Origin of the sequence: Nocardioides coralli, from assembly GCF_019880385.1 — a bacterium.
In the GTDB taxonomy this organism is placed as follows: domain Bacteria; phylum Actinomycetota; class Actinomycetes; order Propionibacteriales; family Nocardioidaceae; genus Nocardioides; species Nocardioides coralli.
This window is the reverse complement of the sequence record NZ_CP082273.1, coordinates 2816540-2925576: the sequence shown is the minus strand read 5'-3', so window position 1 is coordinate 2925576 and position 109037 is coordinate 2816540. Positions and strand designations below refer to the sequence as shown.

Genomic DNA, 109037 nt, shown 5'->3' with positions numbered 1-109037 from the left:
CCAAGGAGATCCTGTGCATCCGCGTGCTCGGCGGATCGGGTCGCCGCTACGCCGGCATCGGTGACGTCGTCGTGGCCACCGTCAAGGACGCGATCCCGGGTGGCAACGTCAAGAAGGGCGACGTCGTCAAGGCTGTCGTCGTGCGGACCGTCAAGGAGCGCCGTCGTCCCGACGGTTCCTACATCCGCTTCGACGAGAACGCCGCGGTGATCCTCAAGGCCGACGGCGAGCCCCGCGGTACCCGCATCTTCGGCCCCGTCGGGCGCGAGCTGCGCGAGAAGAAGTTCATGAAGATCATCTCGCTGGCCCCGGAGGTGCTCTGACCATGGCGAAGAACCGGAAGAAGAGCGTGAACATCAAGAAGGGCGACCAGGTCGTCGTCATCGGCGGCAAGGACAAGGGCGCCCAGGGCAAGGTGATCCGCGTGCTCCGTGAGGAGCAGCGGGTCGTCGTCGAGGGCGTCAACCGCATCAAGCGGCACACCAAGGTCGTCGACCAGGGCGGCCGCGGCGGCACCACCGGCGGGATCATCACCGCCGAAGCGCCGATCCACGTGTCCAACGTGATGCTGGTCGAGGGCGACGGCGTGACCCGCGTCGGCTTCCGCCGCGACGAGGTCACCAAGCGCCGTCCCGACGGCTCCACCTACACCGCCGCGCGCAGCGTGCGCGTCTCCCGCAAGTCCGGGAAGGAGATCTGAGATGACCGACACGAGTGTCGAGACCGAGAAGGTCACTCCCCGGCTGAAGACCCGCTACCGCGAGGAGATCCTGCCGGCGCTGGCCGCCGAGTTCGAGATCAAGAACGTGATGCAGGTCCCCGGCCTGGTCAAGATCGTGGTCAACATGGGCGTCGGTGAGGCGGCCCGCGACTCGAAGCTGATCGAGGGCGCGGTCCGTGACCTCACCGCCATCACCGGCCAGAAGCCGATGGTGACCAAGGCCCGCAAGTCGATCGCCCAGTTCAAGCTGCGCGAGGGCATGCCGATCGGCGCCCACGCGACGCTGCGCGGCGACCGGATGTGGGAGTTCCTCGACCGGCTGCTCTCGCTGGCGCTGCCGCGGATCCGTGACTTCCGGGGCCTCTCGCCCAAGCAGTTCGACGGCCGTGGCAACTACACCTTCGGGCTGACCGAGCAGGTCATGTTCCACGAGATCGACCAGGACAAGGTCGACCGCTCGCGGGGCATGGACATCACGATCGTGACCACCGCCACCGACGACGAGCAGGGCCGTGCCCTGCTCAAGCAGCTCGGCTTCCCGTTCAAGGAGAACTGACATGGCGAAGACTTCCCTCAAGGTCAAGGCCGCGCGCAAGCCGAAGTTCGCGGTGCGTGGCTACACCCGCTGCCAGCGGTGTGGTCGGCCCAAGGCCGTCTACCGCAAGTTCGGCCTGTGCCGCATCTGCCTGCGCGAGATGGCGCACCGGGGCGAGCTGCCGGGCGTGACCAAGTCCTCTTGGTGACCACCAAGATCCCCAACCGCTGAAGGTCCCGCTGCGGCGGGAAACCACAGAAGAGAGAGAACGACCGAACATGACGATGACTGACCCGATCGCAGACATGCTGACGCGTCTGCGCAACGCCAACCAGGCGTACCACGACGTGGTGGCCATGCCCTACAGCAAGCTGAAGGCCGGCGTCGCGGAGATCCTCCGCCAGGAGGGCTACATCACCTCCTTCGAGGTGCAGGAGGCCGAGGGCCCCGGCAAGACGCTGGTGATCACCCTCAAGTACGGCCGCAACCGTGAGCGCTCGATCGCCGGTGTCCGCCGCATCAGCAAGCCCGGCCTGCGCGTCTACGCCAAGCACACCGGCCTGCCCAAGGTCCTCGGCGGCCTCGGTGTCGCGATCATCTCGACCAGCCAGGGCCTGCTGACCGACCGCCAGGCAAACCAGAAGGGCGTGGGTGGGGAAGTCCTCGCCTACGTCTGGTGACCCGACTACACCCGTAAGGAGAGAGAAGCATGTCGCGCATTGGCAAGCTCCCGATCGCGGTGCCGTCGGGTGTCGAGGTCGCGGTGCAGGAGCGCCTGGTGACCGTCAAGGGACCCAAGGGCACCCTGAGCCACACCGTGGCCGCCCCGATCACCGTCGAGAAGACCGACGGCGTCATCGAGGTCAAGCGTCCGGACGACGAGCGCTACAGCCGCTCGCTGCACGGCCTGACCCGGACCCTGATCAACAACATGGTGGTCGGCGTCACCGAGGGCTACGAGAAGAAGCTCGAGATCGTCGGCGTCGGCTACCGCGTGCTCGCGAAGGGCCCGACCCAGCTGGAGTTCCAGCTCGGCTACAGCCACCCGATCACGTTCAACGCGCCCGAGGGCATCACCTTCACGGTGGAGGGGCCGACGAAGCTCGGCGTCCAGGGCATCGACAAGCAGCTGGTCGGCGAGACCGCTGCCAACATCCGCAAGCTGCGCAAGCCCGAGCCCTACAAGGGCAAGGGCGTGCGGTACGCCGGCGAGCACGTCCGCCGCAAGGTCGGAAAGGCTGGTAAGTGACCATGGCGATCAAGCTCACCCAGGGCAAGCACACCTACGCGCGGGCCAAGTCGCGGCTGCGCCGCCAGGTCCGTGGCCGCAAGAAGGTCTCCGGCACCGCCGAGCGGCCGCGCCTGGTCGTCACGCGCTCCTCGCGCCACATCACCGTCCAGGTGGTGGACGACCTCGTCGGCAAGACGCTGGCGTCCGCGTCCACCATGGAGGCGGACCTGCGTGGCCAGGACGGCGACAAGACCGCCAAGGCCCGCAAGGTCGGGGAGCTCGTCGCCGAGCGCGCCAAGGCCAACGGTGTCGAGAGCGTGGTCTTCGACCGTGCCGGCAACAAGTACCACGGCCGGGTCGCGGCCCTGGCCGACGGCGCCCGCGAGGGCGGCCTGATCTTCTGATGGCAGACATGACATTCAAGGGAGTTATCTGATGAGCGGATCCCAGCAGCGCGGACAGCGCGCCGGTGGCGGCCGCGGTGGCCGCGACGGTGGTCGCGGTGGCCAGCAGGAGAAGAGCCAGTACCTCGAGCGCGTCGTCGCGATCAACCGCGTCGCCAAGGTCGTGAAGGGTGGTCGTCGCTTCAGCTTCACCGCCCTGGTGATCGTCGGTGACGGCGAGGGCCTGGTCGGCGTCGGCTACGGCAAGGCCAAGGAGGTGCCCGCCGCGATCGCGAAGGGCGTCGAGGAGGCCAAGAAGAACTTCTTCAAGGTCCCCCGGATCCAGGGCACCATCCCGCACCCGGTCCAGGGCGAGAAGGCCGCCGGCGTGGTGCTGCTGCGCCCGGCCGCCCCCGGTACCGGTGTGATCGCGGGTGGTCCCGTGCGCGCCGTCCTCGAGTGCGCCGGCATCCACGACGTCCTGAGCAAGTCGCTCGGCTCCTCCAACCAGATCAACATCGTGCACGCGACCGTCGAGGCGCTGCGGATGCTGGAGCAGCCGGAGGACGTGGCGGCCCGCCGTGGCCGTCCGGTCGAGGACGTCGCCCCGGCTGCCCTCCTGAAGGCCCGGGCCGAGGTGCCCGAGGGCGTCTCCCAGGAGGTGTCGGCCTGATGGCGCAGCTCAAGGTCCAGCAGAAGAAGTCGACGATCGGCTGCAAGGCCAACCAGCGCGAGACGCTGCGCACCCTCGGCCTGAAGCGGATCGGCGACGTCGTCGTCAAGGAGGACCGCCCGGAGATCCGGGGCATGGTCCAGACCGTCCGTCACCTCGTGACGGTCGAAGAGGTGGAGTGACATGACCCTCAAGCTGCATCACCTGCGTCCGGCCCCGGGCGCCAAGACCGCCAAGACCCGCGTGGGTCGCGGTGAGGCGTCGAAGGGCAAGACCGCGGGCCGCGGTACCAAGGGCACCAAGGCCCGCAACCAGGTCCCCGTCGCCTTCGAGGGCGGCCAGATGCCGATCCACATGCGGCTCCCGAAGCTCAAGGGCTTCAAGAACCCGTTCAAGGTGGAGTTCCAGGTCGTCAACCTCGACCGGATCGGCGAGCTGTTCCCCGAGGGCGGCACCGTCACGGTCGACGACCTCGTGGCCAAGGGCGCGGTCCGCAAGGGCCAGCCGGTCAAGGTCCTCGGCCAGGGCGACATCTCGGTCAAGGTCGACGTGACGGCCCACGCCTTCTCCGGCTCTGCCAAGGAGAAGATCGAGGCCGCCGGCGGAACCACCACGACCGTCTGAGTCGTTCTTCGATGCGAACCCGTTCGGGGCGCGGACGACCCGCAGCAGCGGGCCTGCCGCGCCCCGACGCACATCCGGAGGGGTCGAGGCTGCCTGTTAGGCTTCCCCGGTCCTCTCGCCGACGTCGGTCGAGCCTGGTGGCAGTGACACCGGGGCGAGAGCCGCACCCAGCCTGCAGAAAGAGGAAGTCGTGCTGAGCGCCTTCGCCAACGCGTTCCGGACCCCGGACCTGCGTCGGAAGCTGTTGTTCGTCCTGATGATCATCACGATCTTCAGGCTCGGGTCGCAGGTGCCGGCGCCGGGGGTCGACGTCGCCAACGTCCAGCAGTGCCTCTCGCAGATCGAGAACGAGGGCCTCTACAGCCTGATCAACCTGTTCTCCGGCGGCGCGCTGCTCCAGCTGACGATCTTCGCGCTGGGGATCATGCCCTACATCACCGCCAGCATCATCCTGCAGCTGCTGGTGGTGGTGATCCCGCGGCTGGAGGCCCTCAAGAAGGAGGGCCAGGCCGGCCAGGCCAAGATCACGCAGTACACGCGCTACCTGACGCTCGGCCTCGCCGTGCTCCAGGCCACCGGCATCGTGGCGCTGGCCCGCTCGCGGAGCCTGCTGCAGGGATGCCCGCTCCCGCTGCTCCACGACGAGGGCACCGCGACCTTCCTGGTCATGGTGATCACGATGACCGCCGGCACCGCCGTGATCATGTGGTTCGGCGAGCTCATCACCGAGCACGGCATCGGCAACGGCATGTCGCTGCTGATCTTCACCCAGGTCGTCGCCACCTTCCCGGGCGCCATGTGGCGGGTGGCCACCACCCAGGGCTGGTGGGTCTTCGGCATCGTGATGGCCATCGGCCTGGTCATCATCGCCGGTGTCATCTTCATCGAGCAGGCGCAGCGCCGGATCCCGGTGCAGTACGCCCGCCGGATGGTGGGCCGCAAGATGTTCGGCGGCTCCTCGACCTACATCCCGCTCAAGGTCAACCAGGCCGGCATCATCCCGGTCATCTTCGCCGCTTCGCTGATGTACCTCCCGGCGATGGCGGTGCAGTTCAACCAGACCAACACCGACTCGGCGTGGGTCCAGTTCCTCGACCGCTACTTCGTGCAGGGCGACCACCCGCTCTACATGGCGGCCTACTTCCTGCTGATCATCTTCTTCACCTACTTCTACGTGTCGATCACCTTCAACCCGCAAGAGGTGGCCGACAACATGAAGAAGTACGGCGGCTTCATCCCGGGCATCCGGGCGGGCAAGCCCACCGAGGACTACCTGGGCTACGTCCTGTCCCGCATCACCGCGCCGGGTGCGCTCTACCTCGGCCTGATCGCGCTGATCCCGCTGATCGCGCTGGTGCTGATCGGCGCCGACCAGAACTTCCCGTTCGGCGGCACCTCGATCCTGATCATGGTCGGCGTCGCGCTCGACACCGTGAAGCAGATCGAGAGCCAGCTGCAGCAGCGCAACTACGAAGGGTTCCTGAAGTAACGATGAGGCTGATCCTGATGGGCCCCCCCGGGGCCGGCAAGGGAACCCAGGCCCGCCACGTCGCCGACCACTTCGGGATCCCGGCGATCTCCACGGGTGACATCTTCCGGGCCAACGTCTCCGCCGGGACCGAGCTGGGCGTCGAGGCGCAGCGCTACATGGACGCCGGCGAGTACGTCCCCGACGAGATCACCAACCGGATGGTCCGCAACCGGATCGACGAGGCGGACGCCGAGCCCGGCTTCCTCCTCGACGGCTACCCGAGGACCCTCGCCCAGGTCGAGGAGCTCGACGGCATGATCCGCCACACCGGCCATGCGCTGGACGCGGCGGTCGTCCTGACCGTCGACCCCGAGGAGCTCGTGCAGCGGCTGCTGCAGCGTGCCCGGACCGAGGGCCGGGCCGACGACACCGAGGACGTGATCCGCCGCCGGCAGCAGGTCTACCGCGAGCAGACCGAGCCGTTGATCGACGTCTACCGGGAGCGCAAGGTCCTGGTCGAGGTCGACGGCATGGGCTCCGTCGACGCGGTGACCGAGCGGATCTTCGCCGCCCTGGACGACGTCCCCCAGTCCTGATGCTGAGCGCCTGATGGGGTGGGGCGACCGCGGCGTCCAGATCAAGACGCCCGAGCAGATCGACGTCATGCGCAAGGCGGGTCTCGTCGTCGGCCGTACCCTCCAGCTGCTCCGCGAGTCCGTCCGGCCGGGGATCACCACGGGAGAGCTCGACGCGATCGCGGAGGACAGCATCCGGTCCGCGGGTGCGACGCCGAGCTTCAAGGGCTACAGCCACCCGCCCTTCCCCGCCTCGATCTGCGCCTCGGTCAACGACGAGGTCGTGCACGGCATCCCGGGGGAGCGGGTCCTGGCCGAGGGCGACATCATCTCCATCGACTGCGGCGCGATCGTCGACGGCTGGCACGGGGACGCCGCGACCACCGTGGCGGTGGGGGAGGTGCCCCACGACGTCAGGGAGCTGATGCGGGTCACCGAGGAGGCGCTCTGGCACGGGATCGCGGCGGCGCGCCTCGGGGGCCGGGTCACCGACATCTCCCACGCGGTGGAGTCGCACGTCCGCTCCCAGCCCCACCCGACCGGCGGCTCCTACGGCATCCTCGAGGAGTACGTCGGGCACGGGATCGGGTCGGAGATGCACCAGCCGCCCAACGTCCCCAACTACGGCCGGCCCGGTCGCGGCCCCAAGCTCGTCCGCGGGCTCGCGCTGGCCGTGGAACCGATGATCACGTTGGCGAGCAACGAGACCACGCTGCTCCCCGACGAGTGGACGGTCGGGACCGTCGACGGCAGCTGGGCCGCCCACTTCGAGCACACGTTCACGCTGACTCCGGAGGGGGCGTGGGTGCTCACGGCCCTCGACGGGGGCGAGGAACGCCTCCAGCAGCTGGGCGTGCCGTTCGGCGGTCACTGACGCTGTGCGAGGATAGGCGCGCCAGGAGGGGAGTACTCCCACGTCCCGGTCTCGTCATCACGACTGTCCACCCTGCGGCGGTCCGGGGCCGCGAGTCGCCATGCGACGGAAGAGACCTCCGGTGTAGTCAGCCGTCAGCGACATCATCGGAGGTTCCGTGGACGTCAGCAGCCTTGAGTGGGGCATCACCCTCGGCGTCACCATCGCCGTCCTGCTCTTCGACGTCGTGGTCATCGCCCGCAACCCCCACGAGCCGACGATGCGGGAGTGCACGGTCGCCCTCAGCTTCTACATCGGGGCCGCCGTCGCGTTCGGCATCTGGGTGTGGGCCTTCCACGGCCAGACCTTCGGCATCGAGTTCTACGCCGGCTGGCTGACCGAGTACAGCCTCTCGATCGACAACCTGTTCGTCTTCATCATCCTGATGGGGGCGCTGGCCGTGCCGCGCGAGTACCAGCAGGAAGCCCTCATGGTGGGCATCATCCTGGCCCTCGTGTTCCGAGGCATCTTCATCGCGCTGGGCTACCAGCTGATCAACAACTTCTCGTGGGTCTTCTACGTCTTCGGCGCGTTCCTCGTCTACACCGCGTGGAAGCTCATCGAGAGCCACCGCAGCGGCGAGGAGGAGCACCCGGAGGACAACCGGGTGGTGAAGTTCGCCCAGAGCCACCTCAACGTCGGCACCGAGTTCCGAGGCCTGAAGCTGTGGTGGCGGGACAACGGCATCCGCGTCGTGTCGCCGATGCTCATCGTCATCATCGCGCTGGGCATGACCGACATCCTGTTCGCCCTGGACTCGATCCCCGCGATCTTCGGCATCACCCAGGAGCCCTACCTGGTCTTCACGGCCAACGTCTTCGCCCTCATGGGCCTGCGCCAGCTCTACTTCCTGCTCGGCGGCCTGCTGGAGCGGCTGGTGTTCCTCTCCTACGGGCTGGCGTTCATCCTGGCCTTCATCGGCCTCAAGCTGGTCCTCCACGCCCTCCACGAGAACGAGCTGGCGTTCATCAACGGCGGGGAGCACGTGCCGGTGCCCGAGATCCCGTCGCTGCTCAGCCTGGGGGTCATCGTGACCACCCTCGTGGTGACGGCCGTGGCCAGCCTGCGGCACGACCGGCGCAGCGCCCGCGAGAACGTCGGCACCCCACCGGGCATCAGCTGACCCCGGAGTCGGGCTCGACCGATTAGGGTTTCGCGGCCCGCTCGCCCTACACTGGCATGTCGGCCCAACGTGGGTTGCGTTTCGTGGTGCCTCGCGGCTGCCCGGAATCACATGTCGAACTCTCACCGAGAGGACGCGCGTGCGCCCGGGAAGAGGCCCACGTGACCACCTGACGAGGTCCACCGGACGCTCTCGAGCGGCCGGAGGTTCGCGGGTCGAACGGTAGATGACGACCGACCGAGAGATTGCGGAGGACATGCCGAAGAAGGAAGGCGTGATCGAGATCGAGGGCACCGTCGTGGAGGCCCTCCCCAACGCCATGTTCCGGGTCGAGCTGACCAACGGACACAAGGTGCTCGCCCACATCAGCGGCAAGATGCGCCAGCACTACATCCGGATCCTCCCCGAGGACCGCGTGGTGGTGGAGCTGTCCCCCTACGACCTCACGCGGGGTCGCATCGTCTACCGGTACAAGTAGCCGCCACGAGCAGAAAGGGCTGACATGAAGGTCAACCCGAGCGTCAAGAAGATCTGTGACAAGTGCCAGGTGATCCGTCGCCACGGCCGCGTCATGGTCATCTGCAGCAACCCGCGCCACAAGCAGCGGCAGGGCTGAGCCCGCCCGCTGCGGCCGAGCACAACTGAACACCTCATCCACGTGATCGCTTAGGTCCCCAGGGACCGAAACCACCTCCGGAACGGATGGCCGGGGCCCGGGCTCGACGAAGACCGGGACGCGACACGACCACACCACCGTGAACCGAAAGGGAACCGCCACACATGGCACGCCTCGTCGGAGTGGACCTGCCGCGCGACAAGCGCATCGAGGTCGCACTCACCTACATCTACGGCATCGGCCGTACCCGCGCCCAGGAGCTGCTGGCCGCCACCGGGGTCTCCCCGGACCTGCGCGTCCACCAGCTGGGTGACGAAGAGCTGGTCAAGCTCCGCGACGAGATCGAGGGCCGCGAGCTCAAGATCGAGGGTGACCTGCGCCGTGAGGTGCAGGCCGACATCCGTCGCAAGATCGAGATCGGCAGCTACCAGGGTCGCCGCCACCGCCAGGGCCTTCCGGTCCGCGGTCAGCGCACCAAGACCAACGCGCGCACCCGCAAGGGCCCCAAGCGCACCGTCGCCGGCAAGAAGAAGGCCAAGTGATCCGCGCCTCGAGCGCTGATCCGGACTTCCCGACCTCGAACGCTTCCAGCAACTTCAGGAGATAACGAATGCCTCCCAAGAGCCGCGCCGGAAAGGTGCGTCGCAAGGAGAAGAAGAACGTCGCCCAGGGCGAAGCCCACATCAAGAGCACGTTCAACAACACCATCGTCACGATCACCGACCCCACCGGAGCGGTGATCTCGTGGGCCTCTGCCGGCACCGTCGGCTTCAAGGGCTCCCGCAAGTCCACGCCGTTCGCCGCGCAGATGGCCGCCGAGGCCGCTGGTCGCCGGGCGATGGAGCACGGGATGAAGAAGATCGACGTCTTCGTGAAGGGCCCGGGTTCGGGCCGCGAGACGGCGATCCGTTCCCTGGGTGCGATCGGCCTCGAGGTCGGCACCATCCAGGACGTCACGCCCGCGCCCCACAACGGATGCCGCCCGCCGAAGCGCCGGCGCGTCTGACGCCTCGACCAGCCCCCGAAGAGCCAAGGAGTCTTTGAGCTATGGCCCGCTACACCGGCCCCATGACCAAGAAGTCGCGCCGTCTCGGCGTCGACCTCGTCGGTGGGGACGCTGCCTTCGAGAAGCGTCCCTACGCGCCCGGCCAGCACGGCCGCGGCCGCATCAAGGAGAGCGAGTACCTCCTCCAGCTTCGTGAGAAGCAGAAGGCGCGCTACACCTACGGCGTCCTCGAGAAGCAGTTCATCCGCTACTACAAGGAGGCCAGCCGCCGCGACGGCAAGACCGGCGACAACCTCCTGCAGCTGCTGGAGTGCCGCCTCGACAACGTCGTCTACCGCGCCGGCTTCGCCCGGACCCGCCGCCACGCCCGGCAGCTGGTCGTGCACGGCCACTTCCTCGTCAACGGCCGCAAGGTGGACATCCCGTCCTACCAGGTCAGCGCCCACGACGTGATCGACGTGCGCGAGAAGTCGCTGGAGATGACCCCGTTCATCGTCGCCCGTGAGACCCACGGCGAGCGAGTCGTCCCGGCATGGCTGGAGGCCATCCCCTCGCGGATGCGCATCCTCGTCCACCAGCTCCCGGTCCGCGCCCAGATCGACATCCCGGTCCAGGAGCAGCTGATCGTCGAGTTCTACTCGAAGAAGTAAGCCCCTTCCGTCACACCTCGCAGATCTGGGTCCGTCAAATAGCGGTCGGGCCCGGAAAGGAAAGAATCAGTGCTCATCGCACAGCGCCCCACCCTGTCGGAAGAGTCCGTCGACGAGTTCCGCTCGCGGTTCGTCATCGAGCCGCTGGAGCCCGGCTTCGGCTACACGCTCGGCAACTCGCTGCGGCGTACCCTGCTGTCCTCCATCCCGGGTGCCTCGGTCACGAGCATCAAGGTGGACGGCGTCCTCCACGAGTTCTCGACCATCGAGGGCGTCAAGGAGGACGTCACCGAGGTCATCTTGAACCTCAAGGGCCTGGTCGTCTCCTCCGAGCACGACGAGCCCGTGACCATGTACCTCCGCAAGTCCGGTGCCGGTGACGTCACCGCCGCCGACATCAACCCGCCGGCGGGCGTGGAGGTGCACAACCCCGACCTCAAGATCGCCACCCTGTCCGACAAGGGCAAGCTGGAGATGGAGCTCGTGGTCGAGCGGGGTCGCGGCTACGTCTCGGCGGTGCAGAACAAGGGTGCCGACAACGAGATCGGCCGGATGCCGGTCGACTCGATCTACAGCCCCGTGCTCAAGGTGACCTACAAGGTCGAGGCCACCCGTGTCGAGCAGCGGACCGACTTCGACAAGCTCGTCATCGACGTCGAGACCAAGCCGTCGATCCGTCCTCGCGACGCCATCGCGTCGGCCGGCAAGACGCTGGTCGAGCTCTTCGGCCTGGCCCGGGAGCTCAACGTCGAGGCCGAGGGCATCGACATCGGTCCGTCGCCGGTCGACGAGCAGCTCGCTGCCGACCTGGCGCTGCCGGTGGAGGAGCTCAACCTCACTGTCCGCTCCTACAACTGCCTCAAGCGGGAGGGCATCCACACCGTGGGTGAGCTGATCTCGCGCTCGGAGCAGGACCTGCTCGACATCCGGAACTTCGGCGCCAAGTCGATCGACGAGGTCAAGGCCAAGCTGGTCGAGATGGGCCTCTCGCTCAAGGACAGCGCGCCGGGCTTCGACCCGCACGCCGCCCTGGCGGCCTACGGCGCCGAGGACGACGACGACGCGTTCGTCGAGGACGAGCAGTACTGATCAGACCCCACTACCCCGGTACCTGACACGGCCGGGGAGGAACGAGAAGAAGCATGCCTACTCCCAAGAAGGGCCCCCGCCTCGGCGGCAGCCCGTCGCACCAGCGGCTGATCCTGTCGAACCTGGCCAGCCAGCTCTTCGAGCACGGCCGGATCACGACCACCGAGTCGCGGGCGCGCACCCTGCGCCCGTACGCCGAGAAGCTGATCACCAAGGCGAAGAAGGGTGACCTGCACAACCGTCGCGAGGTCCTCAAGACCATCCGCGACAAGTCGGTCGTGCACACCCTGTTCACCGAGATCGCGCCGACCTTCTCCGAGCGTCCCGGCGGCTACACCCGGATCACCAAGCTCGGCCCCCGCAAGGGCGACAACGCTCCCATGGCGGTCATCGAGCTCGTGACCGAGCCCTACTCGCCGAAGGCGCCGTCCTCGACGAAGCGGACCGAGGCCGCTGCCCCGGCTCCGGCTGAGGAGCCCCCGGCCGACGAGGCCCCGGCCGAGGAGTCCGAGGTCGAGGCCACCGAGGTCGAGGAGGCCCCGGAGGCGGAGGCCGCCGAGGCTCCCGAGGCGACCGATGAGGCCGAGACGGCTTCTGAGGAGGCTCCGGCCGAGGACGCCGACGAGGAGTCCAAGGACGCCTGATCCGTCCTCACGCAGCACCCGGTTGACGGCCCGCCACCCCGCTGGGGTGGCGGGCCGTCGGCGCCTCGCTAGCGCGGCCAGGCCTCGTCGACGAGGCGGTGTACCTCCTCGCGGGCCAGGCCGAGGGACCGGGCGGTGGCGACGTAGGCCGCTGCGGCATCCCGTGCGTCGCCTGACGCCGCGGCCGCCGTCGAGGCCACGAAGGTCCCACGCCGCCCCTCGGTCACCACGACGCCGTCCGCCTCGAGCTCCCGGTAGGCGCGGGCCACGGTGTTGGCGGCCAGGCCCAGCTCGCCGGCGAGCGCCCGCACCGTCGGGAGCCTGGTGCCCGGTGCCAGGTCGCCGGACGCGGCGCGGCGGGCGATCTGGCTGCGCAGCTGGTCGAAGGGCGGCTGCGTGGAGTCCGGGTCGGGCGGCTCGATCCGCATGGCGGAAGCCTAGGGCTCGCCACGCCGGAGCGGATGCTGTAGCAATTGAGCATGTCGCACAGCGGTCTGGTCGTCGGCGAGTCCCTGGTCGACATCGTGCGCGGCGGCGACGGCAGCAGCCGGGAGTACGCCGGGGGGAGCGCCGCCAACGTCGCGGTCGCCCTCGCCCGGCTGGGACGGACGGTCCACTTCGCGACGAGCTGGGGCGACGACCCGCGCGGCACCATGCTCGCCGAGCGGCTCGAGCGCGACGAGGTACGCCTCGCCGTCGACCCGCACGCCCTCGGCCACACCTCGACCGCGATCGCCACCATCGGGGCCGACGGGCACGCGACCTACGAGTTCGACCTCGCCTGGCGGCTCAACCCCCTGTCGGAGGACCTCACACCCCTGGTCGTGCACGCGTGCTCGCTGGGGGCGGTCATCGAGCCGGGTGACGCCGACGTGCGGGACCTGCTCCAGCGGCTGCGCGGCACCGCCACGGTCACCTACGACGTCAACGTCCGGCCCGCCATCACCGGGACCGGTGACGACCTGCGCGAGCGGGTGGAGGCGGTGGCCGCCCTCAGCGACGTCGTCAAGGCCAGCGACGAGGACCTCGAGGCGTTGTACGCCGGCCTCGACCCGATCGCCGGCGCCAAGCGGCTGCTGGCGCTCGGCCCCTCCGGCGTGGTGGTCACCCGGGGCCACGGAGGTGCCACCTGGATCTCGGCCACCCAGGAGGTCGACGTGGCCGCCGTGCCGGTGGCGGTGGCCGACACGATCGGGGCGGGGGACACGTTCTGTGCCGCGATGATCGACGCGTTGTGGGACGACGACCTGCTCGGCGCCCACCGCCGGGTGGCCCTCGCGGACGTCCAGCGCGACGCGGTCGTGAGGGTGCTGGCGCACGCGGCGCGGGCCGCGGCCGTCACGGTCTCGCGACCGGGTGCGGACCCGCCGTACCGTCGCGAGCTCGGCTGACCGTCACCCGCGGGGAGCGCTCCAGGCTGGGTCGCGGCCGATGAAGCCGAGGAGCCGGTCCTGGACGCACGCGTCGTCGGCGACCGCCACACGCGGGCCGTACTGGCCCGAGGACCGCATGAGCTCGTCGTAGGGCTCCATCCCCGCCAGCATGGCCGCGCACTCGTCGGCGTCGAGGTGCAGGGACTGTCCCGTTGCGCGTGCCAGGTCCCACGCGTGCAGGAACACGTCGGAGGTGTAGAAGAGGTCGATCGCCTGGTCGAGCGGGAGCTCGCCGGTGTGGGGGTCGGCGAACGGGATCTCCGCGGAGTCCGGGTCATCGAGCAGCCGCTGCACCGACCTCACCTGCGCGTCCCAGGCGCCGGCGGGATCGTCGGCGACGGAGGGGCCGGCAGGGAGCCGCACGTCCGCGCCCGCCGCCAGGAACCCCGGCAGCCAGCCGACCAGGTGGTCGACCACGTCGCGGGCCGTCCACCCGGCCACGGGTGCGGGCGCGTCCCAGTCGCCGGTCCCGCTGACCAGCGTCGAGAACGTGCCCGCGTGGCGGCGGTGGCGGTCGGCCGGGTCAGGCACCGGGGCCCCGGACGACGCGGCCGTGCTCCTCCACGATCCGGTCGATGGCGGTCGCCATCAGACCGCGCCCCGGGCGAGCAGGCCGTCGAGCTTGGCGTAGCCCTCGTGCACGCCGGTGTCCATGCCACTGGACAGCATCGCGTCCCGGCCCTCGATCGAGTCGCACAGCGACTGGGCGTGGAGACGGGTGCGGCCGTCGCCGAGGTCCTCGAACCTGACCGTCTCGAGGGCGATCGCCTCGGGCATGCCTTCGTAGGTGAAGGTCTGAACGATGCGGTCCTCGCCGACCTCGGGGAAGGTGCCGCGGAAGCCGTGGTCGACGCCGTCGTGCTCGCACACGTAGCGGTAGGAACCCAGCGTCCGGCAGTCCCAGTGGTCGATCCGGGTGGTCACCGCGTCCGGGCCGATCCAGCGGGCGAACAGCTCGGGGTCGGTGTGGGCACGCATCAGCTGCTCCGGCGCCGCGTCGAAGTCGCGGGTGATCCGGATGACGGGCAGGTCTGGGACCGCCTCGATGGCGGCCTCGGCGTAACGGGTGGTGGTGGTGCTCATGATGCGGTTCCTTCCTGGGGTCGGTCGTCCTCGTGGTCGCTCTCGTCCATCTCGGCCAGCACCGCGTCCAGGCGCTGGAAGCGCTCCTCGGCCTGGCGCCGGTAGCGCTCGATCCACTTCGTCATCAGGTCGAACACCTCGGCCTCCAGGTGCACCGGTCGGCGCTGCGCCTCGCGGCTGCGGGTGACGAGCCCGGCGTCCTCCAGCACCTTGAGGTGCTTGGAGACCGCCTGCAGGCTCACGTCGTACGGCGCGGCGATGTCACCCACGGTGGCGTCACCCTCGGTGAGCCGCGCGACGATGTCGCGTCGCGTCGGGTCGCTGAGGGCGGCGAACACGCGGGAGAGCTGGTCGCTCATGCGGGTGGCCTTTCTCAACTGATCGGTTGAGCAAGACGGTAGGCGGCCAGTCTGGCTCTTGTCAACCCATCGGTTGAACAAGGGCTCTCTAGGATCGGCGCGTGCGGCTGCGGATCGACCTCGCCTACGACGGCACCGACTTCCACGGCTGGGCCTCCCAGCCGGACCTCCGGACCGTCCAGGGGACCCTCGAGTCCGCGCTCGCCACCGTGCTCCGGCTGCCCGAGGCGCGGCTGGTCTGCGCGGGTCGCACGGACACCGGCGTCCACGCCCGCGGACAGGTCGCTCACGTGGACCTCCCCGAGGAGGCCTACGACGACCAGCTCCTGCGACGGCTCAACGGGATCCTCCCGGCCGACCTGCGGGTGCGGGAGGTGTCCGTCGCGCCCCCTGGCTTCGACGCCAGGTTCGCCGCCACCTGGCGGCGGTACGCCTACCGGGTGGCGGACCGTCCGGGCGGCAGCGACCCGCTCACCCGCAACCACGTGCTGTGGTGGCCCCGGCCGCTGGACGTCGACGCGATGGCGGAGGCCTCGACGCCGCTGGAGGGGTTGCACGACTTCGCGGCCTTCTGCAAGCAGCGCGAGGGGGCGACGACGATCCGGACGCTCCAGCGCCTCACGTGGGAGCGGGAGCCCGGCGGCCTCGTGGTCGCCACGGTGCGCGCCGACGCGTTCTGCCACCACATGGTCCGGTCGCTGGTGGGCGCTCTGCTGGCGGTGGGCGAGCGGCGGCGGTCGGTGGCCTGGCCCGCGGAGGTCCTGACGGCGGGAGTGCGCGACTCCGCGGTCCCGGTGGTGCCGGCCCACGGGCTGACGCTCGAGGAGGTCGGCTACCCCGCCGGCGTGGACGGACTGCGCCGGCAGGCCGAGCGGGCGCGCGCGAAGCGGGAGGCGTGATGGGGGAGGACCACTACTTCGCGGCCGACCCGGCGGCGCCGTTCGCCCGCGAGGAGTTCACGTGCCGGGTGTGGGACCACGAGCTGACCCTGACCAGCGGCGCCGGGGTTTTCAGCAAGGGGCACCTCGACCACGCGACGGGCGTGCTGCTCCGCGAGGTCGGGCCGCCGGCCCAGGGGCAGTTCCTCGACCTCGGGTGCGGCTACGGCGTGATCGGACTGGCGATCTCCGTCGCGGTCCCGCTCGCGACGGTCACGGGCATCGACGTCAACGAGCGGGCGATCCTGCTGGCCAACGAGAACGCCCGGCGACTGGGCGTCGCCGGGCGCTACGTCGCCTGCCGGGCCGAGCAGGTGCCCAGCGACGCGACGTACGACGAGATCTGGTCGAACCCGCCGATCCGGATCGGCAAGCAGGCGCTGCACGAGCTGCTCCTGACCTGGCTGCCCCGGCTGCGTCCGGAGGGCCGGATGCTGCTGGTGGTCGGCAAGAACCTGGGCGCCGACTCGCTGCAGCGTTGGCTCGGCGACCAGGGGTGGCCGACCGAACGGCTCGCGAGCGCCAAGGGGTTCCGCGTCCTGGAGACGCGCCACGGGTGAGCCTCACACGCAGCAGGTGTCGTTGCTCCTGACCCCGGCGTCCTCGAGGACGGTGTAGATCTCCCAGCGCTCGCCGTGCGGGCTCCCCTCGACCCAGAACTTGTCCTGCCGGGCGTAGCAGCAGGTGGTGTCGCGCTCGTCGATCGATGCCAGCCCCGCCTCCGCGAGACGACGCTGCTCGGCGTCCACGGTGCCGGTGTCGGCGACCTCCACGCCGAGGTGGTTGAGCGAGCCGCCCTGACCGGGGTTCTCGATCAGCACGAGCTTCAGCGGCGGCTCCGCGACCGCGAAGTTGGCATAGCCCGGCCGGGTCTTGGCGGGCTCGGTGCCGAAGAGCTTGCTGTAGAAGGCGACCGAGGTGGCCAGGTCGTCCACGTTGAGGGCCAGCTGCAAACGGGTCATGACTACTCCTAGACATTGATGACTGTCGATATCTGGCACCCAGTTTGCGTCGGGAATCGATGGATGTCAATATCGATGTATGTCGAAGTCCTTGACGCTGACGCCGGCCGACGCCGTGGCCTGCTGCTCACCGCTGACGAGTGAACCGCTGTCGGCCGAGGCCGCCGTCGGCGTCGTCCCCCTGCTCAAGGCGCTGGCCGACCCCGCCCGGCTGCGGCTGCTCTCGCTGATCGCCTCCCACGAGGGCGGCGAGGCCTGCGTGTGCGACCTGCACGAGGCCTTCGACCTCTCGCAGCCCACCATCAGCCACCATCTCAAGGTGCTCCACGACGCCGGCCTCCTGGGTCGCGAGAAGCGGGGCGTCTGGGTCTACTACCGGGTCGACGACCAGCTCCTGGCCGACCTCGGCGGGCTGATCGCGAGCGCCGGCCGTTGACCCGCCGGGCTCTCACCCTTCCGCCGGAGGGGCAGGTCTCCGCGCGCCTGTCGACGCTGGACCGCTGGCTGCCGCTCTGGATCGGGCTGGCCATGGCGGCCGGGCTGCTGCTCGGCCGGCTCGTGCCCGGGCTCGACGGCGCGCTCGGCGCGGTCGAGGTCGACGGCATCTCGCTGCCGATCGCGATCGGGCTGCTGGTGATGATGTACCCCGTCCTCGCCAAGGTCCGCTACGACCGCCTCGACAGCGTGACCGCCGACCGGCGACTGCTCGCCTCCTCCCTGGTGCTCAACTGGCTCGTGGGGCCGGCGCTGATGTTCACCCTGGCCTGGCTGATGCTGCCCGACCTGCCCGAGTTCCGGACCGGGCTGATCATCGTCGGGCTCGCGCGGTGCATCGCGATGGTCATCATCTGGAACGACCTCGCGTGCGGTGACCGCGAGGCCGCCGCGGTGCTGGTGGCCCTCAACTCCGTCTTCCAGGTCGTGGCCTTCGCCCTGCTGGGCTGGTTCTACCTCGAGGTGCTGCCGGCCTGGCTCGGCCTCGGCACCGCCCAGCTCGACGTCTCCGCCTGGCAGATCGCTCGGTCCGTCCTGGTGTTCCTCGGCATCCCGCTGGTCCTCGGCTACCTCTCGCGGCGGCTGGGGGAGCGGGCCCGGGGCCGCGACTGGTACGAGACGTCGTACCTGCCGAAGGTCGGGCCGTGGGCACTGATCGGCCTGCTCTTCACGATCGTGGTCCTCTTCGCCCTGCAGGGTGACCGCATCACCTCACAACCGCTGGACGTCGTCCGGATCGCGCTGCCGCTGCTCGCCTACTTCGCCCTGATGTGGGGCAGTGGCTTCCTGCTCGGGCAGGCCCTGCGCATGTCCTACGAGCGCACCACGACGCTGGCGTTCACGGCAGCCGGCAACAACTTCGAGCTCGCGATCGCGGTCGCGATCGCAACGTTCGGCGTGACCTCGGGTCAGGCACTGGCCGGCGTGGTCGGACCGCTGATCGAGGTGCCCGTCCTCGTGGGTCTCGTCTACGTGAGCCTCGCCCTCCGCGACCGCTTCCCCCACCAGACCCCCGGAGGCACCACATGAGCGCACCGACGGTCCTGTTCGTCTGCGTCCACAACGCGGGCCGTTCCCAGATGGCTGCCGGCTACCTGCGCCACCTCGGTGGCGACCGCGTGCAGGTCTTCTCCGCCGGCTCGCAGCCCGCCGAGTCGATCAACCCGGTCGCGGTCGAGGCGATGGCCGAGGAGGGCATCGACATCACCGCCGCGGTTCCCAGCGTGCTGACGACCGAGGCCGTCGAGGAGTCCGACGTGGTGATCACGATGGGCTGCGGCGACGCCTGCCCGATCTTCCCCGGGAAGCGCTACGAGGACTGGGAGCTGACCGACCCCGCCGGGCAGGGCATCGACGTGGTCCGGCCGATCCGCGACGAGATCCGCCGTCGCGTCGAGACGCTCCTGGGCGAGCTGGTCCGTTCCTAGCCTTCCCTCGACCGCGCTCGCAACGGATGCGGTACCGCTAGCGTCTGTCCCACGTGGAGCAGCTGGCAGTGGAGCCGGACCTGACCTTGGGGGTCGAGACGCACGTGGTCGACTTCGACGAGTGGGTCGCGGCGAGGGGTGAGGACCTGTTCCGGTTCGCCTACGTCCTCACCGGCAACCGGGTCGACGCCGAGGACGTGCTGCAGGAGGTGCTGTCCCGGGCGCTCCCGCGCTGGGACCGGATCCGCGCCGTCGACGACCCGGACGCCTACGTGCGGAGGATGGTGGTCAACGCCCACATCTCCTGGTGGCGGCGGTTCCGCCGACGGGAGACGCCCGTGGCGGAGGTCCGGCTCGGAACCACCGACGACCCCGACGTCGAGGAGCAGGACCGGGTCTGGCGGGCCTGCCTGCAGCTGCCGGTCGACCAGCGGGTGGCCGTGGTGCTGCGCTACTACGAGCAGCTCGACTACGCCGACATCGCGGACCTGACGCGCGTCAGGGAGGGCACCGTCCGGTCCCGGGTCTCCCGCGGCCTGGCAACGCTGCGCGAGCGGCTGGAGGTGACCGATGGCGACTGACCTCGAGACCCGGCTCGCGTCGGCCCTGCGAGGCGCCGCCGGCCGCGGCCCGCGCCCCGGTGACCTCGCGGCCGGCGCTCGCAGCCGGCTGCGTCGCCGGCGGCGTACGGCGGCGGCGGTGGTGGGAGCCTGCCTGGTCGTCGTCGCGGTGCCGCTGGGTCTGACGCTGGCCGGCGGTGGCGACGGGGCGGACCGGCGGGAGGGTCCGTCCGCCGACCGCATCCCGGCCGACTGGCGCACCGAGACCTGGCGCGACCTCACCGTGCGGGTGCCACCTGGCTGGACCTGGGGCGGCGGCACCGACTGGTGCACCGCGGGGCGGGACCCCGCTGGTGTCACCCCGGCGGTGAGCCGTCCCGGCGGGGTCGTGGCCTCGGTGGACTGCGACCCCGGCACCGGGTACGGCGCCCACTTCGCCGAGCCGGCCAGCGGCCCGCTGCCTCCCGGCACCGAGGGCGTGGTGCAGCAGTACCGCGGCCAGCGGTATCCCGACGGTTCCTGGCTCGGCTACGCGACCACCCGGCATTCGGCGGTGTGGATCGTCGCCGAGGACCGGCTCGTCGCGCGCATGGTCATGGACTCCGTCGAGGCGGTGGGCGACGTCGACGCCAACGGCTGCGCCACCCGTCGTAGTGCGCCGGCACCGAGCGCCGAGGACCGGGTGTCGGTCTGCCGGTACGGGCGCGACGGATGGCTGCGCCAGAGCGAGCTGCTGCCACGCGACGCCAGCGTGACGGCCGCGGAGGCGGTGGCCTCGTCCCCGCGTGCCGGCCAGGCCGTGCTGTACGCCTGTCCCGTCGCCGCCGGACGACGCCCGGTGGTCACGATGCGCTCGGTCGACCTCGACGTGCGGCTGCTCGCGGGTCGGGGGTGCTGGACCGCCAACGTCTACGAGGTGGACGGCGTCGAGCGTCAGCTCACCGCCGACGTGCTGTTCTGGGCGCTCTCGCCCGGGTGGGACGGGGTGCTGCAGCGCGGCCTCCCGGCACCCGTGCGCTTCCGGTCGGAGTGAGGGAGGGCCTCGGGTGGGGTGGTCTCGACAGGCTCGACCGACGTGTGGTCGCGACGGGCTCGACTGGCGTGGGGTCAGGGACGTCCGTCGAGGAACATCCGGAGCCTTGTGCGCGTCGCGTCCGGGTCCCCGGGCAAGTGGCCGTTGACGGCGCGGCACACCCACCCGAGCCGCAGCGCCAGGCGGACGGCCTCGTCCAGGTCGCCGGCGTGGCGTTCCCGGTAGGGCGCGAGATAGCTGGCGACGTACGGCGCCAGGTCCTCGCTGCCCGGCTCGTCGTCGACGCCCCACTGGACGACGCCCTCCAGCACGACCGACAGGGTGAAGAAGGGGTGGGAGACGCAGGCGTCGCCCCAGTCGAGGACCTGGGGGTGGCCGTCGCGGAGGAACACCTGGGCGTCGTGCAGGTCGTCGTGCTGCACGGTCTCCGGGACCCCGAACGCCGCGAGCTCCCCGCAGAGCTCCTCGACCCGGGACCTGCCCGGCAGCCGCGCGTCGGTCCCCGGCAGCTCCGCCAGCAGGGCGGCGTAGGAGTCGGCGAGGGTGGGCAGGCGGCGGTCGGGGACGCCGAGGGCCAACAGGGCGGGCACGTCGGCCTCGCACGCCAGCTGCAGCTCGGCGTACGCCGGCAGCACGTCGTGCCAGCGACCCAGCGCGTCCGCGGGCGCGAGGTCCCGCAGCCGGTCGCCGGCATCCGCCATCAGCAGCCAGCCGGTCTCCTGGTCGAGGGCCAGCGGTGCCGGGACGAGCCCGGCGGAGCGACGGGCCAGCAGCGCGGTGAGTGCGGCCTCGTGCCGCAGCGGCTGGTGGTTGGCCTTGAACCACACCGGGCCCGCGCCCGTCGGCACTCGCATCACGGTCGACCAGGGGTAGACGTGCGGCTGCTCGACCTCGCCGGTGCGGACGAGCCCCAGCTCGGGGAGTCGGGCGTCGATCCAGGCGTGCGCGGCGCTGACGAAGTCAGCGGATCGCCAGTGCTCGGTCACGGGGGCGAGTCTCGCAGCAGCCGCGGCGGTGACATGCTGAGGCGCATGACCTACGAGGCAGCGCCCGACCGGTACGACGGGTTCACGGGCGGTGACGGCATGGAGTACCGCCCCACGGGGCGGAGCGGGTTGCGGCTGCCCGTGCTGAGCCTGGGACTGTGGCAGAACTTCGGCGACGACCGGCCCGAGGAGACCCAGCGCGCGATCCTGCGGCGCGCCTTCGACCGCGGCGTGACTCACATCGACCTCGCCAACAACTACGGGCCGCCCTACGGCCGGGCCGAGGAGAACTTCGGGCGCTACCTCCGCGACGACTTCGCGCCCTACCGTGACGAGCTGGTCATCGCCACCAAGGCGGGCTACGACATGTGGCCCGGCCCCTACGGCCAGGGCGGCGGGTCGCGGAAGTACGTGCTGGCGAGCCTCGACCAGTCGCTGCGGCGGATGGGGCTCGACTACGTCGACATCTTCTACAGCCACCGCTTCGACCCCGAGACGCCGGTCGAGGAGACGATGATGGCGCTGGACCATGCGGTGCGGTCCGGGCGGGCGCTCTATATCGGCATCTCGTCCTACTCCGCCGACAAGACCCGCGAGGCGGCCGGGATCGCCCGCGACCTGGGCACGCCGCTGCTGATCCACCAGCCGTCGTACTCCATGCTCAACCGCTGGATCGAGGCGCCCCGTGGCGAGCAGAGCCTGCTCGACGAGCTCGAGACGCAGGGCATGGGGTGCATCGTCTTCACGGCGCTGGCGCAGGGGCTGCTGACCGACCGCTACCTCGACGGGATCCCCGAGGACTCACGTGCCGCGCGCGAGGACTCGACACTCACCGGGCTCGACGACGACGTGCTGCGTCGGGTCCGTGCGCTCCACGAGATCGCGCAGCGTCGTGGCCAGAAGCTGGCCCAGCTGGCGCTGCAGTGGGCGGTCCGAGACCCTCGCGTCACCAGCGCCGTGATCGGGGCCTCCAGCGTGGAGCAGCTCGACACCAACCTCGATGCCGTCGGCGCACCTCCGTTGACCGCGGAGGAGCTCGCCGAGATCGACCAGTACGCCGTCGAGTCGGGCATCAACCTCTGGGCCCGGTCGGCCGAGCACTGAGGGCTCAGGCGGTACGCCGGATGCGGCCCGCGTAGCGCTCCTCGAGCGCGTGGTTGTGCGCGTCGCCCTCGGGGATGTTGGCGGAGAGGTAGACCGGCGGCTCGGCCCCGGCGTCGAGCAGGCGACGCACGACCTCGGCGGTCACCATCTGCGCGAGCAGTGCCGCCGTGATCGAGGAGACCGCGCACACGGCGCCGCCCCCCGGCAGGTCGAGCACCGCGTCGCCGTAGGGCGCCTCGTTGTCGAGGACCACGTCGGCGAGGTCGACCAGCTTCTGGCCCGACGGGTGCCGCGACTCCACGCCGCGGGTGTGCTGCAGCGACGTCACCGCGATCAGGGAGTGGCCGTGCTCCTTGACGATGCGAGCCATCTCCACCACCGAGCCGTTGACGCCGGAGCTCGACGCGATGACGAAGACGTCGGCCGGCCGCGGGGCTGCGAGCTCGTAGAGACGGGCGGCGATGCCCGGGTCGCGCTCCAGGATGCCCCGACCCAGGACCTCGGGGGACTCGCCGCCGTGGACGACGACGTCACGCAGCGAGATCCGGTTGCTCGGGACCAGGCCGCCCGCGCGGCCCGCCAGCTCCATGGCCAACGCCTCGGAGTGGCCCGACCCGAAGGTCTGCAGCACGCCGTCGGCGAGGACCGAGCGGGCGATCAGCTCGGCCGCCTCCTGCACCGGGCCGTCGGCCTGCGCCGCGACCCTGGTGAGGACGGGGTCGAGTGCGTCGAGATAGGACTGGGCGCTCACCGCTACGTCGGACAACGTTCGACACCTTCCTCTGGGACTTGCTAGGAGTATGTCGTGGCGCACAGCAGCTCGGGCACGGGGGACGGCCTCGTCCTCGGCGGGGACATCGGCGGCACGTCGACACGACTCGTGGTCGCCGACGGCGCCGGCCGCGTGCTGACGCGAGGTACCGGCCCCGGAGGCAACCCCGTCGCCCACCCGGCGACCGCGCGGCAGGTGCTCGCCGAGACCCTGGCCCGGGCGCTGGACGGCGTCGACCCGGCAGCGGTGCGGGCGGGGGTCATCGGGATGGCCGGGAGCGGGGCCGCACGCGACCCGGCGGCCCGCGCCGCCTACGACGAGCTGTGGCGGCAGGCCGGCCTCGGGTGCCGCCCGAAGATCTGCTCGGACCTCGAGGTCGCCTACGCCGCCGGGACCGACGCAGCCAGTGGCACCGTGCTGGTGGCCGGCACCGGGGCCGTCGCGGGACGCATCCGTGATCGTCGACTCGTGGCGGCCGTCGGCGGGCACGGCTGGCTCCTCGGTGACGAGGGCTCGGGTTACTGGATCGGCCGCGAGGCGGTGCGGGTGGCGCTGCGCGTCCTCGAGGGGACCGCTCTCGACGGCGTGCTCGCGCGGTCGGTGCTCGACCGGTTCGGGATCGACGCCCGTGACGCCGAGGCCCGTTCAGCGTTGATCGCGACGGTGCACGGGCGACCACCGGTGGCCCTCGCCGCGGTCGCGCCCCTGGTGAGCGCGGCCCACGAGGCCGGTGACCCGGCGGCCACGGCGGTCCTCGACGAGGCGGCGTCCCACCTGCTGCGCACGTGGGACGGACTGGGCGTCGCGGACCCCGGCGCACCCGTGGTCCTCGCCGGTGCCCTGGCGACGGCGGGGACCCACCTCGGTGAGCTGGTCCGTGCCGGGCTCCACGACCGGGGGGCGGCGCCCGTGACGGCCGCGGACCCGGTCCTCGGCGCCGTACGGCTCGCGCTCGGGTCGGAGCGCAGCCCCGTGACTCGTGAAGGAAACTGATCGAATTGATGCTTGCCCGATCACAGATGAACAACCTAGGGTGAGCAGAACTCGGGGCCCAGTGCCTCACCCACGGATGCAGCATCGTTCGTCATGAAGGGGAAGCACCATGTCCAGCACCTACAGCCCGTCCCGCCGCGCCCTCTTCCGCCAGGCCGGCCTCGCCTCCCTGGCGGTCGCCGGCGGGTCGTCCTTCCTGTCGGCCTGCGCGACCTCCGGTGGTGGTGACGGCGACGGCGAACGGGCCGAGCGCACGGACGACAACCCCTTCGGCGTGCAGGCCGACGCCCCCCTCTCGGTCGTCATCTTCAACGGCGGCTACGGCGACGACTACGCGAAGTACCACGAGAGCCTCTACGGCGAGGTGTTCCCCGACGCCGAGATCTCCCACAAGGCGATCACCGACATCCGGCAGCAGATGCAGCCGCTGTTCAACGCCGGCAACCCGCCCGACGTCCTCGACAACGCCGGCGCGGAGGCCATGCCGATCTCGACCCTCGCCGACACCGGCCAGCTGGCCGACCTGACCGAGCTGTTCGAGGCCGAGGCGATCGGCTTCGACGGGATGACGGTCCAGGAGACCCTCAACCCGGTCGCCATCGAGTCCGGGGTCTACGACGACAAGCCGCTGGTCCTCAACTACGCCCTCCAGGTCTACGGCCTCTGGTACGACCGCGCCCTCTTCGACGAGCGGGGGTGGGAGCCGGCGGAGACGTGGGAGGACTTCCTCGCCCTGTGCGAGGAGATCAAGGGCGCGGGCATGGCGCCGCTGGCCCACCAGGGCAAGTACCCCTACTACATCGAGCAGCTGCTCTGGGACCTCGCGGTCAAGCACGGTGGCCCCGAGGTCGCCTACGCCATCGACTCCCTCGAGCCCGGTGCCTGGGAGAACGAGTCGATGAAGGCCGCGGCTGCCGCGATCGCCGAGCTGAAGTCCAAGGGCTACATGCTCGAGGGCACCGAGGGGCTCGACCACATCCAGTCCCAGACGCGCTGGAACGAGCACAAGGCGGCGTTCATCACCTGCGGCTCCTGGCTCGAGAACGAGCAGAAGGAGGTCGCCCCCGAGGGCTTCGAGACCACCCTGGCGCCCACCCCGCTGCTCCCCGGCGCGGCGCTGCCGTTCCAGACGGGCCGGGTCGAGGCGGCCGAGGCCTTCATCGTCCCGGCCCAGGCCGCCAACGTGCCGGGCGGGATGGAGTTCATGCGGCAGATGCTCTCGAAGGAGGGCGCAGCGGAGTTCACCAAGCTCACGGCCGCGCCGACCGTCGTCAACGGCGCCACCGAGGGCCTCGAGCTGACGCCCGGTGCCGCCTCGGCGATCGCCCTGATCGACGCCGGTGGTGACGACAACTGGAACTACTACTACAACAAGTGGTACACGCCGCTGGAGCCCAAGATCGGCTCGGCGGTCGCCGAGCTGGCCGCCGGCCGCATCGACGCCGACGAGTTCTGCAGCCGTGCCCAGGCGGCGGCCGACGAGACGGCGAACGACCCCAACACCGTCAAGCGCACCCGGTCGGCCTGAGGTCCCGACGCGCGCGAGAGGGCGAGGATGAAGCACGGTCGCTACCCGTTCATCGTGGGCTTCCTGGTCCCCGGGCTCGCGATCTACGCCGTCTTCGTCCTCTCGCCGTTCGTCCAGGCGTTCCACTACTCGCTGACCGACTGGACCGGGATCTCACCGGAGTTCTCCTACGTCGGGCTCGACAACTTCCGCCGACTGCTCGACGACTCCCAGTTCCTCGCAGCGGTCCGCAACAACGCCCTGCTGCTCGTCGTCGTCCCGTTGGCCACCGTCGGCCTCGCGCTGGTCTTCGCCTTCCTGCTCAACGTCGGAGGCGGGGCGAGCGGGGCCGGGGTGCGGGGCATCCGCGGCAGCGGCTTCTACAAGCTGGTCTTCTTCATGCCCCAGGTGCTGGCCATCCCGGTCATCGCCGTCATCTGGTCGGTGATCCTGGAGCCCACCGGGAACGGCCTGGTCAACTCGGCGCTGGGCTGGATCGGCATCGGGCCGCTGGGTTTCCTCGCCGACCCCGACCTCGCGCTGTGGTGCGTGATGTGGGTCCTCGTCTGGGGCAGCGTCGGCTTCTACCTCGTGCTCTTCAACGCCGCGATCAGCTCGGTGCCACGCGAGATCTTCGAGGCGGCGGTCATCGACGGTGCGGGCCGGTTGGCCACCTTCCTCCGGGTCACCCTGCCGCTGCTGTGGGACACGGTGCAGACCGCGTGGGTCTACCTCGCGATCCTCGCGCTGGACGTCTACGCCCTGGTCGCCGTGATGACGGCCGGCCCGGGCGGGCCGGACAACGCCACCCAGGTGATCTCGCTCCAGATCGCCCAGAACGGCTTCACCTTCGGGCGGGCGGGCTACGCCTCGGCCATGGGCGTGGTGCTGTTCTTCCTGACCTTGGTGATCGCCGTGTTCATGCTGCGCATCACGCGCCGCGAGCGGGTCGAGTTCTGAGCAGGAGACGACGATGACGACGACCTTGCCCCCACGGGAGCCCGGGGCGGCCCCACCGCCGGCGGCGCCCCCGGCCGGTGGCCCGAGGCTGCGCCAGACCCCCGGTGACTCCACGGCCACGGCCACGGCGCACGCCGTCCTGCTGCTGTGGTCGCTCCTGGTGATCGTGCCCTTCCTCTGGGCGCTGCTGGCATCGGTCAAGGACTCCCGCGAGATCTTCGGATCACCCTGGGAATTGCCCGAGGTGTGGCGCTGGTCGAACTTCGCCGCCGCCTGGGACCGGGGCGGCGTGGGCGACTACCTCGTCCACAGCCTGGTCGTCGTCTCGGGCGGCGTCGTGCTCACCATGCTGGTCGGCTCGATGGTGGCCTACGTGCTGGCCCGCTACGAGTTCCGCGGCAACCGGGCGATCTACTACCTCTTCGCCGCCGGGATGATGTTCCCGGTGTTCCTGGCGATCGTGCCGCTCTTCTTCGTCGTCCAGGGCCTCGGCATGCTGTCGACCTACCACGGCCTGATCCTGGTCTACGTCGCTTACTCGCTGCCGTTCACGGTCTTCTTCATGCACGCGTTCTTCCGCACCCTGCCCACCTCGGTGGCCGAGGCGGCGATCGTCGACGGGTGCTCCCACACCCAGGTGTTCTTCCGGGTGATGCTCCCGATGGCCAAGCCGGGGCTGCTGAGCATCGGCATCTTCAACGTCCTCGGCCAGTGGAACCAGTTCGTGCTGCCGGCGTTCCTCTCCCCGGAGAAGCCGGTGCTGGCGCAAGGCATCGCCACCCTGCTGGCGCAGCAGCGCTACGAGGGGAGCTGGGGGGTGCTGTTCGCGGCGCTGGCGATCGCGATGGTGCCGGTCGTGGTCGTCTACCTCATCTTCTACCGGCAGATCCAGGCCGGCCTGACCAGCGGCACCCTCAAGTAGCCACGACCACGAAGCCGCGGCGGGAGCCGGTCAGCCGGCCAGCAGGCGCAGCAGCCGCGACACCTCGGCGGCCACGGCGTCGCGACCCGGGCCGAGGTACTTGCGGGGGTCCACGAGCTCCTCGTCGGCCAGCGCGCGACGGACCGCGGCGGCCATCACCGCGTTGAGGTGGGTGGCGATGTTGATCTTCCGCATGCCGTGCCGTACGGCGCTGCGCAGCCCCTCGTCGGGTACCCCGGAGGAGCCGTGGAGCACCAGCGGCACGGCGACTGCCGCGGCCAGGCGGGCGATGAGGGCGTCGTCGAGCACCGCGTCCCGGGTCAGCATGGCGTGGCTGGAGCCCACGGCCACCGCGAGCGCGTCGACACTCGTGTCGGCCACGTAGGCAGCGGCCTCCTCGGGGTCGGTGCGGACCCCGGGCGCGTGGACGCCGTCCTTGCCGCCGACCTCACCGAGCTCCGCCTCGACCCACACCCCGGCCGCGTGCGCCTCCCGGGCGACCCGGCTCGTGGCTGCGACGTTGGCCGCGTGGTCGAGCCGGGAGGCGTCGTACATGACCGACGGGAAGCCGAGGTCGATCGCCTGCTGCACGAGCTCGGGCCGCGTGGCGTGGTCGAGGTGGACCACCACGGGCACCGCGGCGTGCTCGGCCACGGCGAGGGTGGCGCGGCCGACGGGGACCAGCGAGCCGTGGTAGTCGACGGTGTTCTCCGAGACCTGCAGCACGACCGGCAACCCGGCGTCCTCCGCGCCGGCGACGATCGCCTCGGCGTGCTCGAGCTGGATGACGTTGAACGCGCCGACACCGCGCCGGGCTGCAGCGGACGTCGTGGCGACCTCGGACATCGTGGCGAGGGTCATGATCCTCCTGTCGACAGGCCGGGTGTGCAGGTGCGGACCTCGACCCGGGGGAGGAGGTCGCGGTGGAGCTCGAGGTCGATCGCCCCGGCGACCGGGGACGCGACGGCGGCCGCCGAGGCCGCCACGGCCTCCGCGGCGAGTGCGGCCGGCGCGACGCCGTGGGCCAGGCCCCGGGCGACGGCCGCGGCGGCGGCGTCGCCGGCACCGGTCGCGTTGCCCGCCACGGCGTACGGCGGGCGGGCGTGCCAGCTCCCGGACCGGTCGGTCACGACCAGTCCCTCCGCGCCGCGGGTCGCGACCACGGCCCGCGCCCCGGCGGCGACGAGGGCCGCGCTGCGTCGCGCCGTGTCCGTCGGGTGGGGGCAGGGACCGACGAGCTCGGCGAGCTCCACGTCGTTGGGCATGAGGACGACTCCGGGGACCCCGGCCGCGGTGAGCAGAGCCGGGCCGGAGGTGTCGATCACGGTCGGGACACCGGCGGCGAGGGCGCTGGTCGCCAGCTCGGCCGGGAGCGTGTCGTCGACGCCCGGGGGGAGGCTGCCGGAGACCACGAGGCAGCTGGCGGTCGGCAAGAGATCCCCGACGCGCCGGAGCAGCGCCTCAGCCGAGCCCGGCGTCACCGGGACCCCCGGCTCCCACAACCCGGTCGTCCGGCCGGGCTCGGCCACGACGAGGGTGCGACGCACGTGGGGGAGGGTCGTGACGAACGCCGTGCCGACGCCGCAGGACGCCACCTCCTCGGCGAAGGCCGGGCTGGCGAACCCGGTGGCGGTGACCCGCTCGCCGAGCTGGGCCAGCACCGCGGCGACGTTGATCCCCTTGCCGCCGGGCCGGAGCCGCGCGGTGCTGACGCGCTGCACCTCACCGAGCCGCACCTCGGGGACCTCGTAGGTGGCGTCGTAGGCGGGGTTCGGCGTGACGGTGACGATCACGCGACCGGCTCCCCGCCCCGGAGGACCGCGGTCACGCGCCAGTCTCCGTCGAGCGTCAGGACATCAGCCCGCAGGCCGGTCCCCAGGCGCCCTCGGTCGGATAGACCGAGCAGCGTCGCGGGTGTGGTGGAGGCAGCGCGCACCACGGCCACGGGGTCGATCCCGGCGTGGACGACACACCGGCGGACGACGTCGGCGAGGTGCGCGGTCGATCCGGCGATCGAGCGCTTCTCACCCGTCGTCCAGGCGATCGCGTCCTGGACCCGGACGGTGAGCGGTCCCAGTCGGTAGTCACCGTCAGGCATGCCGGCGGCGGCCATGGCGTCGCTGACGAGCACGACCCCGTCGGGCGGCGCGAGCGCGAAGACCATGGCCGCCGTGGCGTCGGCCAGGTGGACCCCGTCGGCGATCAGCTCGACGCGGGTCGTCCCCCGGGCCAGGGCGGTCAGAGCAGCGGCCACGGGTCCGGGCTCGCGGTGGTGCAGCGGCGCCATGCCGTTGAACAGGTGGGTCACCAGGCCGGCGGGGCCGGCGAGGGTCTCGGCGACGGTGTCGACGTCGGCATCGGTGTGCCCGGCGGCCACGACCACCCCTGCCTCGGCGAGGACGGCGGCGACGTCGCCGGCCCCCGGCAGCTCGGGCGCGATCGTCAGCATCCGGACCGAGCCGCCACCGGTGCGGAGCCACGAGCGCACGGTCGCGACGTCGGGCTCCGCGAGCTGGGAGGGGTCGTGGGCGCCGCAGTGGTCGCGGCCGAGGTAGGGGCCCTCGAGGTGGCTCCCAGCCACGGTGCCGCCCTCCTCGACGACCTGCCGGATGGCCGCGACCGCCTGGGTGATGTCGTCGGTCGCGGCGCTGACCAGGGACGCGAGCATCGTCGTGGTCCCACGCGCCAGGTGGTGAGCGGCGGTTCTGCGGACGTCCTCGGGCGAGCCGGTCGTGACGCTGTGACCACCACCGCCGTGGCAGTGCACGTCGACGTAGCCCGGCACGATGGTCCCCACGGGGGCGGGCTGCTCGCCCTGCCAGTCCCGCCGGTCACCGACGAAGCCGAGGGTGTCGCCGGCGATCTCCACGACCCCGTCCGGGATCACCTGCTCGGGGAGCACCACCCGGCCGCCGAGCACCCGGCCCGTCACGTCGTCGTCCAGGGTTCGAAGGCCAGCATGCCGGCGCCGACCACACCGGCACGAGGACCCAGCTGGGCCACCGTGACGCGGGCGGGCGCCACCACGCGGGTACGGCGCGCGAGCTCGCGCTCGAGCGTCTCGACCAGCCGCAGACCGGCGACGCTGAGGCCGCCGCCGACGACGATCAGCTCGGGCGCGACCACGGTCGCCAGCACGGCGAGCCCGTCGGCCAGCGCCTCGACCGCCTCCTGCCACACCTCGCGGGCCCGGGGGTCGACGTCCAACCGTGCGACGACCTCGGCGGCTCCGGCGACCTGCTCGCCGGAGCGGTCGGCGTAGGAGCGGGCGATGGCCGAGGCCGACGCCACCGCCTCCAGGCACCCGTCGCCGCCGCACGGGCAGGGGTGACCGGGACGCACGGCGAGGTGGCCGATCTCGGCGATCTCCCCGTGGTGACCGGTGACCACCCGGCCGCCCGCGACCACCACCGCCGCGACACCGGTGCCGATGACGACGAAGCAGACGTCGGTCTCACCGCGGCCCGCGCCGTACCGGATCTCGGCGACCGCGGCCGAGGCGACGTCGTGCCCCAGCCGCACCGGCAGCTGCCAGCGGGTCGCCAACGGCTCGGCGAGCGCCAGGTCCCGCCAGCCGATGTTGGCGCTGTAGGTCGCCACGCCGTGCGTCGCGTCGACGATGCCGGGCACCACGACGCCGGCGCCGCGGACGGGACCGGCGGCGGTGCCGAGCAGGCGGTCGCCGAGCCGGCCGATGGCCTCGCGCGCCGACTCGCCCGGGGGCGTGGGGGCGCGCTCGGCGGCGACCACCGTGCCGTCGCGGTCGACCAGCTCACCCTTGATGGTGGTGCCGCCGACGTCGACGGCGAGCGCGAGGGGCGTCGTCACGAGTCAAGGATGATGGATCGCTCGAGGTTGCGCGGCTGGCCGGCGTCGAGGCCGCGGTCGGCGGCCCGGAGCAGGCAGAGGCGGTGCACGAGCACGAGCTCGGCCATCGGGTCGCGCTCGTGGGCCACGAGGGCGGCGCCGGTGCGAGCCACGTCGCGCGCGAAGTCGGGGATCAGCTCGTCCAGGGCCCAGACCGCGCGGCCCGGTGCGGAGATGGAGATCGGCCCGTGGCGGAACTCGGTCTGGTGGTAGGACTCCGTCCAGGACTGGGTGGACTCCTTCAGCTTGAGCGAGGCCTCCTCCGCGAGCCCGAAGCCCCACCCCATCGCGACGAACGCGATCTGCTCGGCGTGGCGGACGGCGGCGAGGGTCTCCTCGGCGAGCTGCTCGTCGTCGATGGCCAGCACCTCGCGCGCCTGCTCTGCCGCCTCGCGGAGGTCGTGGCCGAGGTGCCAGCGGAACATGGCCAGGGCCGTGGTGGCCGTGCGCGACTGGACGACCGCCTCCTCGTCGACGTGCTCGAGGGAGATCACCTCGCCCAGGTCGGCGATCGGGGTACGGGGGTCGGCGGTCACGACGGTGACCGGCACCCGGTCGCGCAGGCCGTCGAGGGCGGTGAGCACCTCCGTCGTGGTGCCCGACCGGCTGATGCCGATGACGCGGTCGTAGGGCCGGTCCAGCACCGGGTCGCCGGCCGGCCAGGCGTCGGTCTCACCGTGACCGAGCGACTCGCGGAGCGCGGCCACCGCCCGGGCGACGTAGAGCGAGCTCCCGCACCCGAGGACCGCCACCCGCTCTCCGGGCCGGGGCAGCACTTCGCGGTGGTCGTGGGCGAGGTCGGCCGCCTCCAGCCAGTTGTCGGGCTGGGTGGACACCTCGGCGGCAAGGCCGCCGGCACCGGGGGTGGCGAGGGTGGAGGTCACGGCGCCAATCCTCCGTGGGATTGATTGGTACTGTCAATCCACCCGATCAGATGAGCAGAATCAATCACCGAGAGAAGGGGACGTGACAGGTGTGACTGCTGTGCGGGTGCGTCCCACCCAGCTGACGGTGCCGGGCTCCCCGGTGGGCGAGGAGGACCCCTTCCCCCATCTCGGCGCGGTCCGCGCCCTGCCGGTGCCACGGCTGGACCCCACGGCCCCCGCCGACATGAGGGAGCGGGTCTCCTACGGCCGGCTCGCGACGGCTCTGCCCTACGCGCGGTTCAACGGCTACGACCGGCGTACGACGCCGCAGACGCTCCCCGCCCTCGAGCTGACCAACGGCGTGCTCACCGCGACCGTGCTGCCGGGGCTCGGAGGTCGGGTGTGGTCGCTGCGCGACGAGCGGTCCGGCCGCGAGCTGCTCCACCGGAACCCCGTGCTCCGGTTCGCGAACTTCGGGCTCACCGACGCCTGGTTCGCCGGCGGCATCGAGTGGAACCTCGGGTCGACCGGCCACACCTGCCTGAGCACGCGGCCGGTGCACGCCGCGGTGCTGCACCTGCCGGACGGGGACGCCCTGCGGCTGTGGGAGTGGGAGCGGACCCGCGACCTGGTCCTCCAGGTGGACCTCGGGCTGGAGGGGTCGAGGCTGGTCGCCTCGACCCGCGTCCTCAACCCCGACCCCGAGGCGAAGCCGCTCTACTACTGGACCAACATCGCGGTGCCCGAGACGCCCGGCACGCGCGTCCTCTGCCCCGCCGAGCACGCCTGGCGCACGGCGTACGACGGCGCGCTCGACCGTGTCGCCTTCCCGGTCCCGGACGGCGATGGTGTCGATGTCAGCCGTCCCGGCGCCTCGGTGCACGCAGCTGACTACTTCTTCGACGTCGGCGACCGGTCCGGTCGGCTGGTCGCGGCCGTGGAGGCCGACGGCCTCGGGCTCCTGCAGACCTCGACCGACCGATTGGCCGGCCGGAAGCTCTTCGTGTGGGGTGCCGGCCCCGGTGGCACACGGTGGCAGGAGTGGCTGAGCGGTCCTGACCGCCGCTACTGCGAGATCCAGGCCGGCGCGTGCCCGACACAGCTGGAGCACGACGTCCTCCCCGGTGGCGCGAGCGTCTCGTGGACGGAGACCTTCGAGCCGCTCCGGCTCGAGCCGGAGGTGGTGGCCGGACCCTACGACGACGCCTGTGCCGCCGCCGCGGAGGTGGCCCACGGCGCGGGTCGGCCGGCCGCGCTCGAACGGCACCATCGGCGGTGGCTCGGCGAGGTCGCGGACCGCGCTCCCGACGAGGTGCTGGCGCACGGCAGCGGCTGGGGGCACGCCGAGGTGCTGCTGCGCGGGGGTGACTGGCAGCATCGCGCGGCACTCCCGTTCGCCGAGGTCGACGACACCAGTGCGGTCGCGGTCGCGGTGCTGCGTGACGAGCCTGACGAGCGACTAGATGCGCTGGCCCCCGCGCGCACGGTGCCCCCGGTCTCGGACCGCTGGCTCGCCGTCCTCCGCGCCCGGCCCGCCCATTGGTGGGTCGACCTCGCGATCGCCGTCAACGAGCACCTCCGCGGTCGACTCGACGAGGCGGAGGAGCGCTACCGCCGGTCTGCCGCGCTCCGGCCGACCGCCGTCGCCGAGCGAGGCCAGGCCCAGGTGGCGCTGGCCCAGGGACGGACCGAGGCCGCGGTGGAGCACTACACGACCGCACGCCGGCTCGACCCCGAGGCGCGGACACCCGCGACCGAGCAGCTCGAGCTGTTGCTCGACCTCGGCCGGCCCGAGGACTGCCTGGAGGTCGTCGAGGAGCTGCCTGACGGCGTACGCCACCACGGCCGCACCCGACTGCTCCGGGCCCGCGCCCTCGCGGACCTCGGGAGATCGGCGGACGCCGCGGCGATCATGGATGATCTGGAGGTGCCGGACCTGGCGGAGGGAGCTCGCGACCTCGACGAGCTCTGGGCTCGGGTGCGGCCGGACCAGCCGGTGCCGCCGCACCTGGACTTCCGGATGGTTCGCGAGGAAGGGACGAGATGACGACGCAGGGCCCGGACCAGGCGACGCGGTGGCGACTGCTGCTCGACGCGCTCGCCGCCCGCCGGCGACTCTCGGTCAGCGAGGCAGCCGAGCTGCTGGGCGTCTCGGCGGCCACCGTCCGACGCGACTTCGGCGAGCTGGCCCGCCGGCAGCTCGCCACCCGCACGCACGGTGGTGTCGTGGCGACGTCGGTCGCCTACGACCTCCCGGCCCGCTACCGCACCACCTCGGACGACCCGCGGGAGCGGATCGCGGCGGAGGCCGCCGGACGGATCCGGGTGGGCACGGTGGTGGCGTTCAACGGGGGGACCACGACGACCGCCGTGGCGCGGCACCTCAGCGCGCGCCCCGACGTCCAGGAGGCCGAGGCCGACGCGGTCACCATCGTCACCAACGCCCTCAACATCGCCGGCGAGATGGTGCTGCGGCCGAGCATCCGCACCGTGGTGATCGGGGGCGTGGCCCGGCCGCAGTCCTACGAGCTGCACGGACCGTTCGCCAGCCGGGTGCTGCGCGACCTGCTGGTCGACGAGCTGTTCCTCGGGGTGGACGCCCTGAACCTCCAGGGGGCCAGCTGCCATCACCTCGGCGAGTCGGTCATCAACGCCGAGATGGCGGAGCGCGCGCAGCGGGTCACGGTGGTCGCCGCCGCCCACAAGCTCGGCCGGGTGTCGCTCTCGGTCATCTGCGGGCTCGACCGAGTCCAGGAGCTGATCACCGACCGGGAGGCGCCGGAGGACGTGGTGGCGGACCTCCGGGCTGCGGGCGTCGAGGTCACGCTCGTCTGAAACCCGGGTGCGCGGTGCTGTCGCCACCCCGGACAATGACGGCCATGGGTCACGTGGACGTCGCCGGTGTGCGCTACGAGCTCCCTGACGGCCGGGTCCTGCTCGACGACGTCTCCTTCCGGGTCGGCGAGGGTGCCAAGGTGGCACTGGTCGGAGCCAACGGGGCGGGCAAGACGACGCTGCTGCGGATCGTCACGGGCGACCTGGTCCCGCACGCGGGCGTCGTGACGCGGTCCGGCGGGCTCGGCGTGATGCGGCAGATGGTGGCGCACGGGCTCGGGGAGGACCCGACGGTGGCCGACCTGTTGCTCTCGGTGGCGCCGGCGCGCGTCCGCACCGCTCGTGCCGAGGTGGACCGCCTCGAGCTGGCGCTGATGGACACCGACGACGAGAAGACCCAGCTCGCCTATGCGGCCGCGCTGGCGGAGTACGCCGACGCCGGTGGTTACGACCTCGAGGTCACCTGGGACGTGTGCACGATCGCCGGTCTCGGCCTGTCCTACGACCGGGCCAAGTACCGCGAGCTGCGGACCCTCTCGGGCGGCGAGCAGAAGCGGCTGGTGCTGGAGTACCTGCTGCGGGGTCCCGACGAGGTGCTGCTGCTCGACGAGCCGGACAACTTCCTCGACGTCCCGGGCAAGATCTGGCTCGAGGGCCGGATCCGGGAGTCGGAGAAGACGATCCTCTACATCAGCCACGACCGCGAGCTGCTCGACAACACCGCGACGCGGGTGGTCACGGTCGAGCTCGGCGCCGCGGGCAACCGGGTGTGGACCCACCCCGGTGGCTTCGCGAGCTATCACGACGCCCGACGCGAGCGCTTCCTGCGCTTCGAGGAGCTGACCCGTCGCTGGGAGGAGGAGCACGCCAAGCTCCGGGCCCAGATGCTGATGTACAAGCAGAAGGCGGCCTACAACTCCGACATGGCCAGCCGCTACCGGGCGGCCCAGACCCGGCTGCGGAGGTTCGAGGAGGCCGGGCCCCCGACCGAGCAGCCGCGGGAGCAGCAGGTGCGGATGCGGCTGAAGGGCGGCCGTACCGGCAAGCGCGCCGTGGTCTGCGAGGACCTCGAGCTCACGGGCCTGATGAAGCCGTTCGACCTCGAGGTCTGGTACGGCGAGCGGGTGGCCGTGCTCGGCAGCAACGGCTCGGGCAAGTCGCACTTCCTGCGGCTGCTCGCCGGCGGCGGCACCGACCCCGACGTGGAGCACCAGCCGGTCGGCGACGTACCGGTGGCGCCGGTGAACCACACCGGCCGCGCGAAGCTGGGGGCTCGGGTGCGGCCGGGCTGGTTCGTGCAGACCCACGAGCATCCCGAGCTGATGGGTCGCACCCTGCTCGAGATCCTGCACCGGGGCGACGACCACCGCGACGGGATGGGGCGCGAGCAGGCGGCGCGGGTGCTCGACCGCTACGAGCTCGCGCACGCGGGGGAGCAGCGGTTCGAGTCGCTCTCCGGTGGTCAGCAGGCACGGTTCCAGATCCTGCTGCTCGAGCTGTCGGGCGCGACGCTGCTCCTGCTCGACGAGCCCACCGACAACCTCGACGTCCAGAGCGCCGAGGCGCTGGAGGAGGGGCTCGAGGCGTTCGAGGGAACGGTGCTCGCGGTCACCCACGACCGCTGGTTCGCGCGCGGCTTCGACCGTTTCCTGGTGTACGGCGCCGACGGCTCGGTCTATGAGTCCGACGGTCCGGTGTGGGACGAGGGCCGGGTCGCCCGCGTGCGGTGACCTACGTGCCTCACGTCCGCCGACTGAACCTGATCGACCCGTCGGGTAGTCGCCGGTGGAGGTAGCCACTGTCGTGGACGCGGCGGTGGTGGAACCCGCAGAGAGGCACCAGGTCCTCGAGGTCGGTACGACCGCCGCGGGACCAGGGCTGCCAGTGGTGGAGCTCGGCCCAGGCGTACGGGACGTCGCACCCGTCGGCGGCGCAGCTGGTGTGCCGGAGGGCGCCGGCGGTGCGTTGTGCCTCGGAGAAGAGACGCTTGCCGCGCCCGAGGTCCAGCAGCTGCGACGCGCCGTCGAGGACGGCGGGGACCAGACCAGCGTTGCAGGCCAGGCGACGGGCCTCTGCGGCGGAGACGAGGTCGTCGGTGTCGAGGCCGCCAGCCTTGAGCTGGCCGCGCAGGGTGTCCAGGTCGAGCTTGACGATGACGGTGGCCGCCACCTTGCTGGCGAGCCGGTCGGTGGGGAGGTGCTCCAGCAGGGTGGTCAGGGCGAGCCCTCGCTCGTGCGCGGGATCCCGGTCAAGACGCTGGTCGCCCGCTTGGGCCTCGGTGGCGCCCAGGCGGCCGCGGCGCGGTGCAGTCATGGCGTCGACGACCTTGCGCAGCACCGTGGCAGCAAGGGTCGGGACCCGGAAGTGGCCCGACGTGGTCCCGTCACCGTTGTCGTGGAGGGTGAGTCTGGTCCGGGACAGCGCCAGGGCCTCCTCGTCGCGCAGGATGCCGTCCTCGTTCGCGTCGACCACGGAGGTGTCGCGCTCCACGGCCTCGAGCGCGCGGCGGGCGACCCGCCGCAGCTGCCGCGGGTCGAGGACCCGGGCCTTGTCCACCAGGCGCTGCTCGACGGCTCGGCGCTGGTCGGGGGTGAGCGACGGGGGCAGCTGCCGTGTGGCACCGGCGATGACCGCTGCGTGCGCAGCCGACACCTCGCCGGCTCCGAGGGCCGAGGCGGTGGTGGGCAGGGAAGCGTCGAGGTCGAGGGCGAGTCGGGCGTCACGTGCGGCCTGCGCCCCGTCGCTGCGGGTCTGCTGGGCCACCCAGGCTCCGGTGGACCGGGCGCCTGTCAGCCGCGGCACGTGGTGCCGCTCGGCGGCGGCGACGAGCTTGAGCTCCAGGGCCTGCAGTCTCGACCGGGCCCGCGAGAGCTCGGCGATCACGCCGGCGAAGTCGCTGGGACCGAGCAGGTCCGCGGCGACACCGTCCAGCAGCTCGTGGACAGCAACCACCATCGCACCCGGATGACCGGGTTCGGGGTGAAGGTTCAGGGCTGCTGACATGGTCCCAATCTATTCGAGCACGTGTTCGAAGCCAGGGTCCCGAACCGGACCTGGGGACAATCGCGCGGATCCCCACTCTGTGAACCACTGGTGGCGGGGTCACGGGCCCGGCGACCGCGGCGAGGAAGGTGCTGCGGACGGCCTGTCATGCGCGACGGGCCCCACGGCCCTGAGGCGGCGGCGTGACGGCCGTGGCGACACTGTCCGTCCACGCGCTAGCGTGACGGCACACCCGCCGGCACCGGCGGCGAGCTCGTCCCAGGAGGTGGCGATGCGGCTGCTCCTCGCCGACCGGCTTCCGCAGCAGACGCTCGTCGACCTCGAGGCCCGCGGCCACGAGTGCGTGATGGAGCCGGGGCTCTCCGCCGACGACCTCCCCGGGAGGATCGCCGGGTTCGACGTGCTCGTGGTGCGCTCGACCAAGGTGGGAAGGGCCGTCTTCGAGGCGGCCGACCGACTGGCGCTGGTGATCCGGGCCGGGGCCGGCACCAACACGATCGACACCGATGCCGCCGCTCAGCACGGCGTCCTCGTCTCCAACGTCCCGGGCCGCAACGCTGCGGCCGTGGCCGAGCTGACGATGGGGCTGCTGCTCGCGATCGACCGGAGGATCGCGGACAACGTGGCCGACCTGCGCAACGGACAGTGGGACAAGCAGCGCTACAGCAAGGCGGACGGCCTGCTGGGCTCGACGATGGGCGTCATCGGCCTCGGCTCCATCGGCCTCGCGGTGGCCGAGCGCGCGTCGGCGTTCGGCATCCACGTCCAGGCGCTCGCGAAGGACGGGCGACCTCCCCACGTCGCCGCGCGAGCCGAGGAGCTCGGGGTCACGATGTGCGACTCGGTGCCGCAGCTGCTGGCGTCGTCCGACATCGTCACGCTCCACGTGCCCGCCTCCGAGAGCACCCGCCACCTCGTCGACGCCGACTTCCTCGGCCGGATGAGGAAGGGGGCGATCCTGCTCAACACCTCGCGGGGTGACGTGGTCGACGAGACCGCCCTGCTCGCCGCGCTGGACGCCGGCGACGTCCGCGCAGGCCTCGACGTGTTCGCCGACGAGCCCGGCTTCGGCGCGGGCGAGTGGGACTCACCCCTCGGTCGACACCCTGCGGTGGTCGCCACGCACCACATCGGCGCGTCCACGGACCAGGCGCAGCGCGCCATCGCCGCCGGGGTCACCGACATCGTCGACGCGTTCGTCGCAGGGGAGGTGCGCCACTGCGTGAACCTCGACCCGGGCCGGCTGGGGTCCATGACCCTGACGGTCCGCCACCGGGACCGCGTCGGCGTGCTCGCCCAGGTGCTCGAGCTGTTGCGCGCCGAGGGACTCAACGTCGAGCACATGGAGAACCGGGTCTTCCGCGGCGGTGAGGCGGCGGTCGCCGCCATCGACGTGGCGGGCGAGACGTCCGAGAAGCTCCTGGCCACGCTGCGGGAGGTGCCCGACGTGCTCGGCGTGTCCCAGGCCGAGCTCGGGACGAACGGCGGGCGCCGCCCGTGACCGTGCAGCCCTTCGTGCCGGCCGGCTTCGAGCCGCCCACCACGCTGGCCACCGAGCAGTTCCGCCTCGAGCCGCTGGGACCGCTGCACAACGAGCGGGACCACGCCGCCTGGACGTCGAGCATCGAGCACATCCGTGCCACTCCCGGCTACCCCGACGGCACGTGGCCGCCGCTGGGTGGCATGACGCTGAAGGAGAACCTCCGCGACCTCCGCCGCCACGCCGACGACTTCGCGCAGCGCGTCGGCTTCACCTTCACCGTCCTCGATGTGGGCGGCGACGACGTCATCGGCTGTGTCTACCTCTACCCCTCGGCCTCCGAGGAGTGCGACGTCACGGTGCAGTCCTGGGTGCGGGCCGACAGGGCCACGCTCGACGAGCCGCTCGCCGACGCCGTCGCCCGCTGGCTCGCCGATGCCTGGCCATGGCAGCGGGTGGACCGCTGCGGCCGGTCGACCTCAGCCTGACAGCGCGCGCACCCCGGCCGTCACCAGGACGGCGGCGAGGCTGGCCAGCAGCAGCGGCACCCGGCACAGCAGGAGCAGCGCCGCCACCGCGACACCGACTGTCTGCGCCCCGACGGCCCACTGCTGTCCGTCGGCCAGCACCGAGGTCACCACCAGCGCCGACAGCAGCGCCGGCGCGGTCACGGCGATGACGCCGCTGGCCCACCGCGGCAGTGCGCGACCCCCGACGATCGCCGGCCCCAGGGCCTTGGTGGTCGCAGCCATGACGGTCAACGCGGCGATCAGCAGCCACCCCTGGACTCCAGTGAGGTTCATGCGGCCACCTCCGGGTCGGGCGCGGGATCCAGGCGGCCCAGGCCCACGAGGGCGGCGGCGCTGGCGGCCAGCACCGGCACCCCGGCAGGGGTGAGCGGCACGAGGGCGAGGGCGATCGCCGCACCGAGCAGGGCGGCGACCCGGGCCCGGGGCTTGCGGAGCTCGGCGATGAGGATGCCCACGAAGAACGTCGGGAACAGTGCGTCGAGGCCGAGACTGCCCGGGTCGCTGATGATCGTGCCGCCGTAGGCGCCGATCACGGTCCCGATCACCCAGCCGACGTACTGCGGCACCGTCGTGCCGAAGAGCAGCCCGCGGTCGAACGTCCCGTCCCCACGACTCGCGAGCGCCCACGAGGAGTCGACCACGATCTGCCCCTCGGCGGCACGACGGAGCGGCCCCCCGGACAGCGAGGGTGCCAGCGCGATGCCCATGGCGAGGAAGCGCGAGTGCATCAGCGTGGCCGCCCCCACGGCAGCGCCGATGCCGCCGCCGGCGCCGACGATGGTCAGGGCCGTGAACTGCGCCGAGCCGCCGAACACCAGCGCCGACAGGGCGATCGTCTGCACGGGGGTGAACCCCGCCTGGACGGCCAGCACGCCGAAGGAGAGGGCCAGCACCGTGGCCACGGCGGCGTAGGGCACCCCGAGCCGCAGGCCCCGCCGGAAGGAGTCGTCCACCGCGCCAGCGTACGGACGACAGTGCCACTCTCCTGACCTTGCCTGCACAGGAGCGTGACCTGGCGCACACATCGTCGTTGAGCAGGGTGCAGGTCGCTCGCGGAGGCCCGCGTCGGCGCTGCGGCACGACCCCTGTCAGGCAGCCCGACCGGCTGTGAACCGGCCCGCCGACGTGATCCGTCGGCACTGGAGACCCCCACGATGCGTTCACCAACACCCCCCCCTGCGCCGGCGGCTCGCACCCGTCCTCGCGCTCCCCGTCACGCTCCTGCTCGCGGCGACCCTGGTCCCGGCCGCGGGACAGGCGCCCGAGAGCCCCAACCCCGACACCTTCGAGTTCTCGTTCCAGGGCGAGGGCCACGACCACGCCGGTGTCGAGGACTTCCGCGACGGCAGTGTCGCCGCGACCGCCGGCCAGAAGGCTGCGGCGAAGTCACTCGGCGCGACCACGGTCCGCTGGAACGACTTCGGCACGCCCCACGTGATGTACAACCAGCAGGGCTACCTCTCGGGTCCGCGCTCCGGCAAGGCCGCCGACGTGGCCCGCGGCTTCGTGTCCGACCACAGCGACCTCTTCAAGCTGTCGGCCGACCAGGTCGCCGCGCTCGAAGTGGTCACCGACTCCCCGCTGCTCGACACCCCCGACCTCGCGCGCGAGCGTGACGGCAAGGCCGTCCGCAACCCCGACGTCGCCCACGTGGTGACGTTCCGCCAGACCTTCGGTGACCTCGCCGCGGGCCACGACGGCCTGCTGACCGTCGGCGTCCAGCGCGACGGGCGCGTCGGCTGGGTCTCCTCCTCCGTCACCGGTGACGAGGACGTCGCGGGCTCCCGCAACATCGACGCCGCCGAGGCGATCGCGGCCTCGGCCGAGGGCGTCCACCTCGAGCTCGGGCAGCTGACCTCCGTCGAGGCCGACGGCCCGTGGACTACCTTCGAGGCCGCTGGGTCGCAAGACCTGCAGCGCGCCCGCCAGATGGCCATGCCGACCCCGACCGCCGGCGTCCGGCTGGTCTGGGAGACCACGATCCTCAAGGCCGACCACACCGACCACGAGGGTCACAGCGGACCGGCCGCCTACATCAGCTTCGTCGATGCCGAGACCGGCAAGGTCCTCCTGCGCGACAACCGCGTCGACCACCTGGTCAACGGGATGACGATGCCGACCTCGGCGCCGTCGGCCCAGCCCTTCGCGGGAGCCACCGACGACGCCGGTGCCTGCACCCCGCAGGACCAGCGCCACGGCCCGGTGACCGCGGAGGAGGGCACCGGCCAGATCTCGGTCGCGGCCAGCGCCACGGTCCCCAACGGCACCGACGACGACATCACCATCAACCTCTACCGCGACGGCGAGGCGAACCCGGTCGCCTCCCAGGACCTGCTCACCAGCCCCGAGGTGCTCACCTGGGGCCCCAACGGTGGCGTCCCGGCCGGCGACTACTTCGTGGAGATCTGCGAGTTCACGCCCTCCGCGGGGTCCATCTCCTACACCGGCTCCGTCACGACCGGTCCGGCCACCTCGGCTGACCCGGCGATGCCGCGGTGGCGGGTGTTCGAGGCGAACCCCAACTTCACCGACTCCAGCGCTCCCGGTGCGGACACCCGCTCGCTGTGGTGCTGGGTGAGCGACTCGGCCGCCTGCGACGACGAGGTCGGCAACATCGCCTCGCGGCTGCCCTGGGACGTGCTGCCCCCGAGCCTGGCCTCGCTCACGTCGATGGGCAACAACGCCACGACCGCGATCTCCGAGGTGAGCTTCCGCTCGCCCGACACCGTGTTCAAGCGTCCGGTCAGCCCGGACCGTCGTTACGACTACCCGTGGAAGAACACGTGGTACGAGTCCAGCTGTGACCCGAAGACCTTCGACCAGCCGGGCGGCAACGACGACGACGCGTCGGTGACCAACCTGTTCGTCAGCCACAACCGGATGCACGACTGGAGCTACTTCCTCGGCTTCACCGAGCGCAACTCCAACCTGCAGCAGTCGAACTTCGGCAACACGGGTCCGACCCGCGAGAACGACCCCGAGGTCGGCAACGCCCAGTCCGGCCGCCGCACGTTCAACGGCCGTGACAACGCCAACCAGATCACGCTGCAGGACGGCATCGCGCCGATCACCAACCAGTACCTCTGGCAGCCGCTGGCGGGCGCCTTCTACGCCGCCTGCACCGACGGTGCCTACGACATGGCGGTGGTCGCGCACGAGTACGGCCACGCCATCAGCAACCGGATGATCGCCGGCCCCGACACCGGGACCGGTGCCACCCAGGGCCAGAGCGAGAGCTGGTCGGACCTGGTGTTCGCGGAGTACTTCCGTGGCAACGGCATCTCGACCGGCGAGGGTGCCAACCCGCTCGCGCTGGCGCCGTACGTGTCGGGCAACAAGGAGCGGGGCATCCGCAACTACGCGATGAACCAGAGCCCGCTGACCTACGCCGACCTCGGCTACGACGGCAACGGCTCGGAGTCCCCGCACGCCGACGGTGAGATCTGGAGCGCCGCCAACCACGACATCGTGGTGGCGCTCAACCAGAAGTACGACGGCCAGTTCCCGTCCTCGGACAAGGCGCTGCAGCTGCGCTGCGCCGAGGGTGCACTGCCCGCCGACGAGTGCCCGGGCAACCGGCGCTGGGCCCAGATCATGTTCGACGGCTTCCTGCTCAACCCGGCCGGCTCGACCATGCTCGACTCGCGTGACGCCATGCTCGCGGCGGACCTGCTGCGGTTCGACGGGGCCAACCAGGCCGAGCTCTGGGACGCCTTCGCCAAGCGCGGCATGGGTGAGACCGCGTACGCGGCCAACGTCGACGACCGCGACCCGGTACCGGGCTGGTCCTCGCCGGTGGCGAAGGACGAGGCGACCGTCGAGTTCCGCTCGGCCGCTGACAAGACGACGGTCTACACCGGCGTCTACGAGGCCCGCGTCACGCCGACCGCTGACAACGACCCGGAGACCGAGACCGGCTCGACGGTGTCGTTCGTGCCCGGCAGGTACGAGTTCCTCGCACAGGCCCCCGGCCACGGTGCGGTGCGCTTCAGCCGGACCCTCAAGCCGGGTCAGAACGTCGTGATCGACGTGCCGCTGCGCCGCAACCTGGCCTCGGCCACAAACGGTGCCACCGCCACCGGTGACGGCATCAACCTCGAGGCGCTGATCGACGACAGCGAGGCGACCAACTGGGCCTCGCTCGAGTCGGCCGGCACCGCGAGCCAGGGTCGCGGCGAGGGCCAGCAGGTCCAGGGTCGCCAGGTGACGGTGAAGATCGGTGACCAGCCGGTCCGCATCAACAAGGTGCAGGTGAGCGCCGCGCTGCGGCCGACCGACCCGGACAACGCGGACTCGGGCAGCCAGAGCCGGTTCTCGGCCCTGCGCTCGTTCGACATCCTGGTCTGCGACGCCACGGTGAACGGCAACACCTGCACCGACGACGAGGCCGAGTTCAGCGTGGCCTACCGCTCCGCCGCCGACGCCTTCCCGGGCGTCCGGCCGCGGCCGACGGCGCCGGACCTGCTGCTGCGGTCGTTCGGCTTCCGCGGCGTCAAGGCGACCCACGTCCGGATCCGGGTGCGGGACAACCAGTGCACCGGCGGGCCCGCCTACCAGGGCGACACCAACCCGTCGAACGACCCGGTGTTCAGCAACCCGGACTGCGACAGCGAGGAGACGACCCCCGACCGGGCCGTGCTCTCCCCGCCGAAGGAGCAGGTGCGCATCGCCGAGCTGCAGGTCTTCGGACCCACCAGCTGACGGGGGAGCGCCCGCGGGTCACCTGACCCGCTCGGGATCAGCGGCGCCGGCCTACGCGGTCCGGCGCCGCTGAGCTCTTCCCGGGTGCCCTCAGGAGCCGTCGGAGTCCAGCGTGACCGTCGCCGACTGCTCCTCGCCGTCGCGGACGAAGGTGATCTCGACCTCGTCGCCGGGGCGGTAGGCCCGGATCGTGGCCACCAGGGCACTGCTGTCGGTGATCCGCTGGTCGTCGACCCGGGTGATGACGTCGCCCGCGTCGAGCCCGGCGCTCGCGGCGGCCGAGCCGCCGTTGACCTCTCCGACGACCGCGCCGTCACCGGCTTCCCCGTCACCGACGGTGATGCCGAGGACGGCGTGGGTGGGCTCCTCGCCGGCGACCATCTGCTCCACCAGGGGCATGACGGCGTCGATGGGGATCGCGAAGCCGAGACCGATCGATCCGGCGCCGCCCTGTCCCAGGCCCGGGGAGGCCGCGGTGCGGATCGAGGAGTTGATGCCGACCACCGCGCCCTTCATGTCCACCAGCGGGCCGCCGCTGTTGCCGGGGTTGATCGCGGCGTCGGTCTGGATGGCCGGGTAGGTCGTGGACGTCCCGTCCGCCGACTGCGCGACGTTGACGGGTCGGTTGAGCGCACTGACGATGCCGGTCGTCACCGTGGCCTCCAGCCCGAAGGGTGAACCGACCGCGACCACCTCCTGGCCGACGTCGAGGCTGCCGGAGCGGCCGATGGTCGCCGGCGTCAGCCCCTCGACGTCCTCGGCCTGGATGACCGCGGTGTCGGTGAGTCGGTCGGTGCCGACGATGCTCGCCTCGGCCTCCGACCCGTCGTCGAAGTTCACGACGATCTGACCGCCGTCCTCGGCGACCTCGACCACGTGCTGGTTGGTGAGGATCGTCCCGTCCTCGGACAGCACGATGCCCGAGCCGGAGCCCGAGCCTCCGGCTCCCTGCACCTCGATCTGGACGACCGACGGCAGCACCCGGGCGGCGACGGACTCGACCGAGCCCTCGGGGGCCGGCTCGTCGTCGGCGTCAGCCGTCGGGACGGTCGGAGAGGTGGTGCTGCCCAGCGGGGCCGGCTCGTCCTGCCAGGCCTCCCAGGCGGCTGCGCCGCCGAACCCGGCCAGGCCGCCGACGACCAGCGACGCCGCGAGCATGCCCGCGGCAAAGCGGCGGGAGCCGCGGGGACGCTGTCCGGGCGACTCCAGGCTCTCGGTGCGGGCGACGGGCGCGCCCGCACCGTGGGGCTCGCGTCCGGGCTCGTCCGGGAAGGGGGGAAGGATGCGTGTGTCGCTCATGCCACCCAGCGTGACAAGCGACGCTGTGAGGCGGCTGAGAGGGGGCTTGGCTCGCGCCGAGAACCGCTCAGAGCCGGCGTACGGCGTCGCCGGGGCGCACCACGCCGCCGTGCACGACCCGGGCGTTGAGGCCACGCAGCCGCAGCTCCACACCGGCGGGGGAGTTGACGAAGGCGGTGGCGGCCTCGCCGAAGCGGTCCAGGAACTTGCGGCACCCGCGGTGCGGCTTCGCCGTGACCTCGAGCACCGCGTCGTCGCCGACGGCCACGCGCGAGCCCGTCGGCAGGACGGTCACGGAGAGGTCGAGGTCGACGTAGAGCTGGTCACCGGCGAGGGCCCGCTCCTGGTCGGTGTCGGCGAGCAGCCGGACCATCCGCGAGCTCATCACGGTCACCTGGGCGTCGAGGTGTCGCCCGGTCTCGCGGGCACGGCGCGTGGCCCGGCTGAGCCAGTCGTCGCCCACGAGGCCGTCGGCCTCGTCCAGGAGGGCCTCGGCCAGCACCTCGCGCTGGAGGCGGCCGGGCCGGCGCACGACCAGGTCGAGCGTGCCGACGTCAGCGGGGGCGGCGCGGAGGTGCGCGAGCCGGCTCTCGAGGTCGGCGGTCGTCACGAGCGTCACGGGGACAGTCTCCGCCACGCCGCGGCAGGCTGCGGTGCGGGGTGGCCGGCGTGTGGCCGATGATTCACGCACCGGTCGCGGGTCTCATGTGGTGTGAGGAACCTCGAGGTGGGCGAGATCGAGCTGTGCGTGGACGAGTACGGCGACCAGGACGACCCGGTGGTCGTGCTCGTCGCCGGGGCGGCTCAGTCGATGGACTGGTGGGACCCCGCCTTCTGTGCGGCGATCGCCGCCGGTGGCCGCCGGGTGGTCCGCTACGACCACCGCGACACCGGCGCGTCGACCACCCGTCCTCGGGGGAGACCCGACTACCCGGGATCCGCTCTCGGGGACGACCTCACGGGGCTGGTGACGTCGTTGCGGGCCGGACCGGCGCACCTCGTGGGGATGTCCATGGGTGGGGGCCTCGCCCAGGCGGTCGCTCTGCGCCGGCCGGACCTGGTGTCCGCCCTCACGCTCGTGGCCACCTCGGCCGTCGGAGGCGTCGACCACGCGACCCTGCCCGGACCTGAGCCGCGGGTCGCGGCGGTCTTCGACGACCCGCCGCCGGACCCGGACTGGGACGACCAGTCCCAGGTGGTCGAGTGGCTGGTCGCGGGGGAGCGCGTCTTCGGCGGTTCGCTGTTCGACGAGACCCGCACCCGACGGGTCGCGGAGACCGCCGTGGAGCGGAGCATCGACCCGGGAGCGGCCGCCAACCACTGGCTGGTCGTCGGCGACGGCGACGGTGAGCCCCTCGACGTACGCCGGATCTCGTGCCCGACCCTGGTCGTGCACGGCACCGAGGACCCGTTCTTCCCCCTCCCGCACGGCGAGGCGCTGGCCGCGGCCGTCCCGGGCGCGCGGTTGCTCGTGGTCGAGGGGATGGGGCACGAGGCTCCGCCGCCAGCCGCGTGGGACACCGTGGTCCCACGCATGCTGGAGCTGGGGCCGGAGGGATGAGCTGGTGCCGGCTGGCAGGGTGGGTGCCATGAACCGACCCGACCCCTCTGCCGTCACCGTCGTGGTCACCGGAGCCAACGGGCTGGTCGGCTCGCGCACCTGCGCCGCCCTCCTCGAGCAGGGCGCCCGGGTCCGGGCCATGGTCCGGCGGGCCGGCACCGCGCCGGCGGGCACCGAGGAGCTCGTGGGTGACTTCGCCGACCCAGAGGTCGCCCGCGCAGCCGCCACCGGGGCAGACGCCGTGGTGACGACCGTGCACCCGATGGGCAGCGGCCACGACGTCCAGCGCAGGGTCGGTGTGGAGGGCACCAGCGCCTTCGCCGAGGCCGCCCGGGACGCCGGGGTCTCCCGGCTGGTCCACCTGTCGACGGCGGCGGTCTACGACCGCTCACCCGGGGTGGGCGACGTCGACGAGTCCTCGCAGCTCGTCGGTGACGACGCCGGCGCCTACCCCGTGACCAAGCGGGACGCCGAGGCGGCGCTCGCTGGGGTGGACGGGCTGACCCGCGTCCTGCTCCGTCCGCCAGCGATCCTCGGTCGCGGCGACAGCTCGGTCTGGAACACCCTGCGGCCGGCGGACGTCCGGGACGACCCGGTCGCCCGTCGCGCCGACCCCCGCCGCAGCTGGGCCTGGGTGCACGTCGAGGACTTGTCGACGCTGGCCGCCGATCTCGCGACCGAACGCGTGCCGGAGGCCGACGACCCGGCTGCCGGGCCCGTGCCGCTCGGTTGCACGGCGCTGAACGTCGCCGCGCAGCCGGCCACGTGGCGGGACTACCTCGGAACCGTCACCGAAGCCCTGGGCGTCGAACCGACCTGGGTCGAGGAGCCGAGCTGGACGGGACAGGTGCGGGCGGACCGTGCCCACGCCTGGGGCTGGCGCCCCCGTGTCGACCTGACCACGGCTCTGCGTGAGCTCGCCGACGACCTGCGCTGAGAAGCAGCGCGGCGTGTGCCTCAGCGGGCGCCCAGGCGCACGTCGAGGCACACGCCGCGTCGCGTGTGTCGGGGTGGTGCTCAGCCCCAGCGGGAAGCGGCCGGCTCGAAGGTGAGCGTCCGGTCGCCGGTGTAGATCTGCTTGGGGCGCGCGATCTTCTGCTCCTTGTCCTGCACGAGCTCCAGCCACTGCGCGAGCCAACCGGGGGTGCGGCCGATCGCGAAGAGCACGGTGAACATCTCGGGCGGGAACTGGAAGGCCTCGTAGATCAGGCCGGAGTAGAAGTCGACGTTGGGGTAGAGCTTGCGCTTGACGAAGTAGTCGTCCTCGAGCGCGATCTTCTCCAGCTCCTGCGCGATCTCCAGCAGCGGGTTGACGCCGGTCACCTCGAACACGTCGTCGCAGGCCTTCTTGATGATCTTGGCCCGCGGGTCGTAGTTCTTGTAGACGCGGTGGCCGAAGCCCATCAGCCGCTCGTTGCCGTCCTTCACGCCCTTGATGAAGTCGGGGATGTTCTCCTTGCTCCCGATCCGGCGCAGCATCCGGAGCACCGCCTCGTTGGCGCCGCCGTGGAGCGGGCCGTAGAGGGCGCCGACGCCGGCGGCGACCGCGGAGTAGGGGTCCACCTGGCTCGAGCCGACCGACCGCACCGCGTTGGTCGAGCAGTTCTGCTCGTGGTCGGCGTGCAGGATGAAGAGCACGTCGAGGGCTTTCACGAGCCGCTCGTCGGCCTCGAACTTCTTCTCGCTCATCTTGAAGAGCATCGAGAGGAAGTTGGCGGTGTAGGACAGCTCGTTGTCGGGGTAGATGAACGGCTTGCCCTGCGCGTGACGGAACGACCAGGCACCCAGCGTCGGCATCTTGGCGATCATGCGCACGATCTGCATGTGCCGGTTGTCGGCGTCGCCGATGTTGCGGGCGTCCGGGTAGAACGTCGAGAGCGCCCCGACGGACGCCATGAGCATCCCCATGGGGTGGGCGTCGTACCGGAAGCCGTGCATGAAGCGCTTGACGTTCTCGTGCACGAACGTGTGGTAGGTGATCTCGTGCACCCAGGCGTCGTACTCGGCCTTCGTGGGGAGCGCGCCGTGCACGAGCAGGTAGGCGACCTCGAGGAACGAGGAGCTCTCGGCGAGCTGCTCGATGGGGTAGCCGCGGTACTCGAGGATGCCCTGCTCGCCGTCGATGTAGGTGACGGCGCTTCGGCAGGACGCGGTGTTGACGAAGCCGGGGTCGTAGACCGCGATGCCCGGAGCGTCGTCGCCCGTCTTGATCTGACCGAGATCGGCGGCCTTGATGGTGCCGTCGGTGATCGGGACCTCGTACTCCTGTCCGGTGCGGTTGTCGCGGACGGTGAGAGAATCAGTCACCCGCCCAACCTAACCCCGGCAGCGGAGCGGCGCGAATCTGCGTCTTGGAACCCGTCCCGTCCCCGCAGGTCAGGTGGGGGTTGGCGCGTTTTGACCTGTACGTCGGCCCGCCGGTAATCTGAGCGGTCGCGACTCCTGCCGCGCCCCGACCTCCACGTGGGTCGGAGTGCAGTCCCGGACCGAAGTCTGAGCCGGGCCGTGTTCGTCAGAAGCCGCAGCACCACCACCCGGCCGGGTCCACCGGCGCGGGATCAACGAACGAGAAGGGCACACACGTGCGCACCTACAGCCCGAAGCCGGGCGACATCCAGCGCGACTGGCACGTCATCGACGCGACCGACGTCGTCCTGGGCCGCCTCGCCGTCCAGACCGCCAACCTGCTGCGCGGCAAGCACAAGCCGATCTTCGCCCCCCACATGGACACCGGCGACTTCGTGATCATCGTCAACGCCGAGAAGGTGGCGCTCACCGGCCAGAAGGCCACCAAGAAGATGAGCTACCGCCACTCCGGCTACCCCGGTGGCCTGACCGCGACCCCGATCGGCGAGGGCCTCGACAAGGACGCCCGCAAGGTCATCGAGAAGGCCGTCTGGGGCATGCTGCCGAAGAACAAGCTCGGCCGGCAGATGCTCAAGAAGCTCAAGGTCTACTCCGGACCCCACCACCCGCACCAGGCCCAGCAGGCCACGCCGTTCGAGATCTCGCAGATCTCCCAGGGCTGACGACCAGGACGCAGAGGACTTATCCAGTGACTGAGAACCAGACCGAGGTCGAGGAGACCTTCGAGACCAACGAGCAGGGCGTCGCCTACAGCTCGGAGAGCGCGCCGGCCGCCGACGCGCCCGTCAGCTCCGCCATCGCCCCCGCCGCGGCCACCGGCCGCCGCAAGCAGGCCGTCGCCCGCGTCCGGATCGTGCCCGGCACCGGCAGCTGGACCGTCAACGGTCGCCCGCTCGACGCCTACTTCCCCAACAAGCTCCACCAGCAGGTCGTCAACGAGCCCTTCGTGGCGACCCGCCTCGAGGGTCGCTTCGACGTGATCGCCCGCATCCACGGCGGTGGCATCACCGGCCAGGCCGGCGCGCTGCGCCTCGGCGTGGCCCGCGCCCTCAACGCCGTCGACGTCGAGGCCAACCGCCCGGTGCTCAAGAAGGCTGGCCTGCTGACCCGCGACGCCCGCGTCATCGAGCGCAAGAAGGCCGGCCTCAAGAAGGCCCGCAAGGCGCCTCAGTACAGCAAGCGCTGATCCGTCGGACGCTGCGGCGTACATGACGAAGCGCTACTTCGGCACGGACGGGGTCCGGGGCCTGGCCAACGGTGATCTCACCGCTGAGCTGGCCCTGGACCTTTCCGTCGCCGCCGCCCACGTGCTCGCCGAGGCCGGCGAGTTCGAGGGCCACCGACCCTTCGCGGTCGTGGGGCGTGACACGCGCGTCTCGGGCGAGTTCCTCGAGGCGGCCGTGGTCGCCGGGCTCGCCTCGGCCGGCGTCGACGTCCACCTGCTCGGCGTGCTCCCCACCCCGGGGGTCGCCTACCTGACCGACACGCTCGGCGCCGACCTCGGCGTGATGCTGTCGGCGTCCCACAACCCGATGCCCGACAACGGCATCAAGTTCCTCGCCCGCGGCGGGCAGAAGCTCGACGATGCCCTCGAGATGGCCATCGAGGAGCGGCTGCGCGAGGAGTGGCAGCGGCCGCAGGGCGGCGGCGTCGGGCGGGTGCGGGCCCGCGAGGACGCTCTCGACGTCTACGTCGGTCACCTCATCTCCACGGTGGAGCGCCCGCTCGTCGGCATCCGCGTCGTCCTCGACTGCGCCCAGGGGGCCGCCTCGGAGGCCGGGCCCCGCGCGCTCGTGGGTGCCGGTGCCGACGTCACCGCCATCCACGCCCTGCCCGACGGGGTCAACATCAACGACGGGTGTGGCTCTACCCATCTCGACTCGCTGCGCGAGGCCGTGCTCAAGGACGGCGCCGACGTCGGCTTCGCCCTCGACGGCGACGCCGACCGCTGCCTGGCCGTCGACCACGAGGGCAACGTCGTCGACGGCGACCAGATCCTTGCGGTCCTCGCCCAGTCGCTGCTCGAGCAGGGCCGGCTGGCCAAGGACACCGTGGTCGCCACGGTGATGAGCAACCTCGGCTTCGTCCAGGCGATGCGGGAGGCCGGCATCGGGGTGCGCCAGACCAAGGTCGGCGACCGCTACGTGCTCGAGGCCATGAAGGTCTCCGGCTACTCCCTCGGCGGGGAGCAGTCCGGCCACGTCATCATGAGCGACCACGCCACCACCGGCGACGGCATCCTCACCGCGCTCCACGTCCTGGACCGGATGGCCACCACCGGCCGGTCGCTGCAGGACCTGGCCTCGGTGATGACGCGGCTGCCTCAGGTGCTCGTCAACGTGCCGGGGGTCGACAAGTCGCGGGCCGACGAGGACGCGGTCGTCGCGGCCGCCGTGGCCGAGGAGGAGGCCGCTCTCAACGGCAGCGGGAGAATCCTGCTCCGGCCGTCGGGGACCGAGCCGATCGTGCGCGTGATGGTCGAGGCGCCGACCGAGGACCAGGCACGCGGTGTCGCCGAGCGGCTGGCGGGCGTCGTACGGCAGCAGCTGGCCCTCTGAGGCTCGCAGCCCTCACTGGGTGTGTCACATGTGGCTGGGACTGCGGCGCAGCGAACGCGATGCCGCCATCCGCTCAGCGGCGTGTGCGGTCAGTCGGTGTCGCAAGCGACCGCCCCAGTCTGCCTGGCGCTGGTCACGCCAGGGACCGATCACGTCGGATCGGTCAGAGCCGTGTAACGACGAGCGCCACGACCAGAAGCACCACGCCCCATCCGGCGAGCGTCACCAACCGCAGAACTCGATGATCGATGTCCGCAGGTGCCGGTGGAATAAGGAACGGCATGGTCACCCAGAGCAACACCAGGATTGGTCCGAAGAGCAGCAGGGCCGTTGCGACGTCGGCGCCAGCGAGCAACATGCCCGCGACGCCAGTGCAGCCCGCGCCAAACAAGGCCGCGTAGAAGAACGGGTTGCGGAGGTTAAGTCGCCACCTACCCGAGATTGAACTACTCATGGCTCTCCTCGCCCCGGTGGAAGAGCGCGAAGTTATCAGGACTTCGATCCAGCGATGCCCGATCACTTGTCTGAATCAGGGTGCTGAAACGCACGCCGGGCGCGCCTCGACAGCACCGCCAACATCACTGCTAGGACTCCGAAGCCGAGGCCAGCCAGGGCTGCCAGTGCGCGGGTTGGGTCGTCATCTTCGACGGCAACAGCCACGAGGACGACCGCCAAGATGGCAGACAAAACCGACCAACCCCCGACGAGGGTTCTTGCGGCCTTCCGAGCGTAGTCGGCTGATGCCTGTGCCTCTGACTCATCCATCCCCGGCAGTATGACCAAGCGAGTGACCTGTCATCGGCAGGACCGCGCTCTTCGCGGCAGATCCGTGCGCTGGCGCGGGACGGGCGTCACTGGCTCGAGCCGAACGCAGCAGCGGGCAAACGTCGCTCGCGAGGCTCGAAGTGGCGGCGAATCGTCGGTGTCTGCCCGCTGGCGCGAACACGACGGCACAGGCGGCGGTCCACCCGCTCATCGGCCTGAGCGTGCGCTTCTCCGCAGCCGCACCCGACCAGGAAATGGGGCACACCCAGTCAGAGCTTGCGCAGCCGCACGTAGCGCACGGAGTGGTCGCGGTCCTTGCGCAGCACCAGGGTGGCGCGTGACCGCGTGGGCAGCACGTTCTGGGTGAGGTTCGGCCCGTTGATCGTGTCCCAGAGGTGCGTGGCGGTGCGGACCGCCTCGGCCTCCGAGAGCGCGGCGTACTTGGCGAAGTAGGACTCCGGGTCGCGGAACGCCGTCTCGCGCAGCCGCAGGAACCGTTCGACGTACCACGCGCGGATGTGCTCGGTGCGCGCGTCCACGTAGACCGAGAAGTCGAAGAAGTCGCTCAGCGTCAGCCCGGCGCGCCCGTCGTCGCGGACCCGCGCCGGCTGCAGCACGTTGAGGCCCTCGATGATGACGATGTCGGGGCTGGTCACGGCCACGTGCTCGTCGGGAACGACGTCGTAGACCAGGTGCGAGTAGACCGGGGCCAGCACCTCCTCCTCACCGGACTTGATGTCGACGACGAAGCGCAGCAGCGCTCGCCGGTCGTAGGACTCCGGGAACCCCTTGCGGTGCAGCAGGCCCCGACGCTCCAGCTCCGCGTTGGGGTAGAGGAAGCCGTCGGTGGTGACCAGCGAGACCTTGGGGTGCTCGGGCCAGTGGGCGAGCAGGTGCTGGAGCACCCGGGCCGTGGTGGACTTGCCGACCGCCACCGACCCCGCCAGACCGATGACGAACGGCGTGCGCGGCGGGTGCGGCTGGTTGAGGAACGTCTCCTGGTCGCGGTGGAGCCGCCCGGCCGCCTCCACGTAGAGGCTCAGGAGGCGGGAGATCGGCAGGTAGACCTGCTCCACCTCCTCGAGGTCGAGCGCGTCACCGAGGCCACGGAGCCGGGTGATCTCGTCGGCGGTCAGCGGGCTCTCGGTCTCCTTGCCGAGGGCGGCCCAGGCGGCCCGGTCGAGCTCGACGTACGGCGAGGTCTCGCGGCCGTTGTCGTCGGGCCCCCCGCCGTTGGAAGACATGCGCGGCATTCTTGCAGCAGAGCCACGCCCTAGACTCGCGGCCATGTGCGGAATCGTCGGGTACGTCGGTCAGCAACCGGCGCAGGGTGTGGTGATCGAGGGGCTGCGTCGCCTGGAGTACCGGGGCTACGACTCTGCCGGCGTGGCTCTCGTCTCCGACGGCGCGATCGCCCACGACAAGCGTGCGGGCAAGCTGGCCAACCTCGAGAAGGCCATCGCGGAGCAGCCCCTGCCGGCCGCGACGACCGGCATCGGGCACACCCGCTGGGCCACCCACGGCGCGCCCAACGACCCCAACGCCCACCCCCACCTCGGTCGCACCGGACGGGTCGCGCTGGTGCACAACGGGATCATCGAGAACTTCGCGGAGCTGCGCGGCGAGCTCGAGCGTGCCGGCCACGTCATGGTCAGTGACACCGACACCGAGGTCGCCGCCCACCTGCTCGAGCTGGCGGTGGTCGCCGGCCGGGACCTGACCACCGCCATGCAGGAGGTGAGCCGTCGGCTGGAGGGCGCCTTCACGCTCGTCGCCGTCGACGCGCAGGACCCCTCCCGGGTCGTGGCGGCGCGCCGCAACTCGCCGCTGGTGGTCGGGATCGGCGAGGGTGAGCACTTCCTCGGCTCCGACGTTGCCGCCTTCATCGAGCACACCCACGAGGCGATGGAGCTCGGCCAGGACCAGGTCGTCACGATCACCGCCGACGGGGTGCAGGTGACCGACTTCGACGGGACGCCTGCGGAGGGGCGGCGCTACCACGTCGACTGGGACCTCTCGGCCGCCGAGAAGGGCGGCTACGACTGGTTCATGCGCAAGGAGATCTACGAGCAGCCGCGTGCGGTCGCCGACTCGCTGCTGGGGCGGCGTACGCCGGAGGGTCTGCTGCAGCTCGACGAGATGCGGCTCTCCGACGATGAGCTGCGCGACATCGACAAGATCATCGTGATCGCGGCCGGGACCTCGTTCTACGCCGGCATGGTCGCGAAGTACGCCGTCGAGCACTGGACCCGCATCCCGGTGGAGGTCGAGCTGGCCTCGGAGTTCCGCTACCGCGACCCGATCCTCACCCAGCGGACGCTCGTCGTGGCGATCAGCCAGTCCGGCGAGACCGCCGACACGCTGCAGGCGATCCGGCACGCACGGGTGCAGCGGTCGAAGGTGCTGGCGATCTGCAACACCAACGGCTCGACGATCCCGCGCGAGTCCGACGGTGTCATCTACACCCACGCCGGCCCCGAGATCGGTGTCGCCTCGACCAAGGGCTTCCTCACCCAGCTGGTCGCCTGCTACCTGCTCGCCCTCTACCTGGCCCAGGTCAAGGGCACCCGCTTCGGCGACGAGATCGCCGAGATCATCGACCAGCTCGAGCAGATGCCCGACCACATCCAGGCGGTCCTCGACGGCGACGAGCAGGTCTACGAGCTGGCGCGGGCTCACGTCGACAACACGTCGGTGCTGTTCCTGGGGCGCCACGCCGGCTACCCGGTGGCGCTCGAGGGGGCGCTCAAGCTCAAGGAGCTCGCCTACCTGCACGCCGAGGGCTTCGCCGCCGGTGAGCTGAAGCACGGCCCGATCGCGCTCGTCGAGGACGGTGTGCCCGTGCTCTGCGTCGTCCCGCCCCGGGGCCGCGACTTCCTGCACGACAAGATGGTCAGCGGCATCCAGGAGGTCCGCGCCCGCGGTGCGCGCACCATCTGCCTGGCCGAGGAGGGCGACGACACGATCACGCCGTACGCCGACGCGCTGGTGCGGCTGCCCGAGGTGCCCGTGCTGCTGCAGCCGATGGTGGCCGTCGTCCCGCTGCAGCTGTTCGCCTGCGAGCTGGCGACCCAGCTCGGCCACGACGTCGACCAGCCCCGCAACCTCGCCAAGTCGGTCACGGTCGAGTAGTGGCGGTCATCGGGGTCGGCATCGACGTGGTCGACATCGACCGGTTCCTGGCGTCGCTGGAGCGGACTCCCGGGCTGCTCGAGCGGCTCTTCACGCCGGCGGAGGCCAGCCGGCCGCCGGCCTCGCTGGCCGCGCGGTTCGCGGCGAAGGAGGCGCTGGCCAAGGCGCTCGGCGCCCCCGTCGGGATGGCCTGGCACGACGCGGAGGTCGAGTCGGAGGTCTCGGGCCGGCCACGGTTCGTCATCCGGGGGAGCGTGCGCACGCGGGCCGACGAGCTGGGCGTGGGCACGGTCCACCTCTCGCTCTCCCACGACGCGGGGATCGCCTCGGCGATGGTCGTCCTCGAGTCCTGACGGGTCCCCTGTGGCCGCGTGTGCCTGAGGGTGCGCCATGACGCACTCTGAGGCACACGCCGCGAATAGGGTGGGCCCATGCGTCGGGCGCACACCGTGGAGCAGGTCCGCGAGGCCGAGGAGGCCCTGATGCGGACCCTGCCGGAGGGCGTGCTCATGCAGCGGGCGGCCACGGGGCTGGCCCATGCGGTCCTCGACCTGCTGGGCGGCGGCTACGGCCGGCGGGTGGTGCTGCTGGTCGGCGCCGGCAACAACGGTGGCGACGCCCTCCACGCCGGCGCACGGCTGGCCCGCCGCGGCGTGGCGGTGGAGGCGTGGCTGCTGGCCGACCAGGTGCACGACGGGGGACTGGCGGCGCTGCGGGCCGCGGGCGGCACCGTGGCCGAGCCCCACGACGTCGTCGCCGACGCCGAGACGCACGGGGTGGTGGACCTCGTGGTCGACGGGATCGTCGGCATCGGCGGCACGCCGGGGCTGCGACCCGCGGCAGCGGCCGCGCTCGAGCACCTCCCGGGTGTCCCCGTGGTGGCCGTCGACACGCCCAGCGGCATCGGCGTCGACACCGGCGAGCTCGACGGCAACCACGTGACCGCCTCGCTGACGGTCACCTTCGGCACCCACAAGGTGGGCCACCTCGTCGACCCGGCCGCGGCCGCCTGCGGCGCGATCCACCTCGTCGACATCGGCCTCGACCTGCCCGACCCGGTCGTGGAGTCGCTGCAGCCCCCCGACGTCCGTCGGCTGCTCCCGCGCCCGCAGGGCACCGACCACAAGTACACCCGCGGTGTCGTCGGGGTCCGGGCCGGTTCCGCGACCTACCCGGGCGCCGCGACGCTGTGCGTCGCCGGCGCGATGGCCGGCCCTGCCGGGATGGTGCGTTGCGTCGGCGAGGTCGCCGACGCGGTCCGGCAGGCCCACCCCGAGGTGGTGGGGGAGGGCCGGGTCCAGGCCTGGGTCGTCGGCCCCGGCGGCGGTGAGGGGGCCGCCGCGGAGCTGGAGGCGGCGGCCGACGACGGCGTCCCGCTGGTCGTGGACGCCGACGCCCTGACCCACGTCACCGGCCCGCTCCCCGTGCCGGTCGTCCTCACGCCCCACGCCGGCGAGCTGGCCGCCATGACCGGCGTCGCCCGCGCGGACGTCGAGGCGAGGCCGCTGGCCCACGCACGCGCGGCCGCCGAGCGGTTCGGGGCGGTGGTGCTCCTCAAGGGGCGTCACACGCTCGTGGCGGAGCCCGGTCGACCCGTCCGCGTCACCACCACCGGCGTGCCGTGGCTGGCCACGGCGGGGGCCGGCGACGTGCTGGCAGGGCTGATCGGCTCCCTGCTCGCGGCCGGCCTCCCGGCGTACGACGCCGCGTCGGTCGGCAGCTGGGTCCACGGTGCCGCGGCGACCCTGGCCAGCCGCGGCGGTCCGCTGACCGCCGGGCTGGTCGCGGAGACGCTTCCCGAGACGCTGCGCCACGTGCTCAGCGGGGGGATGGAAGAATCGCGGGAATGAGCAGGGCAGAGATCGTCGTCGAGCTGCCCTCGCTCCGCCACAACGTCGCCCGGCTGCGCCAGCACGCCGGGGTGCCGGTGATGGTGGTCGTCAAGGCCGACGGCTACGGCCACGGCATCGCCGAGGCCGGCCGCGCGGCACGGGCGGCGGGCGCGGAGTGGCTGGGAGTCGCCACGATCGACGAGGCGCTGCGGCTGCGTCAGGTGGGGGACCGCGACCGCCTGCTGTGCTGGCTGGGGGTCCCCGGCGAGGACTATGCGGCCGCCGTCGAGGCAGATGTGGACGTGACCGCCTACAGCCGGGCGGAGCTGGCCGAGATCGCCGCCGCCACGCGCCGGGCCGCTCCCGCACGCGTGCAGCTCAAGGTCGACACCGGTCTCTCCCGGGGCGGGGCCACCCTCGAGGAGTGGGAGGCCGTCGTGGCCGAGGCGCGGGCCGGTGAGGAGCGCGGCGATTGGCGGGTCACCGGCATCTGGTCCCACTTCGCCTGCAGCGACGAGCCGGACCACCCGGCCAACGACGCCCAGGAGACCGCCTTCCGGCAGGCGCTCGACGTCGCGGCGGCCGCGGGGCTGCGCCCCGAGGTGCGCCACCTCGCCAACAGTGCGGCGACGCTGCTGCGGCCGAGCTCCCGCTTCGACCTGGTGCGGTGCGGCATCGCGGCCTACGGGCTCGACCCGGCACCCCTCGCCCCGCACGACGTCGTGCTCCGGCCGGTGATGACCGCCCGCAGCCGGCTCTCGCTCGTCAAGCGGGTCGCGGCCGGCGACGGCGTCTCCTACGGGCACACCTGGCGGGCCGACCGGCCGACCACGCTCGGGCTGGTGCCCGTCGGGTACGGCGACGGGGTGATGCGGCGGGCGGGCAACCGCGCCGAGGCGTGGGTGCGCGGCCGCCGGCGGCCCATCCGCGGCCGGGTCTGCATGGACCAGCTCGTGGTCGACCTCGGCGACGACCACGCCGAGGCCGGGGACGAGGTGGTCCTGTTCGGGCCCGGTGACGACGGCGAGCCCACGGCCCAGGACTGGGCCGTGTGGTGCGACACCATCAACTACGAGATCGTGACGCGGCTCGGCGGCCGGTTCGAGCGTCAGCACGTCGACGAAGGGACCGTCCTGTGAGCGTCCGCCGCCGACTGATCGGCATCGCCGCGTCCGCAGCCGGCGTGGCGGCTGCCGGCGCCGCCCTCGGCGTCGCCCGGCAGCGCCGGATCATCGCCCACCGGGGGGCGGGCGACCACGCGCCCTTCGGCTCGTTGCGGGCCAAGCCACGCACCGTCGTCACCGATGACGGCGTACCACTCCACGTCGAGGTCGACGAGCTTCCCGGCTCCCCGCTCACGGTGGTCTTCGTCCACGGCTACGCCCTCAACATGGACTGCTGGCACTTCCAGCGCGCCGGCTACCGCGGCCTGGTGCGCACCGTGTTCTACGACCAGCGCTCCCACGGCCGTTCCGGGCGCTCCCGCGAGGGCAACGCCACCATCGAGCAGGTCGGCCGCGACCTGGGCCAGGTCCTCGACCAGGTGGGCGAGGGCCCGGTGGTCCTCGTCGGCCACTCCATGGGCGGCATGAGCATCGTGGCGCTGGCCGAGGAGCGGCCCGAGCTCTTCGGGGACACGGTCGTGGGCGTCGCCCTGATCTCGACCACCGCCGGCGGTCTCGACCCGCACCGGATCGTGGCGCCGCTGCTGCCCTCCACGCTCGGCAGCGCACTGGCGATGCGCACCATGGCGGTCCTGGCGCGCGGCCACCGCACCGTCGACGGCTTGCGACGGGCGGGTCAGGCGGTCGCGACGGTGGTCACGGATCGCTTCGCCTTCGGCGACGACGTCCCGGCGTCCTACATCGACTTCGTGGACGAGATGCTCTCGGCCACGCCCTTCGAGGTGATCGCGGAGTTCTTCCCGACGTTCACGTCGTTCGACAAGTTCGAGACGATCCACGCCCTGACCGAGGTGCCCGTCACGATCATCGGCGGCACCCGCGACAAGGTCACCTCCATCGGCCACAGCCGCAAGCTCGCGTCGCGGATCCCCGACGCCCAGCTGGTGGAGTGCGAGGGCGCCGGCCACATGGTGATCATGGAGCGCCACGAGCAGGTCAACGCCGCGCTCGACCAGCTGCTGGCCGCGGCCGGGGAACGGGTCGGGCTGTCGTGACCGGCGTCGAGATCCACGCGGTCGGTCCCGACCGCGCCGAGGAGCTGCTGGCCGCCGTACGCCCGGCGTTCGCGGCGCGGCCGCCGCTCGACCCACCCGCCGCCACCCTCACCGAGACCGCGGAGTCGATGGCGACGCTGCTGGGCCCCCGCGGCGGCCTGCTCGCCACCCTCGACGGTCGAGCCGTCGGCGGTCTGGTCCTCGACCCGGTCGGGACCACCATGTACCTCCGCCGCTTCGGCGTCCTGCCCGACGTCCAGGGTCATGGCATCGCCGCCCGGCTCATCGAGGCCGCCGTCGCCGCCTCCGAGGGGTTCGACGACCTCACGGTCGTCGCCCGCCTCGAGCTGCCCGAGACGGTGGCCTTCTGGGAGCGTCGCGGCTTCCGGGAGGTACGTCGCAACGAGCCCAACGTCGAGCTGCGACGGCCGCTCAACACCTTCCTCTTCGACGTGCCCGACGCCGACAGCATGCGCACCCTGGGTCGGGCCCTCGCCGACCAGCTGCGCGCAGGCGACCTGGTGGTCCTCACGGGGGAGCTCGGGGCTGGCAAGACCACGCTCACGCAGGGCATCGGGGAGGGGCTCGGGGTCCGCGGCGACGTCACCTCCCCGACGTTCGTCATCGCCAGGGTCCACCCCTCGCTGGCCGACGGGCCCGCGCTGGTCCACGTCGACGCCTACCGGCTGGGCGGCATCGACGAGCTCGACGACCTCGACCTCGACGCCTCCCTCGACGACTCGGTGACGGTCGTCGAGTGGGGGGAGGGCATCGCCGAGGGGCTGGCGGAGTCGCGGCTGGAGCTGCGCATCATCCGGGCGCTCGCGCACGTGGGCGACGCCCCGGGGCTGGACCCGCGCCGGGTGCTGATGATGCCCGTCGGGCCGCGCTGGTACGAGCTCGAGGTGCCCGACACCCAGCGCCCGCCGCTGGCCGAGAAGCCCGACGAGACGCTGCTCGTCGACTTCTGGCCCTGCGCGGAGCGCGACCTCCACGACCTCGACCGCGAGGTCCCGCTGACGATGTCGATGCTGGTCCCCGAGCACGAGGACCGCGTGCTGCTGGTCCACAACACGCGGACCGCCGAGTGGGAGCTGCCGCTGGCCCGGTTGGCCCCCGACGCGTCGCCGCGGGCCGCGGTGGTCGAGCAGTACCGCCGCGCCACCGGCGGCGAGCCCGGACAGGTCGACTTCTGCGGCGTCGCCACGATCCAGTACGGCCACGAGCGCGTGATCAAGCGGGTCGCGATCTACCGGGCCGTGGTGCCCGGGCCCGACGGCCTGCGGCCGGGTGCCGACGTGGACGGACTGGCCTGGTGGGACCCGGTCGAGGACCACGCCGGACTCTCGGCGATCGACGCCCACGTGGTGCGGGTCCTCCGCAGCGTCTGACTACCCTGTCGCTGTGCTGCTCGCCTTCGACACCGCGACCCCCACCGTGACCGTTGCCGTCCACGACGGCACCGACGTGGTCGCCGAGCTCGCCAGCGAGCAGACCATGCGCCACGGGGAGCAGCTGGCGCCCCTGGTCGAGCGGGCCCTGCAGCAGGTCGGGATCGTGCGCCAGGACCTCACCGCCATCGCCGTCGGCGTCGGGCCGGGCCCCTTCACCGGGCTGCGCGTGGGGCTGGTCACCGCCCGGACCCTCGGGTTCGTGCTGGAGATCCCCGTCTACGGCGTCTGCACCCTCGACGTGTTGGCCGTGGAGGCCGTCGACACCGGCTCGGTGATCGGTGACTTCGTGGTGGCCACCGACGCACGCCGCAAGGAGGTCTACCTCGCGTCGTACGACGAGGAGGGGACCCGGCTCGCCGGACCCGTCGTCGACAAGCCCGCCGACCTGGCCACCGACGCACAGGTCGTCGGGGAGGGGGCGGCCCTCTACCCGGACCACTTCCCCACCGGTGTCCGGCCGCTGCGCCCGAGCGCCGGCTGGCTGGCCCGCACGGTGGCCGGCGAGCGCGCGGAGCTGCGCGACCCCGAGCCGCTCTACCTGCGGCGGCCCGACGCGGCCACGCCCGGTGCCCGCAAGCCCGCGCTCCCCGACGGTCCCGGCACGTGATCGGGCGCGCCACCACCGCCGACGTCCCGGCCATCGCCCGGCTCGAGCAGGTCGCCCTCGGGCGCGACGCGTGGTCGGAGGGGCTGGTCCGCGACGGGGTGACCGGCGGGGTGCCGAGCGTGCACTACCTCGTCGCCCGCAGCGGCAGCCGGCTGGTGGGGTACGCCGTCGCGAGCGCGGTCGCCGACCTGGTGGAGCTGCAGCGGATCGCGGTCGACCCGGCGTACCGGCGCTCAGGGGTCGCCACGGCGCTCCTCGACGACGTGGTCGACCTGGCGGTCGCGGAGGGCGCGGAGCGGATCATGCTCGAGGTCCGCGAGGACAACGTCCCCGCGCTGGCGTTCTACGGCGAGAACGGTTTCCGGGAGCTCGACCGGCGGCCCCGCTACTACCGCGACGGAGCGACGGCCGTGGTGCTGGAGCGCCTCGTCAGCGGTCCGCCGACCAGCGTGTGACAGGTCCGGTAGCCCAGCCCGGCGTAGATGCGCAGCGCCGGCCCGTTGTCGGCGTACACCCCGAGGCTCGACACCCGGGGACCGATGAGGGCCCGGTGGGTCAGCGCGGTGCTCAGCAGCCGTCCGAGGCCGCGCCCTCGCGCATCGGCGGAGACGGTGACAGCACGCAGGTGACCGCTGCCGTCGTGCTGGCGCAGCACTGCTCCGGCGGCCAGCAGCACCCCGTCGGCGCGGACGCCGAGCCACGCCTCGACCCCCGGGGTGCCGGGCCGTGCGAAGGAGTCGGGTGCCTCACGGTCCAGCAGCGCAGCCACCTCGGTCGGGTCACGGAGCTCCTCGACCCGCGGGTCACCATCCTGCTCGGCGGGGACGTCGCGGGTGAGCATCCAGTGCCAGGGTCGACCGGGCTCCCAGCGCCACGCGGCGGGCACGGCGGGCTCGGCCCCCGCCGAGATCAGCAGTCGCGCCGGCACGGGGTGGGTGGCGGCGGCGCGGTCCAGCAGCGGGGTGAGTGACGCGGCGCGGCCGAAGCCGGTGGCCACCGTCCGGATCCCCTCGTGGGTGGCGCGTCCGGCCAGGACGAGGGCGGCGCCGTCGTCGGACGACCAGGCGTCGACCAGCAGGTCGGGATCGACCGTGTGCCTCACGAACGGCAGGTGGGCCAGCTGGACGACCCCCACGCGACCCACGGCCTCATTGTGCCCGGGCATGATGGGGCCATGGACGAGCCCGTGGTCCTCGGCATCGAGACCTCCTGCGACGAGACCGGCGTCGGCATCGTGCGTGGCCACACGCTGCTGGCCGACGCGGTGGCGAGCAGCGTCGACGAGCACGCCCGCTTCGGCGGCGTCGTGCCGGAGGTCGCCAGCCGGGCACACCTGGAGGCGATGGTGCCGACCATCGAGCGGGCGTGCGAGACGGCCGGCGTGCGGCTGCACGACGTCGACGCGGTCGCGGTCACCTCGGGGCCGGGCCTGGCCGGTGCGCTGCTGGTCGGCGTCGCCGCCGCCAAGGCGCTCGCGCTGGGGCTCGGCAAGCCGCTCTACGGCGTCAACCACCTCGCGGCCCACGTCGCCGTCGACCAGCTCGAGCACGGGGCGCTGCCCGAGCCGTGCCTGGCGATGCTGGTGTCCGGCGGCCACTCCAGCCTGCTGCGGGTCTCCGACGTCACCGGCGACGTCGAGCCGCTGGGCGCCACCATCGACGACGCCGCCGGCGAGGCCTTCGACAAGGTCGCCCGACTGCTGGGGCTGCCGTTCCCCGGCGGACCCCACATCGACCGGGCCGCCCGCGAGGGCAGCAGCATCGCCATCGACTTCCCGCGCGGCCTGACCTCCCGTCGCGACCTCGAGCGACACCGGTTCGACTTCTCCTTCTCCGGTCTCAAGACGGCCGTGGCCCGCTGGGTGGAGGCGCGCGAGCGCAGCGGCGAACCGGTCCCGGTGGCCGACGTGGCGGCCTCCTTCCAGGAGGCGGTGTGCGACGTGCTGGCCCGCAAGGCGGTCGACGCGGCAGCGACCCACGGCATCGACACCGTCCTCGTCGGGGGCGGCGTCGCGGCCAACTCCCGGCTGCGGGTGCTCGTGGAGGAGCGGGCCAGCGCCCGCGGGATCCGGGTCCGGGTGCCGCGACCGGGGCTGTGCACCGACAACGGCGCCATGGTGGCAGCCCTGGGGGCCGAGATGGTCGCCCGACGGCGTACGCCGTCTGCGCTGGACCTGCCCGCGGACTCCTCCCAGCCGGTCACGGCCGTCCAGGCCTGACACGCACCGAGCCCCCGGCGGGGGACCGGGGGCTCGGCGGGGCCGGCGTCGATCAGTCGAGGACCGAGGGAGAGACGTCCTCGTCGTCGAGCCAGTCCTGGTCACCGGGGAGGTGGTCCGTGGGGCGGGTGCGGTCGTCGCCCGTGGTCCGACCGGCGCGACCGGCCACGACCTGCCCGCCGAAGGCTGCGCGGCGGCCGGCCCCCGGTGCGCCGGTCGTGGACGGGGCGGCACGACCGCCGGCGGTGCCGGCGGCGGCCCCGGGTGTGGACCGGGTCGAGGCCCGGGTCGCGACCCGGCTGGTGCTGGAACCCGCCCGAGCGGCTCCCGAGGCGCCCGCTGCCGGCCGGGTGCCCGTCGCGGGCGTCGCGGCGGTGGTGCGACCGAGGGTGCCGGCCGCGCCGGTGCGGGCCGACGAGCCGAGGGCGCGGGCCGCGTTGGTGCCCGTGCTGCTGCTCGACACGGGCAGCGGAGCGCCACGCACGCCGCCGAGGACGCCACCGGCGCCGCCGATGACAGCACCTCCTGTGGCGGCGGCGACCCCGCCGAGGGTGCCGCCCGTGCTGCCGGTGCTGCCGGCGGGTGAGGTCGCGGGGGCCGCCGATGCGCCCGAGGCGGCCGCGGGCGTGCCTCCGCCCTGCGGGGTGCCGACGGTCCCGCCCTGCTGGGTGTCACCGGTCGTTCCGGTGGAGGCGGTGGAGGCGGTGGACGCGGTGGTCTGCGGGGCCGCGCCTGCGGCGGGTGAGGAGTAGAAGGACCCCGGGGTGGGCCCCGTCGCGGTGGTGGCACCACCCGGCGTACCGGCCGGGACCCGGGCCGCGCCGCCACCGGCCGGCCCGGCGGCCTGCGGCACCGGGTCGGGCTCCCCGTGGATCGACTTCATCACCCGCGTCGTCTCACGGTTCTGGGAGTCCATCTGCTCGTTGTGCTGGCGGGCCAGGGCCTCGTTGAAGCGCCGGTTCTTCTCGTAGGTGTCGACCGCGGTGTCGTACTCGGCCCGGGCCTTGACCTCCTCGGGCGTCTTCGGCGAGCTGGGGCCGGTCCACGTCCCCGGGTCGTCGAGGGGCTTGAGCTTGGCGCGGTCGCTGCGGGCGGTGTCGATGCGCGCCGCCGCGTCCTGGAGCGACGCCCCGCCACGACGGAGCTTCTCGGCCCGCTTGTCCATGGCCTCGGCGGACCTGACGAAGGCCTCGCGCATCCGGGGGCCGGTCTGCTCGGAGATGGTCTCGGCCGATCCCGACCGCTCGCGCAGCTGGAGGGCCACGGTGCTGAGGGCCTCGGCGGCCCGCAACCACTCGAAGGCGGCCGACATCGCCCCTTCGGGAGCAGCCGAGTCGACGGCCTGCTCGAACCGGATCTGCTCGGGACCCTTGCTCATGCGTCCGACCCGCCCGGCACCTCACAGCCCTCGGCGTCGTACGTCGCCGCCTGGGTGCACTGCTCGGCGAGCGCCAGCTGCTCCAGGGCGGTGACGTCGTCGACCCGGCGCTGCCGGCGGAGGAGCTCGGAGGCCTGGGTGGCGTCGGTGTCGTGGACGTCCTTGCGGAAGTGGGTCACGCTGGCGTGGTAGCCCTCGAGACCGGCGACCATCTCGGCCATCGCCTGCACGACGACGGCGTGGGCCTTGCCAGCGTGGTGCTGCAGCTCCTGGGCGGTCGCGGCAGCGCCGAGGGCGCCGGCGGGCACCTGCTGCAGGTCCTGCTTCTCGCGCACGGCCCGCCCACTGCCCTCGAGCATCGACAGGATCTGGTCGACGGTGCCGTCGGACACGCCCGCCGCCGTGAGAAAACCTCCGGCGTCGACGACGAGTGCCATGCATCCCCCTGGATCAGGATTCCGGTGCAGCGGCGCGAATCCGCGCCGTCAGGGCTCCTACCCGCGGTCGGCGGAGTCCAAACGCCGTGGCAGACGGAATCCGGGCGCTCCGTGAGGGCCGGTAGGGTCCCGGCCCATGAAGCGTGCCCGGCGTCTCGGGGCCCTCGCGGCCGCGCTGATGGTCCTCACCTCCTGCGGGGGCGGTGAGGAGGTCTCCGGTCCCGCCGAGCCACCGAGCCGCACGGGCGCAGACGCCTCCCCGACCGACGAGCCGACCGACGATCCGACCCCCACCGTCGAGGCCGCGGCGGGGGAGGTGATGACCACGGAGAGCGCCTACGCACGCGCCCCTGAGGGATGGCGGACCGAGCGGCAGCTCGACGGCGTGCTGGACTCGTGGGTGGCCAACAAGCGCGGCACGCTCCACCAGATCTACCTGTCCGACCTGGGTGCCGTCGGGTCCGAGGACCTCGAGCAGCTGGTGCGCACCGACGGGCTCACCGGCTTCGAGGGCCGCCCACGGGTGTCCTACGACGCTGACCTCGGTGGCGAGGCGGCCTTCCGCGCCGCCGGTGACGGGGTCGTCGGACCCCGCGAGGAGTACGGCGCCATCCGGGGCGGGGTCGGCGTCAAGCTGACCTTCGAGTTCGACGAGTCGTTCTCGGCCGGGCAGCGCCGAGCGGTGGTCGACGCCGTGCTGGCGTCGTTCCGCTGGAGCTGATCCGAGCGCCCCGGCCTCACGCGAAGCCGGGGAGCCGCCACGGCGGGGTCGTCTCGTCGCCCTCGACCGGGCCGAGCACCGTCTCGGTGGTGCCGTCGACCCCCAGCCGCACGACCTGCCAGGTGCCGGTGCTCCAGTCGTGGAGGATCGCCAGCAGGTGGTCGGCGTCCTCCCACGCGACGGTGTTGAAGAACCCCTCGTCGGGCTCGAGACGCACCAGCTCCCGGCCGGTCCGGGCGTCCAGGATCGCCTGGAGCCGGTTGCCGATCCCGTCGAGGTAGTCCTCGCTCGCGCTGATGTGGGCGCCGTCCGGGGAGAACCTGCCCAGGGAGTAGTCGCAGGTGGAGAAGCGCTCCTCCACGGGTGTCCGGACCGTGGAGCACGAGCCCGGCTCGAGGTCGTCCACGCTGGTCATGACGGCGACCGCGCCGTCGACCGACACGTCGGGCACGGCCAGTCCGTCCACGGGTAGGTCCTCCCCGGCGTTGTCGAGGAACCGGACCTGCTGCCCGTCGTCGACGTAGACGACGCACTCGTGGACGCCCCGGGTGCACTCGGGACCCCCGAGCAGCCGGATCGGGCGGGCACCCGGGACGGTCCCGACCGTGGTGTCCCCGCCCGCCCACTCGATGATGATCTGCCCGTCCTGGTCGACGTAGGTGACGGCGTTGCCCTCGTGGTTGGTGGCGATGCCCGTGATCGGCTGGGTGCCCACGACCTCGCCGTCGCGGAGCCGCTCGAGGGTGACGCTGCCGTCGTCGAGGTCGATCCAGGTGGCCAGCACCTCGTCGCCGAGGACGGTGAAGGCGTCGTAGGCACGTGGCAGCTCGACTGCGGAGCCGTCGGGCATGGTCAGCGTCCGCCCCTCCAGGTAGGGGACGCCCAGCCCACTGGGCTCCTGCTCGACGGCCTCGCTCGGCGTGGACGTGGCCGGAGGCAGGGAGCGGTCGGGGCGTGCGTCGAGCACACCGCTGGCGGTGACCGCCAGCGGCGCGGCGATCGCGAGCACCGCGGCCACGGTGCCGCCGGCGACCACCCGACGCGTACGCCGGATGGAGCGAGCCCGGCCGCGGACCTCGTCCAGGGTGAGCGGGGTGGCGTGCCAGTCGTCGACCTGGTCGTGCAGCTGGCGGGTCAGCCGGGTGGTCAGCTCGTCGTTCATCGCTCCTCCTCCCGAGGACTCATCGATGCGGGTGCGCGGTCGCGCAGGGCGGCCAGGGCGCGGCTGGCCTGGGACTTCACGGTGCCGACCGAGATGCCCAGGGCCTCGGCGGTCTCGGCCTCGGACAGCTCCTCGTAGTACCGGAGCACCACGACGGCACGGGCCTTGCGTGGCAGCGTCTGCACCAACGCCCAGAGCTCGCGGCCGGCGCCACCGTCGTGCACGTCGTGGTGGGCGGTGTCGGGCATGACCTCGGTGGCGACCTCACGCCGCTTCCACGCGCGCCGCCACAGGGAGTTGTTCTCGTTGACGAGGATCCGGCGCAGGTAGCCGTCGATCGAGCCCTGCTGCTCGACCCGGTCCCACGCGAGGTAGAGCTTGGCGAAGGCCGTCTGCACCAGGTCCTCGGCCGTGTGGCGGTCACCGGTCAGCAGGTAGGCCGTGCGCAGCAGGCTGGCCTGGCGCGCCTGCATGTACGCCGCGAACTCGTCGTCACGCGACCGCGGGCGGTCCATGGTCACCCCCGTCCCTGCGTGTGCGTGCATCCCTGCACCTCCATTCCATCGAGTCCAAGACGCAAAAGGGGGGAGGTGGGTTGCAACCGGAGGGTGTCGGACCTGCCTATGCTCGGGACCATGAGCATCCCGGTGGAGGTCGCCCGGTTAGGCGAGGCGCTCGCCGGCCGGGGCTCGGGATACCTGCTGACCTGCTCCGCCGACGGGGCGGTCAAGGCGGTGACCGTGGAGCCGTCGCTCGTGGACGGGGTGCTCCGGTGCCCGCCCAGCCGGGGGTCGGCCGCGAACCTCGCCGTCAACCCGCGTGCGACCCTGCTGTTCCCCCCGAGCGAGCACCACGGCCACACGCTGCTCGTCGACGGCACCGGTGCGGTCGAGGACGAGGGCATCGTCGTCGCCCCCGAGAGCGCGGTGCTGCACCGACCGGCCGACCACGCCGACGGCCCGCTCCCCGGCGAGGGCTGCGGCCACGACTGCACGCCGGTCACGTGACGCCGTTCTGGGTGAGCGGCTTCGTCGACCTCGCGCCGGCGGCATACGACGCCGGACTCGCCTTCTGGCGGGACGTGACCGGCTGGACCGTGTCGACCGCCCGCGGTGACCAGGACGAGTTCGTGACGCTGCTGCCGCCGGTGGGGGACGGCCACCTCCGCGTGCAGAGGCTGGGCCGGGGGCCCTCACGGATCCACCTCGACCTCCACGTCGCCGACCCGCGGGCGGCCGCCGACCACGCGGTGGGACTCGGGGCACGGGAGGTGGCCGACCACGGGCACGTCGTGATGGCCTCACCCGGAGGCTTCCCGTTCTGCTTCGTCACCCACCCCGCGTCCACGCCTGCGCCCGGCACCACGTGGCCGGGGGGCCACCGCTCGCTCGTCGACCAGGTCTGCATCGACGTCCCCGCCGCGCTCTACGCCCGTGAGGAGGCGTTCTGGCTGTCGCTGACCGAGCGGGAGCTGTCCGACCCGCCGCCCGGTCACCCCGAGTTCCGCTGGCTGGCTCCGGTGGAGGGCCGGGGTGCCCGCGTGCTGCTGCAGCGCCTCGACCAGCCCCGGGGGGACCTGCACGGCCACCTCGACCTGTCCGCCACCGACCGGGGCGCCGAGGTGCGCCGCCACGTCGCCCTGGGGGCGAGGTTCGTCGGGGACTTCGACACCTGGACGGTCCTCACCGATCCCGCCGGCCTGGCCTACTGCGTCACCGACCGGGTGCCGCGGTGACCGGGCGTCCCGACCCGCCCGTCGCCGCCGACGAGGTGACCACGCTGCTGGCCTTCCTCGACCACTACCGCGACACGCTGCGGCGCCAGACCGAGGGACTGCCTGCCGAGCTCCTGCGCATCCGGCTCGAGCCCAGCAGCCTCACGCTCGGCTCGCTGCTCAAGCACCTCGCGTTCGTCGAGGGCTTCTGGTTCCGCCACGTGCTCGCCGGCGAGGAGCAGCACGAGCCGTGGGCGTCGATGGACTGGGAGGCGGACCGCGACGCCGACTTCACCTCCGCGGCCGAGGACTCCCCTGAGCAGCTGCGTGGCCTCTTCGACCGCGAGGTGGCCGAGGCCGACGAGCGGATCCGGTCGGCGCTGGCCGAGGGCGGGCTGGACCGGCTCTCGGCGCGGCCCCGCCGTGGTCGACCCGTCAGCCTGCGGTGGATCCTGGTCCACATGATCGAGGAGTACGCGCGCCACTGCGGTCACGCGGACCTGATCCGGGAGTCGATCGACGGGGCTGTCGACCTGTGACGATCCGCGAGGTGACCGCCGACGACTGGCCCGCGATCTGGCCGATCTTCTCCGCGACGGTGGCGGCGGGGGAGACCTACGCGTACCCGGACGACCTGACCTCCGAGGAGGCCCGTGCGCTGTGGCTGGAGCCGCCGCCGGGGCGGACCGTGGTCCTGGAGGAGGACGGCCAGGTCCTCGGCACCGCGAAGATGGGACCCAACCGTCCGGGCCGGGGCGACCACGTCGGCACCGCGTCGTTCATGGTGTCCGAGCACGCCCGGGGGCGGGGTGTCGGCCGACGGCTGGCCGAGCACGTCGTGGCCTGGCACCGCGACGCCGGCTTCCGCGGCATCCAGTTCAACGCGGTCGTCGAGACCAACGCCGCGGCCGTGGCGCTGTGGGAGTCGCTGGGCTTCGAGATCGTGGGCACCGTCCCGGGCGCCTTCCGCTCGGCCACCCACGGCCACGTCGGCCTGCACGTGATGTACCTCGACCTGGTCCCCACCCGGTAGTCCCTCACGAAAGGGCTGCCAAACCGCCCGATCGGCAGCCCTTTCGTGAGGGACTACCGCCGCGTCGCCGGGATCAGGTGGCGGCGAAGCCGGGCAGGTGCTCCTCCATGAGCGCGCGGAACGGTGCCTCGGTCTCGAGCTGGGCGAGCAGGCCCAGACCGCCGAGCCAGGTGCGGTGGATCAGCAGGTACGACGTCGGCAGGTTGAGCTTGGTGGCCATCGCGAACGACGGGTTGCGGGGGTTGTTGATCCGCTCGAACTGCTCGCGCATCCACGCCCGCGTGAACCGGAAGGTCTCGTGGCGCGCGGGCTCCACGAACGGCGCCAGGTAGTCGACCAGCTCGTCGGCGTCGACCCGGATCCGGTCCTTGATGAACCCCTCCTCGCGCAGCCCGGCGACGAGGTCGTCGCCGCTGTTGTCCAGCGCGATCCGGATCAGCCGACCCATGGCCTCGGGCAGCCGCCCCTCCGGCAGCCGAGCCACCGCGCCGTAGTCGAGGACGCCGATCCGTCCCGGCCTGCCGTCGGCGCCCGGGATGATCCGGAAGTTGCCGGGGTGGGGGTCGGCGTGGAGCATGCCGGTCCGGGCCGGACCGTCGAAGAGGAACTGGACGAAGATCCGCCCGTAGTGGTCGCGCTCCTCCTGGGTGCCGTGACGGATCACGTGGGCCAGCGAGTGCGGGCTCTCCAGCCACTCGGTGACCAGCACCTGCTCACCGACGGCCACGACCTCGGGGACGACCACCATCGGGTCGTCACGGAAGGCGACGGCGTACGCCGCCTGCGCCTGCGCCTCGAGCCGGTAGTCGAGCTCGTCGGCCGCCCGCGCCTGCAGCTCGGCCACCAGCGGCTTGATGTCGATGCCGGGGAACGCCGGTGCCACCCCCCGGGCCACCCGTGCGAGCTGGCGCAGGTCGGCCATCAGCGCCTCACCCGCCCCGGGGTACTGCACCTTGACGGCGACCTCGCGCGCCGTGTCGACGTCGCCGAGGGAGTGGTCGTGCCAGCGAGCCCGGTGGACCTGGCCGATGGACGCGGCTGCTGCCGGGGCGCCGTCGAGCCACACCAGCTCGTCCTGCCACCCTTCGCCCAGCGAGCGTGCGATCTGCTCCCGGACGGTCTGGGTCGGCATCGGCGGCGCGGAGTCCTGCAGGGCGGTCAACGTGTCGCGGTAGGGCGCCGCCACGTCCTCGGGGAGCGCCGCCTCGAGCACGCTCATCGCCTGGCCGAGCTTCATCGCCCCGCCCTTGAGCTCGCCCAGGGTGCGGAACAGCTGCTCGGCGGTCCGCTGCTGCAGCTCGGTCGCCACCACCTCCGCGGACCGGCCACCGAGCCGCTTGCCGAGCCCGACGGCCTGCCGGCCGGCGTACCCGAGGGGCAGCGCGGCGAGCCGCGCGGTGCGCGCGGCGGCCCTGCGTGGCAGCTCTGTCACCCCGTCATTGTGGCCGAGGTGTGGTTGCGAGGGCCTCCCCTTTACGGGTCATGCGCGGATCCGGTGCCGGGTGCCTCGGGGGCCGCAGGCACACTGGACGGCATGCGTCGGCTCCTCACCACCGTGCTGGCGGCCTCCCTGACCGTGCTCGCCGCCTGCAGCGGCGAGGCCGCCGACGAGGTCGGCCACACCCACGCCGGCGGTGCCATCGTGTCCCTCCCGGTCGGGGACGGCACCGAGGTGGAGGAGGTCGGCTACCGGCTCGCGCGCGTCAGCCTGCCGGAGCAGGCGGGGATGACCGGCGAGGTCAGCTTCCAGGTGGAGACTTTCCGCGGGGAGCCGCTGACGTCCTACATCGAGGAGCTCACCAAGGACCTCCACCTCTACGTGGTGCGTGAGGACCTCGCCGTCTTCCGGCACCTCCACCCCGAGATGGACGACGACGGCACCTGGCGTGCTCCGGTGTCACTGCCGGCGACCGGCGACTACCGGGTGATCGCCGAATTCGTGGCCCGCGACGAGGGTGGCAACGGCGACCACGTGATCCTCGGCGAGACCGTCGCCGTCGACCGCGGCCCGGCCGGCGACGAGTGGCCGAGCGACCCCGTGATCGACGTCGAGGTCACCCAGCCGCCCACGGCCGGTCCGGACGGCCGGATGGGGCTGACGATCCGCGACGCCCGCGGTCGTCCCGTGGACCCCGGCACCTACCTGGGCAGCTACGGCCACGTCACCGGCTTCCACCGCGACAGCGGGTCGATGCTGCACGTCCACCCGCTGAGCGCCCCGGACGTCACCGAGGACGGGGCGCTGCTGACCTTCCACACCGAGATCGAGGACGCCGGCGCCTACCGGCTCTTCGTGCAGGTCCGGGTGGACGGTTACCTGCACACCGTGCCGGTCGAGGTCGACGTCACCGACCGGGCCTGATCATGACTCGGGCACGGTGAACCGGACGGTCGTCACCGGGCTCTCGAACCGGCTGATCCGCAGGGCCACCTGCACCTCCCACACGCCGGGCCGTGGCAGGAGCACCTCGGCGCGGTAGGTCCCGGTGTCGGTCTCCGCGAGTGGCACCGACCCCAGGTCGAGGCCGCCGGAGCGCAGCTGCACCTCGGGGACCTCCGGTGGTACGACGGGCTCGCCGGTCTCGTCCTGCAGCTGCACGAGCAGCGTGTTGGCGCCCGTCTCCAGCGGGGTCAGGGTCGCGTACAGCTGCAGGTCGGTGAGGGCCCCGGCCTGGACGCCCGTGCGTCCGGGCGGCACCTCGACGGGTGCCGGCCGCGGCGACTGGTTGACCAGGAACCCGGTCATGGCCAGGAGCACCACCAGGAGCGCCGCCTCGACGCGCACCGTGCGGGTGACCAGGCCGACGGCGCCACCCCGGTCCGCGAAGCCGACGGCACCGCGCACCCGCGGCAGCAGGCGGTAGCGGTTCCAGCCGCCCAGGCCGGCGACGATCAGCGCGACACCGACCTTGACCAGCAGCAACCGGCCGTAGCCCGTCTCCACGAGTGCCGACCAGGACCCGACCACCCGCCAGCCCAGGACCGTGCCGGCGACGGCGACCGCGAGCAGGGCGCCGCCGGCGAGCACCGAGAACCGGGCCAGCGTCGACGCGGCGAGCTGCTCGCGTCCGAGCACGGCGCGCAGGGTCAGCGCCAGCCCGACCAGGCCGCCCAGCCACACCGCGCCGGCCACCACGTGCACCACGTCGGCGGCCACCAGGAGCGAGGTCGGGGCGTAGGAACGGGTGTGGCCGACGACCGCCGGGCCCACCAGGGCGAGGCCGGCGCCGGCTGCCAGCGCAGCGCGGCGGCCGCCGCCCGGGGGGTCCTCGCCCAGCGTCAGGACGACCACGCCCAGCCCCACGGCGATCAGGGCGGCGCTGATCAGCTCGTCGAGGACCAGCGTGGCGTCGAAGCCGGAGAGCACGGCCGGCAGCTCGGCGCCCTGGGCGTAGACCGAGGACACCGGGACCGCCAGCAGTGCCGCCACGACGGCGACCGCGGCGCCCACCCGCACCACCCACCGGACCCGCGCGCGCACCCGCCGGCCGGCGTACGACGCCGGGAGGACGAGCAGGACGAATGCGGCGAGCCCGGTGGCGAGCAGCAGGCCGACGTACATCGCCCCGCCGACCAGTCCCTGGGTGGTCGTGACGACCGCGGACGACGTCGGTGGGGGAGGCGGGTCGGTCACGCTGCTGCTGCGCTCGCCCACCGAGAAGGTGAGCGCCCCCGAGATGGGGTGTCCGTCCGCCGAGAGCACGAACCAGCCCACGACGTAGGTGCCGCGCAGGTCGTCGGGCTCCGGCAGGGTCACCGTCACCTCGGGACCGGAAGCGGTGGCCTGCGAGGGGATCGGCTGGCCCGCCGCGTCGTAGACGGTGATCTCCTGCGCCGTCAGCCGCACCGGCTCGTTGAAGGTCAGCGTGACCTCCCGCGGTGCCTCCTCCAGCAGGGTGCCGTCGGTCGGGTCGGACTCGAGGAGCTGGGCGTGGGCGTGGCCGGGGGCAGCGGTCGCGAGCAGCAGCGCCACGGCGGCCAGGACGGCGGCGGTCAGCCGGAGCGGCCGCCACCCCCGTCCCGGACGCCGTTCGCGTGTCATGCGGAGCGCCGGCTCCTCAGCAGGGCGGTGCCACCGGCTGCGAGGCCGAGCGCACCGAGCACCAGCCCGGCCCACGCGATGCCGCTGCCGTCGGTGGTCGCGGCCGCCTCGGTGGTCTCACCGTGCTCGGCCGGCTCCTCCTCCGAGGCGTCCGAGGCGCCGGCGCCGTGGCCCTCGTCGGCGGCCGGCAGCACCTCGAACATGGGGGCCGGGGCCTCCAGCTCGTGGGCGTCCTGGCCCTCCTCCGGGATCTCGACCCAGCCGGTGCTGCCCTTCGCGCAGGTCTGCACCGTGGGGAAGGCGAGCATCTCGCCGGGCACGTCCGGCACCTGGAAGGAGAGCTCGAGGGTGTCGCGCTGGGCGTCGGGCAGCGGGGTGGTGGCGGTGTAGGTGACGGTGCCCACCCGCTCGGTGACCTCGTTGCCGTGGGCGTCGGTGACCGGCTCGTCCAGCTGCTCCATGCCGATCTCGACGTCGTAGAACGGGCTGCGTGTCGGCGTCACCGACAGGATCTGCTCGGGGATCTGGATCTCCAGCTTGGTCGTGGGCGAGCCGTCGCAGCCATGGGGGACCCCCATCGTCAGGACGGTGTAGGCCCCGGCATTGGCCACCGAGGGGGTGGCGCTCACATGGGCGGCGGCGGGCGATGCGGCGAGGGTCACGGCGGCGAGCGTCGTGGCGGCGGCGCCGAGGCGCGCGGTGGTACGTGCGGACATGGTGATGCCTCTCGAGACTGGTGGAACGGGGTGTGTGCGGACGTCTGCCGCGCCCACCGTCCCGGGTCGGGAGGCTTCAGGCGCGGCCGAGGCGCGCCGGTGGCCCGCGCAGCGGGGTGAGGTCCAGGCAGAAGCCGGCCCGGACCGAGCCGGCGACGCGGCGAGGGCGGCGCGGGTCGCGTCGCCCGCCGACGTAGGTCGGCAGCTCGGTCGTGGCCGCCACGACCGCGGCGGCGGTGCGCTCGCAGAGCCGCCACACGAGGGCGGTGAGCACGACGACGGCGGCGTGGGCGAGGACCATCCGGCCCGTCCAGGGCGACGCAGCGGGAGCCGCGGCGCCGTGGTGGGCGTGCGAGGCGGCCTCGAGAGCCGCGAAACCCTCGTGCAGCCCGACCTGGGCGGCAGCGAGGAAGGGGAGCAGCAGTCGGGTGCGCACCGTCCCGCGGAGCACCAGTGCGCTGGTGCCGAGCAGCAGTGCGGCCAGGGCCAACACGGCGGGCGTCGACGGGACGTGGCCGCCGGCCCAGGTGTGGGCGAGGACGGCGGCGGGGACCACGAGCGCGGTCGCGGCCGCCGCACGCCACCCGGCGTACGGCGCACGGCTCGCGCGTGTGCTCACGGGCGGCATCTTCTCACCATCGGCCGCCCGGGTCCCGGTGGGCCTCAGCCGGTCTGGGGGCCGAGGCCGGAGGAGCCCTCCGCCGGAGCGCCCTGCTCCTTGAGCTCGACGAACAGGACGTGGGTCTCGGTGTCACCGATGTTCTCGCCGTGGTGCTGCTGCGCCGGCAGCCAGCCGGCGAGGCCCGCGGGCATCTCCACCTCCCGCTCGGCATCGCCCGACACCAGCCGTCGCCGAAAGGAGGAGAGGGTGTACATCACCGAGTCCGGGTGCTGGTGCGGGGTGGTCCGGTCGCCCGGACGGTCGGTGTACTCGAGCACCCGCACCCGGTCGTTCTCGAAGACGACGCGGTAGTGGTCGGGGTTGCTCTGGACGGGATCGAGGCTCACGCGCCGAGCATGGCAGCCGCCGACACCGTCGACCAGCGGAACGGTCAGGCGGTCTCGGGGAACGCGACGCCGGTGTTGGCGTGGCAGCGGTAGCCGAACGGGTTCTTCGCCAGGTACTGCTGGTGGACGTCCTCGGCGTAGAAGTAGGGCGTCTCGGAGGCCGGCCGGATCTCGGTCGTGATCGCCCCGAGCCGGCGGCGCGCCAGCTCGTCGCCGTAGACCTTGGTCAGCTCGCGGGCGGTCTGCTCCTGCTCGGGCGTCGACCAGTAGATCGCCGAGCGGTACTGGGTGCCGACGTCGTTGCCCTGGCGCATGCCCTGGGTGGGGTCGTGCACCTCGAAGAACTTCTTGACCAGGGCGGCGTAGGAGACGACCTCCGGGTCGAACACGATCCGCACGGCCTCGGTGTGGCCGGTCCTGCCGGAGCAGACCTCGTCGTACGTCGGGTGCGGGGTGTAGCCGCCGGCGTACCCGACCGACGTGGACCAGACGCCCGGCATCTGCCAGTAGATCTCCTCGGCGCCCCAGAAGCACCCGAGACCGAAGACCGCCACCTCGTGACCCTCGGGGACGTCGTCGGACACCACGGGTGTGCGCAGCACGACGTGCGTCCCCAGCGACCACGGCCGGGACTCCCGACCTCCCAGGGCCCGCTCCTCGGTCACCATCTCGGTCTTGCCGCCCAGTCCGAACATCCACTGCTCCTCGAAGCTCTGCGTCCTTCCAGCATGACGAACAACCGCAAGCCCCCCAACCTTCCCGCGGTCGGGGCCATGACCCTGCGAGCGCGAGTTCGGCGGCCGGCCGGTCGCTGAGTAGGGTCGTCGTGTGAGCCAGGAACACGCCGACAAGGCCGGCTTCGAGACCCGGGCCATCCACGCCGGCTACGAGCCGGACCCGACCACGGGGGCGGTGATCCCGCCCATCTTCGCCACCAGCACCTACAAGCAGGACGGCGTCGGGGGGCTTCGCGGCGGCTACGAGTACAGCCGCTCCGCCAACCCCACCCGGACCGCGCTCGAGGGAGCCCTGGCGGCCGTCGAGGAGGGGGAGCGCGGCTTCGCGTTCGCCTCCGGCCTCGCGGCGGAGGACACCCTGGTCCGAACCGTGTGCCGACCCGGCGACCACGTGGTCTTCCCCGACGACGCCTACGGCGGCACCCACCGGCTCTTCGCCAAGGTCGAGGCGGCCTGGGGCCTCGGGCTGACCACCGCCCCGGTCTCCGACCCCGATGCCGTCCGCGCCGCCATCCGCCCCGGCGAGACGAAGCTGGTGTGGCTGGAGACCCCGACCAACCCGCTGCTCAACATCGGCGACATCGAGGCGATCGCCGCCGTCGCCCACGACGCGGGCGCGCTGCTCGTCGTCGACAACACCTTCGCCACGCCGTACCTCCAGCAGCCGCTCACCCTGGGCGCCGACGTGGTGGTCCACTCGACCACCAAGTACGTCGGCGGCCACTCCGACGTGGTCGGCGGCGCCCTCGTGGTGCGCGACCTCGAGCTGGCCGAGCAGGTCGCCTTCCACCAGAACGCGATCGGGGCGGTCAGCGGGCCCTTCGACGCCTTCCTCACCCACCGCGGCCTCAAGACGCTCGGGGTGCGGATGGACCGGCACTGCGACAACGCGGAGGCCGTCGTGGAGTTCCTGGCCGCCCACCCCGCCGTCGGCTCGGTCATCTACCCGGGGCTGCCCGAGCACCCCGGGCACGACGTCGCCAGCCGTCAGATGAAGCGGTACGGCGGCATGGTGTCGTTCCGCGTCACGGGCGGGGAGGAGCAGGCGCTGCGGGTCTGCGACCGGGCGCGGGTCTTCACGCTCGGTGAGTCGCTGGGCGGTGTGGAGAGCCTGATCGAGCACCCGGGCCGGATGACCCACGCCTCGGTCGCCGGTACCGACCTGGAGGTCCCCGCCGACCTGGTGCGGCTCAGCGTCGGGATCGAGACGGCCGCCGACCTGATCGCCGACCTCGACCATGCCCTCGGCTGACGTCGTCGTCTGCGTCGACTTCGGCTCCACCTTCACGAAGGCCTCCCTCGTCGACCTGGCCGCGGGCCGGATCGTCGCCGCGGCGGACCACCCCACGACCATCGACACCGACGTCCTCGAGGGGTACGCCGCCTGCCGCGCCGCCCTCGCGGCAGCGGACGCCCGCGCCCGCACGGCGCCGGCGCTGGCCTGCTCCAGCGCCGGCGGCGGGCTGCGGATCGCGGTCGTCGGCAACGAGGAGCTGGTCACCGCCGAGGCCGGTCGCCGGGTGGCGCTGTCCAGCGGCGGCAAGGTGGTGGCGGTCCACGCCCTGGCGTCGCACGTGCCCGAGGGTGCGCTGGAGCGCACGCTCGGGCACACGGCGCCTGACGTCGTGCTGCTCACCGGCGGCACCGACGGTGGCAACGCGGAGAGCCTGGTGGCGGGCGCGCGGGCGCTGGTCGCAGCTGGCTGGAGCGGGCCGGTGGTCGTGGCCGGGAGCGTGGACGCGCGCGACGACGTGACGGCGGTCCTGGCCGGGGTGCCTCACGTGATGGCTGACAACGTCGTGCCGCGCATCGGTGTGCTGGCGCCCGACCCTGCCCGGGCGGCGATCCGCGAGATCTTCCTCGAGCACGTGATCGGGGGCAAGCACCTGAGCGTCAGCGACGAGTTCGCCCGGATGGTGCGCGGCGCGACCCCCGACATCGTGCTGGCGGGGGTCGAGCTGTTGGCGCGCGGCCTGGGCGAGGACCGTCCCGGGGCCGGCGACGTCGCCGTCGTCGACGTCGGCGGCGCCACCACGGACGTCCACAGCGTCGTCGCGCTGGACCCGGAGGACGCCGGGCTGTCCCGCGAGGTGGTGGCGGTCACGCCGGTCACCCGTACGGTCGAGGGCGACCTCGGCATGCGGTGGTCGGCGGTCTCGACCGTGGAGGCGGCGGGCCTCGACGACCTCGCCGGTCCGGCCGCCCGACGTCACGAGGACCCCGGGTTCCTGCCGGCCGACGACGCCGAGGCCGATGTCGACGAGGCCATCGCCCGAGCGGCGGTGGACCTCGCGCTGCGCCGGCACGCGGGACGTGCCCGGGTCGTCGTCAGCCCCGAGGGCCGTGTCGTCGAGCGCAGCGGCAAGGACCTGCGCGAGGTCGACCTGCTGATCGGCTCCGGCGGCGTGCTGCGCAACGGCCGGCCGGGAGTGGCCGAGCGGGTCCTCGCCGGCAGCGTGGGTGACGAGGTCGAGGGCGGCTGGCAGCTCCCGCGGGCCCCCCGGGTCGTCGTCGACCACGACTACGTCCTGTGTGCGGTGGGCCTGCTCGCCGAGGACCACCCCGACGCGGCGTACCGCCTGGCCCTCGGGCTCGCGGGTGCTGAGTAGCCTGTCGGCGTGACCACCGAGGCCAGCCCCCCGCCGGAGCCGGAGGGCGCCGAGGAGCAGCGCCGGCGGCTGCTGGCGCGGTTCAACCGCGGGCAGGACGACAGCCTCGCCGAGCGGTTCGTGCAGCAATGGGCGGAGGCCCGGGCCGAGCGTCGTGCCGCCCCGCCCCCCATCACCGCCGGCGTGAGCAACCTCGAGCGCGCCCAGGTCCCCTACGGCGTCGACCTCGCCGCCTCCTGGGCCTGGCGGTTTCTCGTGATCGCCGGCGCCGCCTACATCGTGCTCTGGCTCCTGGCCTACTTCGCGGTCATCACCGTGCCCCTGGCCGTGGCGCTGCTGGCCGCGGCCCTCAGCTCGCCCGCCGTACGCCGACTCAGCCGGTGGGGTGTGCCCAGCGGGCTCGGCTCGCTGGTGGTCGTGCTGGTGGGCCTGGGCAGCGTGGGTCTGCTGCTGACCTTCGTGGGCCAGCAGGTGGCCGTGGGTGCCGCCGACCTCGCCGACTCGGTCGCCGACGGCATCGGGCGGATCAGCACCTGGTTGCAGACCGGCCCGCTCCAGGCCAGTGAGTCGCAGATCAACGAGACCCTGCAGGGGATGCAGGAGGCGATCACGGCCAGCACCGAGGAGGGCGGTGTCCTGACCCGGACCCTCGAGGTCGGTACCGCGGTCGGCCACGTGGTCGCCGGCTTCTTCATCGTGCTGTTCGCCACCTACTTCTTCCTGGCCGACGGCGAGCGGATCTGGTCCTGGGTGGTGCGGCTCGCCCCGCGGGCGGCGCGCGAACGCGTCGACACCAGCGGCCGGGTGGCCTGGGGCAGCCTGACGAAGTTCGTCCGGGCGACGGTGCTGGTGGCGGCCGTCGACGCGGCCGGGGTGATGATCGTGGCCGCCGTGCTCGGCGTGCCGTTCGTGCTCGCGATCGGGGTCCTGGTGTTCCTCGGCGCGTTCGTCCCGATGGTCGGGGCGACGATCGCAGGCGCCGTCGCCGTGCTGGTCGCGCTCGTCGACCAGGGACCGATCACGGCGCTGCTCATGCTGGGCGGCGTGATCCTGGTCCAGCAGATCGAGGGTCACGTGCTCCAGCCGTTCCTCATGGGCCGCTTCGTGTCGATCCACCCCCTCGGCGTGATCCTCGCGATCGGCTGCGGGGTGCTCGTGGCCGGCATCGCCGGGGCGCTCATCGCCGTACCGCTCGTCGCGGCCGGCAACGCGGTGGTCCAGCACCTGGCCAGCTACACCGAGGTGGGGTCCGGCGACCCCGAGCGGGAGCTCGAGGAGGACTACGACGAGGTGGGGGCAGACCCGCCCGACACGGAAGGAAGCAACGGTGACCGACCTGCCGAGTCCTGAGGACATGGTGCGTGCCCGCGAGCTGCTCGAGGGCGTCGCGGTCACGACTCCGATGGAGGAGTCGCGGTGGCTCTCCGCCCTGGCGGGCGGGCCCGTGAAGCTGAAGTGCGAGAACCTCCAGCGCACCGGCTCGTTCAAGGCCCGGGGCGCCTACGTCCGGATGGCCAGGCTCAGCGACGAGGAGCGCTCCGCCGGGGTGGTGGCGGCGTCGGCCGGCAACCACGCCCAGGGCGTGGCCCTGGCAGCGCAGATGCTGGGCATCAAGGCGACGGTCTTCATGCCGGAGGGCGCGCCGATCCCCAAGGAGAAGGCCACCCGTGCCTACGGCGCCGACGTGGTCTTCGAGGGGCGCTACCTCGAGAACGCGCTGAAGCGGGCCCGCGAGTTCTCCGAGGAGACCGGCGCGGTGCTGATCCACCCCTTCGACCACGTCGACATCGTGGCCGGCCAGGCCAGCTGCGGGCTGGAGATCCTGGAGCAGGCGCCCGAGGTCCGGACCGTGATGGTCCCGACCGGTGGTGGTGGCCTCCTGGCCGGCATCGCGCTCGCCGTCAAGACCCACAAGCCCGACGTCCGGGTGGTCGGGATCCAGGCCGAGGGTGCGGCCGCGTTCCCGGGTTCGCTCGCGGCGGGGTCGCCCCGGGCGCTGGAGTCGATGTCGACCATGGCCGACGGCATCGCGGTCGGCCTGCCCGGCGATGTCACCTTCGCCGCGGTGCGGGACTACGTCGACGACGTGGTCACCGTGTCGGAGGAGTCGCTCTCCCAGGCGCTGCTGGCGCTGATCGAGCGCGCCAAGATGGTGGTCGAACCGGCCGGTGCGGCCGCGGTGGCGGCCCTGCTCGACGACCCGACGGCGTACGAGACGCCGACGGTCGCGGTGCTCTCCGGCGGCAACATCGACCCGCTGCTGCTGGGCAAGGTGATCCGGCACGGCATGGCCTCGGCCGGCCGCTACCTCTACCTGCGCGTCAACATCCCCGACCGGCCCGGCGGCCTGGCGCGGCTGCTGACGGAGCTGGGGGAGGCGGGCGCCAACATCCTCGAGGTCGCCCACGAGCGGATCTCCCCCAGCCTGGACATCGACGAGGTCGAGGTCCGGATCCAGATGGAGACCCGGGGGGAGCCGCACGCGGAGCGCGTGATGACCCGCCTCCGCGAGTGTGGCTACCGCGTCTTCGAGTGACTGGGCGGGCCCGGTCGGCGGGTCACTCCCGGCGGGTCACTCCCGGAAGGGGACGGCGTCGACGACCTCGATCTTGAGGGTCTTGCCGTTGGGAGCCTCGAAGTCGACCGTCGAGCCCCGGGTGGCGCCCACCATGGCGGAGCCGAGCGGGGACTGCGGCGAGAAGACCTCGACGTCCTCGTGATCGTCGTCGACCTCCCGGGCCCCGAGGAGGAACTGCTCGTCCTCGTCGTCACCGGCGTAGCGGTAGGTCACCAGCTTGCCCGGGGAGACGACGCCGTCGTCGTCGGAGGTCTCGGTGCTGGCCTGGCTGAGCATCTCCTCGAGCTGGATGATGCGGGCCTCGATCTTGCCCTGCTCGTCCTTGGCCGCGTGGTAGCCGCCGTTCTCCTTGAGGTCGCCCTCGTCGCGGGCGGCGCTGATGCGCTCGATGACCTCCTGGCGCCGGGGACCCCGCAGATCCTCGAGCTCGGCGTTGAGCCGGTCGTAGGTCTTCTGGGTCAGCCAGACCTGAGTCGGCTGTGCGGACTGCGTCATGGGTGTCATCTCCTGCCTGGTCCTGAGAAAAAGCAAAACCCGCTGGGCCCTCGTGATGAGTCACGGTCCAGGCTGCTGGCGGCCCTGCGGGATGTCGTGTAGCCCACAGGTTAGCAAGGACGCGTGACAAATTCAGGTCGAGAGCCTCACCGGGGCCGTGGCTGGCCCGGTGCGGTGCACCCGAGGAGGGTGACGTTGGTGGCCCGACGCTCGGTCCGGACCCGCACCTCGTTGCGGCCCGGCTCGGGCTCGAAGGCCAGCTCCCCGACGGTGACGTGGTCCTCGGCGAAGGCACGGACGCGGCAGCTGGCCGTCACGCCGTCCTCGAGCCGGACCTGCACCACGGCGACCGCGGTGTTGTCGTCGACCACCTCGTAGCCCAGCTGGTCCGACTGCACCGCGGGAGTGGCGTGGAACCACGTGGCCCAGGCCAGCCAGCCCGCCGCGACCGCCACGACCGCGGCCACCAGGACCAGCCCGAGCCGGCGGCGACCCCGCGACGGGGACCCGTAGCGCTCGGCCAGGGAGGTCATGCCTCAATCGTCGCCCATAGACTTCCCGCATGTCGCAGCGCCCCCGGGCAGGCTTCCGCCTGATGCACGTGCACGCCCACCCCGACGACGAGTCGAGCAAGGGGGCCGCCTCGACCGCGCGCTACGTCGACGAGGGCGTCGACGTGCACGTGGTCACCTGCACGGGCGGCGAGCGGGGATCCATCCTCAACCCGAAGATGGACCGTCCCGAGATCCTCGCCAACATCTCCGAGGTGCGCCGGCAGGAGATGGAGCGGGCCCGCGACATCCTCGGCGTGCGCCAGGACTGGCTCGGTTTCGTCGACTCGGGGTGGCCCGAGGGTGACCCGAAGCCGCCGCTGCCGGAGGGCTGCTTCGCGCGGATCCCCGTGGAGGAGGCGGCGGTCCCCCTGGTCCGGCTGATGCGCGAGTTCCGACCCCACGTCGTGACGACGTACGACGAGCGCGGCGGCTACCCGCACCCCGACCACGTGCAGTGCAACCGGGTGGCGGTCGCGGCCTTCCACGCCGCCGGCGACGCCGCCGCCTACCCCGACCTCGGTGAGCCGTGGCAGCCGCTGAAGCTCTACTACCACCACTCGTTCAACCGGCCGCGCACGCAGGCGCTCCACGACGCGATGCTGGCCCACGCGCTCGAGTCGCCCTACGCCGAGCGGCTCAAGGAGTGGGTGCCGGAGCCGGAGTGGGACGCCCGGATCACCACGCGCGTGCCCTGCGCCGACTACTTCGGGGTCCGCGACCAGGCCCTGCTCGCCCACGCGACCCAGATCGACCCCGACGGCCACTGGTTCGCCATCCCGCGGGAGATCCAGGAGAAGGCCTGGCCCACCGAGGACTACGAGCTCGTCGTGTCCCACGTCGACGCACCCACGCCGGAGGACGACCTCTTCGCCGGGATCCCGACACCGCGGTGAGTGGTCCGGCCTGAGACACTGGACCCATGCTGATGCTGCTGACCACGCTCCTCCCGATGGTGGAGGAGGGGCCCGAGCCGGAGGACGTCCGCGCGGGCTGGGTCGCCTTCGCGATCTTCCTCCTGCTGATCGCCGCTGTGGTCCTGCTCGGCTTCAGCCTGGTCAAGCAGCTGCGCAAGGCGCAGCAGGCCAAGGACGCCGGCGTCTACGGCGACGAGCCCGTCGACCACAGGACCGACTCGCAGGACTGACGCGCCGTCCTGCCAACAGCCCGACTCAGGGAACCGCCCCGCCGGAGTTGACACGTGCACGGCGTCGCGTGCGTATCGTGAAGCGGTGTCCCCCCGACGCCTGACCCCCCGTACGTCCCTCGTCGCCACCCTCGTCGCGCTGCTCGCCGCCGGCGCGCTGGCGCTCCCGCTCGTGGCTGTCGCGGCCGGCCCCGACCCGCTCCCACGCCCGGCTCCGGCCGCCAAGGTGCGAGCCGAGGACCGATTGTTCAAGGTCGGCACCCTCAACATCCTCGGCAGCAACCACACCCGCGGCGGCGACAAGAAGCGCACCTTCCGGACCGCCCGGCTCATCCGGAAGCAGAAGCTGAAGGTGCTGGCGATGCAGGAGGTCCAGGACGACCAGCTGCGCTGGCTGCGGAAGAAGCTGCCGCGCTACCGGATCTGGCCGGGGAAGCGGTACGGCGGCCAGGGGCTGCGACTCCAGATCGCCTGGCGCAAGGCACGCTTCGACCTCGTCGACCACGGGTCGATCGAGACCACGTTCAGCGGGTTCGAGCGGCCGGTGCCGTGGGTGCGGCTCAAGGAGGAGCGGACCGGGCGCCGGTTCTTCGTCATCGACGTCCACAACTCGCCCCGCGACCAGGAGGCCGACCGCGACAGCGCCACCCGCAAGCAGCTGCGGCTCTACAACCGGCTGCGGGAGCGCGGCGGCCCGGTGATGATCCTCGGCGACGCCAACGAGCGGCGGGAGTGGTTCTGCAAGGTCACCCGTCGCACGGACGCGCGCGCGGCCAACGGCGGTCGGACGACGGACAAGCGGTGCACCCCGCCGCGGCCGACCTACATCGACTGGATCATGGGCGGCGGCCGGCTCGGCTGGCGGGACTACGACGCGCGGCGGGTCGAGGTCAGCGACCACCCGCTCCACACCGCGGTGGCGCGCCTGCGGAAGCGTCGCTGACGCTCAGCGGCGGCGTACGCGGACCAGGCAGTCCCAGGCGGTCCGGGCGGCTTCCCCGCGGTGGTCGTCACCCGGGGCGACGAGCCGCGACACCCGCTCGGCCCGCACCACCTCGGGGTCCAGGTCGGCGAGGTCCGCCAGCACGTCCTCGGCCGTCATCAGCACCGACGCGTCCTGGGGGCCGCCCGTGCCCTCGGTGAGGTTGGTGGAGTCGTGTGCCACCACCAGCATGGTGCCGCCGGGCGCGAGGGCCGTGAACCCGTTGCGGTGGGCGGCGCGACGCGTGTCGGCGGGCAGCTGCAGGTAGGCGAGCACGACGAGGTCCACGGGCGCGCCCGGCCGCCACGTCGTCGCGTCGCCGCGGACCCAGTCCACCCGGGTGTCGCCGGCCAGCCGTCGGCCCTTGTCGAGGCCGACCTGCGAGAAGTCGACCGCGGTCACGTCCCAGCCCCGGCGGGCCAGCCAGATCGCGTTGCGTCCCTCGCCCGCCGCGAGGTCGACCGCCCGACCCGGCGACAGGTCGGCGCACTCGGCAGCCACGAACCGGTTGGGCTCGGCCGACCACACCAGGTCGCTCGCGGCGTACCGCTCGTCCCAGGCCTGCGCGTCCACACCTCCATCCAAGCACCGTCTCCGGTCGCCCGGGGCTGACCGCCTACCCGGGTGCGCCGTACGGTCGGGTCATGCCCAACCGGTTGGCCGGCGCGACCTCGCCGTACCTGCTCCAGCACGCCGAAAACCCTGTCGACTGGTGGGAGTGGGGGAGCGAGGCGTTCGCGGAGGCTCGCCGTCGAGACGTCCCGGTCCTGCTGAGCGTCGGGTACGCCGCCTGCCACTGGTGCCACGTGATGGCGCACGAGTCCTTCGAGGACGAGGCGACGGCGGCCTACCTCAACGAGCACTTCGTCAGCGTCAAGGTGGACCGCGAGGAGCGACCCGACGTCGACGCGGTCTACATGAACGCCACCACCGCGATGACCGGCCACGGCGGCTGGCCGATGACCTGCGTGCTCGACCACGACGGCAACCCGTTCTTCGCCGGCACCTACTTCCCCGACCAGCCGCGGCACGGGCAGCCCAGCTTCCGCCAGCTGCTCGAGGCACTGGTCGACGCGTGGCGCACCCGCGGCGACGAGGTACGCCGGGTGGCCGGCAACCTGCGCGCCCACCTCAACCAGTCGCTCGCCACCACTCCTGCGCCGGTGGGCGAGGACACGCTCACAGCCGCTGTGACGCTGCTGCGCCGCGAGTTCGACGAGCGGAGTGCCGGCTTCGGCGGTGCACCGAAGTTCCCGCCCTCGATGGTGCTCGCCTTCCTGCTGCTCCGGGACGGCGAGGCGGAGCACGCGATGGCGGCCCGCACCCTCGAGGCGATGGCCCGCGGCGGCATCCACGACCAGCTCGGAGGCGGCTTCGCCCGCTACAGCGTCGACAGCGAGTGGGTGGTGCCCCACTTCGAGAAGATGCTCTACGACAACGCCCTGCTGCTGCAGGCCTACGCCCGGTGGGAGACGGACCTCGGCCGTCGGGCCGTCGCCGGCATCGCCGACTTCCTGCTCGCAGAGCTGCGCACCGGCGAGGGCGGCTTCGCCTCCGCGCTGGACGCCGACTCCGAGGGCGCCGAGGGCACCTACTACGTCTGGACACCGGAGCAGCTCACCGACGTCCTCGGGCCCGACGACGGGCCGTGGGCGGCGCGGCTGCTCGGCGTCACCACGGCCGGCACCTTCGAGCACGGCACGTCCGTGCTGCAGCTGAGGGAGGAACCCGAGGACCCCGACCGCTGGACGCGCTGCCGGCAGCGGCTGCTGGAGGCCCGCGCGCGACGCGTGCGGCCCGCCCGCGACGACAAGGTGGTCGCGGCCTGGAACGGCCTGGCGATCAGCGGCCTCTGCGCCTCGGGCACCCTGCTCGACCGGCCGCGCGACCTCGACGCGGCCGTGGCCGCCGCGGACCTGCTGTGGCGGGTCCACGCGGACCACGGCCGGCTCCGCCGCGTGTCGCGCGACGGCGTGGTCGGCACGCCGGCCGGGGTGCTCGAGGACCACGGCTGCGTGGCGACCGGGTTCCTCGACCTGCTCCAGGCGACCGGCGACCCGGTGTGGCTCGAGCGTGCCGGCGCGGTGGTCGACGCGGCCCTCGACCACTTCGCGGCAGGCGACGGCGGCTTCAACGACACGGCCGATGACGCCGAGCAGCTCGTCGCCCGACCCCGCGACCCGTCCGACAACGCCTCTCCCTCCGGGCTGTCGTCGATGGTGCACGCCCTGAGCACGTACGCCGCGCTCACCGGCTCCGGCCGCCACCGCGACGCGGCCGAGGCCGCGCTGGCCTCGGTGGCCCAGCTCGCCGAGCGGGCGCCGCGGTTCGCGGGCTGGTCGCTGGCGGCGGCGCAGCGGATGCTCGACGGTCCCGAGGAGATCGCCGTCGTCGGCCCCGCCGGGGCGGAGCGTGACGCGCTGGCGCGCGTGGCGCGGCGACGCCCCGGGGCGGTCGTGGTCGTGGCCGACGGGCCCCGCGACGACATCCCGCTGCTGGTGGGCCGCGACGCCGTCGACGGCCGCCCGGCGGCGTACGTCTGCCGGGGACTGGTCTGCGAGCGGCCGGTCACCGATCCGGAGGCGCTGCGCCGCTGACGCTGTCGGCGATCGGTGCGACAGTGGAGGCATGCAGCCCGAACCGGTCGACGCGCAGCCCGGGCGCTTCTACGACGGTGGCCCCATCGGCGGCTCGCCACCGGTTCCCCACGAGGAGCCGCAGGTCGTCCTGGAGCGTCACGTCCGCGACGGCGTGGAGTGCTTCGAGATGGAGCGGGCGATCGCCTACGCCGACCGCGAGCTCGGCGAGCTGGTCGTCCCTGCCAGCGTCGAGTTCCGCACCGACCTGACCTCCGTCCCGTGGCTGTTCACCTGGCTCGTGCCCCGCACCGGTGCCCACCTCCCGGCGGCGCTGCTCCACGACGGCCTGGTCGCCGGCGAGGACGACGCGGTCTCCTACGTCTCGAAGGCGGGCCACGTGGTCACGCGCGACGTCGCCGACCGGGTCTTCCGCGACGCGATGGCCGACACCGGCACCGGCGTCGTCCGCCGCTGGGTCGTCTGGTCGGCGGTCGCCGCCGCCACGATCTTCGTGGGGTCCGCCGCCTGGTCACGCTCCCGCTGGACCTACTACCGGGTGGCTGCCGCCGGGTCCCTCGGACTCGTGGTGCTGCTCGGCGTGCTGGCCACGATCGACCTGGTCGACCTCGCGACGGTGCTGCCGTGGATGGGGGAGCGGCCGTGGTGGTCCGAGCTGGTCGGCGGGCTGTCGGTGGCGGTCGTCGTGCCCCTGGTGCTCGGACTGACGTGGGGTCGGTTCCGGGTCGCCGGGATGGTGCTGGGGGTGCTGCTCGCGGTGCTGCTCCACGTGACGGCGGCCCTATTGGCGTTGACCGCCCTCTACCAAGGGGTCGAGCGGCTGGCACAGCGGTCGCCGCGGGGGGCTCTGGCCGTGGCTGCGGCCGTGGGCGCGGTCAGCCTGCTGGTCGCGCTCACCTACACCCTGACCTAGCCGGCCGGGGGGCACGTCAGCGCAGCGAGTACGTCGCGAGCGAGACCCCGACGTAGTGGGTGATGAACGCCAGGATGGTCAGCGTGTGGAACACCTCGTGGAACCCGAACCAGCGCGGCCACGGGTCGGGACGCTGGAGGCCGTAGACCACGCCGCCGAGGGTGTAGAGGGCGCCACCCACGATGACGAGGACCAGCACGGCGGTCCCCATCCCGACGCCCAGCCCGCGCGCACCCTCCGCGAAGCCAGGCATGAAGAACACGGCCGCCCAGCCGAGGGCGACGTAGATCGGGGTGTAGAGCCAGCGCGGCGCGTCGGGCCAGAGGACCCGGAACGCGACACCGAGGATGGCGCCGCCCCACACCGTCGCGAGCAGCACGATCCGCTCGACACCCTGGAGCAGCAGCAGCGTGAACGGCGTGTAGGAACCGGCGATCAGCAGGAAGATGTTGGCGTGGTCGAACCTCTTGAGGAACCGCTGGATCGGGGGCGACCAGGTTCCGCGGTGGTAGACCGCGGAGACCGTGAACAGCAGCACCGCGGTCCCGGCGAAGAGGGCTGACCCTGCGCGGGTCGAGGCGGTCGGGGAGAGGGCGATGAGCACGATCCCGGCCGCGAGCGTGAGGGGGGCGTTGACCAGGTGGAGCCAGCCCCGCAGCCGGGGTTTGAGCTCCGCCTTGATCTCCGAGAGGTTCTCCGCCAGGTGATCGAGGCCGTGCCGGACGACGTCGTTCATGCCGGACACGCTACGGGAGGGCGGGTGACCAGCGGAGGGAAAGGGACCGACATCACCCGACGGGACTACCATCGGGGGGTGTCGACGTGGAGCACGGCCAAGGACCTCGTACGCCGGCGTCTCTATCCCGCCTACGAGGCGCGGATGGTCCGTTCGCTGCCGCCCGACAAGCTGCCCCAGCACGTCGGGGTGATGCTCGACGGCAACCGACGCTGGGCGAAGGCGGTCGGTCACGACACCGCCCACGGCCACCGCGCCGGGGCCGCCAACATCGAGCCGCTCCTCGACTGGTGCGAGGAGGTCGGCGTCGAGGTCGTCACCCTGTGGCTGCTGTCGACCGACAACCTCAACCGCACGGCGCAGGAGCTCGAGCCGCTGCTGCAGATCATCGAGGAGGCGGTGGCCACGCTCGCCGAGCAGCGCCGCTGGCGGCTCCACCCGGTGGGCGCGCTCGACCTGCTGCCGTCCGGCACGGCGGCGAAGCTCAAGCAGGCCGCCGACGACACCCGCGACGTCGAGGGGATGCTCGTCAACGTCGCCGTCGGGTACGGCGGTCGCCGCGAGATCGCCGACGCCGTCCGCTCGCTGCTGACCGAGCACGCCGCGCGGGGCACCAGCCTCGAGGAGCTCGCCCAGCTGATCGACGTGGAGCACATCTCCGACCACCTCTACACCAAGGGCCAGCCCGACCCCGACCTGGTCATCCGGACCTCCGGCGAGCAGCGGCTGGGTGGGTTCCTGCTGTGGCAGAGCGCCCGCTCGGAGTTCTACTTCTGCGAGGCCTACTGGCCCGACTTCCGGCGTGTCGACTTCCTGCGCGCGATCCGCGCCTACGCCCAGCGTGAGCGCCGCTACGGGTCCTGACGCGCACCCGGCGGACCCACCCAGCTGTCACCGAGCCGTCACCCCTCGTTCGGGCGTGTCGGCCGGGCCGACGGTGCGGGGCGGCGTACTTTCGCCGTAACGGCGAGTGGGGAAGCTGGCCGTGCTGGGAGGCAGAGTTCGTGGCGAGTCACGACCGAGCAGGGTCACGGGGATCCCGTGGGCTGCGAGGGGGCCGGCACTCCGGCCTGCAGGGCTCCTCCCGGCCCATCGTTGTGTGATCGGGCCGGGGCGAGGAGTGCCCGTGCCGGCCAGTGAGGGGTGACATCGTGCCGACCTCGGCTCAGAAGTCCAAGGCTCCCGCCACCAGCAAGGCCTCCGCCCGCAAGCAGACCGTCCCGCCGACGGTCCGCACCTTCGTGCTCGACACCAGCGTGCTGCTGGCCGACCCGACGGCGCTGCGTCGCTTCGGGGAGCACGAGGTGGTCCTGCCGGTCGTGGTCATCACCGAGCTGGAGGGCAAGCGCCACCACCCCGAGCTGGGCTACTTCGCCCGGTCCGCCCTCCGCCTCCTCGACGAGCTGCGGGTCACCCACGGCCGCCTCGACGAGGCGGTCCCGATCGGCACCGAGGGCGGTTCGGTGCGCGTCGAGCTCAACCACACCGACCCGCAGTCGCTGCCCTCCGGCTTCCGGCTCGGTGACAACGACACCCGGATCCTCGCGGTGGCCCGCAACCTCGCCAACGACGGTCACGACGTGGTGCTGGTCTCCAAGGACCTCCCGATGCGGATCAAGGCCTCCGCCGTGGGGTTGCAGGCCGAGGAGTACCGCGCCGAGGCCGTCAGCGACTCCGACACGGGCTGGACCGGCATGGCCGAGCTCGACGTCACGGCTGCCGACCTCGACGAGCTCTACGACGACGGGACCCTCGACCTCGCCGAGGCCCGGGAGCTTCCGTGCCACACCGGCCTGGTGCTGCTCTCTGACCGCGGTACGGCGCTGGGCCGGGTGGGCGCCGACAAGCAGGTCCACCTGGTGCGCGGTGACCGGGAGGCGTTCGGGATCCACGGCCGCTCCGCGGAGCAGCGGGTCGCGCTGGAGATGTTGCTCGACCCGGAGGTCGGCATCGTCTCGCTCGGTGGCCGGGCCGGCACGGGCAAGTCGGCGCTGGCGCTCTGTGCTGGTCTCGAGGCGGCGCTCGAGCGCCGCCAGCACCGCAAGGTCGTCGTGTTCCGACCGCTCTTCGCGGTCGGTGGCCAGGAGCTGGGCTACCTGCCGGGGTCCGAGGCGGAGAAGATGAACCCGTGGGCCCAGGCCGTGTTCGACACGCTGAGCGCCGTCACCTCCCGCGAGGTGATCGACGAGGTCCTCCACCGCGAGATGCTCGAGGTGCTGCCGCTGACCCACATCCGCGGCCGGTCGCTGCACGACGCCTTCGTCATCGTCGACGAGGCGCAGTCGCTCGAGCGCAACGTGCTGCTGACCGTGCTCTCGCGCATCGGCGCCAACTCCAAGGTGGTGCTCACCCACGACGTGGCGCAGCGCGACAACCTCCGGGTGGGGCGCCACGACGGCGTGGTGGCGGTGGTGGAGAAGCTCAAGGGCCACCCGCTCTTCGCCCACGTCACGCTCAACCGGAGCGAGCGGTCGCCGATCGCCGCGCTGGTGACCGAGATGCTCGAGCACGTCACCCTCTGACCTCGACCTTCACCCTGGCCATGGCCCCCGCCACCGGCCCCGGCGCCCCGTGTCGCCGGGGCCGGTGTGGCTCCTGGGACCTCGTGTGACGCAGTGTGACGGTGTGGCAAGAATCGCTCTGCTGAGTTGTGCGGTTCGGTTTGCATCCACCGGTCGTCTGCTGCAGAGTGTTTCGTGATCAATTCGTGACCTTGGTCGTTCGGGCGCCGGTCGCGCAGATCTACTGACCGTGACGCCTACCCCCCACCCCCCGCGCCATGTCACTTGCGAAGCAGAAGTACGTCCCCCGGCACCGCCAGACCCGCTCCACCTCCCTGGTCAAGGCTGCGCCGCGCACGCTGGTGCGCAACACCGCCGTGTTCGGGACCGTGGCTGCCGCGGCGACCGGTGTGGCCGTCACCAACGGCCTGGCCGGCGCTGACGTCGTCGCCAGCAGCCAGGTCGGTGCCGCGCTGGCAGCCCCGCTCACCGAGGCCGAGGTGGACGACCGCGCCGAGGTCGTGTCTCGTTCGGACAGCCGCGACCGTCGCGACGACGCCAAGGAGGCTGCGCTCGACTCCGGTGAGGGCCAGGCCGTGACCCGCAGCGAGAAGCTCTCGGAGGCCGACCCCCGCGACATCGCCCGGGCGCTGCTGCCGAAGTACGGCTTCTCGGCCGACCAGTTCTCCTGCCTCGACCAGCTCTACATCAGTGAGAGCAACTGGCGCATCGACGCCGACAACCCGACCTCGTCGGCCTACGGCATCCCGCAGGCGCTCACCTCGATGCACGACCTGCCGCCGGACTACTACACCTCCGCCGAGGCTCAGATCCGCTGGGGCCTCGACTACATCCGCGACGCCTACGGCTCGCCCTGCAGCGCCTGGTCCTTCAAGCAGGCCAACAACTGGTACTGAGCCGTCTCAGTCCGGCTCGCCGCAATGCTCAGGGCCGGACCCAGAGGTTGCCCCAGGCAAGCGCGCCGTCAGCGGAGTACCCGCGCCAGGTGACGCGCGTCCTGTCCGGACCAGCAGGCACGTCCTCGACGGAGAGCCTGAACTCGACGGGTTGACCGTTGACGCGGCCCGTCCCAGCCACGACAGCGCTGCGGCCCACTACCTGGACCAACGTCAAGGTCGTCGACACCAGGCGGAGGCCGGCCGCGGGATCGTGGTACGCGACCGCGCCGAAGCTCTGCCCCCGTCGATGGTGAGCCGTCACCGCCATGTGCTGGCCCCCCGTCGTGACCCCTAGCCCGATGACCGACCCCGGCGTCGAGCCGGGTACGTCGTCGCACACGTCTCCGACCCCATCGCCGTCGGTGTCGGTTTGGGTGGGGTTGGGGGTGTGGGGGCAGTTGTCGGTGGTGTCGTCGACGGTGTCGTTGTCGTCGTCGGGGTCGCAGGCGTCGCCGGTGCCGTCGGTGTCGGTGTCGGTTTGGGTGGGGTTGGGGGTGTGGGGGCAGTTGTCGGTGGTGTCGTCGACGGTGTCGTTGTCGTCGTCGGGGTCGCAGGCGTCGCCGGTGCCGTCGGTGTCGGTGTCGGTTTGGGTGGGGTTGGGGGTGTGGGGGGGGGCAGTTGTCGGTGGTGTCGTCGACGGTGTCGTTGTCGTCGTCGGGGTCGCAGGCGTCGCCGGTGCCGTCGGTGTCGGTGTCGGTTTGGGTGGGGTTGGGGGTGTGGGGGCAGTTGTCGGTGGTGTCAGCGACGCCGTCGCCGTCGGAGTCGGGAACATCCCTGATGGTGCCGGTGGCGGTGAAGACGGGGGTGGCGAAGAAGCCGACGCCGCTGGTGAGGCGGGCGGTGAGGGTTTCGTCGTCCTCGGTGTGTGAGTCCAGGCGCGTGGGTACGTCGAAGGTGGCACTGGTGGTGCCTGGGAGGAAGGTGACGGAGACGTCTGATCGGGCCTCGTAGTCACCAAAGTCCCCGGCGACGGCGGTGCCGTCCTCGGTACGGAACCTGACGGTGATCGCGCTGGAGCTGGGGCGGGAGAGGGTGAGGGGGAACCGCAGGGTCTCGCCCTCGTCGGCGGTGGCGGGTCCGATCCGGAACACCGGCGTGGCGTCCTGGATGGTGCCGGTGGCGGTGAAGACGGGGGTGGCGAAGAAGCCGACGCCGCTGGTGAGGCGGGCGGTGAGGGTTTCGTCGTCCTCGGTGTGTGAGTCCAGGCGCGTGGGTACGTCGAAGGTGGCACTGGTGGTGCCTGGGAGGAAGGTGACGGAGACGTCTGATCGGGCCTCGTAGTCACCAAAGTCCCCGGCGACGGCGGTGCCGTCCTCGGTACGGAACCTGACGGTGATCGCGCTGGAGCTGGGGCGGGAGAGGGTGAGGGGGAACCGCAGGGTCTCGCCCTCGTCGGCGGTGGCGGGTCCGATCCGGAACACCGGCGTGGCGTCCTGGATGGTGCCGGTGGCGGTGAAGACGGGGGTGGCGAAGAAGCCGACGCCGCTGGTGAGGCGGGCGGTGAGGGTTTCGTCGTCCTCGGTGTGTGAGTCCAGGCGCGTGGGTACGTCGAAGGTGGCACTGGTGGTGCCTGGGAGGAAGGTGACGGAGACGTCTGATCGGGCCTCGTAGTCACCAAAGTCCCCGGCGACGGCGGTGCCGTCCTCGGTACGGAACCTGACGGTGATCGCGCTGGAGCTGGGGCGGGAGAGGGTGAGGGGGAACCGAAGGGTCTCGCCCTCGTCGGCGGTGGCGGGTCCGATCCGAAGCTCAGGCGTGGCGTCCTGGATGGTCCCTGTGGCGCTCGTGTTCTCCAGCGGCAACGATGCGGTGTCAGTGTTGAATCTAGCCGTGAGCGTTTCGTCCGGCTCGACATCGCCGTCTCGCCGGGTCGGCACTTCAAAAGCGGCGACAGTGGTGCCTGGCGGGAAGACGACCTCGACATCAGTCTGAGCGATGTAGTCACCAAAGGCCCCCGCGGTCGCGGTGCCGTCCTCGGTCGAGAGCTGCACGGAGACGGTGTGGGGCAGCGGGTCGGAGAGCGTGACGGGGAACTGCAGAGCTTCGCCCTCGATCGCGGTGGCCGGTCCCACGCTGACCGTGGCTGAGACCTCGGCGCTGGCGGGTGTCGGAGCGAGTGCGACTGCCATGGCGACAGCGGTGGCGGTCGCGAGCAGCCGTGCGAGGTGGGTCATGGTCGACCTTCGTTCCCCCGTGACGCGCGCCGGCGCACGCGTCGAATGAGAGGGAGTATCGAAGCCCCGGCACCCCGGTGACATGCCCCATACGGGGGATCAGGGGCGGGTCATCGACTCCACGTCGAGCGCTGTGTCGAGCTGCTCCTCGGTGAGGTCGCCGCGCTCGACGTAGCCCATCGCGATCACCGTGTCGCGGATCGTGGCGCCGTCGGCCATCGCCTGCTTGGCGATCTTGGCGGCCTCCTCGTAGCCGATGAGCTTGTTGAGCGGCGTCACGATCGAGGGTGAGGACTCGGCGTAGCCGCGCATCCGCTCGGCGTCGGGCTCGATGCCGTCGACGCACCGCTCCGCCAGGACCCGGCTGGCGTTGGCGAGCAGCCGCACCGACTCCAGCACGTTCCGGGCGATGACGGGCAGCATCACGTTGAGCTCGAAGCTGCCGGCGGCACCCGCCGTGGTGACCGTGGCGTCGTTGCCGACCACCTGGGCACACACCATCAGCGTCGCCTCGGGCAGCACCGGGTTCACCTTGCCCGGCATGATGCTCGAGCCCGGCTGCAGGTCGGGCAGCCTGATCTCCGCGAGGCCCGTCGTCGGCCCGCTGGCCATCCAGCGCAGGTCGTTGCAGATCTTCGTGAGCCCGACCGCGATGGTGCGCAACACCCCGCTCAGCTCCACGAGCGAGTCCCGCGTGCCCTGCGCCTCGAAGTGGTCGCGGGCCTCCGTGAACGGCTGCCCCGACAGCTCGGCGAGAGCCTCGATCGCCCGCGCTGCAAACCCCTCGGGAGTGTTGATGCCGGTGCCCACGGCCGTCCCGCCGAGCGGCAGCTCGCGCACCCGCGGCAGCACGGCGTCGAGCCGTTCGGCCGCCAGCGCCAGCGTGGCGGCGTACCCGCCGAACTCCTGGCCGAGCATCACCGGGGTGGCGTCCATGAGGTGGGTGCGACCCGACTTCACCAGCCCGGAGAACTCCTCGGACTTCGCCGCGAGGCTGTCGTGGAGGACGGCGAGGGCGGGCTGCAGGTCCTCGACCACCGCGAGGGCGGCGGCGACGTGGATCGCCGTCGGGAAGGTGTCGTTGCTGGACTGGCTGGCGTTGACGTGGTCGTTGGGGTGCACGCCCTCGCCGGCGAGGGTGGACAGCACCTCGTTCATGTTCATGTTGGAGCTCGTGCCGGAGCCGGTCTGGAAGACGTCGACCGGGAACTGGTCGGCGTGCTCGCCTGCCGCCACCGACGCCGCCGCCTGCTCGATCCGCTCAGCCTGATCGCCCTCCAGCACCCCGAGTGCGCCGTTGGCCCGGGCGGCCGCCTGCTTCACCAGCGCGAGCGCGCGCACCAGCCGCGGTTCGAGCGGCGTGCCGCTGATCGGGAAGTTCTGCACGGCGCGCTGGGTCTGGGCCCGCCACAGCGCGTCCGCCGGGACACGCACCTCGCCCATGGAGTCGTGCTCGATCCGGTAGTCGTCGCTCATGGGGCGACCGTACCGACGAGCAACCAGTACGTCTCGTCGCGCTCCTGGAGTCGCACCGGGCAGGGGACGGCCTCGACCTCGTCGAAGACCGACTCCAGGGCGTCGAGCACGTCCGCGGCCCGGTCCATCGACCACACCGCCATCGCGCCACCGGGCCGGATGATGCGTCGCGTCTGCCGGACGAAGTCGGTCCGGTAGAGCCGGGCGTTTCCGTCGTGGACCAGGAAGTGGGGACCGTTGTCCACGTCGAGGAGCACCAGGTCGAAGCCCTCGTCTCGCGCCTCCGCGACGGCGGACCCCAGCTCGGCGACGACCACCCGCACGCGGTCGTCGGCCAGCACCGAGGGGCCGTGCGGGACCGTCCCGTCGCGCATCCAGCCCACCAGGGCCTCCTCGACCTCGACCACCGTGCAGCGCTCGACCCGTCGGTCCGCCGTCACCGCGTGCACGGTGTAGCCGAGCCCCAGGCCGCCGACCAGCACGTCGCGCGGCTGGGCCACCCGGGCCAGCGCCGCCTCCGCGAGCGCCTGCTCGCTGGAGACCTCGGCGGAGTCCATGACGAAAATGCCGTTGACCCGGAGCTCGAGCACCGACGCACCGTCCGCCTCCCGGCGGTCGCGCAGCACCAGCTCACCGCGTTCGGACTCCGCGCGCGCCAGCTCGACGTACTCCACGACGGACAGGCTACGGAGCGACCGGAGGTGGTGGGCTCACCCCTTCGTGACGCGGGCCCGGCCCCGAGGCCGGGCCCGGTCACTCAGGGGGATCAGCACCAGGGGAGGAAAGGGGGAGCCTGCTCGGGACGGGGCCCGGCGCACGGCCGGCACGGCAGTCGGCGTCGGCAGGCTCGCGGTCGTGTGTCACAGCTTCGTCCCAAGTAGGTAATCGTCCACTTCACCACACGGTCCGCAGTTCGTCCAGTGTTTGTCCCACCTGACTTCTCCGCCGCGAGGAGTAAGGTCGGAGCAGTGATCACCGTCAAGCGTGCGGCGGAGCGAGTCGGCATCTCGCCCGACACGCTGCGTGCCTGGGAGCGGCGCTACGGCGTCGTGGCGCCCGCCCGCTCAGAAGGCGGTTACCGGCTCTACGACGAGGCGGCGATCCGCCGGCTGGCGCTGATGAAGGCCCTCGTCGACGCGGGATGGTCGCCTGCGCAGGCCGCACGCCGGGCGAAGACCGCGAGGGCCGACCCCCCACCCGAGCGCGAGCCCGCGGCTGACGTGGACTCCCTCGTCCTCGCCGGACGGGACCTGGACGAGCAGGCGCTCAACCGGACGCTCGACCTTGGCTTCGCCGCGGGGAGCTTCGAGCAGATCGTGGACGGGTGGCTCATGCCCTCGCTCCGGGCCCTCGGGGGTGCCTGGGAAGACGGGTGGGTGGGGGTGGCGGGCGAGCACTTCGTGAGCGCCGGTGTCCACCGGCGGCTCGCCGCGCTCTTCGACGCCACGGGGTACGCCGAGACCACCGCACCGGTCGCCGTCGGCCTGGCCAGCGGGTGCCGGCACGAGCTGGGGGTGCTGGCGTTCGCCGTCGCGCTGCGGCGTGCGGGTGTCACCGTCGTCTACCTCGGCGCGGACGTGCCGCAGGACAGCTGGCTCGACGCCGTCCGCTCCCGCAGCGCGGTCTCGGTGGTGATGGCGGTGCCGACCACGGACGACCTGCCGACGACCCGTGGCGCTGTGGACGTCCTGCGCCGCGAGGCCGCCAGCGTGCCGGTCTTCGTCGGTGGTGCCCAGCAGGACGCGGTGGGCTTCGGCGCCGATCCGCTGGGCCACCGGATCGCCCGTGCTGCCCGCGTCCTGGCGGGCTCGCTGCCCGACGGCCGGAGCGCCCCGCCGGCGGCTACTGCGCCGAGCGCACCCTGATCCCGCTGAGCGGCACCGTCGTCGTGCCGGCGGGGTCGGTGAAGAAGTCGTTGCCCTTGTCGTCGACCACGATGAAGGCCGGGAAGTCCTCCACCTCGATCTTCCACACGGCCTCCATGCCGAGCTCGGGGTACTCGAGCACCTCCACCGACCGGATGCAGTCCTGCGCCAGCCGGGCGGCCGGACCGCCGATCGAGCCGAGGTAGAAACCGCCGTGGCGGCCGCACGCCTCGGTCACCTGCTTCGACCGGTTGCCCTTGGCCAGCATGACCATCGATCCGCCAGCGGCCTGGAACTGGTCGACGTAGGAGTCCATGCGACCCGCGGTCGTGGGCCCGAAGGAGCCCGAGGCCATCCCGGTCGGGGTCTTGGCGGGACCGGCGTAGTAGACCGGGTGGTCCTGCAGGTACGCCGGCATCGGCTCGCCGGCGTCGAGCCGCTCCTTGATCTTGGCGTGGGCGATGTCGCGGGCGACGACGAGCGGACCGGTGAGGGAGAGCCTGGTCTTCACGGGGTGCTGTGAGAGCTCGGCCAGGATCTCGGGCATCGGCCGGTTGAGGTCGACCTGCACCACCTCGCCGCCGGCGATCTCGTCGGAGACGCCGGCGTCCGGCATGTAGTGCGCCGGGTCGGTCTCCAGCTGCTCGAGGAACACCCCCTCCGGGGTGATCTTGCCGAGCGCCTGCCGGTCCGCGGAGCACGACACCGCCAGCGCGACGGGGCAGGAGGCCCCGTGCCGTGGCAGCCGGATCACCCGGACGTCGTGGCAGAAGTACTTGCCGCCGAACTGCGCGCCGATGCCGAAGGACTGGGTCAGCTCGAAGACCTGCTCCTCGAGCCCGGTGTCGCGGATCCCGTGGCCACTCATCGACCCCTCGGTCGGGAGGTCGTCGAGGTAGTGGGCCGAGGCCAGCTTGGCCGTCTTGAGCGCGTACTCCGCCGACGTACCGCCGATCACCACGGCGAGGTGGTAGGGCGGGCAGGCGGCCGTGCCGAGCGAGCGGATCTTCTCGTCGAGGAACTCCATCAGGCGGGAGGGGTTGAGGACGGCCTTGGTCTCCTGGAAGAGGAAGGACTTGTTGGCCGAGCCGCCACCCTTGGCCATGAAGAGGAACTTGTACTCAGGGATCTCGCCGGCCGGTGTCGCGTAGATCTCGACCTGGGCCGGCAGGTTGGTGCCGGTGTTCTTCTCCTCGAACGTCGTCAGGGGCGCCAGCTGCGAGTAGCGCAGGTTGAGCTCGGTGTAGGCGTCGAAGACGCCCTGAGAGATCGCCTCGCCGTCGTCGGCGCCGGTGAGCACCCGCTCGGACTTCTTGCCCATGACGATCGCCGTGCCGGTGTCCTGGCACATCGGCAGGACGCCACCGGCGGAGATGTTGACGTTCTTGAGCAGGTCCAGCGCCACGAAGCGGTCGTTGCCGGAGGCGTCGGGGTCGTCGATGATCCGGCGGAGCTGCGCGAGGTGGCCGGGCCGCAGGTAGTGGCTGATGTCGTGCATCGCCTCGGCGGTGAGCCGCCGGATCGCCTCCGGGTCGACCCGCAGGAACGTCTGTCCGTCGACCTCGACCGTGCTGACCCCCTCGGTCGTGAGGAGGCGGTAGGGCGTCTCCGCGGCGCCGTTGGAGCCGGCGGTGGGGAGGAGGTCGGAGTACCGGAACTCAGGGGCGGAGGCTGCGCTGGTCACAGCACTCGATGCTACGTCGGCGGCCGGCTCGGGCGAGCGGCAGGATCAGGCCGGCCCGGTCTCGGTCTCCGGCTCGGCCGCGCACGGACCTCGGCCCGGGTCGGCCCCCTCTAGGCTGGGCCGCATGGGAGGACCGCTCGAACCCGGCGACCCGTCGGCCGGGGACCCGTCCCGGATGCGCATCTCCGACGCCGACCGGCACAAGGTCGCCGACCTCCTGCGCGACGCGGCGGCGGAGGGGCGTCTCGACCTCGACGAGCTGGAGGAGCGGCTGGAAGCGGCGTACGCCGCCAAGACCTACGCCGACCTCGTGCCCATCACCATCGACCTGCCCGGGCACCCGCAGCAGTCCGCGGTACCCGCTGTGCCACGCGACACCGTGCCGGCCACCGCCACCTGGGAGAACTCGCTGTCGATCATGGGCGACTGCACCCGCAAGGGTGCCTGGCTGGTGCCGCCCCGACACAACGCCTTCGCCCTCATGGGCGGGGTGACCCTCGACCTGCGTGAGGCCACCTTCGCCGCACGGGAGACCACGATCTGGGCCAACGCCGTGATGGCGGGGATCGACATCTATGTCGACGCCCGTACCCACGTCATCGTCGAGGGCGTGGGGATCATGGGCGCCTTCGACCAGGGCCGGGACAAGGTGCCCCCGGAGGTGACCGCCGACTCGCCGGTGGTGCGGGTCAAGGGCGTGGCGCTGATGGCCGGCGTCACCGTGACCCGCAAGGGCCCTCCCCGTGCGGGCCGGCTCACGCGCCTCACCGGCCGCGACAGCTGATCAGGCGTCGCCGGCCGGCCGCGCCGAGTGGATCTCCTCGCCCTCGTCGGCGGCCCGCTCGGCCTCGGCCTTGGCCTCGGGGTCCTCGAGGCCGGGGATCTCGCCGGCGCGCGAGGTGTCGACCGTGAGGTTCTCCCCCGTCGAGGGGTCGAAGAGGTGGATTCGGGTCGCGTCCACCCAGATCTCGGCCTCGTCGCCCTCGCCGATCCGGCTCGACCCATCGAGGGACACCACGAGCTGGGTGCGCATCGACTCGCCGTCGAGGTCCCGCTCGAGCTGCGAGAGCTGGTCGGCGACCTCGGGCGGGGCGTCGAACGGGATGTAGGCGTAGGCGCTGTCACCGAGCCACTCCACGACGTCGACCTGGGCCTTGAAGGTGTGACCCTGCCGCTTGTCCTGGTCGACCACGTCGGCGTCCTCGAAGTGCTCGGGCCGGATGCCGGCGATCAGCAGACCCTTGTCGCGCGCCGGGGCGGCCTTCTCCTCGGGGATGTCGACGGTGCCGAAGGGCAGCTTCAGCGACGTCCCGTCGAGCTCGGCGGGCAGGAAGTTCATGGGCGGGGAGCCGATGAACCCCGCGACGAAGAGGTTGCCGGGGTTCTCGTAGAGCTCGCGGGGTGACGCGAGCTGCTGCAGCACTCCTCGCTTGAGGACCGCGACCCGGTCCCCGAGCGTCATGGCCTCGGTCTGGTCGTGCGTCACGTAGACCGTGGTGATGCCCAGCCGCTTCTGGAGTCGCGAGATCTCGGTCCGCATCTGGCCGCGCAGCTTGGCGTCGAGGTTGGACAGCGGCTCGTCGAAGAGGAACGCCTCGGCGTCGCGCACGATCGCGCGGCCCATGGCAACCCGTTGGCGCTGCCCGCCGGAGAGGTTGCCGGGCTTGCGCTCGAGGTGCTCGTCGAGCTCGAGGGTCTTCGACGCCTCCCGGACCTTCTCGTCGACCGTCGCGTCGTCGGCCCCGGCGAGGCGCAGCGGGAAGGCGATGTTCTCGTAGACCGTCAGGTGGGGGTAGAGCGCGTAGTTCTGGAACACCATCGCCAGGTTGCGGTCGCGCGGCGCGAGGTCGTTGACCGTACGGTCGCCGATGACCATCTCGCCGGAGGTGATGTCCTCGAGCCCGACGATCATCCGCAGCAGGGTGGACTTCCCGCAGCCCGAGGGGCCGACGAGGATCATGAACTCCCCGTCGCCGATCTCGATGCTCACGTCGTTGACCGCGGGGAAGCCGTCGCCGTAGCGCTTGACGATGTTCTTCATGGTGATGGCGGACATCAGATCAACCCTTCACTGCGCCGGAGGTGAGGCCGGCGACGATTCTGCGCTGGAACAGCAGGACGATGACGATGATCGGGACCGTCACCACGACCGAGGCCGTGGCGAGCTGGCCGTAGGGCGGATTGAACGGGTCGGGTCCCACGAAGAACGAGAGCTGGGCGGGCACGGTGCGCGACCCGGTCGTCGAGGTGAGCGAGATGGCGAGGACGAACTCGTTCCAGGCGAAGAAGAACGTCAGGATCGCCGCGGTGAAGACCCCCGGCGCCGCCAGCGGCACGATCACCTTGCGGAAGGCCTGCCACGACGTCGCCCCGTCGACCTGGGCGGCCTGCTCCATCTCCCAGGGGATCTCGCGGAAGAAGGCCGACAGCGTCCAGATCGCCAGCGGCAGCGTGAACGTCATGTAGGGGATGATCAGGCCCGGCCAGGTGTTGAACAGCCCGAAGGTCCGCCACATGTCGAACAGCGGACCGACGAGCGACACCACCGGGAACATGGCGATCGCCAGCGCCATGGACAGCACCACGCGCTTGCCGCGGAACTCGAGGCGCGCGATGGCGTAGGCCGCCAGGGTCGCGAAGATGACGGCCAGCACGGTGGCGATCGCGGCGATCCCGAACGAGTTGCGCAGGGCCAGCAGGAAGTCCTCGTTGGCCAGGATGTCGGCGTAGTTCTGCAGCGTGAAGTCCTTGGGCAGGAACTGCGGGCTGCCCGCGGCCGTCTCCTCTGCCGACTTGAACGACAGCGAGATGATCCACACCACCGGCAGCAGGCACCACCCCAGGATCAGCACGAAGCCGATCCAGGTGCCGACGCTGGTCTTCTGGTTCATCAGCCCTCACCCCTTGCTTGCGCCAGGTCGACCTTGAACAGCTTGACGATGAGCCACGCGATCAGCAGGACGCTCAGGAACAGCAGCACCGACAGTGCCGATCCCAGGCCGAGCTGCACCTGCTCGATGACCTGTCGATAGGTCAGGAACGACGCCGACTCGGTCTCCTGGGCCCCCTTGGTCATCACGAAGATGTTGTCGAAGATGCGGTAGGCGTCGAGGGCCCGGAACAGGACCGCGACCATGATCGCCGCGCGCATGTTGGGGAGGATGACCTTCCACAACCGTTGCCACCAGGTGGCGCCGTCGACCTTGGCCGCCTCGAGCATGTCCTCGGAGACCTGCGAGAGGCCGGCCAGCAGCAGCAGCGCCATGAACGGCGTGGTCTTCCAGATCTCCGAGACCATGATCGCGAACATCGCCGGCCAGTGGTCGCCGAACCAGTTGAAGTTCTCGTCCACGAACGGCAGCCAGTTGTTGACGAAACCGTTGTTGAGGCTGAAGGCGAACTGCCAGGCGAACGCCGAGACCACCGTGATGATGCCGTAGGGGATGAGGATCGAGGTACGGATGACACCGCGAGCGAACACGATCCGGTGCATCACCATGGCGAAGGCGAAGCCGATTACCAGCTCGACGGCTACCGTCACGACCATGATCAGCACGGTGTTCCAGGTGTCGAGCCAGAACAGCCGGTCGGTGAGGACGGTCGTGTAGTTGGCGATCCCGACGAACTCACGGTCGTCGGGCGCGGTCAGGCGGTAGCGGAACAGCGAGAGGTAGAGGGCCTGCAGCATCGGCCAGGCCGTCACCAGCAGCATGAAGACGACAGCTGGCGCGACCAGGCGCAGGCCCAGCCGGTTCTCGGACTTGGTCCGGTCGCTCTCGGCCGCCTGCGCCTGCCGGACGTCCTCACGCCGCGGTGCGGTCACGGTGCTCACAGCAGGCTCCTTCCGTCGAGGACGTCACGGATGAACTCGGCCGACTCCTCGGGGGTCTGCTCGTCCACGGTGCTGGGTGGGTGCCACGTGCTCTGGATCGCGCCGGAGATGTCGCTCCAGTACGGCGTCAGCGTGCGCGGTGCGGCGTCCTGCAGGCTCTCCTGGAAGAGCTGGATCAGGTCGGCGGGGAAGAGCTTCTGCACCTGCGGCTGCTCGTACCCGGCGGCGCTGGAGGGCATGTTGCCGGTCAGCTCGGCGTTGATCGCCTGGTTCTCGGGGCTGGTCAGGCACTCGAGCGCCTCGACGGCCAGGTCGCGGTGGTCGGAGAAGGCGCTGGCGCCGATCCCGATGCCGCCGTAGGGCGGGGTCGACTCCTCACCCTCGACGGTCCGCGGGTAGCGGGCGAAACCGATGTCGTCGCCGAGCCGGTCCTCGCCATAGTTGCCCCAGATGAACGTCCAGTTGACCATGAACGCCCCCGCGTCGCTGCTGAACGTCGCGGCGGCCGTGCCCTCGTTGGACACCGACAGGTCGGCGGGCGAGGCGTCCGAGGACGCCAGGGCGGAGATGACGTCGGCGGCCTCCCGCCCGGCCTCGGAGTCGATCTGGATCTCGGCGTCGACGCCCGCGTCGGTGTTGGTGGCGATCTGTCCACCCGCTCCCTCGATGAGCGCGTTGACCCACACGGAGTAGCCCTCGTACTTGTTGGCCTGGACGGCGATCCGGCCGTCGTTCTTGCCGGCGGCCTCGATGACCTGCTGCCACGTGACGGGCTGGCTCATGTCGATCCCGGCCTTGTCGACGAAGGACTTGCGGTACCAGAGCACCTGCGTGTTGGACCAGAACGGCGCCACCACCAGCTGGTCGTCCCACGTGGCCGCCTCTGCCGCGCTCTGGAATGCCTGCTCACGGAAGGTCTGCTGCATCTGCTGCGGGATCTCGGCGAGGTAGCCCGCGTCGGCGAACTCGGCCGTGAACGGCGGGTCGATGCTCATCAGGTCGATGTCGGGGTCCTTGGCCGCCAGTCGGCGGGCGAGCTGGATCCGCTGCTGGTTGGCGTCCTGCGGGAGGACCTCGGTGGTGATCTCGTAGCGGTCGGTGGAGCACTCCTCGGCGACGGCGGCCTGCCCGCCGGTGTCGGGGTTGGTGTACCAGATCAGGGTCGGCGTGCCGGAGTCGTCGCCGGAGCACGCGGCGAGGAGCCCCGAGACGAGGAGCAGCGCCCCGGCCACACCCGCCCGTCGCCTTCGGCCCCCGTGTCGAACGGATGAGGTCCCGGATCTGCTCATGCACCCTCCTGTCGCTGTGCCCGGGACCGGTCTAGTCGGGTCGGAGGGTGTTTGGCAAGAAGGCTGTCCAGCGGGCCACGGCCGGTCACGGCGGGCCCCGGCCGGTCAGCCGGCCGGCGGAGGCGCCGTGGAGGAGCGGACCACGAGCTCGGACTCCACGATGATCGCCGGATCCTCGAGAGGCTCGCCCCCCAGCAGCCGCAGCGCCATCTCGCCGGCGAGCCGGGCCTGGTCGCGGACGTGCTGGTCGACGGTGGTGATGCCGAAGAGGGCGGCGAGGGGGTGGCCGTCGATGCCCACGAGGCTCAGGTCGTCCGGCACGCGCAGTCCGCGCGACGTGGCGGCCTGGAGCGCGCTGATCGCCATCTCGTCGGAGTAGCAGAGCACCGCCGTCGGGGGGTCGTCGAGGTCCAGGAGCCGGTGCATGGCTCGCTCCCCGGCGCGTACGCCGTAGTGCTCGGTGACGTGGAGCGGTCCCGGGTCGCCGAGGCCGTGCGCGTGGAGCGTCTGGAGGTAGCCCTCGGAGCGGTGCAGGTCGCTGGTCCAGCGGGCGCCCTCGGTGTCGCTGGTGCGGATCATGCCGATGCGTGTGTGACCCAGCTCCACGAGGTGCTCGGTCGCCTTGACCGCGATGGCCACGTCGTCGACCTCGACGAAGGGGAAGTCGCGCAGGCGGGATCCTGCCACGACGACCTGCACACCCATGAGGTCCAGGCGCTGCTCCTCCTCCGGCAGGATCGGCAACGACACCAGGACGACCGCGTCGACCTTGCGACGCGTGGGCAGCTCGCGGAAGAACCGGCTGCGCTGCGCCTCGCCGTCCACCTGGTAGAGCAGGACGTCGCGGTTGGCCCCGCGCACGGTCGACTCGATGGTGGCCATCATGGTCGAGGCGAACCAGCTCTCGAGGCTGGGCACGACCACGGCGACGCGTCCCGTGCGCCCCCCGGACAGGGTCGAGGCCTCCGGCGAGACGACGTAGGAGAGCTCCTCGGCGACGCGGAAGATCCGGTCCCGGGTGGGGTCGCTGACACCGGGGAGGCCCCGCAGCGCCCGCGACACCGTGGCGATGGACACCCCCGCCTCGCGGGCGACGTCGCTCATGTTGGTGGGTCCCGGAGCGGCTGCCGAGCGCGGGTTCACGCCGACCTCCTGCCCTCTACATTGGACACATGACTCATCCGCTGGCACCCGACCGACTCGCGCTGGGGGTCGCGACCGCGTCGTACCAGATCGAGGGAGCCGTCGACGAGGACGGCAGGAGCCCGTCGATCTGGGACGAGTTCACCTCGCGCCCGGGCACGGTCCGCGACGGTGGTGATGGCTCGCGGGCGTGCGACTCCTACCACCGGCTCGACGACGACCTCGCCCTCATCGAGGACCTGGGCGTGGAGTGGTACCGGTTCTCGATCGCGTGGCCGCGGGTGGTGCCCGACGGAACCGGCCGGGTCGAGCCGCGCGGGCTGGACTACTACGACCGGCTGGTCGACGGGCTGCTCGCACAGGGCTGTCGTCCTGCGGCCACGCTCTACCACTGGGACCTGCCGCAGCGGCTGGAGGAGGCGGGTGGCTGGCTCTCGCGCGACACGGCACGGGCCTTCGCCGACTACGCCGCGGTCGTCCACGAGCGGCTGGGTGACCGGGTGCAGCTCTGGTCGACGCACAACGAGCCGTGGTGTGCGGCCTACCTCGGCTACGCGGCAGGCGTCCACGCCCCGGGACGTCGTGAGGGCGGGCAGGCGCACGTCGCTGCCCACCACCTGACGCTCGGCCACGCCTGGGCCCGGCAGGTGCTCCCCGCGGACGCATCGGTGGGCATCGTCCTCAACCTGGTCCCGGTGTGGCCGGAGGACGACGCCGCACGCGACGTGGCGCGAGGTCTCGACGCCATCCGCAACCGGATCTGGCTGGACCCGCTCGTCGACGGTGCCTACAGCGACGCGGTGCTGGAGGTCGCCCCCGAGCTGCGCTCCGACGACGTGGTCCGCGACGGCGACCTCGGGGCGATGCGTGGCAGCGTCGACTGGCTCGGCATCAACTACTACACCCCGATGCGTCCGGCCCTGCCCGGTCGGGACGCTCCGCCGCACCCGGAACGCCATGCCTATCCCGGAGTGGGGGACCTGGACCTCGTGGTCCGCGAGCCCCGCACCGACATCGGCTGGGAGGTCGAGGCCACGGGGCTCGAGGAGCTGCTGCGCACGACGTACGAGCGCGTGGGCGTGCCGTTGGTCGTGACGGAGAACGGCGCGGCCTACGCCGACCAGCTCGTGGACGGCGTGGTCGACGACCCCGACCGGATCGCCTACCTCCACGACCACGTCGCCGCCACCGAGCGGGCGCGAGACGCGGGTGCGGACGTGCGGGGCTACTTCGTGTGGACCCTGCTCGACAACTTCGAGTGGGCCGAGGGCTACACGAAGACCTTCGGGCTCGTGCACGTGGATCGGACGCATCAGGACCTCCCGAGGACTCGCAAGTCGTCGTTCGGATGGGTGCAGAGGCAGGCCGCCGCGTTGCAGCGCGGGGCCCGCCTCCCCGTCACCTCGTGACGCTCATCCCTTGACGCTTCCGGCCAGCAGGCCGCGGACGAAGTACCGCTGCAGCGAGAGGAACACGATCAGCGGCACCACGAGCGAGACGAACGCGCCCGCCGAGA

At 72.1% G+C, this 109037-nt stretch carries 120 protein-coding genes and 1 pseudogene (2 of these 121 running past the window's edge); 75 read left to right on the top strand and 46 right to left on the bottom strand.

Annotated elements, in window-relative coordinates; all coding sequences use genetic code 11:
* From rplN to rplQ, 21 genes are all read left to right on the top strand, one after another.
* Positions 1-323, top strand: the 3' portion of a protein-coding gene (gene rplN, locus K6T13_RS14350) for a 50S ribosomal protein L14 (protein WP_222895224.1). Its footprint begins 46 nt before the window's first position; 323 of the gene's 369 nt are visible here — the last part of the coding sequence; its start codon lies beyond the left edge, outside the window; it ends in the stop codon at positions 321-323.
* 2 nt (positions 324-325) lie between these two features.
* Complete coding sequence (gene rplX / locus K6T13_RS14345; protein WP_222895223.1) at positions 326-700, top strand: 50S ribosomal protein L24; 375 nt, start codon at positions 326-328, stop codon at positions 698-700.
* 1 nt (position 701) lies between these two features.
* The gene (gene rplE, locus K6T13_RS14340) at positions 702-1277 is read left to right on the top strand and encodes a 50S ribosomal protein L5 (RefSeq protein WP_222895222.1); all 576 of its coding nucleotides are present in this window, start codon (positions 702-704) and stop codon (positions 1275-1277) included.
* Position 1278: 1 nt separating this feature from the next.
* Positions 1279-1464: a type Z 30S ribosomal protein S14 gene (locus K6T13_RS14335; protein WP_010831721.1), complete on the top strand. Its 186-nt coding sequence runs from the start codon at positions 1279-1281 to the stop codon at positions 1462-1464.
* Positions 1465-1534: 70 nt separating this feature from the next.
* A complete protein-coding gene (rpsH, locus tag K6T13_RS14330; protein WP_222895221.1) occupies positions 1535-1936 on the top strand; it encodes a 30S ribosomal protein S8 in 402 nt (133 codons plus the stop codon).
* Between the two features lie 29 nt (positions 1937-1965).
* Entirely contained in the window at positions 1966-2505 is a 540-nt protein-coding gene (rplF, locus tag K6T13_RS14325; RefSeq protein ID WP_222895220.1) for a 50S ribosomal protein L6, read from the top strand.
* A gap of 2 nt (positions 2506-2507) precedes the next feature.
* A complete protein-coding gene (rplR, locus tag K6T13_RS14320; protein WP_222895219.1) occupies positions 2508-2891 on the top strand; it encodes a 50S ribosomal protein L18 in 384 nt (127 codons plus the stop codon).
* A gap of 31 nt (positions 2892-2922) precedes the next feature.
* The gene (rpsE, locus tag K6T13_RS14315; RefSeq protein ID WP_222895218.1) at positions 2923-3543 is read left to right on the top strand and encodes a 30S ribosomal protein S5; all 621 of its coding nucleotides are present in this window, start codon (positions 2923-2925) and stop codon (positions 3541-3543) included.
* The gene (gene rpmD / locus K6T13_RS14310) at positions 3543-3725 is read left to right on the top strand and encodes a 50S ribosomal protein L30 (RefSeq protein WP_222895217.1); all 183 of its coding nucleotides are present in this window, start codon (positions 3543-3545) and stop codon (positions 3723-3725) included. Before rpsE ends, rpmD begins: the two co-directional genes overlap by 1 nt.
* Before the next feature lies 1 nt (position 3726).
* The gene (rplO, locus tag K6T13_RS14305) at positions 3727-4167 is read left to right on the top strand and encodes a 50S ribosomal protein L15 (protein WP_222895216.1); all 441 of its coding nucleotides are present in this window, start codon (positions 3727-3729) and stop codon (positions 4165-4167) included.
* 190 nt (positions 4168-4357) lie between these two features.
* Complete coding sequence (gene secY / locus K6T13_RS14300; protein WP_222895215.1) at positions 4358-5656, top strand: preprotein translocase subunit SecY; 1299 nt, start codon at positions 4358-4360, stop codon at positions 5654-5656.
* Positions 5657-5658: 2 nt separating this feature from the next.
* Positions 5659-6234, top strand: a complete 576-nt coding sequence (locus tag K6T13_RS14295; protein WP_222895214.1) for an adenylate kinase — start codon at positions 5659-5661, stop codon at positions 6232-6234.
* A gap of 13 nt (positions 6235-6247) precedes the next feature.
* Positions 6248-7087 carry a type I methionyl aminopeptidase gene (gene map / locus K6T13_RS14290; RefSeq protein WP_222895213.1) on the top strand — a complete coding sequence of 280 codons (840 nt, stop codon included), beginning with the start codon at positions 6248-6250 and terminating at the stop codon, positions 7085-7087.
* A 157-nt stretch (positions 7088-7244) separates the two neighbouring features.
* Positions 7245-8249 carry a TerC family protein gene (locus tag K6T13_RS14285; protein ID WP_222895212.1) on the top strand — a complete coding sequence of 335 codons (1005 nt, stop codon included), beginning with the start codon at positions 7245-7247 and terminating at the stop codon, positions 8247-8249.
* 256 nt (positions 8250-8505) lie between these two features.
* On the top strand, positions 8506-8727 hold the full coding sequence (gene infA, locus K6T13_RS14280) for a translation initiation factor IF-1 (RefSeq protein ID WP_036490070.1): 222 nt from the start codon (positions 8506-8508) through the stop codon (positions 8725-8727).
* A gap of 24 nt (positions 8728-8751) precedes the next feature.
* Positions 8752-8865, top strand: a complete 114-nt coding sequence (rpmJ, locus tag K6T13_RS14275) for a 50S ribosomal protein L36 (protein ID WP_028660644.1) — start codon at positions 8752-8754, stop codon at positions 8863-8865.
* Positions 8866-9029: 164 nt separating this feature from the next.
* The gene (gene rpsM, locus K6T13_RS14270; protein WP_222895211.1) at positions 9030-9407 is read left to right on the top strand and encodes a 30S ribosomal protein S13; all 378 of its coding nucleotides are present in this window, start codon (positions 9030-9032) and stop codon (positions 9405-9407) included.
* A 68-nt stretch (positions 9408-9475) separates the two neighbouring features.
* Positions 9476-9871, top strand: a complete 396-nt coding sequence (gene rpsK, locus K6T13_RS14265; RefSeq protein WP_222895210.1) for a 30S ribosomal protein S11 — start codon at positions 9476-9478, stop codon at positions 9869-9871.
* 41 nt (positions 9872-9912) lie between these two features.
* Complete coding sequence (gene rpsD / locus K6T13_RS14260; protein ID WP_222895209.1) at positions 9913-10521, top strand: 30S ribosomal protein S4; 609 nt, start codon at positions 9913-9915, stop codon at positions 10519-10521.
* 69 nt (positions 10522-10590) lie between these two features.
* The gene (locus K6T13_RS14255; protein WP_222895208.1) at positions 10591-11610 is read left to right on the top strand and encodes a DNA-directed RNA polymerase subunit alpha; all 1020 of its coding nucleotides are present in this window, start codon (positions 10591-10593) and stop codon (positions 11608-11610) included.
* A gap of 53 nt (positions 11611-11663) precedes the next feature.
* Positions 11664-12254, top strand: coding sequence for a 50S ribosomal protein L17 (gene rplQ / locus K6T13_RS14250; RefSeq protein ID WP_222895207.1), 591 nt, complete (start codon positions 11664-11666; stop codon positions 12252-12254).
* Between the two features lie 68 nt (positions 12255-12322).
* On the opposite strand, the gene K6T13_RS14245 is transcribed toward rplQ, so the two are convergent.
* Complete coding sequence (locus K6T13_RS14245) at positions 12323-12682, bottom strand: GntR family transcriptional regulator (protein ID WP_222895206.1); 360 nt, start codon at positions 12680-12682, stop codon at positions 12323-12325.
* A 51-nt stretch (positions 12683-12733) separates the two neighbouring features.
* Here K6T13_RS14245 and K6T13_RS14240 point away from each other — a divergent pair, with 51 nt between their 5' ends.
* Positions 12734-13645, top strand: a complete 912-nt coding sequence (locus K6T13_RS14240) for a PfkB family carbohydrate kinase (protein WP_222895205.1) — start codon at positions 12734-12736, stop codon at positions 13643-13645.
* 3 nt (positions 13646-13648) lie between these two features.
* Here K6T13_RS14240 and K6T13_RS14235 read toward each other — a convergent pair whose 3' ends face one another.
* The 3 genes from K6T13_RS14235 to K6T13_RS14225 are packed head-to-tail and all read right to left on the bottom strand — an operon-like array spanning position 13649 to position 15129.
* Positions 13649-14218, bottom strand: coding sequence for a TIGR03086 family metal-binding protein (locus K6T13_RS14235; RefSeq protein ID WP_222895204.1), 570 nt, complete (start codon positions 14216-14218; stop codon positions 13649-13651).
* Positions 14219-14275: 57 nt separating this feature from the next.
* Positions 14276-14770, bottom strand: a complete 495-nt coding sequence (locus K6T13_RS14230) for an SRPBCC family protein (RefSeq protein ID WP_222895203.1) — start codon at positions 14768-14770, stop codon at positions 14276-14278.
* Positions 14767-15129: an ArsR/SmtB family transcription factor gene (locus K6T13_RS14225; protein WP_222895202.1), complete on the bottom strand. Its 363-nt coding sequence runs from the start codon at positions 15127-15129 to the stop codon at positions 14767-14769. The genes K6T13_RS14230 and K6T13_RS14225 overlap by 4 nt, the downstream gene beginning before the upstream one ends.
* A gap of 101 nt (positions 15130-15230) precedes the next feature.
* Between K6T13_RS14225 and truA the strand changes: the two genes are divergently transcribed.
* Both truA and K6T13_RS14215 read left to right on the top strand, forming a co-directional pair.
* Positions 15231-16028, top strand: coding sequence for a tRNA pseudouridine(38-40) synthase TruA (truA, locus tag K6T13_RS14220; protein WP_222895201.1), 798 nt, complete (start codon positions 15231-15233; stop codon positions 16026-16028).
* Positions 16028-16627 carry a class I SAM-dependent methyltransferase gene (locus K6T13_RS14215; protein ID WP_222898310.1) on the top strand — a complete coding sequence of 200 codons (600 nt, stop codon included), beginning with the start codon at positions 16028-16030 and terminating at the stop codon, positions 16625-16627. Before truA ends, K6T13_RS14215 begins: the two co-directional genes overlap by 1 nt.
* Positions 16628-16630: 3 nt before the next feature.
* Here K6T13_RS14215 and K6T13_RS14210 read toward each other — a convergent pair whose 3' ends face one another.
* On the bottom strand, positions 16631-17029 hold the full coding sequence (locus K6T13_RS14210) for an ArsI/CadI family heavy metal resistance metalloenzyme (RefSeq protein ID WP_222895200.1): 399 nt from the start codon (positions 17027-17029) through the stop codon (positions 16631-16633).
* A gap of 79 nt (positions 17030-17108) precedes the next feature.
* Here K6T13_RS14210 and K6T13_RS14205 point away from each other — a divergent pair, with 79 nt between their 5' ends.
* Genes K6T13_RS14205 through K6T13_RS14185 form a run of 5 tightly spaced genes read left to right on the top strand, consistent with a single transcriptional unit; the run spans position 17109 to position 20544 of the window.
* Positions 17109-17465 (top strand): ArsR/SmtB family transcription factor, encoded by a 357-nt coding sequence (locus K6T13_RS14205; protein ID WP_222895199.1) that lies wholly within the window; start codon positions 17109-17111, stop codon positions 17463-17465.
* Positions 17462-18553, top strand: a complete 1092-nt coding sequence (gene arsB, locus K6T13_RS14200; RefSeq protein ID WP_283247927.1) for an ACR3 family arsenite efflux transporter — start codon at positions 17462-17464, stop codon at positions 18551-18553. The genes K6T13_RS14205 and arsB overlap by 4 nt, the downstream gene beginning before the upstream one ends.
* Entirely contained in the window at positions 18550-18951 is a 402-nt protein-coding gene (locus tag K6T13_RS14195) for an arsenate reductase ArsC (protein ID WP_222895198.1), read from the top strand. The genes arsB and K6T13_RS14195 overlap by 4 nt, the downstream gene beginning before the upstream one ends.
* A 53-nt stretch (positions 18952-19004) precedes the next feature.
* Positions 19005-19532, top strand: coding sequence for a SigE family RNA polymerase sigma factor (locus K6T13_RS14190; protein WP_249423797.1), 528 nt, complete (start codon positions 19005-19007; stop codon positions 19530-19532).
* Positions 19522-20544 (top strand): hypothetical protein, encoded by a 1023-nt coding sequence (locus tag K6T13_RS14185; protein ID WP_222895197.1) that lies wholly within the window; start codon positions 19522-19524, stop codon positions 20542-20544. Before K6T13_RS14190 ends, K6T13_RS14185 begins: the two co-directional genes overlap by 11 nt.
* A gap of 74 nt (positions 20545-20618) precedes the next feature.
* Here K6T13_RS14185 and K6T13_RS14180 read toward each other — a convergent pair whose 3' ends face one another.
* Positions 20619-21530, bottom strand: a complete 912-nt coding sequence (locus K6T13_RS14180; RefSeq protein ID WP_222895196.1) for an aminoglycoside phosphotransferase family protein — start codon at positions 21528-21530, stop codon at positions 20619-20621.
* A gap of 45 nt (positions 21531-21575) precedes the next feature.
* On the opposite strand from K6T13_RS14180, the gene mgrA reads away from it, so the two are divergent.
* Positions 21576-22634 carry an L-glyceraldehyde 3-phosphate reductase gene (mgrA, locus tag K6T13_RS14175; RefSeq protein ID WP_222895195.1) on the top strand — a complete coding sequence of 353 codons (1059 nt, stop codon included), beginning with the start codon at positions 21576-21578 and terminating at the stop codon, positions 22632-22634.
* A gap of 4 nt (positions 22635-22638) precedes the next feature.
* Here the strand turns inward: mgrA and K6T13_RS14170 are convergent, their stop codons facing one another.
* The gene (locus tag K6T13_RS14170) at positions 22639-23400 is read right to left on the bottom strand and encodes a sugar isomerase domain-containing protein (RefSeq protein ID WP_249423796.1); all 762 of its coding nucleotides are present in this window, start codon (positions 23398-23400) and stop codon (positions 22639-22641) included.
* Positions 23401-23439: 39 nt separating this feature from the next.
* On the opposite strand from K6T13_RS14170, the gene K6T13_RS14165 reads away from it, so the two are divergent.
* From K6T13_RS14165 to K6T13_RS14150, 4 genes are all read left to right on the top strand, one after another.
* Positions 23440-24399 carry an N-acetylglucosamine kinase gene (locus tag K6T13_RS14165; RefSeq protein WP_222895194.1) on the top strand — a complete coding sequence of 320 codons (960 nt, stop codon included), beginning with the start codon at positions 23440-23442 and terminating at the stop codon, positions 24397-24399.
* 109 nt (positions 24400-24508) lie between these two features.
* Complete coding sequence (gene ngcE, locus K6T13_RS14160) at positions 24509-25927, top strand: N-acetylglucosamine/diacetylchitobiose ABC transporter substrate-binding protein (RefSeq protein ID WP_222895193.1); 1419 nt, start codon at positions 24509-24511, stop codon at positions 25925-25927.
* 27 nt (positions 25928-25954) lie between these two features.
* A complete protein-coding gene (locus K6T13_RS14155; RefSeq protein WP_222895192.1) occupies positions 25955-26866 on the top strand; it encodes a carbohydrate ABC transporter permease in 912 nt (303 codons plus the stop codon).
* 13 nt (positions 26867-26879) lie between these two features.
* Positions 26880-27788, top strand: a complete 909-nt coding sequence (locus K6T13_RS14150) for a carbohydrate ABC transporter permease (protein ID WP_222895191.1) — start codon at positions 26880-26882, stop codon at positions 27786-27788.
* Between the two features lie 30 nt (positions 27789-27818).
* On the opposite strand, the gene K6T13_RS14145 is transcribed toward K6T13_RS14150, so the two are convergent.
* The 5 genes from K6T13_RS14145 to K6T13_RS14125 are packed head-to-tail and all read right to left on the bottom strand — an operon-like array spanning position 27819 to position 32539.
* A complete protein-coding gene (locus K6T13_RS14145; protein WP_222895190.1) occupies positions 27819-28649 on the bottom strand; it encodes a class II fructose-bisphosphate aldolase in 831 nt (276 codons plus the stop codon).
* On the bottom strand, positions 28646-29581 hold the full coding sequence (locus K6T13_RS14140; RefSeq protein WP_222895189.1) for a 1-phosphofructokinase family hexose kinase: 936 nt from the start codon (positions 29579-29581) through the stop codon (positions 28646-28648). Before K6T13_RS14140 ends, K6T13_RS14145 begins: the two co-directional genes overlap by 4 nt.
* Entirely contained in the window at positions 29578-30720 is a 1143-nt protein-coding gene (locus tag K6T13_RS14135; protein WP_222895188.1) for an N-acetylglucosamine-6-phosphate deacetylase, read from the bottom strand. Before K6T13_RS14135 ends, K6T13_RS14140 begins: the two co-directional genes overlap by 4 nt.
* Complete coding sequence (locus K6T13_RS14130; protein ID WP_222895187.1) at positions 30717-31616, bottom strand: ROK family protein; 900 nt, start codon at positions 31614-31616, stop codon at positions 30717-30719. The genes K6T13_RS14135 and K6T13_RS14130 overlap by 4 nt, the downstream gene beginning before the upstream one ends.
* A complete protein-coding gene (locus K6T13_RS14125; protein WP_222895186.1) occupies positions 31613-32539 on the bottom strand; it encodes an SIS domain-containing protein in 927 nt (308 codons plus the stop codon). Before K6T13_RS14125 ends, K6T13_RS14130 begins: the two co-directional genes overlap by 4 nt.
* Before the next feature lie 91 nt (positions 32540-32630).
* On the opposite strand from K6T13_RS14125, the gene K6T13_RS14120 reads away from it, so the two are divergent.
* Genes K6T13_RS14120 through K6T13_RS14110 form a run of 3 tightly spaced genes read left to right on the top strand, consistent with a single transcriptional unit; the run spans position 32631 to position 37086 of the window.
* Positions 32631-34568: a DUF5107 domain-containing protein gene (locus K6T13_RS14120; protein ID WP_222895185.1), complete on the top strand. Its 1938-nt coding sequence runs from the start codon at positions 32631-32633 to the stop codon at positions 34566-34568.
* Entirely contained in the window at positions 34565-35356 is a 792-nt protein-coding gene (locus K6T13_RS14115) for a DeoR/GlpR family DNA-binding transcription regulator (RefSeq protein ID WP_222895184.1), read from the top strand. Before K6T13_RS14120 ends, K6T13_RS14115 begins: the two co-directional genes overlap by 4 nt.
* 44 nt (positions 35357-35400) lie before the next feature.
* Positions 35401-37086, top strand: coding sequence for an ABC-F family ATP-binding cassette domain-containing protein (locus K6T13_RS14110; RefSeq protein ID WP_222895183.1), 1686 nt, complete (start codon positions 35401-35403; stop codon positions 37084-37086).
* A gap of 10 nt (positions 37087-37096) precedes the next feature.
* On the opposite strand, the gene K6T13_RS14105 is transcribed toward K6T13_RS14110, so the two are convergent.
* On the bottom strand, positions 37097-38359 hold the full coding sequence (locus K6T13_RS14105) for an HNH endonuclease signature motif containing protein (RefSeq protein WP_222895182.1): 1263 nt from the start codon (positions 38357-38359) through the stop codon (positions 37097-37099).
* Between the two features lie 271 nt (positions 38360-38630).
* Between K6T13_RS14105 and K6T13_RS14100 the strand changes: the two genes are divergently transcribed.
* Complete coding sequence (locus K6T13_RS14100; protein ID WP_222895181.1) at positions 38631-39860, top strand: phosphoglycerate dehydrogenase; 1230 nt, start codon at positions 38631-38633, stop codon at positions 39858-39860.
* Positions 39857-40327, top strand: a complete 471-nt coding sequence (locus K6T13_RS14095; protein ID WP_222895180.1) for a GNAT family N-acetyltransferase — start codon at positions 39857-39859, stop codon at positions 40325-40327. The genes K6T13_RS14100 and K6T13_RS14095 overlap by 4 nt, the downstream gene beginning before the upstream one ends.
* On the opposite strand, the gene K6T13_RS14090 is transcribed toward K6T13_RS14095, so the two are convergent.
* Together K6T13_RS14090 and K6T13_RS14085 are read right to left on the bottom strand one after the other, a co-directional pair.
* Positions 40319-40642, bottom strand: a complete 324-nt coding sequence (locus K6T13_RS14090) for an AzlD domain-containing protein (protein WP_222895179.1) — start codon at positions 40640-40642, stop codon at positions 40319-40321. The two genes, K6T13_RS14095 and K6T13_RS14090, sit on opposite strands and share 9 nt — an antisense overlap.
* Positions 40639-41322 (bottom strand): AzlC family ABC transporter permease, encoded by a 684-nt coding sequence (locus K6T13_RS14085; RefSeq protein WP_222895178.1) that lies wholly within the window; start codon positions 41320-41322, stop codon positions 40639-40641. Before K6T13_RS14085 ends, K6T13_RS14090 begins: the two co-directional genes overlap by 4 nt.
* A gap of 154 nt (positions 41323-41476) precedes the next feature.
* On the opposite strand from K6T13_RS14085, the gene K6T13_RS14080 reads away from it, so the two are divergent.
* A complete protein-coding gene (locus tag K6T13_RS14080) occupies positions 41477-45070 on the top strand; it encodes a M36 family metallopeptidase (RefSeq protein ID WP_222895177.1) in 3594 nt (1197 codons plus the stop codon).
* A gap of 90 nt (positions 45071-45160) precedes the next feature.
* On the opposite strand, the gene K6T13_RS14075 is transcribed toward K6T13_RS14080, so the two are convergent.
* Together K6T13_RS14075 and K6T13_RS14070 are read right to left on the bottom strand one after the other, a co-directional pair.
* Positions 45161-46369, bottom strand: a complete 1209-nt coding sequence (locus K6T13_RS14075) for a S1C family serine protease (RefSeq protein ID WP_222895176.1) — start codon at positions 46367-46369, stop codon at positions 45161-45163.
* A 67-nt stretch (positions 46370-46436) separates the two neighbouring features.
* Positions 46437-46988, bottom strand: a complete 552-nt coding sequence (locus K6T13_RS14070) for an MOSC domain-containing protein (protein WP_222895175.1) — start codon at positions 46986-46988, stop codon at positions 46437-46439.
* A gap of 108 nt (positions 46989-47096) precedes the next feature.
* Between K6T13_RS14070 and K6T13_RS14065 the strand changes: the two genes are divergently transcribed.
* Complete coding sequence (locus tag K6T13_RS14065; protein ID WP_222895174.1) at positions 47097-47930, top strand: alpha/beta fold hydrolase; 834 nt, start codon at positions 47097-47099, stop codon at positions 47928-47930.
* A gap of 28 nt (positions 47931-47958) precedes the next feature.
* On the top strand, positions 47959-48867 hold the full coding sequence (locus K6T13_RS14060) for an NAD-dependent epimerase/dehydratase family protein (RefSeq protein ID WP_222895173.1): 909 nt from the start codon (positions 47959-47961) through the stop codon (positions 48865-48867).
* Positions 48868-48947: 80 nt separating this feature from the next.
* Here K6T13_RS14060 and K6T13_RS14055 read toward each other — a convergent pair whose 3' ends face one another.
* On the bottom strand, positions 48948-50237 hold the full coding sequence (locus tag K6T13_RS14055) for a citrate synthase (protein WP_222895172.1): 1290 nt from the start codon (positions 50235-50237) through the stop codon (positions 48948-48950).
* 275 nt (positions 50238-50512) lie between these two features.
* Between K6T13_RS14055 and rplM the strand changes: the two genes are divergently transcribed.
* From rplM to glmM, 3 genes are read left to right on the top strand one after another with little or no spacing between them, the layout of a single operon-like run.
* Entirely contained in the window at positions 50513-50959 is a 447-nt protein-coding gene (rplM, locus tag K6T13_RS14050) for a 50S ribosomal protein L13 (protein ID WP_222895171.1), read from the top strand.
* Positions 50960-50985: 26 nt separating this feature from the next.
* The gene (rpsI, locus tag K6T13_RS14045; protein WP_222895170.1) at positions 50986-51483 is read left to right on the top strand and encodes a 30S ribosomal protein S9; all 498 of its coding nucleotides are present in this window, start codon (positions 50986-50988) and stop codon (positions 51481-51483) included.
* A gap of 22 nt (positions 51484-51505) precedes the next feature.
* Positions 51506-52855 (top strand): phosphoglucosamine mutase, encoded by a 1350-nt coding sequence (gene glmM, locus K6T13_RS14040; protein ID WP_222895169.1) that lies wholly within the window; start codon positions 51506-51508, stop codon positions 52853-52855.
* A 163-nt stretch (positions 52856-53018) separates the two neighbouring features.
* Here the strand turns inward: glmM and K6T13_RS14035 are convergent, their stop codons facing one another.
* Both K6T13_RS14035 and coaA read right to left on the bottom strand, forming a co-directional pair.
* Positions 53019-53309 (bottom strand): hypothetical protein, encoded by a 291-nt coding sequence (locus K6T13_RS14035; RefSeq protein WP_222895168.1) that lies wholly within the window; start codon positions 53307-53309, stop codon positions 53019-53021.
* Between the two features lie 580 nt (positions 53310-53889).
* On the bottom strand, positions 53890-54864 hold the full coding sequence (gene coaA, locus K6T13_RS14030) for a type I pantothenate kinase (RefSeq protein ID WP_222895167.1): 975 nt from the start codon (positions 54862-54864) through the stop codon (positions 53890-53892).
* Positions 54865-54907: 43 nt separating this feature from the next.
* Here coaA and glmS point away from each other — a divergent pair, with 43 nt between their 5' ends.
* From glmS to rimI, 8 genes are all read left to right on the top strand, one after another.
* A complete protein-coding gene (gene glmS, locus K6T13_RS14025) occupies positions 54908-56752 on the top strand; it encodes a glutamine--fructose-6-phosphate transaminase (isomerizing) (protein ID WP_222895166.1) in 1845 nt (614 codons plus the stop codon).
* Positions 56752-57105 (top strand): holo-ACP synthase, encoded by a 354-nt coding sequence (locus K6T13_RS14020; RefSeq protein WP_222895165.1) that lies wholly within the window; start codon positions 56752-56754, stop codon positions 57103-57105. The genes glmS and K6T13_RS14020 overlap by 1 nt, the downstream gene beginning before the upstream one ends.
* Positions 57106-57183: 78 nt before the next feature.
* A complete protein-coding gene (locus K6T13_RS14015; protein ID WP_222895164.1) occupies positions 57184-58602 on the top strand; it encodes a bifunctional ADP-dependent NAD(P)H-hydrate dehydratase/NAD(P)H-hydrate epimerase in 1419 nt (472 codons plus the stop codon).
* Positions 58599-59723 carry an alanine racemase gene (alr, locus tag K6T13_RS14010; RefSeq protein ID WP_222895163.1) on the top strand — a complete coding sequence of 375 codons (1125 nt, stop codon included), beginning with the start codon at positions 58599-58601 and terminating at the stop codon, positions 59721-59723. The genes K6T13_RS14015 and alr overlap by 4 nt, the downstream gene beginning before the upstream one ends.
* Positions 59720-60763 carry an alpha/beta fold hydrolase gene (locus K6T13_RS14005; protein ID WP_222895162.1) on the top strand — a complete coding sequence of 348 codons (1044 nt, stop codon included), beginning with the start codon at positions 59720-59722 and terminating at the stop codon, positions 60761-60763. The genes alr and K6T13_RS14005 overlap by 4 nt, the downstream gene beginning before the upstream one ends.
* Entirely contained in the window at positions 60760-62154 is a 1395-nt protein-coding gene (gene tsaE, locus K6T13_RS14000) for a tRNA (adenosine(37)-N6)-threonylcarbamoyltransferase complex ATPase subunit type 1 TsaE (protein ID WP_222895161.1), read from the top strand. The genes K6T13_RS14005 and tsaE overlap by 4 nt, the downstream gene beginning before the upstream one ends.
* Positions 62155-62167: 13 nt before the next feature.
* Positions 62168-62824 (top strand): tRNA (adenosine(37)-N6)-threonylcarbamoyltransferase complex dimerization subunit type 1 TsaB, encoded by a 657-nt coding sequence (tsaB, locus tag K6T13_RS13995; RefSeq protein ID WP_222895160.1) that lies wholly within the window; start codon positions 62168-62170, stop codon positions 62822-62824.
* A complete protein-coding gene (gene rimI, locus K6T13_RS13990; protein ID WP_222895159.1) occupies positions 62821-63279 on the top strand; it encodes a ribosomal protein S18-alanine N-acetyltransferase in 459 nt (152 codons plus the stop codon). Before tsaB ends, rimI begins: the two co-directional genes overlap by 4 nt.
* Here rimI and K6T13_RS13985 read toward each other — a convergent pair.
* Positions 63213-63968, bottom strand: a complete 756-nt coding sequence (locus K6T13_RS13985; RefSeq protein ID WP_222895158.1) for a GNAT family N-acetyltransferase — start codon at positions 63966-63968, stop codon at positions 63213-63215. The two genes, rimI and K6T13_RS13985, sit on opposite strands and share 67 nt — an antisense overlap.
* Positions 63969-63998: 30 nt before the next feature.
* Here K6T13_RS13985 and tsaD point away from each other — a divergent pair, with 30 nt between their 5' ends.
* On the top strand, positions 63999-65042 hold the full coding sequence (gene tsaD, locus K6T13_RS13980) for a tRNA (adenosine(37)-N6)-threonylcarbamoyltransferase complex transferase subunit TsaD (RefSeq protein WP_222895157.1): 1044 nt from the start codon (positions 63999-64001) through the stop codon (positions 65040-65042).
* Between the two features lie 52 nt (positions 65043-65094).
* Here the strand turns inward: tsaD and K6T13_RS13975 are convergent, their stop codons facing one another.
* Both K6T13_RS13975 and K6T13_RS13970 read right to left on the bottom strand, forming a co-directional pair.
* On the bottom strand, positions 65095-66420 hold the full coding sequence (locus K6T13_RS13975; RefSeq protein WP_222895156.1) for a hypothetical protein: 1326 nt from the start codon (positions 66418-66420) through the stop codon (positions 65095-65097).
* Positions 66417-66857: a hypothetical protein gene (locus K6T13_RS13970; RefSeq protein WP_222895155.1), complete on the bottom strand. Its 441-nt coding sequence runs from the start codon at positions 66855-66857 to the stop codon at positions 66417-66419. Before K6T13_RS13970 ends, K6T13_RS13975 begins: the two co-directional genes overlap by 4 nt.
* A 136-nt stretch (positions 66858-66993) precedes the next feature.
* Between K6T13_RS13970 and K6T13_RS13965 the strand changes: the two genes are divergently transcribed.
* Entirely contained in the window at positions 66994-67578 is a 585-nt protein-coding gene (locus tag K6T13_RS13965) for a hypothetical protein (RefSeq protein WP_222895154.1), read from the top strand.
* 16 nt (positions 67579-67594) lie between these two features.
* Here the strand turns inward: K6T13_RS13965 and K6T13_RS13960 are convergent, their stop codons facing one another.
* A complete protein-coding gene (locus K6T13_RS13960) occupies positions 67595-68740 on the bottom strand; it encodes a hypothetical protein (RefSeq protein ID WP_222895153.1) in 1146 nt (381 codons plus the stop codon).
* Positions 68737-69255, bottom strand: a complete 519-nt coding sequence (locus K6T13_RS13955) for a SigE family RNA polymerase sigma factor (protein WP_222895152.1) — start codon at positions 69253-69255, stop codon at positions 68737-68739. Before K6T13_RS13955 ends, K6T13_RS13960 begins: the two co-directional genes overlap by 4 nt.
* Before the next feature lie 120 nt (positions 69256-69375).
* Between K6T13_RS13955 and K6T13_RS13950 the strand changes: the two genes are divergently transcribed.
* Genes K6T13_RS13950 through K6T13_RS13935 form a run of 4 tightly spaced genes read left to right on the top strand, consistent with a single transcriptional unit; the run spans position 69376 to position 71487 of the window.
* Entirely contained in the window at positions 69376-69747 is a 372-nt protein-coding gene (locus K6T13_RS13950; protein ID WP_222895151.1) for a pyridoxamine 5'-phosphate oxidase family protein, read from the top strand.
* Complete coding sequence (locus tag K6T13_RS13945) at positions 69744-70475, top strand: VOC family protein (protein ID WP_222895150.1); 732 nt, start codon at positions 69744-69746, stop codon at positions 70473-70475. Before K6T13_RS13950 ends, K6T13_RS13945 begins: the two co-directional genes overlap by 4 nt.
* Complete coding sequence (locus K6T13_RS13940; protein WP_249423795.1) at positions 70472-70993, top strand: DinB family protein; 522 nt, start codon at positions 70472-70474, stop codon at positions 70991-70993. The genes K6T13_RS13945 and K6T13_RS13940 overlap by 4 nt, the downstream gene beginning before the upstream one ends.
* Positions 70994-71004: 11 nt before the next feature.
* Complete coding sequence (locus K6T13_RS13935) at positions 71005-71487, top strand: GNAT family N-acetyltransferase (RefSeq protein WP_249423794.1); 483 nt, start codon at positions 71005-71007, stop codon at positions 71485-71487.
* Positions 71488-71560: 73 nt separating this feature from the next.
* Here K6T13_RS13935 and K6T13_RS13930 read toward each other — a convergent pair whose 3' ends face one another.
* Positions 71561-72919 (bottom strand): ABC1 kinase family protein, encoded by a 1359-nt coding sequence (locus tag K6T13_RS13930; RefSeq protein ID WP_222895148.1) that lies wholly within the window; start codon positions 72917-72919, stop codon positions 71561-71563.
* A gap of 102 nt (positions 72920-73021) precedes the next feature.
* On the opposite strand from K6T13_RS13930, the gene K6T13_RS13925 reads away from it, so the two are divergent.
* On the top strand, positions 73022-73849 hold the full coding sequence (locus tag K6T13_RS13925; RefSeq protein WP_222895147.1) for a hypothetical protein: 828 nt from the start codon (positions 73022-73024) through the stop codon (positions 73847-73849).
* On the opposite strand, the gene K6T13_RS13920 is transcribed toward K6T13_RS13925, so the two are convergent.
* The 5 genes from K6T13_RS13920 to msrA all read right to left on the bottom strand — a co-directional run bounded on the left by K6T13_RS13920 (position 73850) and on the right by msrA (position 77948).
* A complete protein-coding gene (locus tag K6T13_RS13920) occupies positions 73850-75529 on the bottom strand; it encodes a copper resistance CopC/CopD family protein (RefSeq protein WP_222895146.1) in 1680 nt (559 codons plus the stop codon).
* On the bottom strand, positions 75526-76245 hold the full coding sequence (locus K6T13_RS13915) for a YcnI family copper-binding membrane protein (RefSeq protein WP_222895145.1): 720 nt from the start codon (positions 76243-76245) through the stop codon (positions 75526-75528). Before K6T13_RS13915 ends, K6T13_RS13920 begins: the two co-directional genes overlap by 4 nt.
* Before the next feature lie 76 nt (positions 76246-76321).
* Positions 76322-76864 (bottom strand): hypothetical protein, encoded by a 543-nt coding sequence (locus tag K6T13_RS13910; protein WP_222895144.1) that lies wholly within the window; start codon positions 76862-76864, stop codon positions 76322-76324.
* A gap of 44 nt (positions 76865-76908) precedes the next feature.
* The gene (locus K6T13_RS13905; protein ID WP_222895143.1) at positions 76909-77253 is read right to left on the bottom strand and encodes a cupin domain-containing protein; all 345 of its coding nucleotides are present in this window, start codon (positions 77251-77253) and stop codon (positions 76909-76911) included.
* 44 nt (positions 77254-77297) lie between these two features.
* The gene (msrA, locus tag K6T13_RS13900) at positions 77298-77948 is read right to left on the bottom strand and encodes a peptide-methionine (S)-S-oxide reductase MsrA (RefSeq protein WP_222895142.1); all 651 of its coding nucleotides are present in this window, start codon (positions 77946-77948) and stop codon (positions 77298-77300) included.
* 133 nt (positions 77949-78081) lie between these two features.
* On the opposite strand from msrA, the gene K6T13_RS13895 reads away from it, so the two are divergent.
* The 4 genes from K6T13_RS13895 to ilvA are packed head-to-tail and all read left to right on the top strand — an operon-like array spanning position 78082 to position 83135.
* A complete protein-coding gene (locus K6T13_RS13895; RefSeq protein ID WP_222895141.1) occupies positions 78082-79242 on the top strand; it encodes a cystathionine gamma-synthase in 1161 nt (386 codons plus the stop codon).
* On the top strand, positions 79229-80599 hold the full coding sequence (locus K6T13_RS13890) for a glutamate mutase L (protein WP_222895140.1): 1371 nt from the start codon (positions 79229-79231) through the stop codon (positions 80597-80599). Before K6T13_RS13895 ends, K6T13_RS13890 begins: the two co-directional genes overlap by 14 nt.
* A 9-nt stretch (positions 80600-80608) precedes the next feature.
* Positions 80609-81949, top strand: coding sequence for an AI-2E family transporter (locus K6T13_RS13885; protein WP_222895139.1), 1341 nt, complete (start codon positions 80609-80611; stop codon positions 81947-81949).
* Positions 81927-83135, top strand: coding sequence for a threonine ammonia-lyase (gene ilvA, locus K6T13_RS13880; protein WP_249423793.1), 1209 nt, complete (start codon positions 81927-81929; stop codon positions 83133-83135). The genes K6T13_RS13885 and ilvA overlap by 23 nt, the downstream gene beginning before the upstream one ends.
* A gap of 36 nt (positions 83136-83171) precedes the next feature.
* On the opposite strand, the gene greA is transcribed toward ilvA, so the two are convergent.
* Positions 83172-83672 carry a transcription elongation factor GreA gene (gene greA / locus K6T13_RS13875; RefSeq protein ID WP_222895138.1) on the bottom strand — a complete coding sequence of 167 codons (501 nt, stop codon included), beginning with the start codon at positions 83670-83672 and terminating at the stop codon, positions 83172-83174.
* Positions 83673-83818: 146 nt separating this feature from the next.
* On the bottom strand, positions 83819-84205 hold the full coding sequence (locus tag K6T13_RS13870; RefSeq protein ID WP_222895137.1) for a DUF4307 domain-containing protein: 387 nt from the start codon (positions 84203-84205) through the stop codon (positions 83819-83821).
* 29 nt (positions 84206-84234) lie between these two features.
* Between K6T13_RS13870 and mca the strand changes: the two genes are divergently transcribed.
* From mca to K6T13_RS13855, 3 genes are all read left to right on the top strand, one after another.
* The gene (gene mca / locus K6T13_RS13865) at positions 84235-85119 is read left to right on the top strand and encodes a mycothiol conjugate amidase Mca (RefSeq protein WP_222895136.1); all 885 of its coding nucleotides are present in this window, start codon (positions 84235-84237) and stop codon (positions 85117-85119) included.
* Positions 85120-85145: 26 nt separating this feature from the next.
* Positions 85146-85370, top strand: a complete 225-nt coding sequence (locus K6T13_RS13860; RefSeq protein WP_222895135.1) for a hypothetical protein — start codon at positions 85146-85148, stop codon at positions 85368-85370.
* A gap of 85 nt (positions 85371-85455) precedes the next feature.
* Positions 85456-86313 (top strand): endonuclease/exonuclease/phosphatase family protein, encoded by an 858-nt coding sequence (locus tag K6T13_RS13855; protein ID WP_222895134.1) that lies wholly within the window; start codon positions 85456-85458, stop codon positions 86311-86313.
* A 3-nt stretch (positions 86314-86316) separates the two neighbouring features.
* Here the strand turns inward: K6T13_RS13855 and K6T13_RS13850 are convergent, their stop codons facing one another.
* The gene (locus K6T13_RS13850; protein WP_222895133.1) at positions 86317-86925 is read right to left on the bottom strand and encodes a class I SAM-dependent methyltransferase; all 609 of its coding nucleotides are present in this window, start codon (positions 86923-86925) and stop codon (positions 86317-86319) included.
* Positions 86926-86996: 71 nt separating this feature from the next.
* On the opposite strand from K6T13_RS13850, the gene K6T13_RS13845 reads away from it, so the two are divergent.
* Positions 86997-88949 (top strand): thioredoxin domain-containing protein, encoded by a 1953-nt coding sequence (locus K6T13_RS13845; protein ID WP_222895132.1) that lies wholly within the window; start codon positions 86997-86999, stop codon positions 88947-88949.
* 31 nt (positions 88950-88980) lie between these two features.
* A complete protein-coding gene (locus K6T13_RS13840) occupies positions 88981-89862 on the top strand; it encodes a DUF1353 domain-containing protein (RefSeq protein WP_222895131.1) in 882 nt (293 codons plus the stop codon).
* Positions 89863-89878: 16 nt separating this feature from the next.
* Here the strand turns inward: K6T13_RS13840 and trhA are convergent, their stop codons facing one another.
* A complete protein-coding gene (trhA, locus tag K6T13_RS13835) occupies positions 89879-90598 on the bottom strand; it encodes a PAQR family membrane homeostasis protein TrhA (protein ID WP_222895130.1) in 720 nt (239 codons plus the stop codon).
* Between the two features lie 78 nt (positions 90599-90676).
* Between trhA and K6T13_RS13830 the strand changes: the two genes are divergently transcribed.
* The 3 genes from K6T13_RS13830 (at position 90677) to K6T13_RS13820 (ending at position 94016) form a co-directional block, all read left to right on the top strand.
* Positions 90677-91462 carry an isoprenyl transferase gene (locus K6T13_RS13830; RefSeq protein WP_283247926.1) on the top strand — a complete coding sequence of 262 codons (786 nt, stop codon included), beginning with the start codon at positions 90677-90679 and terminating at the stop codon, positions 91460-91462.
* Between the two features lie 377 nt (positions 91463-91839).
* Complete coding sequence (phoH2, locus tag K6T13_RS13825) at positions 91840-93120, top strand: RNA 5'-3' helicase PhoH2 (RefSeq protein ID WP_249424047.1); 1281 nt, start codon at positions 91840-91842, stop codon at positions 93118-93120.
* Positions 93121-93377: 257 nt separating this feature from the next.
* A complete protein-coding gene (locus K6T13_RS13820; protein ID WP_222895128.1) occupies positions 93378-94016 on the top strand; it encodes an aggregation-promoting factor C-terminal-like domain-containing protein in 639 nt (212 codons plus the stop codon).
* A 28-nt stretch (positions 94017-94044) separates the two neighbouring features.
* On the opposite strand, the gene K6T13_RS17490 is transcribed toward K6T13_RS13820, so the two are convergent.
* The 4 genes and pseudogenes from K6T13_RS17490 to K6T13_RS13805 form a co-directional block, all read right to left on the bottom strand.
* Positions 94045-94800 carry a thrombospondin type 3 repeat-containing protein gene (locus tag K6T13_RS17490; protein ID WP_249424046.1) on the bottom strand — a complete coding sequence of 252 codons (756 nt, stop codon included), beginning with the start codon at positions 94798-94800 and terminating at the stop codon, positions 94045-94047.
* A pseudogene (locus K6T13_RS13815) lies at positions 94682-96187 on the bottom strand (Calx-beta domain-containing protein); the annotation flags it as partial. The gene K6T13_RS17490 and the pseudogene K6T13_RS13815, both read right to left, overlap by 119 nt.
* 144 nt (positions 96188-96331) lie before the next feature.
* A complete protein-coding gene (locus K6T13_RS13810; RefSeq protein ID WP_222895126.1) occupies positions 96332-97708 on the bottom strand; it encodes a class II fumarate hydratase in 1377 nt (458 codons plus the stop codon).
* Positions 97705-98382: a spermidine synthase gene (locus K6T13_RS13805; RefSeq protein WP_222895125.1), complete on the bottom strand. Its 678-nt coding sequence runs from the start codon at positions 98380-98382 to the stop codon at positions 97705-97707. The genes K6T13_RS13810 and K6T13_RS13805 overlap by 4 nt, the downstream gene beginning before the upstream one ends.
* Positions 98383-98676: 294 nt before the next feature.
* On the opposite strand from K6T13_RS13805, the gene K6T13_RS17590 reads away from it, so the two are divergent.
* Complete coding sequence (locus tag K6T13_RS17590; protein WP_222895124.1) at positions 98677-99573, top strand: MerR family transcriptional regulator; 897 nt, start codon at positions 98677-98679, stop codon at positions 99571-99573.
* On the opposite strand, the gene K6T13_RS13795 is transcribed toward K6T13_RS17590, so the two are convergent.
* Positions 99551-101257 (bottom strand): fumarate hydratase, encoded by a 1707-nt coding sequence (locus K6T13_RS13795; RefSeq protein WP_222895123.1) that lies wholly within the window; start codon positions 101255-101257, stop codon positions 99551-99553. The genes K6T13_RS17590 and K6T13_RS13795 overlap by 23 nt on opposite strands.
* A 124-nt stretch (positions 101258-101381) precedes the next feature.
* On the opposite strand from K6T13_RS13795, the gene K6T13_RS13790 reads away from it, so the two are divergent.
* On the top strand, positions 101382-102041 hold the full coding sequence (locus K6T13_RS13790) for a DUF1707 SHOCT-like domain-containing protein (RefSeq protein ID WP_222895122.1): 660 nt from the start codon (positions 101382-101384) through the stop codon (positions 102039-102041).
* Here K6T13_RS13790 and K6T13_RS13785 read toward each other — a convergent pair whose 3' ends face one another.
* The 5 genes from K6T13_RS13785 to K6T13_RS13765 form a co-directional block, all read right to left on the bottom strand.
* Entirely contained in the window at positions 102042-103313 is a 1272-nt protein-coding gene (locus K6T13_RS13785; protein ID WP_222895121.1) for an ABC transporter ATP-binding protein, read from the bottom strand.
* Between the two features lie 4 nt (positions 103314-103317).
* Complete coding sequence (locus tag K6T13_RS13780) at positions 103318-104148, bottom strand: carbohydrate ABC transporter permease (RefSeq protein ID WP_222895120.1); 831 nt, start codon at positions 104146-104148, stop codon at positions 103318-103320.
* Positions 104148-105089 (bottom strand): carbohydrate ABC transporter permease, encoded by a 942-nt coding sequence (locus tag K6T13_RS13775; RefSeq protein ID WP_249423792.1) that lies wholly within the window; start codon positions 105087-105089, stop codon positions 104148-104150. Before K6T13_RS13775 ends, K6T13_RS13780 begins: the two co-directional genes overlap by 1 nt.
* A complete protein-coding gene (locus tag K6T13_RS13770) occupies positions 105086-106321 on the bottom strand; it encodes an extracellular solute-binding protein (RefSeq protein ID WP_222895119.1) in 1236 nt (411 codons plus the stop codon). The genes K6T13_RS13775 and K6T13_RS13770 overlap by 4 nt, the downstream gene beginning before the upstream one ends.
* Before the next feature lie 162 nt (positions 106322-106483).
* A complete protein-coding gene (locus K6T13_RS13765) occupies positions 106484-107521 on the bottom strand; it encodes a LacI family DNA-binding transcriptional regulator (protein ID WP_222895118.1) in 1038 nt (345 codons plus the stop codon).
* A gap of 29 nt (positions 107522-107550) precedes the next feature.
* Here K6T13_RS13765 and K6T13_RS13760 point away from each other — a divergent pair, with 29 nt between their 5' ends.
* Positions 107551-108930 carry a GH1 family beta-glucosidase gene (locus K6T13_RS13760; protein WP_222895117.1) on the top strand — a complete coding sequence of 460 codons (1380 nt, stop codon included), beginning with the start codon at positions 107551-107553 and terminating at the stop codon, positions 108928-108930.
* A 3-nt stretch (positions 108931-108933) separates the two neighbouring features.
* On the opposite strand, the gene K6T13_RS13755 is transcribed toward K6T13_RS13760, so the two are convergent.
* Positions 108934-109037, bottom strand: the end of a protein-coding gene (locus tag K6T13_RS13755) for a carbohydrate ABC transporter permease (protein WP_222895116.1). It continues 862 nt past the right edge of the window; 104 of the gene's 966 nt are visible here — the last part of the coding sequence; its start codon lies beyond the right edge, outside the window — the gene reads right to left on this strand; it ends in the stop codon at positions 108934-108936.

What these genes read in the sequence shown, in the direction of transcription:
- trhA (WP_222895130.1), bottom strand. Translation starts at nt 90,598, where the DNA reads ATGAACGACGTCGTCCGGCACGGCCTCGATCACCTGGCGGAGAACCTC.
- rplR (WP_222895219.1), top strand. Translation starts at nt 2,508, where the DNA reads ATGGCGATCAAGCTCACCCAGGGCAAGCACACCTACGCGCGGGCCAAG.
- K6T13_RS13810 (WP_222895126.1), bottom strand. Translation starts at nt 97,708, where the DNA reads ATGAGCGACGACTACCGGATCGAGCACGACTCCATGGGCGAGGTGCGT.
- K6T13_RS14105 (WP_222895182.1), bottom strand. Translation starts at nt 38,359, where the DNA reads ATGTCAGCAGCCCTGAACCTTCACCCCGAACCCGGTCATCCGGGTGCG.
- K6T13_RS13840 (WP_222895131.1), top strand. Translation starts at nt 88,981, where the DNA reads ATGCAGCCCGAACCGGTCGACGCGCAGCCCGGGCGCTTCTACGACGGT.
- K6T13_RS13950 (WP_222895151.1), top strand. Translation starts at nt 69,376, where the DNA reads ATGAGCATCCCGGTGGAGGTCGCCCGGTTAGGCGAGGCGCTCGCCGGC.
- K6T13_RS14145 (WP_222895190.1), bottom strand. Translation starts at nt 28,649, where the DNA reads ATGACCCTCGCCACGATGTCCGAGGTCGCCACGACGTCCGCTGCAGCC.
- K6T13_RS14060 (WP_222895173.1), top strand. Translation starts at nt 47,959, where the DNA reads ATGAACCGACCCGACCCCTCTGCCGTCACCGTCGTGGTCACCGGAGCC.
- rpmJ (WP_028660644.1), top strand. Translation starts at nt 8,752, where the DNA reads ATGAAGGTCAACCCGAGCGTCAAGAAGATCTGTGACAAGTGCCAGGTG.
- mca (WP_222895136.1), top strand. Translation starts at nt 84,235, where the DNA reads ATGTCGCAGCGCCCCCGGGCAGGCTTCCGCCTGATGCACGTGCACGCC.
- K6T13_RS14335 (WP_010831721.1), top strand. Translation starts at nt 1,279, where the DNA reads ATGGCGAAGACTTCCCTCAAGGTCAAGGCCGCGCGCAAGCCGAAGTTC.
- K6T13_RS13890 (WP_222895140.1), top strand. Translation starts at nt 79,229, where the DNA reads ATGCCCTCGGCTGACGTCGTCGTCTGCGTCGACTTCGGCTCCACCTTC.
- K6T13_RS14205 (WP_222895199.1), top strand. Translation starts at nt 17,109, where the DNA reads ATGTCGAAGTCCTTGACGCTGACGCCGGCCGACGCCGTGGCCTGCTGC.
- rpsH (WP_222895221.1), top strand. Translation starts at nt 1,535, where the DNA reads ATGACGATGACTGACCCGATCGCAGACATGCTGACGCGTCTGCGCAAC.
- K6T13_RS13780 (WP_222895120.1), bottom strand. Translation starts at nt 104,148, where the DNA reads ATGAACCAGAAGACCAGCGTCGGCACCTGGATCGGCTTCGTGCTGATC.
- K6T13_RS14100 (WP_222895181.1), top strand. Translation starts at nt 38,631, where the DNA reads ATGCGGCTGCTCCTCGCCGACCGGCTTCCGCAGCAGACGCTCGTCGAC.
- K6T13_RS13790 (WP_222895122.1), top strand. Translation starts at nt 101,382, where the DNA reads ATGGGAGGACCGCTCGAACCCGGCGACCCGTCGGCCGGGGACCCGTCC.
- K6T13_RS14075 (WP_222895176.1), bottom strand. Translation starts at nt 46,369, where the DNA reads ATGAGCGACACACGCATCCTTCCCCCCTTCCCGGACGAGCCCGGACGC.
- K6T13_RS14115 (WP_222895184.1), top strand. Translation starts at nt 34,565, where the DNA reads ATGACGACGCAGGGCCCGGACCAGGCGACGCGGTGGCGACTGCTGCTC.
- glmS (WP_222895166.1), top strand. Translation starts at nt 54,908, where the DNA reads ATGTGCGGAATCGTCGGGTACGTCGGTCAGCAACCGGCGCAGGGTGTG.
- map (WP_222895213.1), top strand. Translation starts at nt 6,248, where the DNA reads ATGGGGTGGGGCGACCGCGGCGTCCAGATCAAGACGCCCGAGCAGATC.
- K6T13_RS14210 (WP_222895200.1), bottom strand. Translation starts at nt 17,029, where the DNA reads ATGACCCGTTTGCAGCTGGCCCTCAACGTGGACGACCTGGCCACCTCG.
- K6T13_RS14230 (WP_222895203.1), bottom strand. Translation starts at nt 14,770, where the DNA reads ATGAGCACCACCACCACCCGTTACGCCGAGGCCGCCATCGAGGCGGTC.
- K6T13_RS14295 (WP_222895214.1), top strand. Translation starts at nt 5,659, where the DNA reads ATGAGGCTGATCCTGATGGGCCCCCCCGGGGCCGGCAAGGGAACCCAG.
- rplO (WP_222895216.1), top strand. Translation starts at nt 3,727, where the DNA reads ATGACCCTCAAGCTGCATCACCTGCGTCCGGCCCCGGGCGCCAAGACC.
- ngcE (WP_222895193.1), top strand. Translation starts at nt 24,509, where the DNA reads ATGTCCAGCACCTACAGCCCGTCCCGCCGCGCCCTCTTCCGCCAGGCC.
- K6T13_RS13820 (WP_222895128.1), top strand. Translation starts at nt 93,378, where the DNA reads ATGTCACTTGCGAAGCAGAAGTACGTCCCCCGGCACCGCCAGACCCGC.
- K6T13_RS14240 (WP_222895205.1), top strand. Translation starts at nt 12,734, where the DNA reads ATGTCGCACAGCGGTCTGGTCGTCGGCGAGTCCCTGGTCGACATCGTG.
- K6T13_RS13970 (WP_222895155.1), bottom strand. Translation starts at nt 66,857, where the DNA reads ATGGCACTCGTCGTCGACGCCGGAGGTTTTCTCACGGCGGCGGGCGTG.
- msrA (WP_222895142.1), bottom strand. Translation starts at nt 77,948, where the DNA reads ATGTTCGGACTGGGCGGCAAGACCGAGATGGTGACCGAGGAGCGGGCC.
- K6T13_RS14110 (WP_222895183.1), top strand. Translation starts at nt 35,401, where the DNA reads ATGGGTCACGTGGACGTCGCCGGTGTGCGCTACGAGCTCCCTGACGGC.
- K6T13_RS14225 (WP_222895202.1), bottom strand. Translation starts at nt 15,129, where the DNA reads ATGAGCGACCAGCTCTCCCGCGTGTTCGCCGCCCTCAGCGACCCGACG.
- K6T13_RS14035 (WP_222895168.1), bottom strand. Translation starts at nt 53,309, where the DNA reads ATGAGTAGTTCAATCTCGGGTAGGTGGCGACTTAACCTCCGCAACCCG.
- rpsK (WP_222895210.1), top strand. Translation starts at nt 9,476, where the DNA reads ATGCCTCCCAAGAGCCGCGCCGGAAAGGTGCGTCGCAAGGAGAAGAAG.
- rpsD (WP_222895209.1), top strand. Translation starts at nt 9,913, where the DNA reads ATGGCCCGCTACACCGGCCCCATGACCAAGAAGTCGCGCCGTCTCGGC.
- K6T13_RS13860 (WP_222895135.1), top strand. Translation starts at nt 85,146, where the DNA reads ATGCTGATGCTGCTGACCACGCTCCTCCCGATGGTGGAGGAGGGGCCC.
- K6T13_RS13925 (WP_222895147.1), top strand. Translation starts at nt 73,022, where the DNA reads ATGCGTCGGCTCCTCACCACCGTGCTGGCGGCCTCCCTGACCGTGCTC.
- K6T13_RS14215 (WP_222898310.1), top strand. Translation starts at nt 16,028, where the DNA reads ATGGGGGAGGACCACTACTTCGCGGCCGACCCGGCGGCGCCGTTCGCC.
- K6T13_RS13870 (WP_222895137.1), bottom strand. Translation starts at nt 84,205, where the DNA reads ATGACCTCCCTGGCCGAGCGCTACGGGTCCCCGTCGCGGGGTCGCCGC.
- mgrA (WP_222895195.1), top strand. Translation starts at nt 21,576, where the DNA reads ATGACCTACGAGGCAGCGCCCGACCGGTACGACGGGTTCACGGGCGGT.
- alr (WP_222895163.1), top strand. Translation starts at nt 58,599, where the DNA reads ATGAGCAGGGCAGAGATCGTCGTCGAGCTGCCCTCGCTCCGCCACAAC.
- rpmD (WP_222895217.1), top strand. Translation starts at nt 3,543, where the DNA reads ATGGCGCAGCTCAAGGTCCAGCAGAAGAAGTCGACGATCGGCTGCAAG.
- glmM (WP_222895169.1), top strand. Translation starts at nt 51,506, where the DNA reads ATGACGAAGCGCTACTTCGGCACGGACGGGGTCCGGGGCCTGGCCAAC.
- K6T13_RS13965 (WP_222895154.1), top strand. Translation starts at nt 66,994, where the DNA reads ATGAAGCGTGCCCGGCGTCTCGGGGCCCTCGCGGCCGCGCTGATGGTC.
- rplE (WP_222895222.1), top strand. Translation starts at nt 702, where the DNA reads ATGACCGACACGAGTGTCGAGACCGAGAAGGTCACTCCCCGGCTGAAG.
- K6T13_RS14150 (WP_222895191.1), top strand. Translation starts at nt 26,880, where the DNA reads ATGACGACGACCTTGCCCCCACGGGAGCCCGGGGCGGCCCCACCGCCG.
- greA (WP_222895138.1), bottom strand. Translation starts at nt 83,672, where the DNA reads ATGACGCAGTCCGCACAGCCGACTCAGGTCTGGCTGACCCAGAAGACC.
- rpsM (WP_222895211.1), top strand. Translation starts at nt 9,030, where the DNA reads ATGGCACGCCTCGTCGGAGTGGACCTGCCGCGCGACAAGCGCATCGAG.
- K6T13_RS14090 (WP_222895179.1), bottom strand. Translation starts at nt 40,642, where the DNA reads ATGAACCTCACTGGAGTCCAGGGGTGGCTGCTGATCGCCGCGTTGACC.
- K6T13_RS13915 (WP_222895145.1), bottom strand. Translation starts at nt 76,245, where the DNA reads ATGTCCGCACGTACCACCGCGCGCCTCGGCGCCGCCGCCACGACGCTC.
- rplF (WP_222895220.1), top strand. Translation starts at nt 1,966, where the DNA reads ATGTCGCGCATTGGCAAGCTCCCGATCGCGGTGCCGTCGGGTGTCGAG.
- coaA (WP_222895167.1), bottom strand. Translation starts at nt 54,864, where the DNA reads ATGTCTTCCAACGGCGGGGGGCCCGACGACAACGGCCGCGAGACCTCG.
- K6T13_RS13955 (WP_222895152.1), bottom strand. Translation starts at nt 69,255, where the DNA reads ATGGACCGCCCGCGGTCGCGTGACGACGAGTTCGCGGCGTACATGCAG.
- K6T13_RS13845 (WP_222895132.1), top strand. Translation starts at nt 86,997, where the DNA reads ATGCCCAACCGGTTGGCCGGCGCGACCTCGCCGTACCTGCTCCAGCAC.
- K6T13_RS13920 (WP_222895146.1), bottom strand. Translation starts at nt 75,529, where the DNA reads ATGACACGCGAACGGCGTCCGGGACGGGGGTGGCGGCCGCTCCGGCTG.
- K6T13_RS14015 (WP_222895164.1), top strand. Translation starts at nt 57,184, where the DNA reads ATGCGTCGGGCGCACACCGTGGAGCAGGTCCGCGAGGCCGAGGAGGCC.
- K6T13_RS13975 (WP_222895156.1), bottom strand. Translation starts at nt 66,420, where the DNA reads ATGAGCAAGGGTCCCGAGCAGATCCGGTTCGAGCAGGCCGTCGACTCG.
- infA (WP_036490070.1), top strand. Translation starts at nt 8,506, where the DNA reads ATGCCGAAGAAGGAAGGCGTGATCGAGATCGAGGGCACCGTCGTGGAG.
- rpsE (WP_222895218.1), top strand. Translation starts at nt 2,923, where the DNA reads ATGAGCGGATCCCAGCAGCGCGGACAGCGCGCCGGTGGCGGCCGCGGT.
- tsaD (WP_222895157.1), top strand. Translation starts at nt 63,999, where the DNA reads ATGGACGAGCCCGTGGTCCTCGGCATCGAGACCTCCTGCGACGAGACC.
- K6T13_RS13960 (WP_222895153.1), bottom strand. Translation starts at nt 68,740, where the DNA reads ATGAACGACGAGCTGACCACCCGGCTGACCCGCCAGCTGCACGACCAG.
- K6T13_RS14155 (WP_222895192.1), top strand. Translation starts at nt 25,955, where the DNA reads ATGAAGCACGGTCGCTACCCGTTCATCGTGGGCTTCCTGGTCCCCGGG.
- K6T13_RS13760 (WP_222895117.1), top strand. Translation starts at nt 107,551, where the DNA reads ATGACTCATCCGCTGGCACCCGACCGACTCGCGCTGGGGGTCGCGACC.
- rplQ (WP_222895207.1), top strand. Translation starts at nt 11,664, where the DNA reads ATGCCTACTCCCAAGAAGGGCCCCCGCCTCGGCGGCAGCCCGTCGCAC.
- K6T13_RS13785 (WP_222895121.1), bottom strand. Translation starts at nt 103,313, where the DNA reads ATGTCCGCCATCACCATGAAGAACATCGTCAAGCGCTACGGCGACGGC.
- K6T13_RS14195 (WP_222895198.1), top strand. Translation starts at nt 18,550, where the DNA reads ATGAGCGCACCGACGGTCCTGTTCGTCTGCGTCCACAACGCGGGCCGT.
- K6T13_RS14245 (WP_222895206.1), bottom strand. Translation starts at nt 12,682, where the DNA reads ATGCGGATCGAGCCGCCCGACCCGGACTCCACGCAGCCGCCCTTCGAC.
- K6T13_RS14185 (WP_222895197.1), top strand. Translation starts at nt 19,522, where the DNA reads ATGGCGACTGACCTCGAGACCCGGCTCGCGTCGGCCCTGCGAGGCGCC.
- rplX (WP_222895223.1), top strand. Translation starts at nt 326, where the DNA reads ATGGCGAAGAACCGGAAGAAGAGCGTGAACATCAAGAAGGGCGACCAG.